The organism is Stenotrophomonas sp. SKA14 (genome assembly GCF_000158575.1).
Taxonomy (GTDB): Bacteria; Pseudomonadota; Gammaproteobacteria; order Xanthomonadales; family Xanthomonadaceae; genus Stenotrophomonas; species Stenotrophomonas forensis.
Window position 1 is genome coordinate 3525026 of sequence record NZ_DS999412.1, and the last position, 109298, is coordinate 3634323.

At 65.7% G+C, this 109298-nt stretch carries 123 protein-coding genes, 3 tRNA genes, 1 pseudogene and 1 riboswitch (1 of these 128 cut by a window edge); of the genes and pseudogenes, 75 read left to right on the top strand and 52 right to left on the bottom strand.

The features are described from left to right. Positions 1-300 precede the first annotated feature (300 nt). The 3 genes from SSKA14_RS15795 to rlmE all read right to left on the bottom strand — a co-directional run bounded on the left by SSKA14_RS15795 (position 301) and on the right by rlmE (position 3225). Entirely contained in the window at positions 301-486 is a 186-nt protein-coding gene (locus SSKA14_RS15795; RefSeq protein WP_008265807.1) for a hypothetical protein, read from the bottom strand. A 102-nt stretch (positions 487-588) separates the two neighbouring features. Beyond that, the gene (gene ftsH, locus SSKA14_RS15800) at positions 589-2523 is read right to left on the bottom strand and encodes an ATP-dependent zinc metalloprotease FtsH (RefSeq protein ID WP_014036751.1); all 1935 of its coding nucleotides are present in this window, start codon (positions 2521-2523) and stop codon (positions 589-591) included. 69 nt (positions 2524-2592) lie between these two features. Beyond that, positions 2593-3225, bottom strand: coding sequence for a 23S rRNA (uridine(2552)-2'-O)-methyltransferase RlmE (gene rlmE / locus SSKA14_RS15805; protein WP_008265654.1), 633 nt, complete (start codon positions 3223-3225; stop codon positions 2593-2595). 65 nt (positions 3226-3290) lie between these two features. Here rlmE and yhbY point away from each other — a divergent pair, with 65 nt between their 5' ends. Continuing rightward, complete coding sequence (gene yhbY, locus SSKA14_RS15810) at positions 3291-3596, top strand: ribosome assembly RNA-binding protein YhbY (RefSeq protein WP_004152868.1); 306 nt, start codon at positions 3291-3293, stop codon at positions 3594-3596. 12 nt (positions 3597-3608) lie between these two features. Further along, complete coding sequence (locus SSKA14_RS15815; RefSeq protein WP_008267824.1) at positions 3609-3983, top strand: Mth938-like domain-containing protein; 375 nt, start codon at positions 3609-3611, stop codon at positions 3981-3983. Between the two features lie 27 nt (positions 3984-4010). Here SSKA14_RS15815 and SSKA14_RS15820 read toward each other — a convergent pair whose 3' ends face one another. From SSKA14_RS15820 to surE, 5 genes are all read right to left on the bottom strand, one after another. Continuing rightward, the gene (locus SSKA14_RS15820; protein WP_008266415.1) at positions 4011-4499 is read right to left on the bottom strand and encodes a hypothetical protein; all 489 of its coding nucleotides are present in this window, start codon (positions 4497-4499) and stop codon (positions 4011-4013) included. Positions 4500-4679: 180 nt separating this feature from the next. After that, positions 4680-5483, bottom strand: a complete 804-nt coding sequence (locus SSKA14_RS15825) for a peptidoglycan DD-metalloendopeptidase family protein (protein ID WP_040008068.1) — start codon at positions 5481-5483, stop codon at positions 4680-4682. Further along, positions 5480-6094: a YqaA family protein gene (locus tag SSKA14_RS15830; protein WP_008268526.1), complete on the bottom strand. Its 615-nt coding sequence runs from the start codon at positions 6092-6094 to the stop codon at positions 5480-5482. Before SSKA14_RS15830 ends, SSKA14_RS15825 begins: the two co-directional genes overlap by 4 nt. 18 nt (positions 6095-6112) lie before the next feature. Further along, positions 6113-6790: a protein-L-isoaspartate(D-aspartate) O-methyltransferase gene (locus tag SSKA14_RS15835; RefSeq protein WP_008265872.1), complete on the bottom strand. Its 678-nt coding sequence runs from the start codon at positions 6788-6790 to the stop codon at positions 6113-6115. Further along, positions 6787-7566 (bottom strand): 5'/3'-nucleotidase SurE, encoded by a 780-nt coding sequence (gene surE, locus SSKA14_RS15840; RefSeq protein WP_008266466.1) that lies wholly within the window; start codon positions 7564-7566, stop codon positions 6787-6789. Before surE ends, SSKA14_RS15835 begins: the two co-directional genes overlap by 4 nt. A gap of 209 nt (positions 7567-7775) precedes the next feature. Between surE and SSKA14_RS15845 the strand changes: the two genes are divergently transcribed. Beyond that, positions 7776-8315, top strand: coding sequence for a Smr/MutS family protein (locus SSKA14_RS15845; protein ID WP_008267381.1), 540 nt, complete (start codon positions 7776-7778; stop codon positions 8313-8315). Positions 8316-8384: 69 nt separating this feature from the next. On the opposite strand, the gene truD is transcribed toward SSKA14_RS15845, so the two are convergent. The 10 genes from truD to SSKA14_RS15895 form a co-directional block, all read right to left on the bottom strand. Then, complete coding sequence (gene truD / locus SSKA14_RS15850; RefSeq protein ID WP_008267062.1) at positions 8385-9416, bottom strand: tRNA pseudouridine(13) synthase TruD; 1032 nt, start codon at positions 9414-9416, stop codon at positions 8385-8387. Beyond that, on the bottom strand, positions 9413-9910 hold the full coding sequence (gene ispF / locus SSKA14_RS15855) for a 2-C-methyl-D-erythritol 2,4-cyclodiphosphate synthase (protein WP_008268444.1): 498 nt from the start codon (positions 9908-9910) through the stop codon (positions 9413-9415). The genes truD and ispF overlap by 4 nt, the downstream gene beginning before the upstream one ends. 34 nt (positions 9911-9944) lie before the next feature. Then, positions 9945-10643, bottom strand: coding sequence for a 2-C-methyl-D-erythritol 4-phosphate cytidylyltransferase (ispD, locus tag SSKA14_RS15860; protein ID WP_008265775.1), 699 nt, complete (start codon positions 10641-10643; stop codon positions 9945-9947). Further along, the gene (ftsB, locus tag SSKA14_RS15865) at positions 10640-10993 is read right to left on the bottom strand and encodes a cell division protein FtsB (protein ID WP_006431483.1); all 354 of its coding nucleotides are present in this window, start codon (positions 10991-10993) and stop codon (positions 10640-10642) included. The genes ispD and ftsB overlap by 4 nt, the downstream gene beginning before the upstream one ends. Positions 10994-10997: 4 nt before the next feature. Continuing rightward, a complete protein-coding gene (gene eno, locus SSKA14_RS15870; protein ID WP_008266559.1) occupies positions 10998-12290 on the bottom strand; it encodes a phosphopyruvate hydratase in 1293 nt (430 codons plus the stop codon). Between the two features lie 96 nt (positions 12291-12386). Further along, the gene (locus SSKA14_RS15875) at positions 12387-12716 is read right to left on the bottom strand and encodes a hypothetical protein (protein WP_008267127.1); all 330 of its coding nucleotides are present in this window, start codon (positions 12714-12716) and stop codon (positions 12387-12389) included. Further along, positions 12716-13063 carry a hypothetical protein gene (locus SSKA14_RS15880; RefSeq protein WP_040008070.1) on the bottom strand — a complete coding sequence of 116 codons (348 nt, stop codon included), beginning with the start codon at positions 13061-13063 and terminating at the stop codon, positions 12716-12718. The genes SSKA14_RS15875 and SSKA14_RS15880 overlap by 1 nt, the downstream gene beginning before the upstream one ends. Continuing rightward, positions 13060-13890: a 3-deoxy-8-phosphooctulonate synthase gene (gene kdsA / locus SSKA14_RS15885; protein ID WP_008267797.1), complete on the bottom strand. Its 831-nt coding sequence runs from the start codon at positions 13888-13890 to the stop codon at positions 13060-13062. The genes SSKA14_RS15880 and kdsA overlap by 4 nt, the downstream gene beginning before the upstream one ends. Positions 13891-13979: 89 nt before the next feature. Continuing rightward, complete coding sequence (locus SSKA14_RS15890; RefSeq protein WP_040008072.1) at positions 13980-15644, bottom strand: CTP synthase; 1665 nt, start codon at positions 15642-15644, stop codon at positions 13980-13982. 400 nt (positions 15645-16044) lie between these two features. After that, complete coding sequence (locus SSKA14_RS15895) at positions 16045-16278, bottom strand: hypothetical protein (RefSeq protein ID WP_006431442.1); 234 nt, start codon at positions 16276-16278, stop codon at positions 16045-16047. A 171-nt stretch (positions 16279-16449) separates the two neighbouring features. Here SSKA14_RS15895 and parE point away from each other — a divergent pair, with 171 nt between their 5' ends. The 3 genes from parE (at position 16450) to SSKA14_RS15910 (ending at position 20672) form a co-directional block, all read left to right on the top strand. Further along, positions 16450-18339 (top strand): DNA topoisomerase IV subunit B, encoded by a 1890-nt coding sequence (gene parE / locus SSKA14_RS15900; protein WP_006431439.1) that lies wholly within the window; start codon positions 16450-16452, stop codon positions 18337-18339. A 148-nt stretch (positions 18340-18487) separates the two neighbouring features. Further along, the gene (locus SSKA14_RS15905) at positions 18488-19066 is read left to right on the top strand and encodes a GNAT family protein (protein WP_008267351.1); all 579 of its coding nucleotides are present in this window, start codon (positions 18488-18490) and stop codon (positions 19064-19066) included. Positions 19067-19175: 109 nt separating this feature from the next. Further along, a complete protein-coding gene (locus tag SSKA14_RS15910) occupies positions 19176-20672 on the top strand; it encodes a S10 family peptidase (RefSeq protein WP_008265427.1) in 1497 nt (498 codons plus the stop codon). A gap of 359 nt (positions 20673-21031) precedes the next feature. Here SSKA14_RS15910 and SSKA14_RS15915 read toward each other — a convergent pair whose 3' ends face one another. Together SSKA14_RS15915 and SSKA14_RS15920 are read right to left on the bottom strand one after the other, a co-directional pair. Then, positions 21032-22153 carry an inorganic phosphate transporter gene (locus SSKA14_RS15915; RefSeq protein WP_006431323.1) on the bottom strand — a complete coding sequence of 374 codons (1122 nt, stop codon included), beginning with the start codon at positions 22151-22153 and terminating at the stop codon, positions 21032-21034. A gap of 13 nt (positions 22154-22166) precedes the next feature. Next, positions 22167-22793: a DUF47 family protein gene (locus SSKA14_RS15920; protein WP_004152833.1), complete on the bottom strand. Its 627-nt coding sequence runs from the start codon at positions 22791-22793 to the stop codon at positions 22167-22169. A gap of 292 nt (positions 22794-23085) precedes the next feature. On the opposite strand from SSKA14_RS15920, the gene SSKA14_RS15925 reads away from it, so the two are divergent. Then, a complete protein-coding gene (locus tag SSKA14_RS15925) occupies positions 23086-24390 on the top strand; it encodes a hemolysin family protein (RefSeq protein ID WP_008266954.1) in 1305 nt (434 codons plus the stop codon). Further along, on the top strand, positions 24374-25033 hold the full coding sequence (locus SSKA14_RS15930; protein ID WP_008267017.1) for an exopolysaccharide biosynthesis protein: 660 nt from the start codon (positions 24374-24376) through the stop codon (positions 25031-25033). The genes SSKA14_RS15925 and SSKA14_RS15930 overlap by 17 nt, the downstream gene beginning before the upstream one ends. A 108-nt stretch (positions 25034-25141) precedes the next feature. On the opposite strand, the gene SSKA14_RS15935 is transcribed toward SSKA14_RS15930, so the two are convergent. The 4 genes from SSKA14_RS15935 to SSKA14_RS15950 all read right to left on the bottom strand — a co-directional run bounded on the left by SSKA14_RS15935 (position 25142) and on the right by SSKA14_RS15950 (position 28258). Then, positions 25142-25639 carry a pyridoxamine 5'-phosphate oxidase family protein gene (locus SSKA14_RS15935; protein ID WP_008265401.1) on the bottom strand — a complete coding sequence of 166 codons (498 nt, stop codon included), beginning with the start codon at positions 25637-25639 and terminating at the stop codon, positions 25142-25144. Between the two features lie 68 nt (positions 25640-25707). Next, positions 25708-26703, bottom strand: a complete 996-nt coding sequence (locus SSKA14_RS15940; protein ID WP_040008077.1) for an LLM class flavin-dependent oxidoreductase — start codon at positions 26701-26703, stop codon at positions 25708-25710. Positions 26704-26829: 126 nt separating this feature from the next. Then, entirely contained in the window at positions 26830-27597 is a 768-nt protein-coding gene (locus SSKA14_RS15945; RefSeq protein ID WP_008265900.1) for a sulfurtransferase, read from the bottom strand. Between the two features lie 295 nt (positions 27598-27892). Beyond that, positions 27893-28258: a DUF6164 family protein gene (locus SSKA14_RS15950; RefSeq protein ID WP_008268110.1), complete on the bottom strand. Its 366-nt coding sequence runs from the start codon at positions 28256-28258 to the stop codon at positions 27893-27895. Between the two features lie 70 nt (positions 28259-28328). Between SSKA14_RS15950 and SSKA14_RS15955 the strand changes: the two genes are divergently transcribed. Further along, positions 28329-28763, top strand: coding sequence for an FKBP-type peptidyl-prolyl cis-trans isomerase (locus tag SSKA14_RS15955; RefSeq protein ID WP_008266124.1), 435 nt, complete (start codon positions 28329-28331; stop codon positions 28761-28763). Next, entirely contained in the window at positions 28750-29997 is a 1248-nt protein-coding gene (locus tag SSKA14_RS15960) for a TIGR03862 family flavoprotein (RefSeq protein ID WP_008267345.1), read from the top strand. Before SSKA14_RS15955 ends, SSKA14_RS15960 begins: the two co-directional genes overlap by 14 nt. A 92-nt stretch (positions 29998-30089) precedes the next feature. Here SSKA14_RS15960 and SSKA14_RS15965 read toward each other — a convergent pair whose 3' ends face one another. The 4 genes from SSKA14_RS15965 to SSKA14_RS15980 form a co-directional block, all read right to left on the bottom strand. Continuing rightward, on the bottom strand, positions 30090-30551 hold the full coding sequence (locus tag SSKA14_RS15965; RefSeq protein ID WP_008268138.1) for a GNAT family N-acetyltransferase: 462 nt from the start codon (positions 30549-30551) through the stop codon (positions 30090-30092). Positions 30552-30635: 84 nt separating this feature from the next. Further along, positions 30636-32258, bottom strand: a complete 1623-nt coding sequence (locus SSKA14_RS15970) for an FMN-binding glutamate synthase family protein (protein WP_006430627.1) — start codon at positions 32256-32258, stop codon at positions 30636-30638. Positions 32259-32313: 55 nt separating this feature from the next. Continuing rightward, the gene (locus SSKA14_RS15975) at positions 32314-33600 is read right to left on the bottom strand and encodes a nucleotide sugar dehydrogenase (RefSeq protein WP_008264948.1); all 1287 of its coding nucleotides are present in this window, start codon (positions 33598-33600) and stop codon (positions 32314-32316) included. Positions 33601-33747: 147 nt separating this feature from the next. After that, positions 33748-34182: a BLUF domain-containing protein gene (locus SSKA14_RS15980; protein ID WP_008267235.1), complete on the bottom strand. Its 435-nt coding sequence runs from the start codon at positions 34180-34182 to the stop codon at positions 33748-33750. Between the two features lie 131 nt (positions 34183-34313). Between SSKA14_RS15980 and SSKA14_RS15985 the strand changes: the two genes are divergently transcribed. Together SSKA14_RS15985 and SSKA14_RS15990 are read left to right on the top strand one after the other, a co-directional pair. Then, positions 34314-34400 (top strand) — tRNA-Leu (locus SSKA14_RS15985). A gap of 56 nt (positions 34401-34456) precedes the next feature. Then, positions 34457-34924, top strand: a complete 468-nt coding sequence (locus tag SSKA14_RS15990; RefSeq protein WP_008267471.1) for a hypothetical protein — start codon at positions 34457-34459, stop codon at positions 34922-34924. A 4-nt stretch (positions 34925-34928) separates the two neighbouring features. Here SSKA14_RS15990 and hemN read toward each other — a convergent pair whose 3' ends face one another. Both hemN and SSKA14_RS16000 read right to left on the bottom strand, forming a co-directional pair. Continuing rightward, positions 34929-36338, bottom strand: a complete 1410-nt coding sequence (hemN, locus tag SSKA14_RS15995) for an oxygen-independent coproporphyrinogen III oxidase (RefSeq protein WP_008268395.1) — start codon at positions 36336-36338, stop codon at positions 34929-34931. A 44-nt stretch (positions 36339-36382) separates the two neighbouring features. Next, a complete protein-coding gene (locus SSKA14_RS16000; RefSeq protein ID WP_040008082.1) occupies positions 36383-36823 on the bottom strand; it encodes a group III truncated hemoglobin in 441 nt (146 codons plus the stop codon). Between the two features lie 178 nt (positions 36824-37001). Between SSKA14_RS16000 and SSKA14_RS16005 the strand changes: the two genes are divergently transcribed. Both SSKA14_RS16005 and SSKA14_RS16010 read left to right on the top strand, forming a co-directional pair. After that, positions 37002-37286, top strand: a complete 285-nt coding sequence (locus tag SSKA14_RS16005; protein WP_008267436.1) for a hypothetical protein — start codon at positions 37002-37004, stop codon at positions 37284-37286. After that, the gene (locus SSKA14_RS16010; protein ID WP_008268184.1) at positions 37283-38332 is read left to right on the top strand and encodes a 4Fe-4S dicluster domain-containing protein; all 1050 of its coding nucleotides are present in this window, start codon (positions 37283-37285) and stop codon (positions 38330-38332) included. Before SSKA14_RS16005 ends, SSKA14_RS16010 begins: the two co-directional genes overlap by 4 nt. Position 38333: 1 nt before the next feature. Here the strand turns inward: SSKA14_RS16010 and SSKA14_RS16015 are convergent, their stop codons facing one another. Both SSKA14_RS16015 and SSKA14_RS23530 read right to left on the bottom strand, forming a co-directional pair. Further along, positions 38334-38570 (bottom strand): hypothetical protein, encoded by a 237-nt coding sequence (locus SSKA14_RS16015; protein WP_008267971.1) that lies wholly within the window; start codon positions 38568-38570, stop codon positions 38334-38336. A gap of 353 nt (positions 38571-38923) precedes the next feature. Then, positions 38924-39133 carry a hypothetical protein gene (locus tag SSKA14_RS23530; RefSeq protein ID WP_008266120.1) on the bottom strand — a complete coding sequence of 70 codons (210 nt, stop codon included), beginning with the start codon at positions 39131-39133 and terminating at the stop codon, positions 38924-38926. A 111-nt stretch (positions 39134-39244) separates the two neighbouring features. Here SSKA14_RS23530 and SSKA14_RS16020 point away from each other — a divergent pair, with 111 nt between their 5' ends. Both SSKA14_RS16020 and crcB read left to right on the top strand, forming a co-directional pair. Beyond that, a complete protein-coding gene (locus SSKA14_RS16020) occupies positions 39245-39646 on the top strand; it encodes an XRE family transcriptional regulator (RefSeq protein WP_040008084.1) in 402 nt (133 codons plus the stop codon). Between the two features lie 22 nt (positions 39647-39668). After that, a riboswitch (Fluoride riboswitch) is annotated at positions 39669-39732 on the top strand. 82 nt (positions 39733-39814) lie between these two features. Further along, entirely contained in the window at positions 39815-40207 is a 393-nt protein-coding gene (gene crcB / locus SSKA14_RS16025; RefSeq protein WP_008267610.1) for a fluoride efflux transporter CrcB, read from the top strand. 3 nt (positions 40208-40210) lie between these two features. Here the strand turns inward: crcB and SSKA14_RS16030 are convergent, their stop codons facing one another. Next, a complete protein-coding gene (locus SSKA14_RS16030; RefSeq protein WP_040008086.1) occupies positions 40211-41044 on the bottom strand; it encodes an AraC family transcriptional regulator in 834 nt (277 codons plus the stop codon). Between the two features lie 221 nt (positions 41045-41265). Between SSKA14_RS16030 and SSKA14_RS16035 the strand changes: the two genes are divergently transcribed. From SSKA14_RS16035 to SSKA14_RS16045, 3 genes are all read left to right on the top strand, one after another. Continuing rightward, a complete protein-coding gene (locus SSKA14_RS16035) occupies positions 41266-42342 on the top strand; it encodes a hypothetical protein (protein ID WP_008267506.1) in 1077 nt (358 codons plus the stop codon). A 90-nt stretch (positions 42343-42432) separates the two neighbouring features. Further along, the gene (locus SSKA14_RS16040) at positions 42433-42633 is read left to right on the top strand and encodes a hypothetical protein (RefSeq protein ID WP_040008088.1); all 201 of its coding nucleotides are present in this window, start codon (positions 42433-42435) and stop codon (positions 42631-42633) included. 118 nt (positions 42634-42751) lie between these two features. Beyond that, entirely contained in the window at positions 42752-43516 is a 765-nt protein-coding gene (locus SSKA14_RS16045; protein WP_008266739.1) for a thioesterase family protein, read from the top strand. A gap of 15 nt (positions 43517-43531) precedes the next feature. Here the strand turns inward: SSKA14_RS16045 and SSKA14_RS16050 are convergent, their stop codons facing one another. Beyond that, the gene (locus SSKA14_RS16050; RefSeq protein ID WP_008267735.1) at positions 43532-43801 is read right to left on the bottom strand and encodes a hypothetical protein; all 270 of its coding nucleotides are present in this window, start codon (positions 43799-43801) and stop codon (positions 43532-43534) included. A gap of 125 nt (positions 43802-43926) precedes the next feature. Then, entirely contained in the window at positions 43927-44565 is a 639-nt protein-coding gene (locus tag SSKA14_RS16055) for a helix-turn-helix domain-containing protein (RefSeq protein WP_232281408.1), read from the bottom strand. A gap of 171 nt (positions 44566-44736) precedes the next feature. On the opposite strand from SSKA14_RS16055, the gene SSKA14_RS16060 reads away from it, so the two are divergent. Further along, the gene (locus SSKA14_RS16060) at positions 44737-45378 is read left to right on the top strand and encodes a flavin reductase (protein ID WP_040008090.1); all 642 of its coding nucleotides are present in this window, start codon (positions 44737-44739) and stop codon (positions 45376-45378) included. Positions 45379-45388: 10 nt separating this feature from the next. Here SSKA14_RS16060 and SSKA14_RS16065 read toward each other — a convergent pair whose 3' ends face one another. After that, on the bottom strand, positions 45389-46027 hold the full coding sequence (locus SSKA14_RS16065; RefSeq protein ID WP_008266416.1) for a GNAT family protein: 639 nt from the start codon (positions 46025-46027) through the stop codon (positions 45389-45391). 172 nt (positions 46028-46199) lie between these two features. Between SSKA14_RS16065 and SSKA14_RS16070 the strand changes: the two genes are divergently transcribed. Beyond that, positions 46200-46757: a hypothetical protein gene (locus SSKA14_RS16070; protein WP_040008092.1), complete on the top strand. Its 558-nt coding sequence runs from the start codon at positions 46200-46202 to the stop codon at positions 46755-46757. Between the two features lie 376 nt (positions 46758-47133). Here the strand turns inward: SSKA14_RS16070 and SSKA14_RS16075 are convergent. From SSKA14_RS16075 to SSKA14_RS16085, 3 genes are all read right to left on the bottom strand, one after another. Continuing rightward, positions 47134-47207: transfer RNA gene (locus SSKA14_RS16075), tRNA-Cys, on the bottom strand. Between the two features lie 66 nt (positions 47208-47273). Next, positions 47274-47349: transfer RNA gene (locus SSKA14_RS16080), tRNA-Gly, on the bottom strand. Between the two features lie 547 nt (positions 47350-47896). Further along, positions 47897-48397 carry a DUF305 domain-containing protein gene (locus SSKA14_RS16085; RefSeq protein WP_003098996.1) on the bottom strand — a complete coding sequence of 167 codons (501 nt, stop codon included), beginning with the start codon at positions 48395-48397 and terminating at the stop codon, positions 47897-47899. A gap of 450 nt (positions 48398-48847) precedes the next feature. Here SSKA14_RS16085 and SSKA14_RS16090 point away from each other — a divergent pair, with 450 nt between their 5' ends. From SSKA14_RS16090 to SSKA14_RS16140, 11 genes are all read left to right on the top strand, one after another. After that, positions 48848-49594 carry a hypothetical protein gene (locus SSKA14_RS16090; RefSeq protein ID WP_003098991.1) on the top strand — a complete coding sequence of 249 codons (747 nt, stop codon included), beginning with the start codon at positions 48848-48850 and terminating at the stop codon, positions 49592-49594. A gap of 118 nt (positions 49595-49712) precedes the next feature. Then, entirely contained in the window at positions 49713-49925 is a 213-nt protein-coding gene (locus SSKA14_RS16095) for an AlpA family transcriptional regulator (RefSeq protein ID WP_003090093.1), read from the top strand. Positions 49926-49967: 42 nt separating this feature from the next. Beyond that, entirely contained in the window at positions 49968-50843 is an 876-nt protein-coding gene (locus SSKA14_RS16100; RefSeq protein ID WP_003098988.1) for a ParA family protein, read from the top strand. Beyond that, positions 50827-51096 carry a hypothetical protein gene (locus SSKA14_RS16105; RefSeq protein WP_003050422.1) on the top strand — a complete coding sequence of 90 codons (270 nt, stop codon included), beginning with the start codon at positions 50827-50829 and terminating at the stop codon, positions 51094-51096. The genes SSKA14_RS16100 and SSKA14_RS16105 overlap by 17 nt, the downstream gene beginning before the upstream one ends. Then, complete coding sequence (locus tag SSKA14_RS16110) at positions 51089-52768, top strand: ParB family protein (protein WP_003098985.1); 1680 nt, start codon at positions 51089-51091, stop codon at positions 52766-52768. Before SSKA14_RS16105 ends, SSKA14_RS16110 begins: the two co-directional genes overlap by 8 nt. A gap of 14 nt (positions 52769-52782) precedes the next feature. Continuing rightward, positions 52783-53343, top strand: coding sequence for a DUF2857 domain-containing protein (locus tag SSKA14_RS16115; RefSeq protein WP_003090097.1), 561 nt, complete (start codon positions 52783-52785; stop codon positions 53341-53343). A 3-nt stretch (positions 53344-53346) separates the two neighbouring features. Next, positions 53347-54585, top strand: a complete 1239-nt coding sequence (locus SSKA14_RS16120) for an STY4528 family pathogenicity island replication protein (RefSeq protein ID WP_008264646.1) — start codon at positions 53347-53349, stop codon at positions 54583-54585. A gap of 429 nt (positions 54586-55014) precedes the next feature. Then, positions 55015-55806 (top strand): PFL_4669 family integrating conjugative element protein, encoded by a 792-nt coding sequence (locus tag SSKA14_RS16125; protein ID WP_003098981.1) that lies wholly within the window; start codon positions 55015-55017, stop codon positions 55804-55806. Then, positions 55803-56330 carry a DUF3158 family protein gene (locus SSKA14_RS16130; RefSeq protein WP_003098978.1) on the top strand — a complete coding sequence of 176 codons (528 nt, stop codon included), beginning with the start codon at positions 55803-55805 and terminating at the stop codon, positions 56328-56330. Before SSKA14_RS16125 ends, SSKA14_RS16130 begins: the two co-directional genes overlap by 4 nt. A gap of 73 nt (positions 56331-56403) precedes the next feature. Continuing rightward, positions 56404-56844, top strand: a complete 441-nt coding sequence (locus SSKA14_RS16135; RefSeq protein ID WP_003098976.1) for a single-stranded DNA-binding protein — start codon at positions 56404-56406, stop codon at positions 56842-56844. Positions 56845-57127: 283 nt separating this feature from the next. After that, positions 57128-59158, top strand: a complete 2031-nt coding sequence (locus SSKA14_RS16140; RefSeq protein ID WP_003116834.1) for a DNA topoisomerase III — start codon at positions 57128-57130, stop codon at positions 59156-59158. 723 nt (positions 59159-59881) lie between these two features. On the opposite strand, the gene SSKA14_RS16145 is transcribed toward SSKA14_RS16140, so the two are convergent. Further along, complete coding sequence (locus SSKA14_RS16145) at positions 59882-60517, bottom strand: cation transporter (protein WP_003098972.1); 636 nt, start codon at positions 60515-60517, stop codon at positions 59882-59884. 417 nt (positions 60518-60934) lie between these two features. Here SSKA14_RS16145 and SSKA14_RS23845 point away from each other — a divergent pair, with 417 nt between their 5' ends. Next, entirely contained in the window at positions 60935-61138 is a 204-nt protein-coding gene (locus SSKA14_RS23845; RefSeq protein ID WP_023657334.1) for a hypothetical protein, read from the top strand. Positions 61139-61592: 454 nt separating this feature from the next. On the opposite strand, the gene cadR is transcribed toward SSKA14_RS23845, so the two are convergent. Then, a complete protein-coding gene (gene cadR, locus SSKA14_RS16155) occupies positions 61593-61991 on the bottom strand; it encodes a Cd(II)/Pb(II)-responsive transcriptional regulator (RefSeq protein ID WP_003098965.1) in 399 nt (132 codons plus the stop codon). Positions 61992-62082: 91 nt separating this feature from the next. Here cadR and SSKA14_RS16160 point away from each other — a divergent pair, with 91 nt between their 5' ends. From SSKA14_RS16160 to SSKA14_RS16280, 25 genes and pseudogenes are all read left to right on the top strand, one after another. Next, entirely contained in the window at positions 62083-64995 is a 2913-nt protein-coding gene (locus SSKA14_RS16160) for a heavy metal translocating P-type ATPase (RefSeq protein ID WP_003098961.1), read from the top strand. Between the two features lie 3 nt (positions 64996-64998). After that, a complete protein-coding gene (gene lspA / locus SSKA14_RS16165; protein ID WP_003098955.1) occupies positions 64999-65499 on the top strand; it encodes a signal peptidase II in 501 nt (166 codons plus the stop codon). A gap of 465 nt (positions 65500-65964) precedes the next feature. Further along, a pseudogene (locus tag SSKA14_RS24370) lies at positions 65965-66147 on the top strand (hypothetical protein); the annotation flags it as partial. 298 nt (positions 66148-66445) lie between these two features. Beyond that, positions 66446-66697 carry a hypothetical protein gene (locus tag SSKA14_RS16175; RefSeq protein ID WP_005408894.1) on the top strand — a complete coding sequence of 84 codons (252 nt, stop codon included), beginning with the start codon at positions 66446-66448 and terminating at the stop codon, positions 66695-66697. 21 nt (positions 66698-66718) lie between these two features. Beyond that, on the top strand, positions 66719-67111 hold the full coding sequence (locus tag SSKA14_RS16180) for a hypothetical protein (RefSeq protein ID WP_003098949.1): 393 nt from the start codon (positions 66719-66721) through the stop codon (positions 67109-67111). A 213-nt stretch (positions 67112-67324) separates the two neighbouring features. Next, positions 67325-68062 carry a hypothetical protein gene (locus tag SSKA14_RS16185; protein WP_003098947.1) on the top strand — a complete coding sequence of 246 codons (738 nt, stop codon included), beginning with the start codon at positions 67325-67327 and terminating at the stop codon, positions 68060-68062. Between the two features lie 96 nt (positions 68063-68158). Next, a complete protein-coding gene (locus SSKA14_RS16190; RefSeq protein WP_003108989.1) occupies positions 68159-68437 on the top strand; it encodes a hypothetical protein in 279 nt (92 codons plus the stop codon). 287 nt (positions 68438-68724) lie between these two features. Next, entirely contained in the window at positions 68725-69537 is an 813-nt protein-coding gene (locus tag SSKA14_RS16195; RefSeq protein WP_006226009.1) for a hypothetical protein, read from the top strand. Positions 69538-69678: 141 nt separating this feature from the next. Then, a complete protein-coding gene (locus SSKA14_RS16200) occupies positions 69679-70032 on the top strand; it encodes a DUF3085 domain-containing protein (RefSeq protein ID WP_006226010.1) in 354 nt (117 codons plus the stop codon). Between the two features lie 366 nt (positions 70033-70398). After that, positions 70399-71328, top strand: coding sequence for a DUF3577 domain-containing protein (locus SSKA14_RS16205; protein WP_008265396.1), 930 nt, complete (start codon positions 70399-70401; stop codon positions 71326-71328). Positions 71329-71386: 58 nt separating this feature from the next. Continuing rightward, positions 71387-72076 carry a DUF3275 family protein gene (locus tag SSKA14_RS16210; RefSeq protein ID WP_006226012.1) on the top strand — a complete coding sequence of 230 codons (690 nt, stop codon included), beginning with the start codon at positions 71387-71389 and terminating at the stop codon, positions 72074-72076. A 94-nt stretch (positions 72077-72170) separates the two neighbouring features. Beyond that, entirely contained in the window at positions 72171-72497 is a 327-nt protein-coding gene (locus SSKA14_RS16215) for a hypothetical protein (protein ID WP_006226013.1), read from the top strand. 102 nt (positions 72498-72599) lie between these two features. Next, complete coding sequence (locus SSKA14_RS16220; protein WP_006226014.1) at positions 72600-72941, top strand: hypothetical protein; 342 nt, start codon at positions 72600-72602, stop codon at positions 72939-72941. Between the two features lie 104 nt (positions 72942-73045). Beyond that, positions 73046-73696, top strand: coding sequence for a hypothetical protein (locus tag SSKA14_RS16225; RefSeq protein WP_008266552.1), 651 nt, complete (start codon positions 73046-73048; stop codon positions 73694-73696). A 40-nt stretch (positions 73697-73736) separates the two neighbouring features. Next, on the top strand, positions 73737-74870 hold the full coding sequence (locus SSKA14_RS16230) for a DUF6094 domain-containing protein (RefSeq protein WP_254916320.1): 1134 nt from the start codon (positions 73737-73739) through the stop codon (positions 74868-74870). Positions 74871-74920: 50 nt separating this feature from the next. Continuing rightward, positions 74921-75241: a hypothetical protein gene (locus SSKA14_RS16235; RefSeq protein WP_003098896.1), complete on the top strand. Its 321-nt coding sequence runs from the start codon at positions 74921-74923 to the stop codon at positions 75239-75241. A gap of 89 nt (positions 75242-75330) precedes the next feature. Continuing rightward, positions 75331-75636, top strand: coding sequence for a hypothetical protein (locus tag SSKA14_RS16240; RefSeq protein ID WP_008265659.1), 306 nt, complete (start codon positions 75331-75333; stop codon positions 75634-75636). 136 nt (positions 75637-75772) lie between these two features. After that, positions 75773-78052, top strand: a complete 2280-nt coding sequence (locus tag SSKA14_RS16245; protein WP_008268369.1) for a helicase-related protein — start codon at positions 75773-75775, stop codon at positions 78050-78052. Positions 78053-78190: 138 nt separating this feature from the next. Then, the gene (locus SSKA14_RS16250; protein ID WP_003098890.1) at positions 78191-78790 is read left to right on the top strand and encodes a PilL N-terminal domain-containing protein; all 600 of its coding nucleotides are present in this window, start codon (positions 78191-78193) and stop codon (positions 78788-78790) included. Next, positions 78787-79431, top strand: a complete 645-nt coding sequence (locus SSKA14_RS16255) for a hypothetical protein (protein ID WP_003098888.1) — start codon at positions 78787-78789, stop codon at positions 79429-79431. The genes SSKA14_RS16250 and SSKA14_RS16255 overlap by 4 nt, the downstream gene beginning before the upstream one ends. Positions 79432-79443: 12 nt before the next feature. Continuing rightward, the gene (locus SSKA14_RS16260) at positions 79444-80181 is read left to right on the top strand and encodes a TIGR03759 family integrating conjugative element protein (protein WP_003098886.1); all 738 of its coding nucleotides are present in this window, start codon (positions 79444-79446) and stop codon (positions 80179-80181) included. Beyond that, entirely contained in the window at positions 80163-80753 is a 591-nt protein-coding gene (locus SSKA14_RS16265) for a transglycosylase SLT domain-containing protein (protein ID WP_003109780.1), read from the top strand. Before SSKA14_RS16260 ends, SSKA14_RS16265 begins: the two co-directional genes overlap by 19 nt. Beyond that, positions 80750-81298, top strand: coding sequence for an integrating conjugative element protein (locus SSKA14_RS16270; RefSeq protein WP_003109779.1), 549 nt, complete (start codon positions 80750-80752; stop codon positions 81296-81298). Before SSKA14_RS16265 ends, SSKA14_RS16270 begins: the two co-directional genes overlap by 4 nt. 4 nt (positions 81299-81302) lie before the next feature. Further along, complete coding sequence (gene traD / locus SSKA14_RS16275) at positions 81303-83495, top strand: type IV conjugative transfer system coupling protein TraD (protein WP_003116813.1); 2193 nt, start codon at positions 81303-81305, stop codon at positions 83493-83495. Then, a complete protein-coding gene (locus SSKA14_RS16280) occupies positions 83492-84241 on the top strand; it encodes a TIGR03747 family integrating conjugative element membrane protein (protein ID WP_003109778.1) in 750 nt (249 codons plus the stop codon). The genes traD and SSKA14_RS16280 overlap by 4 nt, the downstream gene beginning before the upstream one ends. 40 nt (positions 84242-84281) lie before the next feature. On the opposite strand, the gene SSKA14_RS16285 is transcribed toward SSKA14_RS16280, so the two are convergent. From SSKA14_RS16285 to SSKA14_RS16320, 8 genes are read right to left on the bottom strand one after another with little or no spacing between them, the layout of a single operon-like run. Then, positions 84282-86906: an AAA family ATPase gene (locus SSKA14_RS16285; RefSeq protein WP_003116812.1), complete on the bottom strand. Its 2625-nt coding sequence runs from the start codon at positions 86904-86906 to the stop codon at positions 84282-84284. A gap of 9 nt (positions 86907-86915) precedes the next feature. Further along, the gene (nucC, locus tag SSKA14_RS16290) at positions 86916-87641 is read right to left on the bottom strand and encodes a CBASS effector endonuclease NucC (RefSeq protein WP_003050273.1); all 726 of its coding nucleotides are present in this window, start codon (positions 87639-87641) and stop codon (positions 86916-86918) included. A 38-nt stretch (positions 87642-87679) separates the two neighbouring features. Then, positions 87680-88582: a CBASS oligonucleotide cyclase gene (locus SSKA14_RS16295; RefSeq protein WP_003105624.1), complete on the bottom strand. Its 903-nt coding sequence runs from the start codon at positions 88580-88582 to the stop codon at positions 87680-87682. Further along, on the bottom strand, positions 88582-89082 hold the full coding sequence (gene cap7 / locus SSKA14_RS16300; RefSeq protein ID WP_003090159.1) for a type III CBASS phage resistance system CD-NTase-associated protein Cap7: 501 nt from the start codon (positions 89080-89082) through the stop codon (positions 88582-88584). Before cap7 ends, SSKA14_RS16295 begins: the two co-directional genes overlap by 1 nt. Continuing rightward, a complete protein-coding gene (gene cap8, locus SSKA14_RS16305) occupies positions 89079-89549 on the bottom strand; it encodes a type III CBASS phage resistance system CD-NTase-associated protein Cap8 (protein WP_003105626.1) in 471 nt (156 codons plus the stop codon). The genes cap7 and cap8 overlap by 4 nt, the downstream gene beginning before the upstream one ends. After that, positions 89546-90460, bottom strand: a complete 915-nt coding sequence (locus tag SSKA14_RS16310) for an AAA family ATPase (protein ID WP_003105629.1) — start codon at positions 90458-90460, stop codon at positions 89546-89548. Before SSKA14_RS16310 ends, cap8 begins: the two co-directional genes overlap by 4 nt. A 17-nt stretch (positions 90461-90477) precedes the next feature. Further along, positions 90478-91053: a PIN domain-containing protein gene (locus SSKA14_RS16315; protein ID WP_003109777.1), complete on the bottom strand. Its 576-nt coding sequence runs from the start codon at positions 91051-91053 to the stop codon at positions 90478-90480. Beyond that, positions 91050-91520: a helix-turn-helix domain-containing protein gene (locus SSKA14_RS16320; RefSeq protein ID WP_003050245.1), complete on the bottom strand. Its 471-nt coding sequence runs from the start codon at positions 91518-91520 to the stop codon at positions 91050-91052. The genes SSKA14_RS16315 and SSKA14_RS16320 overlap by 4 nt, the downstream gene beginning before the upstream one ends. 203 nt (positions 91521-91723) lie before the next feature. On the opposite strand from SSKA14_RS16320, the gene SSKA14_RS16325 reads away from it, so the two are divergent. From SSKA14_RS16325 to SSKA14_RS16400, 16 genes are all read left to right on the top strand, one after another. Continuing rightward, positions 91724-92107, top strand: a complete 384-nt coding sequence (locus SSKA14_RS16325; RefSeq protein WP_003105635.1) for an RAQPRD family integrative conjugative element protein — start codon at positions 91724-91726, stop codon at positions 92105-92107. Further along, entirely contained in the window at positions 92104-92337 is a 234-nt protein-coding gene (locus SSKA14_RS16330; protein ID WP_003050225.1) for a TIGR03758 family integrating conjugative element protein, read from the top strand. Before SSKA14_RS16325 ends, SSKA14_RS16330 begins: the two co-directional genes overlap by 4 nt. Positions 92338-92353: 16 nt before the next feature. Next, positions 92354-92713, top strand: coding sequence for a TIGR03745 family integrating conjugative element membrane protein (locus tag SSKA14_RS16335; RefSeq protein ID WP_003090173.1), 360 nt, complete (start codon positions 92354-92356; stop codon positions 92711-92713). Positions 92714-92724: 11 nt separating this feature from the next. After that, the gene (locus SSKA14_RS16340; RefSeq protein ID WP_003105639.1) at positions 92725-93123 is read left to right on the top strand and encodes a TIGR03750 family conjugal transfer protein; all 399 of its coding nucleotides are present in this window, start codon (positions 92725-92727) and stop codon (positions 93121-93123) included. After that, the gene (locus SSKA14_RS16345; protein ID WP_003105641.1) at positions 93120-93812 is read left to right on the top strand and encodes a PFL_4703 family integrating conjugative element protein; all 693 of its coding nucleotides are present in this window, start codon (positions 93120-93122) and stop codon (positions 93810-93812) included. Before SSKA14_RS16340 ends, SSKA14_RS16345 begins: the two co-directional genes overlap by 4 nt. Next, the gene (locus SSKA14_RS16350) at positions 93809-94720 is read left to right on the top strand and encodes a TIGR03749 family integrating conjugative element protein (RefSeq protein ID WP_003105643.1); all 912 of its coding nucleotides are present in this window, start codon (positions 93809-93811) and stop codon (positions 94718-94720) included. Before SSKA14_RS16345 ends, SSKA14_RS16350 begins: the two co-directional genes overlap by 4 nt. Continuing rightward, positions 94710-96128, top strand: coding sequence for a TIGR03752 family integrating conjugative element protein (locus tag SSKA14_RS16355; protein ID WP_003109776.1), 1419 nt, complete (start codon positions 94710-94712; stop codon positions 96126-96128). The genes SSKA14_RS16350 and SSKA14_RS16355 overlap by 11 nt, the downstream gene beginning before the upstream one ends. After that, positions 96109-96558 (top strand): TIGR03751 family conjugal transfer lipoprotein, encoded by a 450-nt coding sequence (locus SSKA14_RS16360; protein ID WP_003109775.1) that lies wholly within the window; start codon positions 96109-96111, stop codon positions 96556-96558. Before SSKA14_RS16355 ends, SSKA14_RS16360 begins: the two co-directional genes overlap by 20 nt. Then, positions 96558-99449 (top strand): conjugative transfer ATPase, encoded by a 2892-nt coding sequence (locus tag SSKA14_RS16365; RefSeq protein WP_003105079.1) that lies wholly within the window; start codon positions 96558-96560, stop codon positions 99447-99449. Before SSKA14_RS16360 ends, SSKA14_RS16365 begins: the two co-directional genes overlap by 1 nt. A gap of 24 nt (positions 99450-99473) precedes the next feature. Next, entirely contained in the window at positions 99474-100241 is a 768-nt protein-coding gene (locus tag SSKA14_RS16370) for a thioredoxin domain-containing protein (protein WP_003090202.1), read from the top strand. A 175-nt stretch (positions 100242-100416) separates the two neighbouring features. Further along, entirely contained in the window at positions 100417-100911 is a 495-nt protein-coding gene (locus SSKA14_RS16375; RefSeq protein WP_003090203.1) for a JAB domain-containing protein, read from the top strand. A gap of 164 nt (positions 100912-101075) precedes the next feature. Further along, a complete protein-coding gene (locus SSKA14_RS16380) occupies positions 101076-101522 on the top strand; it encodes a TIGR03757 family integrating conjugative element protein (protein WP_003109772.1) in 447 nt (148 codons plus the stop codon). Beyond that, a complete protein-coding gene (locus SSKA14_RS16385) occupies positions 101519-102469 on the top strand; it encodes a TIGR03756 family integrating conjugative element protein (RefSeq protein ID WP_003090208.1) in 951 nt (316 codons plus the stop codon). Before SSKA14_RS16380 ends, SSKA14_RS16385 begins: the two co-directional genes overlap by 4 nt. Positions 102470-102478: 9 nt before the next feature. Then, a complete protein-coding gene (locus tag SSKA14_RS16390) occupies positions 102479-103873 on the top strand; it encodes an integrating conjugative element protein (RefSeq protein ID WP_003109770.1) in 1395 nt (464 codons plus the stop codon). Continuing rightward, positions 103870-104229: a hypothetical protein gene (locus SSKA14_RS16395; protein ID WP_003090212.1), complete on the top strand. Its 360-nt coding sequence runs from the start codon at positions 103870-103872 to the stop codon at positions 104227-104229. The genes SSKA14_RS16390 and SSKA14_RS16395 overlap by 4 nt, the downstream gene beginning before the upstream one ends. A 13-nt stretch (positions 104230-104242) precedes the next feature. Further along, positions 104243-105763 carry a conjugal transfer protein TraG N-terminal domain-containing protein gene (locus tag SSKA14_RS16400; protein WP_003090214.1) on the top strand — a complete coding sequence of 507 codons (1521 nt, stop codon included), beginning with the start codon at positions 104243-104245 and terminating at the stop codon, positions 105761-105763. Between the two features lie 11 nt (positions 105764-105774). Here the strand turns inward: SSKA14_RS16400 and SSKA14_RS16405 are convergent, their stop codons facing one another. The 3 genes from SSKA14_RS16405 to SSKA14_RS16415 form a co-directional block, all read right to left on the bottom strand. Continuing rightward, complete coding sequence (locus tag SSKA14_RS16405) at positions 105775-106140, bottom strand: DUF3742 family protein (protein ID WP_003090216.1); 366 nt, start codon at positions 106138-106140, stop codon at positions 105775-105777. An 84-nt stretch (positions 106141-106224) separates the two neighbouring features. Continuing rightward, positions 106225-106857, bottom strand: a complete 633-nt coding sequence (locus SSKA14_RS16410) for an RES family NAD+ phosphorylase (RefSeq protein WP_003090219.1) — start codon at positions 106855-106857, stop codon at positions 106225-106227. Positions 106858-106869: 12 nt separating this feature from the next. Continuing rightward, a complete protein-coding gene (locus tag SSKA14_RS16415; RefSeq protein WP_003109769.1) occupies positions 106870-107496 on the bottom strand; it encodes a hypothetical protein in 627 nt (208 codons plus the stop codon). 315 nt (positions 107497-107811) lie between these two features. Between SSKA14_RS16415 and mobH the strand changes: the two genes are divergently transcribed. Next, positions 107812-109298 carry the 5' portion of a MobH family relaxase gene (gene mobH, locus SSKA14_RS16420; protein ID WP_003109768.1) on the top strand. Its footprint extends 361 nt past the window's final position, so the window shows 1487 of its 1848 coding nt (coding positions 1-1487); the start codon lies at positions 107812-107814; its stop codon lies off the right edge, out of view.

The window sequence follows — 109298 nt, forward strand, 5'->3', positions numbered from 1 at the left end:
GAGGTTCATCCACGCATGGCGTGGATCTACCGTGTCGACCAAGGTCGACACCTACCAACAGCGACCGGAATCGGTCAGAGGTGGGGCGGTGTGGGTTGGCAGGACCGTTGGCGCCATGGATGGCGCCATCGAGCCCCCAGGGACGGGTTTACGGCGTGTCCTGCCACCCACACCGCCCCGCCATCCCACGGATCGCCGCTGTTGCTGTTGCTGTTGCTGTTGCTGTTGCTGTTGCCGCTGAGGTTGCCGGCCAGCGGCCGGCACTACCACGGGTGCAGGGCGCAGCCCTGCCGATACCCCTCAACGGCGGCGGCGCTTGCGGTCCACGTACAGGGTCTTGGCGATGCTCAGCACGATACCGACCGCGATACCCACCACGCAGCCCAACAGCAGATTGTCGGCGCCAAGGCCTACCCCCACACCCACCACGGTGGCGATGACCATCTCGACGGTGTGGGAAATCGGTTCGGGCTTCGGGGCGGACATGCGGGCTCCAGCGTCAGTTCGGTGCTTCGGAAGGGGCCGGTGGCCCGGAAACGACGAAGCCGGGTTGCCCCGGCCTCGTCTGGTGTCACGTGCAGCAGGCCGTCAGTGCGATTCGGCCGGGCCTGCGATCGGCGGCAGCGGACGGGCGTCGCCGCCCTTGTCGTTGCCACCATCCTTGTTCGACTTGTTCCAGCCAGCCGGCGGCGGCGGATCGCGGCCCTCCATGATGGCGTCGATCTGCGGCGCGTCGATGGTCTCGTACTGCAGCAACAGCTGCGACATCGCGTGCAGCTTGTCCAGGTTGGCGGTCATCAGCTCGGTGGTGCGTGCGTAGGCTTCGTCGAGGATGTTGCGCACTTCCTCGTCGATGCGGCGCGCGGTGTCGTTGGACACGCTCTTGTGCTGGGTGACCGAGCGGCCCAGGAACACCTCGTCATCCTCTTCGCCATAGGCGATCGGACCGAGCTGATCGGACAGACCCCACTTGGTGACCATGTTGCGGGCCATTTTGGTGGCGCGCTCGATATCGTTGGAAGCGCCGGTGGTGACCTTGTCGGCACCGAAGATCAGTTCCTCGGCAACGCGGCCACCGTACAGCGAGCACAGCTGCGACTTGATCGCCACGCGGTTCATCGAGTACTTGTCGCCTTCCGGCAGGTACATCGTCACACCCAGCGCACGACCGCGCGGAATGATGGTGACCTTGTAGACCGGGTCATGCTCGGGCACCAGGCGGCCGACGATGGCGTGGCCCGCTTCGTGGTAGGCGGTGAGGGTCTTCTCCTCCTCGCTCATGGCCATCGAGCGGCGCTCGGCACCCATCAGGATCTTGTCGCGGGCACGGTCGAAGTGGTCCATGCGGACCTCCTTCTCGTTGCCGCGCGCGGCGAACAGCGCCGCCTCGTTGCAAAGGTTGGCGAGATCGGCACCGGAGAAGCCCGGGGTACCACGCGCGATCACCATAGGCTCGACGTCGTCGGCCAGCGGCAGCTTGCGCATGTGCACCTTCAGGATGTGCTCGCGGCCCTTCACGTCCGGCAGGCCCACCACGACCTGGCGGTCGAAACGGCCCGGACGCAGCAGCGCCGGGTCCAGCACGTCCGGACGGTTGGTCGCGGCGATCACGATCACGCCCTCGCCACCCTCGAAGCCGTCCATTTCGACCAGCAACTGGTTCAGGGTCTGCTCGCGCTCGTCATGACCGCCGCCCAGGCCGGCACCACGATGGCGACCGACGGCGTCGATTTCGTCGATGAAGATGATGCACGGGGCATGCTTCTTGGCCTGCTCGAACATGTCGCGCACGCGGCTGGCACCGACGCCGACGAACATTTCCACGAAGTCCGAACCCGAGATCGAGAAGAACGGCACCTTGGCTTCGCCGGCGATGGCCTTGGCCAGCAGCGTCTTGCCGGTACCCGGCGGGCCCACCATCAACACGCCGCGCGGAATCTTGCCGCCCAGCTTGGTGAACTTGGACGGGTCGCGCAGGAAGTCGACCAGCTCGCCCACTTCTTCCTTGGCCTCGTCGCAGCCGGCGACGTCGGCGAAGGTGACCTTGATCTGGTCTTCACCCTGCAGCTTGGCGCGCGACTTGCCGAAGGACATCGCGCCCTTGGCACCGCCGCCACCGCCCTGCATCTGGCGCATGATGAACAGCCAGAAGCCGATGATCAGGATGACCGGCAGGAAATTCATCAGGATCGCGCCAAGGGAGATGCCGCTGGACGGCTCTTCCTGCACGATCTCCACGTTCTTGGTGCGCAGCACGTTGATCAGGTCACGATCGAACGGTGCGGTGATGGTGGACGACTGCCCACCGCGGGTGGTGTAGGTCAGCTGGCTGGTGCCGCCGCGCATGTCGCCGCCAAAGGCGACCTTCTGCACGTTGCCGCTGTCCACCTGGTCCAGGAACTGCGAGTACGACGCACCCTGCGCCCCGGCCCCGGAGGTCTTGGGCGAGAAGCTCTGGAAGACCACCATCAGCACGACGGCGACGACCACCCATAGCAGGAGGTTCTTGGTCAAGTCGTTCATCCTCATTGGCTCCGGTGTTCCTCTTAGTGCTGGCGTTGCGTTGGGGTCGAACTTGCGTACGTTGCGAGCTTACTTCATGTGGGCGCGTTTTCCCTGACCCAAGGCATACACCTCGGGAGAGCGCTTGCGCGAGGCTTCTGGCTTGCGGATGGAGACCTTGTCGTACCTGCGGCGCATTTCGCGCACATAGTCGTCAAAGCCTTCGCCCTGGAACAGCTTGATCAGGAATGCCCCACCGGTCTTCAGGTGGTTGTCGGCAAAATCCAGTGCCAGCTCCGCCAGGTGCATCATCCGCGGCTGGTCGACCGCGCCCACACCACTCTTATTGGGGGCCATGTCCGACAGCACAAGGTCTACCGGCTGATCCCCGAGCATGGCTTCAAACTGAGATAGGACGGTTTCTTCCCTGAAGTCACCATGAAGGAACTCCACGCCGGCCAGCGGCGGCATGTCCAGGATGTCCAGCGCCAGCACGCGGCCAGTGTCACCGATCTGTCTCCGGACCTGCTGAGACCAGCCTCCCGGGGCCGCACCCAGGTCGACCACGACCATGTGCGGCTTCAGCAAGCGGTCACGTTCGAGCAGCTCTTCGAGCTTGTAGGCGGCGCGCGAGCGCATGCCTTCGGCCTGCGCCTTCTTCACGAAGGGGTCGGAGAAGTGTTCCTTGAGCCAGCGCTGGCTGCTTTTGCTGCGGGTTGCCATTGAAAATAGGGGCTGATGGGGTCCTCATGATACCCTGATCGCCCCATTCAACCGTGTTTTCCTGCATGTCCATCGCCCTGACCGCCTCCCAGACCCGTTTCCTGCGCGGCCAAGCCCACGACCTGAAGGCCCTGCTGCAGACCGGCGGCAAGGGTGTGACCCCGGCCTTCATCGCTGAGCTGAACGAAGTGCTGGAGCGCCACGAACTGGTCAAGGTGAAGGTCGCTGCCGAGGATCGCGACGCCCGTGACGTGATGATCGGCGAGATCGTCGAAGCCACCGAGAGCGCGCTGGTGCAGCGCATCGGCCACGTTGCCGTGCTGTACCGCCCGAGCAAGGAACAGCGCCAGATCGTGCTGCCACGCGGCTGATCGCCCACTGCCATGCAGCTGAACCACGAACCGCCTGATTACGCCTACAGCCTGCGCGCCGCCGACGGCCGCTCGGCACGGGTCAACGACCAGGTGCTGGGCAGCAGCTTCTTCCTGGCGCCGGACCAGCTGGTCGAGCATTGGCCGGTGAAGCAGGCCGCCGAGCTGCAGCCGGCCGACCTGGAGCCGATCCTGGCACTGAACCCGACGCTGATCGTGCTTGGCACCGGCGACCGCCAGGTGTTCCCGCCGGCCGTGGTGATGGCCGCCTGCCTGTCGCGCGGCATCGGCCTGGAAGTGATGAACAATCCAGCCGCCGCACGCACCTTCAATATCCTGGCTGCTGAAGGCCGCAAGGTCGCGGCTGCGTTCATTCTCGAAGGCTGAGTTCGCGCCGCCGGGTTGCCCCCGACGCTAGCTGCCCGAAGGCGTGCAGCGGAATGCCGAGAACGCCTTGAGCCGGCCAATCAGGTTGCCACCCTGCCCCCAGCGGATATCCATGACCTTCCAGTCCCGGTCCTGCCGCTGCAGCAGGACCCGGTCGGTCCAGCGATAGTCGCCCACGGCCATGTCGACGCGGATCCAGGTGGCGTCACCACTCGATCGAGACATTCCTACGGATATCGTTTCCGGTCGATCCGGCGCCAGCAGATACGGACTCTGGTCGAGCATGTGCGGCTTTTCGTCGCGCGCGGCCAGCGCACTGCAGGCCCTTTCGTAAGCGCGCTGAGCATCAATCGCTGAACGCAGGGCATCGCCCAGCAGCGGCGGAATGGCCGTTTCGTTCAACGCCGGTGCCTGGATGGCGTCATAGAGACGGGCAACCACGTCACGCGGATCGCTGGCGGCTGCGGCCAGCGGCGCGACGATGAGCAGCGCGAGAGCGGAAGCAAAGCGGAACATGGGGCACCGGGGCGAATGGGACCACTCAAGAATGCCGGGTATTCAATCCGTCGTGAAGGCGAGCCTGCAACACACAAGATCGCAAGTGACCGCATCTCTACGCTACCCGAGTCGAGCATGGCTCGACGCTACAGGTCAGGAAGGCCGGGCATTGCCCGGCGCTACCCGATCCAACGGCGATCAGCGTGCCGGCAGGTACTGCTGCGGGTCGACCGGCTTGCCGTTGTAGCGAATCTCGAAGTGGACCATGTCGCGGTTCGCGCCGGTGCGGCCCATCTCGGCGATCTGCTCACCCGCCTTCACGCTCTGGCCTTCATTCACCAGGCGCTTGCGGTTGTGGCCATAGGCCGACAGCCATTGGTCGCTGTGCTTGATGATGATCAGCTCGCCGTAGCCGACCAGGCCGGCGCCGGAATACACCACCACGCCATTGGCCGTGGCCTTCACCGGTTGGCCGCTGGTGCCGGCGATGTCCACGCCCTGCTTGGTCGCGTCGCCGGCCACGTAACGACCAACGATCGCGCCATCGGCCGGCCAGCGCCAGGCGATGTTGCTCTTCACCGGACCCGCCGGTGCTGTAGTCGGCGCGGTGCTGCCGGCACTCGCGGTGCTGCCGGCACTGCTGCCACCGGAACGCGGGGCGGTGACCACTGTGGTCGGCGCGCGACCGCCGCTGGCACCGGCCGGATACAGGCGGATCACCTGGCCCGGATGGATCGTCGAGGGGTTGTCCAGGCTGTTCCAGGCGATCAGGTCGGCCGGAGTGATGTCGTGGATGCGGGCCAGCGCATAGATGGTGTCACCCTTGCGCACGACCACGGTCTGCCCCGGCTTGGGCACCGAGGTCTTCGGCGTGGTCACGCCCCCGCTGCTGCCGCCGCCACCGGGGCGGACCACAGTCGCGGTGCCACAGGCGGCCAGGGTGGAAACCAGCAACGCCAGCGCGCTGATGCGCACTCCCTTGCTCAGACGATCAGGACTCATGCGAACTTCGACCTCCATACAAGCCAGGCGATCAGCACCACCACCAACGCGGTGGCGATCCAGCCCAGCGGTTCAATCCAGCGGCGCAGCGCCGCTTCGGCACGCGCGCCACCGATCCGGATGACCGCGGCCAGCACGTACACGCGCTTGCCACGACCGATCAGCATGCTCAGCAGGTACTGCGGCATCGGTACGCCGACGATACCCGATGCCCACGTGAAGACCTTCATCGGGATCGGCATGAAGCCGCCCAGCACCAGGAAGGTGAACACCGCCCACGGCGATTCGGCCATCTTCGCCTGCACGGTGGTGATGCCCTGCTCGATCGCCGGCAGCATGCCCATCGCCTCGAACAGCGGCTTGATCGCCTCGAAGGCGAAATGGCCCAGTGCGTAGCCGATCAGTGCGCCGACCATCGAGCCGGCCAGGCTGAGGGTGGCAAACCACCAGCCGCGTTTGGGCTGGGCCACGCACATCGGCGCCAGCATCACCTCCGGCATCACCGGGAAGATGATCGCCTCGAAGAAGCTCAACACCGTCAGGTAGGTCGGCGCTCGTTCGTGCGCCGCCCACTTCATCGCCCGCTCGTACAGCGGCCCGAAAATCTTCATGCAACCCTGCTCCGTGGATTAGTCGAGCATGCCAGACAGCAGCGGCACGAAGGTGACCGGCGCCAGCACGCGTTGTTCGATGCTGCCGTCAGCCTTGCGGTCCAGCTGTACCAGCGACTGCGCTCCGGGGCCGCCGACCGGTGCCACCAACCGGCCGCCCTCGGCCAGCTGTTCGACCAGTGCGTCGACCAGTGCCGGCGCCGCAGCAGTGACCACGATGGCATCGAACGGGCCGTGCTCGGCCCAGCCGACGCGGCCGTCGTCATGCTTGGTGCGGATGTTCATGCCCAACGCCCGGAAGCGCTTGCGCGCCTGCCGCAGCAGGTCACCGATGCGCTCCACGGTGTAGACCTCCAGCCCCAGCGCGCCAAGGATGGCCGCCTGGTAGCCAGAACCCGTGCCGACCTCCAGCACCCGCTTCGGTGCCCCCTGCAGCACCGCCTCGGTCATCCGCGCCACGACCCACGGCTGTGAAATGGTCTGGCCGTGGCCGATCGGCAGCGCAGTGTCTTCGTAGGCGCGCGAGGCCAGCGCCTCGTCGATGAACAGATGGCGCGGCACTACCCGGATCGCATTCAACGTCGACTCGTCGACGATCCCGGCCTCGCGCAGGCGATCGACCAGGCGATCACGCACGCGCTGCGAGGTCATGCCGATGCCGACAGCTTCCGGCTGCAATCGCAGGCGTGGACTCATGCCGGCCGGTCCAGCGCGGCACTGAGGCCGCCGACCCAGCTGGCCACCTTCTCCAGCGCCTGGTAGCGGGTCAGGTCGACCTGGATCGGGGTGATCGAGATATGCCCGGTGCGCACCGCGTGGAAGTCGGTGCCGGGGCCGGAGTCCTGCTCACGACCAGCCGGGCCGATCCAGTACACCTCGTTGCCGCGCGGGTCCTTCTGCGCGATGCAGCCTTCGGCGCGATGGCGGTTGCCGAGCCGGGTGACTTCAAAGCCCTTGACCTCGTTCCACGGCAGGTCAGGCACATTGACGTTGAGGATGGTGTCCGCCGGCAGCGGATCGGCCTTGAGCCGGGCGACGATCTCGACCGCGGCACGCGCGGCGGTCTCGAAGTGCTTCGGATCGTGGTTGCGGCTGACCAGCGAGACCGCCACTGCCGGCAGGCCGAGGAAGCGACCTTCCATTGCCGCCGAGACGGTGCCGGAATAGATCACGTCATCGCCCAGGTTGGCGGCGTTGTTGATGCCGGACACGACAATGTCGGGCTCGAACTCCAGCAGGCCGGTCAGCGCCAGGTGCACGCAGTCGGTCGGCGTACCGGCCACCGAAACGGTGTAATGGTCGATGCGCTTGAGGCGGATCGGCAGGTCCAGGGTGAGCGAGTTGCTGGCGCCGGAGCGGTCGCGGTCGGGTGCGACCACCGTGACTTCGTGGCCTGCCTCGCGCAGGACCGAGGCCAGCATCCGGATGCCTGCGGCGTCGACGCCGTCGTCGTTACTGACCAGGATTCGCATCTTCGATTTAACCGCTTGATTTTCCAAGAATTCGATTCCGTCACCGTGCAGTGTGGGCGGGACCGCCGTACTCCCCTGCGGAAGCCGTCGACCCTGCAAGGGCATCGTCTATTGTGCCGCATGCGAGCCGCGGGTCCTACCCTGCCGGCGGTCACGGCCGACATCGAACCGTCATAGGCAGACCTGCGCCGGCGGTTTACCCTGTGCGCATGTCGCACCCTGAAGACGAAGATCCGGCCGCCCTGTTCCGCGCGGCCATCGGCGAAGTGACGCCGCTGCGCAAGGATGCAGAGCCTGCCCCGGCCGCGCCTCGGCCCAAGCCGCGCGCACGCATGGCCGAACGTGACGAGGCCGAAGCGGCTGGCGAATTCGCCCGGCTGCTGCGCGACAGCTCGCCGCTGGAAGCCGGCGACGTAGCCAGCTATCGGCGCGACAACCTGCCACCGCGCCTGTTCCAGCGGCTGAAGCGTGGCCAGTATTCGGTGCAGGACGAACTGGACCTGCATGGCGCCACCGCCGCGCAGGCCGAGTCGCTGCTGCGTCAGTTCCTGCTGGAGGCACATGCCCACGAATATGGCTGTGTACGCATCATCCACGGCAAGGGCCTGCAGTCCGATGGCGGTGCGCCGGTGCTGAAGAACCTGGTCGATCGCCATCTGCGCCTGCGCAACGATGTACTGGCGTTCCATTCGGCACCGGCCGGACAAGGCGGTACCGGCGCTGTGCTGGTGTTGCTGGCGCGCAGATGAAAAAGGGGACGGAGGGAATTAAGTCGCTTGTGGCACAAACGACTTAATTCCCTCCGTCCCCTTTTTCAGTCAGGCCTGCGAGGCGTCTTCGACCGGGCCGAGTTCGTGCAGCACCGCGGTGGCGTAGCAGCCCGGCGGCAGCGCGAACGACAGCTCCAACACGTCATCGGCCAGCCACGCATGCTGCAGCAACGCGGGTCGCAGGCGCAGCGCGCGACGCTCCTGCTTCAGGCGTGCGTCTTCCAGGCCGACCCGCAGCGCTTTCGATTCCTCGTCGTCCAGCGCTGCCAATTCGAGCTCGCGTGCAACGTCGGTGCTGCGCAGCTCGCCCTCGCCCCACAGCGGTGCGCTGGGATGGATGTCGAAGCGCGCCAGGCGTTCGGCCAGTACATCGGTATAGGGCTCGGGGCCGAACACACTGCGGCTGCCGTCCAGCATCCACACTTCGCCGTCCAGCGGCTGGTCCCAGCTGCCCTGCTCCACGCGCGCGGCCAGCACGCGGTTGAACAGTGCGGAACGGGCAGCCGACAGCAGCAGCGAACGCTGGTCCTTGCGCATGCGACGGCCACCGAACATCGCCAGGGCCGCAGGCACGTTGCCGCCGTCGCGGCCGAAGCGCTGCTCACCGAACCAGTTCGGCAGGCCGCGCTCGGCAATCTGCTGCAGGCGTTCGCTGATCGCTGCGCGATCCCCCTTCACGTCGCGCAGCACCAGCTTGAAGCGGTTGCCGGCCAGTGCGCCGCGCTGCAGCTTGCGGTTGTGCCAGGTGGCGTCGAGCACTTCGATCTCATCACTGGCCAGCGCGGCGAGATCCGGCGCGATGCGCTTGGGCAGGTGCACGCTGAAGCGCTGGGTGGTGACGGCGTGGCGATCCTTCATGCCGGCATAGCTGACCGCCATTTCCGGCAGGCCAGCCCACGCCGCCAGCAGCTTGGCCACGTGCACGGTATTGGCACCGCGCTTGCGGATGTGCAGCAGCAGGTGCTCGCCTTCGCCGGTGGCCTCGAAGGCCGGCAGTTCGTCGACCTGGAAATCGTCCGGCGTGGTGCGGATGCGCGCCGTCAGCAACGGCGCACCGAACGCCAGCGGTACCGGAATCATGCCGCCACCAGCAACACCACCGCCTGTGCAGCGATGCCTTCACCGCGGCCGGTGAAGCCGAGCTTTTCCGAGGTGGTGGCCTTGACGCTGACTGCGTCCAGGGGCAGCTGCAGCAGCCCGCCGATGCGCTCGCGCATCGCCAGCGCATGCGGGCCGACCTTGGGTCGCTCGCAGATCACGGTGATGTCGGTGTTGCCGACGCGCCAGCCGCGCTCGCGCAGCAGGCCGTCGCAGTGGCGCACGAACTCACTGCTGTCGGCACCCTTCCAGCGATCATCACTCGGCGGGAAGTGCTGGCCGATGTCACCCAGCGCCAGCGCGCCGAGCATGGCATCGCACAGGGCATGCAGGATCACGTCGCCGTCGCTGTGCGCGAGCACGCCACAGCTGTGCGGTACGTTCACGCCGCCAAGCATGATGTGATCGCCTTCACCGAAGGCATGGACGTCGTAGCCCTGGCCGATGCGGACGGGCGGGAACGGTGCGGTACTCATGGATGCAACCCTTGCTACAGGGCCGCGCGGGCAATCAGCCGGCGCGGCGGGAAAGTACGAATTCAAACCGGTCCAGATCGGCCGGGGTAGTGACCTTGAAGTTGTCCTCGCCGCCTTCCACCAGCAGCGGGCGCTGGCCCTGGCGCTCCATGGCCATGGCCTCGTCGGTGACCTCGACACCGGCGGCCGCAGCCTCGGACAGCGCACGGCTGAGCTGGTGGCGACGGAACAGCTGCGGGGTCAACGCACGCCACAGCCGTTCGCGCGGCTCGGTGCCATCGATGCCACCATCGTCGCCCGCACGCTTGAGCGTATCGCGCACCGGCGCGGCCAGGATCGCACCGACCGGATCGGCACGGCCCACCTCAAGCAGGCGCCCGAGATCGGCCAGCGACAGGTTCGGACGCGCGGCGTCGTGGACCAGCACGAACTCGTCGGCGCGCACCGACTCCGGCAGCGCCTGCAACCCGGCCAGCACCGAAGCGGCACGGGTCGCGCCGCCGATGCAGGTCAGCACCGGCTTGCCCGCCCATTCGGTCCAGCCCGGCCAGTCGGCGTCATCCTGCCCGACCACCACCATCGCCCCGGCCACGGCCGGATGCGCCAGCAGGGCGTCCAGGGTGTGGGCGAGCAGGATCTGCCCGCCCGCCTGCAGGTACTGCTTGGGCAGTGGCGCGCCGAAGCGGGTGCCACGGCCGGCAGCCGGAACCACCACCCAGATCGCCGCGCTCATGGCACGTCCGCCGGATGTTCGGCGGCCTGGGCATTGGCACCTGCCGCCGACTGCGCCGGGGCAACCGGCGCATCTTCGACCACGCGGTAGAACTTCTCGCCGGGCTTGATCATGCCCAGCTCGCTGCGCGCGCGTTCCTCGATGGCGGACTGGCCTTCCTTGAGGTCCTTTACTTCGGCAGCAAGCGCATCGTTGCGCTGCTGCAGGCCCTCATTGTCCCGCTCCTGGTTGGCGACCTGGGCTTCGAGCATCATCACTTCACCCGAATTGCCCGGACCGAACCAGAAGCGGTACTGCAGCCAGCCCAGCAGCAGGGCCAGCACCAGCAGCATCCAGCGCCAGTCGCGCATCGGCTCAGCGCTTCAGCGAAACGAACGCGTCACGACCGGCGTAACGCGCGCCGGCGCCGAGGGCTTCCTCGATGCGCAGCAGCTGGTTGTACTTGGCCACGCGATCGCTGCGGCACAGCGAGCCGGTCTTGATCTGGGTGGCGGTGGTGGCCACCGAGATGTCGGCGATGGTGGTGTCTTCGGTTTCGCCCGAACGGTGCGAGACCACGGCGGCATAGCCGGCACGATCGGCCATGGCGATCGCTTCCAGGGTTTCGCTGAGGGTGCCGATCTGGTTGACCTTGATCAGGATCGCGTTGGCGGTGCCCGAGTCAATGCCCTCCTGGAAGATCTTCGGGTTGGTCACGAACAGGTCGTCACCGACCAGCTGCACCTTCTTGCCGATGCGGTCGGTCAGCAGCTTCCAGCCGGCCCAGTCGTTCTCGGCCAGGCCGTCTTCAATGGTGATGATCGGGTACTGCGCGGCCCAGTCGGCCAGGAAGTCGACGAACTGCTCGGAGGTCAGGCGCTTGTTCTCGCCGACCAGGTTGTACTTGCCGTTCTCGAAGAATTCGCTGGAGGCCACGTCCAGGCCCAGCAGCACGTCCTCACCGGCGGTGTAGCCGGCCTTGCCGATCGCTTCGAGGATGGTGTCGAGCGCTTCGACGTTGCTGCGGAAGTCCGGTGCGAAGCCGCCTTCATCGCCGACCGCCGTGCTCAGGCCGTGGCCCTTCAGCACCGACTTCAGCGAATGGAAGATCTCGGTGCCGGCACGCAGCGCTTCGGAGAACGAGGTGAAGCCCACCGGCAGCACCATGAATTCCTGGAAGTCGACGTTGTTGTCGGCATGCGCGCCGCCGTTGATGATGTTCATCATCGGCACCGGCAGCGACGGGGTCACGCCGGTCTTGGCGGCGAGGTACTGCCACAGCGCCTGCTTGTTCGAAGCGGCGGCAGCGTGCGCGGCCGCCATCGAAACACCCAGCAGCGCGTTCGCACCCAGGCGGCCCTTGTTCTCGGTGCCGTCGAGGTCGATCAGGCGACGGTCGAGGCCGGCCTGGTCGGTCGCTTCAAAACCCTTCAGCGCGTTGGCAATGGCGCCGTTGACGTTGTCGACGGCCTTGCGCACGCCCTTGCCCAGGTAACGGGTCTTGTCGCCGTCACGCAGCTCGACCGCTTCCTTGGTGCCGGTCGAGGCGCCGGAGGGAACCGCGGCACGACCGAACGAACCGTCCTCCAGGATGACTTCGGCTTCCAGCGTGGGGTTGCCACGGCTGTCGAGGATTTCACGGGCGTGGATGCTGCGGATCGTACTCATGGTCGGGCCGGTTACCTGTATGGAGAGGGGGCGACAAAACGAATGCCGCGTGATTATCCCCGGCTGCCCGCCACTTGCCAAATGGCCCGATCGACTTCAACCCCAGCTGGACCCGATCACGATCAGGACCAGCGACAGCAGCATCACCAGCAGCGCACCGGCAATGGCTGCCCAGATCGGTCCACGCTGCCGTCGCCAGGCCAGCACCATCGCCACCAGGCTGCCGACGAATGACAGGCCGAGCATGACCAGAGCGGCCAGAATCCAGTACTGCATGGCCCGCATGCCATGGTTGCCGTCACCCGGCGAGCCGAAGCTGGCCGCAAAGGCCAGCACGCCCAGCAGCAGGGACGCCCATGCAAGCACCGACAGCCCCAGCGCGATCAGCCCCCAGGGGCAACCGCGCGCCGAAGTGCTCGTATTCATCAAAGAAGACCGTAGAACAGGGCGCCCAGCCACAGCGACAGCAGGATGACTGCCAGGCCTGCCGCCACCTTGCCGCGATTCAGCCGCCAGGCCAGTACGGCGGACGCGGCGCAGCCCACGGCACCCAGCAGCTCCACCACCAGCAATGCGATGAAATATGCGCGCAGATTGATCGCGCTGCCGCCATCACCGGGCGGCCGCACCGACGCGGCGCCGATCAGCACCAGGCCGAACATGCCCACCGTGAACAACACGGCCAGGCCCAGTGCAATCAGGCCCCACGGCCACTGTTTCCAGTGCCGGCGGCGGCGCTGGGTTTCCAGCGCCACCCACGGGTCACGGCTCACGCGAAGCGCGAGAAGCCGTGCTTCTTGGTCACCGCGTCGAGCTCCATCAAAGTCTCGAGCAGGGCTTCCATCTGGTCCAGCGGCCACGCGTTGGGACCATCGGACAGGGCCTTGGACGGATCCGGATGGGTCTCGGCAAACAGGCCCGAGATGCCCACCGCCACCGCGGCACGGGCCAGCACCGGCACGTGCTCGCGCTGGCCGCCCGAACTGGTGCCCTGCCCGCCCGGCAGCTGCACCGAATGGGTGGCGTCGAACACCACCGGGCAGCCGGTGTCGCGCATCACCGCCAACGAACGCATGTCGCTGACCAGGTTGTTGTAGCCGAAGCTGGCACCGCGTTCGCAGACCATGATCTGCTCATTGCCGGTGGCCTTGGCCTTCTCCACGACCGGCTTCATGTCCCACGGCGCCAGGAACTGGCCCTTCTTGATGTTGACCGGCTTGCCGGCCGAGCACACCTTGCGGATGAAGTCGGTCTGGCGGACCAGGAACGCCGGGGTCTGCAGCACGTCCACCACCGAGGCCACTTCCTCCATCGGGGTGTATTCGTGGACGTCGGTCAGCACCGGCACGCCGATCTGCTTCTTCACCTCGGCCAGCACCTTCAGGCCCTCTTCCATGCCCGGGCCGCGGAAGGCGGTGCCCGAGGTGCGGTTGGCCTTGTCGAAGCTGGACTTGAAGATGAAGTTGACGCCGAGGCGGTCGGTGATCTCCTTCAGCTTGCCGGCGGTATCGAGCTGCAGCTGCATCGACTCGATCACGCAGGGGCCGGCGATCAGGAACAGGGGCTGGTCCAGCCCGACCTCGAATCCACACAGTTTCATGGCGTTTCCTTGTTGTCCGCAGCACCGGCCATGCCGGTGCGCTGGGGGTTGAAGCATGCAGGATGGGGGCCGAAGCCCCCATTCACAAGTCAGGCGCGCACTTCGGAAAGCAGCTTGCCGCCGGCCTTGCGCTCACGCGCAGCCCGGATGAAACCGATGAACAGCGGGTGGCCGTCACGCGGCGTGGACAGGAACTCCGGGTGTGCCTGGCAGGCCAGGAACCACGGGTGCGCATCGCGCGCCAGCTCGACCACTTCCACCAGAGTGTCGTCCATCGACTTGCCGGCGATGACCAGTCCGGCATCTTCCAGCTGGGTGCGGTAGCGGTTGTTGAACTCGTAGCGGTGACGATGGCGCTCGGCGACCACATCCTTGCCGTACAGCTCACGGGCCAGCGTGCCCGGCTTCAGGCGCTGTTCCTGCAGGCCCAGGCGCATGGTGCCGCCCAGGTCGCTCTTGTCGTCACGCTTCTCGACGTCGCCGGTAGCGGTGCGCCATTCGGTGATCAGGCCGATCACCGGGTTCGGCGACTGGCGATCGTTCTCGGTACTGTTGGCGCCTTCCAAACCGACCACGTTGCGCGCGTAATCGACCACCGCCGCCTGCATGCCGTAGCAGATGCCGAAGTACGGCACCTGCTGCTCGCGGGCGAACTTCGAGGTCAGCACCTTGCCTTCGAAACCACGGTCGCCGAAGCCACCCGGCACCAGGATGCCGTCGACGTCGGCCAGCGCGGCCATGTCGGTGCCTTCCAGGTCCTGGGCTTCCAGCCACTTCAGATTGACCTTGGTGCGCTGGCGCAGGCCACCGTGCTTGAGCGCTTCGCCCACCGACTTGTAGGCATCCTGGTGGTCGACATACTTGCCGACCACGGCGATGGTCACTTCGTCCAGCGGGTGCAGGGTCGCGTCGACCGCGTCCTCCCACATCGACAGGTCGACCGGACCGGCCTTGTCGGCCAGCTTCAGCTGGTTGACCACGATCTCGTCCAGGCCCTGCGCGTGCAGGCCGGACGGAATGCGGTACAGCACGTCCACGTCCGGCACGCTGATGACGGCGCGTTCGGAAACGTTGGTGAACTGCGCGATCTTGCGGCGCTCCGAATCCGGCACAGCCTGCTCGGAACGGCACAGCAGCACGTCCGGCTGGATGCCGATCGAGCGCAGTTCCTTGACCGAGTGCTGGGTCGGCTTGGTCTTCAGCTCGCCGGCGGCGCCGATGTACGGCACCAGGGTGAGGTGCATGAACAGCGCCTTCTCCGGGCCGCGCTCGGTGCGTACCTGGCGGATCGCCTCCAGGAACGGCAGCGATTCGATGTCGCCCACGGTGCCGCCGATCTCGACCAGGGCCACGTCATAGCCTTCGGTGGCTTCGTCGATGCAGCGGCGGATCTCGTCGGTGATGTGCGGGATGACCTGCACGGTCGCGCCCAGGTAGTCGCCGCGGCGCTCCTTGCGGATCACGTTCTCGTAGATGCGGCCGGTGGTGACCGAATTCTTGCGGCTCAGGCGGGTGCGCACGAAGCGCTCGTAGTGGCCCAGGTCGAGGTCGGTCTCGGCGCCGTCATCGGTGACGTACACCTCACCGTGCTGGAACGGGCTCATGGTGCCCGGGTCGACGTTGATGTACGGGTCGAGCTTCATCATCGTGACCTTCAGGCCACGGGCTTCGAGAATGGCGGCCAGTGACGCCGCGGCAATGCCTTTGCCGAGCGAGGACACCACGCCGCCGGTTACGAAAATCAAGGGAGTCATGGCTGCAAGCATCCTGTCTGGAAATGGAAAACGGCAGCACCACGCGCGCCCTGGGGGCGGGCATGGAGCCTGAAGGGGGTTTTCCGGTTCGCTGGGGCAGCGAGGGAGGTGCGGATCCGTGCGGCGGCAGGCGCCGGACGGGGACCACCGTGCGAGGTCGGGGCGGCCGTGCCGGCCCTATCGACCGTCACCTGCGACCCGCATTGCTGGCGACCACGCATGGTCGCGCCAGCCCATTCGCAAAGGGTGGACACGCACTTACTCCCGGAAAGCCGTAGTTTACAGATTGATGGCCGCCAACCCAAGGGGCAGTTGCGGCCATCACCCAAAAGAAACGCCCCGCAGAGCGGGGCGTCGGGGGGCGAATCCCTTGCGGCAAGGGCTTCGGAGGGTGGAAGGATTACTTCTTCTTCCTCGCCTCTTCTTCCTCTTCCTGCTGCGGGGCCGGCTGGCCCTGCGCCTTCATTTCGGCAGTGGCCTGCGCGCGACGCTTGGCCTTGGCATCCGCCTCGGCCTGCGCCTTGTCGGCCTGGTCACCCTGCTGCGGCGCCGGTTGGCCGGCGTTCTGCGCCACCACCAGCGGCACTGCAACGGCGGCAGCGGCCAGGATCGCAATGGTCAGCAACTTCTTCATGAGGTCCTCCTCGCGGTATGGCTTGGACGTTTCGACCCAACCGGGGTCGCCGGCGTTCAGATTCCAGCGGCTGCCATTTTACCCCCTCCCCGGCGCCGAGGCTGAACCGCAGGCGTGCAAATTCCCCGTCCACACCGCACACTTGCGCGTCGCTCCGCGCTTTGAAGATAGATGAACGCACGCTATAACGCCGCCGATATTGAAGTCCTGTCCGGCCTTGACCCGGTCAAGCGCCGTCCTGGCATGTATACCGACACCGCGCGCCCGAACCACCTGGCGCAGGAAGTGATCGACAACTCGGTGGACGAGGCCCTCGCCGGCCACGCCCGCTCGATCGAGATCACCCTGTACAAGGACGGCAGCGTGGAGGTCAGCGATGACGGCCGCGGCATGCCGGTGGACATCCACCCGGAAGAGAAGATCCCGGGCGTCGAACTGATCCTCACCCGCCTGCATGCGGGCGGCAAGTTCAGCAACAACAATTACACCTTCTCCGGCGGCCTGCACGGCGTCGGCGTCAGCGTGGTCAACGCGCTGTCGACCCTGGTGGAAGTGCACATCAAGCGCGAAGGCGCCGAACACCGGATCACCTTCCGCAACGGCGACCGCGCCACCCCGCTGGAAGTGGTCGGCAGCGTCGGCAAGAAGAACACCGGTACCCGCGTGCGCTTCTGGCCGGACCCGAAGTACTTCGACACCCCCAAGTTCGCCGTGCGCGCACTGAAGCACCTGCTGCGCGCCAAGGCGGTGCTGTGCCCGGGCCTGACCGTCAAGCTGACCGACGAAGCCACCGGTGAAGTCGATACCTGGTACTACGAAGACGGCCTGCGCGATTACCTGAAGCTGGAACTGGGCGAACGCGAATCGCTGCCGGCCGACCTGTTCGTCGGCAACCTGAAGAAGGACACCGAGGTGGTGGACTGGGCCGTGGCCTGGCTGCCGGAAGGTGAACTGGTACAGGAAAGCTACGTCAACCTGATTCCCACCGCGCAGCACGGCACCCACGTCAACGGCCTGCGCACCGGCCTGACCGAGGCGCTGCGCGAGTTCTGCGACTTCCGCAACCTGCTGCCGCGCGGCGTCAAGCTGGCTCCGGAAGACGTGTGGGACCGCGTGTCGTTCGTGCTGTCGCTGAAGATGACCGATCCGCAGTTCAGCGGCCAGACCAAGGAACGCCTGTCTTCGCGCCAGGCTGCCGGCTTCGTTGAAGGCGCCGCCCACGATGCGTTCAGCCTGCTGCTGAACCAGAACGTGGAGCTGGGCGAGAAGATCGCGCAGATCGCCATCGAACGCGCCAGCGCGCGCCTGAAGACCGAAAAGCTGGTGGTCCGCAAGAAGGTCACCCAGGGCCCGGCGCTGCCCGGCAAGCTGGCCGACTGCATCAGCCAGGACCTGTCGCGCACCGAGCTGTTCCTGGTGGAAGGTGACTCTGCAGGCGGCAGTGCCAAGCAGGCCCGCGACAAGGACTTCCAGGCGATCATGCCGTTGCGCGGCAAGATCCTGAACACCTGGGAGGTGTCCTCCAACAGCGTGCTGGCCTCGGAAGAAGTGCACAACCTGGCCATCGCCATTGGTTGCGACCCGGGCAAGGATGACATCAGCGGCCTGCGTTACGGCAAGGTCATCATCCTGGCCGACGCGGACTCCGACGGCCTGCACATCGCCACGCTGCTGACCGCGCTGTTCCTGAAACATTTCCCGGCGCTTGTCGATGCCGGCCACGTGTTCGTGGCGATGCCGCCGCTGTTCCGCATCGACGTGGGCAAGCAGGTGTTCTACGCCCTGGATGAGGAAGAAAAGCGCTCGATGCTGGACAAGATCGAACGCGAGAAGATCAAGGGCGCCATCAACGTGACCCGCTTCAAGGGCCTGGGCGAGATGAACCCGCCGCAGCTGCGTGAATCCACCATTCACCCGGATACGCGCCGGCTGGTGCAGCTGACCGTGGACGATGGCGAGCAGACCCGCTCGTTGATGGACATGCTGCTGGCCAAGAAGCGCGCGTCTGACCGCAAGGGCTGGCTGGAAACCAAGGGCGACCTGGCTTCGCTGGAAGTCTGACGCCATCCTCTGGTAGTGCCGGCCGCTGGCCGGCAGTCGAGGTTGCCGGCCAGCGGCCGGCACTACCGGTTGGCGGCCGGACTCATCCCGCCCCCATCGGCAAACCCTGCGGCGCCATAATGCGCGTCCATCCGCGTGGACCATTGCATTGGCCAGCCACTCGCTGCTGTTCCCCGGCCTGCCGCTGCACAGCGCGCGGCTGGTCCTGAGCCCGATCCGCCGCGACGACGCTGCCGCGTTGTTCGTACTGCAGTCGGACCCGGACGTGATGCGCTGGTGGAACCACCCGGCCTGGACACGACCGGCCGAGGCGCGCGAACAGATCGATGACGATCTTGCCGCCCATGCCATCGGTACCCAGCTGAAACTGGCCGTGCGCGAATCCATGGACGGCCCGCTGCTCGGCATCTGCGTGGTGTTCGCCGTGGACCGTGACGCCGCGCGCGCCGAGATCGGCTACCTGCTCGCGCCCGAGCAGCAGGGCCAGGGCTACATGCACGAGGCGCTGCAGCAGGTGCTGGCCTATCTGTTCCGCACGCTGCGCCTGCATCGGGTCGAAGCCGAGATAGACCCGCGCAATGCGCCCTCGGCACACGTGCTGGAACGGCTGGGCTTCCACCGCGAGGGCGTGCTGCGCCAGCGCTGGCGCATCCAAGGGGAACTGGCCGACTCGGCCGTTTATGGCCTACTGGCCGATGACGAAGCGGCCGTCGGCCTGCCCGCTTGACCCAATCTGGCTGCTGGGAGCTACAGCCCGCGGACATGCCTTTGGACACATACGGCGCGGCCCTCCCCGGCCTAGCATCGGAACCCCCTTCCGCTGCCGAAACGGTGCCATGAAGTCCCTGCTGCATATCGCCGCGCTCTGCGTCGGCCTGCTCATCGCCCCTGCCAGCGTGCTGGCCGCGCCCGACGCCGAGGCCAAGCCCGATCCGAAGGACGACAAGACCGAATCGCCTGCGCTGCCGGCCGATGCGTCGGCGCGCCAGAGCATGCGCCTGGCCGGCCGCACCCTCGACTACACCGCCACCGTCGGCACCCTGCCCGTGCGCGATGCCAAGGGCAAGGTGATCGCCGACGTGGTGTTCACCGCCTACACGATGCCGGGCAAGGACCGGCCGGTGACCTTCGCGCTCAATGGCGGCCCCGGCGCGTCGTCGGTCTACCTCAACATGGGCGCGATCGGGCCCAAGGTGGTGACCTTCGGTTCGGAAGGCGACAGCGCCTCGGCGCCGGCCACCCTGCATGACAACCCGGGTACCTGGCTGGACTTCACCGACCTGGTGTTCATCGATCCGGTCGGCACCGGCTTCAGCCGCGCGCGCATCGGCGATGACGAAGCGAAGAAGCAGCTGTACAACCCCGGCGCCGACATCGAATACCTGTCGCGCTCGATCTACGACTGGCTGCTGCGCAACCAGCGCATGGCCTCGCGCAAGTACCTGACCGGCGAGAGCTACGGTGGCTATCGTGGTCCGCGCATCACCCACTTCCTGCAGACCCGGCTGGGCGTGGCGATGAATGGCCTGGTGCTGGTCTCGCCGTACCTGAGCCCGACCCTGGAAGACAACGCCGATGTCTCGCCGATGGCCTGGATGCAGACGCTGCCGTCGATTGCCGCAGCCCACCTGGAACGCCAGGGCAGGCTGACCGATGCAGCCATGCGCGAGGTGGTCGAATACACGCGCGGCGACTACGCGACGGCGCTGATGAAGGGCCGCAGCGATCCGCAGGCGACCGAAGCGATGCTGCGCCGGGTGACCGAGCTGACCGGGCTGGACCCGCAGTTCGTGCGCCGCGCCGGCGGTCGGCTGGAGACGCAGGCCTACCTGCGTGAAGTGTTCCGCGACAAGGGCACGCTGGGCAGCCGCTACGACTCCAACGTGACCGCATTCGATCCGTTCCCGAACGATCCGGAGCAGCGCGCCAACGATCCACTCCTGGACAGCATCATCGCGCCGACCACCACGGCGATGGTCGACTTCGTGACCCGCGTGATCGGCTGGAAGGTGGATGCGCGCTACCAGGCGCTGAACTACGACGTGAACCGGCTGTGGGACCGCAATGGCGAGCTGCGCCAGGGTGCGGTGACCCAGCTGCGCCAGGCGGTGGCGATCGATCCGCATCTGCAGGTGCTGATCGTGCATGGCTGGAACGACCTGTCGTGCCCGTTCATGGGGTCAATCCTGACGGTGGACCAGATGCCTGCGATGGGCAGCAACCCGGATCGCGTGCAGGTGCGCAGCTATCCGGGCGGGCACATGTTCTACAGCAGGACGGACAGCCAGGCGGCGTTCCGCAGGGATGTGCAGGCGATGTTCCAGCGTAATTGAGGGGTTCGGCCGGGCCTGCGGCCCGGCACCCGCTGACGGCAACGGCAACGGCAAAAGCCGGGTTTCCGGGGGGTGGCGGGGCGGATCCGGTTGCGGGGGACGCCGTAAACCCGTCCCTGGGGGCTTGGCCGCGGCATCCATGCCGCGGACACCCCCGCAACCGGACCCACCCCGCCTTCGACAGTTTCCCGCTGCTGCCGGTGGGTGCCGACCGTTGGTCGGCACGGGATCGGATCCCGGTTTCTGCTCTGGTGGGTGTCGACCTTGGTCGACACGATGGATGCGGAAAAATTCTCTGCCCATGAAAAAAAGCCCGCCGGGATCCGGCGGGCTTTTCTTGTGCAACGTGTGCCTGCAGATCAGGTCCAGCCGAACAGCTCGAACAGCTTCAGGATCAGGTAGGCACAGCCACCGGCCGCCGGGATGGTCAGGATCCAGGCCCAGACGATGCGTTCGATCACGCCGAACTTCAGCGAGCGCGGGTTCTTGGCGAAACCCACGCCCATGATCGCGGTGGAGATGCTGTGCGTGGTCGAGACCGGCATGCCGAAGTGGGCGGCCAGGGTCAGGATGGTGGCCGAGCTGGTTTCCGCGGCGAAGCCGTGGATCGGATGCAGCTTGACCATCTTGTGGCCCAGGGTCTTGATGATCTTCCAGCCGCCCGAGGCGGTACCGGCGGCCATCACCACCGCGCAGGTCAGTACGATCCACATCGCGATGCCGTCACCGGCATGCGCGTCCGGGTGCATGAAGGCCAGCCAGGACGGCAGGTCGTTCAGTGCGCCGGTGGCTTCGGCACCGATCAGCGTCATGGCGATGATGCCCATGGTCTTCTGCGCGTCGTTGTGGCCATGGGCGAAGCCCATGTAGGCCGCCGAGGCGATCTGTGCCTTGCCGAAGAACGCGTTGACGATGCGCGGACGGGCCAGGCGGCCGATGGCACCACCGATCTTGGCCAGGCCGGCGATCAGCCCCCACAGCAGCACCATCACCACAATGCCGAGCAAGAAGCCGGCGATCGGCGAGGTGATCATCGGCACGAACACCTTCCACAGCAGGCCCTTGTTCTGCGCCCAGCTGCCCAGGCGCTCGGACCAGATCAGCGCGTCCCAGTTGTTGTGCGCAGCGGCCAGGCCGGCGCCGCAGAGGCCGCCGATCAGCGCGTGCGAGGACGAGGACGGCAGCCCCTTCCACCAGGTGATCAGGTTCCAGATGATGCCGCCCAGCAGGGCGCACAGGATCACCTGCGGGGTGACGTCGACCACGTTGGTGTTGAGCAGGCCCGAGGCGATGGTCAGCGCCACCGCAGTACCGGTCAGTGCACCGATGAGGTTCATGAAGGCGGCCAGCATCACCGCCCAGCCGGGCGAGAGCACCTTGGTCGCCACCACGGTGGCAATGGAGTTGGCAGTGTCGTGGAAGCCGTTGATGAACTCGAAGACGAGCGCGGCCAGGATCACCACCAGGACAAGGGTCAACATGCGGCGGCGTCCGTCAGCTGTTCTTCAACACGATCTGGTACGCCACCACGCCGGCCTCGCGGCAGCGGTCGATGGCCTTTTCCAGGATCTCGAAGAATTCCTTCAGCAGGAACATCTGCAGGTTGTCCAGGCGGCCGGAATAGATGTCGCGGTACAGCTCGAGCATCAGCCGGTCGGCCTCGTTCTCCAGCGAGCGCAGCTTCTCGTTGAGCGCGGTCATCCGGTCCAGGTTCATGTGGCGCAGGTCGGCCACCATCTCCACCACCACCCCGGCGGCCTGTTCCAGCATCGCCGCGCGCGGCGCGAAGTCGATGTGCTCCAGGTGGGTCGTGGCCAGCGAATAGCGATCGGCGAACTTCTCGATCTGCTTGGGAATCTTGTACAGCGCCGAACCCAGCGCTTCGATGTCTTCGCGCTCGATCGGGGTCATGAAGCTGTCCACCAGCGCCTGGCTGATCTTGTCCGAGGCCGCGCGTTCGCGCAGGCGGGCCAGCTTGAAAGCGTCCAGCGCCGGCTGGCGGTCGGCCTCGCGCAGCATGGAATGCAGCGCCTTGGCGGCGTCGGAAGCCGCGACGGCGGCCTCATCGAGCAGGGTGTAGAACTGTTTGCCGGAACCGAAAATGGTCTGCAGAGAGAACATTGAGAAACCTGTCAGCCGTCGCGGGAAGGACGGCACCAGACGGAATTATGACGGCTAGATGACCATCTCGGGTATCCCTGCCCCCTTTCCGGGCCTTGGCCCGCCCAACCTGAACAGGCAGTTGCCACCCTGCCACGCCCCTTTGCTAAGATGCCAGCGCGCCTTCGGGCGCACCTTATGGACGACGACCCTTATCCCCCAGCGCCGCGCCGGACCCCGCTCCTGAGCGCCAGCCGCCATCGCAAGCACCCGCCCTCCCTGCCACCAACCGGGGACGACGCCCGTGTTTGAAATGATCCTGATTGTCTTCGCGCTTGTTCTGCTGAACGGCTTCTTCGCCATGTCCGAGATGTCGGTCATGACTTCGCGCAAGAGCCGCCTGAAGCAGATGGCCGCCACCTCCAAGCGCGCCGCCAAGGCACTGGAGCTGTCGGAAAAGCCGGAGAGTTTCCTGTCCACCGTGCAGATCGGCATCACCGTGATCGGCGTGCTGACCGGCTATCTCGGCGGTGAAGCGCTGGGCGAGGCCTTCGCCGGCTGGATCCAGGGCCTGATGCCGGGCTTTGCGTACGCTGGCAACGTGGGCACCGCACTGGCGGTGAGCCTGATCACCTTCATCACGCTGATCTTCGGCGAACTGGTGCCCAAGCGCCTGGCGCTGACCCGCTCGGAGGCCATTGCCGGCCTGGTCGCGATGCCGATGAGCTGGCTGGCCAAACTGGCCCTGCCCTTCGTCTGGCTGTTGTCGAAGACCACCCAGCTGGTGCTGCGGCTGTTTGGCCTGGGCAAGGATGAAGTCGCCTCGGTGACCGAAGAAGAGATCCGCATGCTGGTGGCCGAAAGCCACGAGGCCGGCGTGATCGACGCCCACGAGCGCGACATGATGAACCGTGTCATGCGCCTGGGCGACCGCACCGCCGACAGCCTGATGACCCCGCGCAACCGCATTGCCTGGCTCGACACCCAGGCCGGGCTGGAGCGCAACCTGGAAATCATGGCCGAGCATGAGTTCTCGCGGTACCCGGTGTACCGCGACAACGACATGGACGTGGTCGGCGTGCTCGAGCTGAAGTCGCTGGCCACGCGCATGGCGCGCGGCGACACCGCGCTGTTCCAGACCCTGCGCGAGCCGCTGTACGTTTCCGAATCGACCCATGCGATGAAGCTGCTGGAGATCTTCCGCGAGGAACAGCAGTCGATGGCGCTGGTGGTGGACGAGTACGGCGAGATCCAGGGCCTGGTGACCATCAGCGACCTGATGGGGGCGGTGGTCGGTCGCCTGCAGGCGGTGGAGAACGCCGACGAGGATGCGCTGGTGGTGACCCGCGAGGATGGCTCGCTGCTGGTGGATGGTTCACTGCCGATCGAGGACCTGCGCGAGCTGATCGGCAGCAATGACCTGCCCGATGCCGAGGACGGCGACTACTACACGCTGGCCGGCATGTGCATTCACTATTTCGGCCGCATCCCGCATGCGGGCGAGTATTTCGACTGGGCCGGCTGGCGCTTCGAGATCGTCGATCTGGACGGTGCGCGGGTGGACAAGCTGCTGCTGCGCACGCTGTCCGACGAGCAGGCCGATGAGCTTACCGCCTGAGGCCGGCCAGGGCCCGGGCGCCGAGCGCCCGGCCTACCGCAACGAGGGCATCCGTACCCTGCTGGAGATGTTCGCCTCCGGCGACCCGGCCGAGCACATGCCGCTCGGCCAGATCCTGTGCAACCTGCAACAGAGCGCGTTCGGCGTATTCCTGTTCGTGGCGATCCTGCCGTCGTTCATCCCGATTCCGGGCATGGGCGGCGCGGTCAGCGGCCCGCTGGTGATCCTGATCGGCCTGCAGATGCTGTGCTGCCTGCGGCGCCCCTGGCTGCCCGGCTTCATCGCCCGCCGCGGGCCCAGGCGCGGCACCATGCACCGCTTCCTCGACCGCATCGACCGCCCGCTGCGGCGCCTGGACAAGATGCTGAAACCGCGCTTGTCGCAGCTGCTGACCCCGCTGCCGGCGCACGCGTTTACCGGCCTGCTGCTGGTGCTGCTGGGCGTTCTGCTGTCGCTGCCGATCCCGTTCACCAACTTCCTTTTCGGCTTCCAGCTGCTGCTGTTTGCGCTGGCATTGCTGGAACGCGATGGCGCGCTGATGCTGTTCAACTGGATTGCCGCGCTGGCGGCCATCGCGTTCTTTGGTTTCAGTTCCGGGCAGCTGGTGGGCTACACGGTGGAGCTGTTCCAGCGCTGGTTCTGAACCGGAACCCGGTAGAGCCGGCCGCTGGCCGGCTGCCACGTTTGCAGGATTGCCGGCCAGCGGCCGGCACTACCGGTACCGGACATCGGTCATCCCGGACATCGGTCATCACCGCAGGTCGATGAACCCGTTGTCGGCCAACGCCGCCGGTTCGTCCTGCACCGCCGACAGCACGAACGTCAGCGCTTTGCCCAGCAGCGTGCCCGGGCCATCCCAGTACTCTGCCGAATCGGCCCGCACATGGATCAGGCGCAGGTTGGGATCCTCCTTGCCGCCGGGAAAGAACAGCTTCATTGCCGGCGACCACAGTTCCTCGATCTTCGCGCGATCATCCACCACCCGAGCGCGACCGGACACCGACACATACGTGTTCTTCGAGGGCGAGGCATAGGCCACGTTGACCCGCGGATCAAGCGCGATCTCGGCCACCTTCGGGCTGTCGGCGGTGATGACGAACCACAGGTCACCGTCGAAGGCAACCTGCTGGGTGGCCAGCGGCCGGCTGTAGAGGCGGCCATCCACCCCGGTGGTGGTGAACATCGCCACCTCCACGTCCTTGATCAGTTCGGCCAGCTGGGCAATGTGTTCGGCGCGAGTGTCGGCCATGGGGGGGCTCCATTGGGATGAGCCCCCATCAGACGCGGTGTGGCTGCAACAACCCGTGACGCAAGTGTTCAGCCCGCGTGGCGAGCGTGCCAGGCGTGCATCGCCAGTTCGAACGAACGCAGGCGTGCGCGGTGGTCATACAGGTTGGCGGTGAGCATCAGTTCGTCAGGCTTGTGGCGCTCGACAAACGCGGCGATGCCCTCGGCCACCTGCTGCGGATCACCCAGCACGGTGCAGGCCAATGCCCGCTCCACGCCCAGCTTTTCGTGCGGTTCCCAGAAGGTTTCGATGTCGTCGATCGGTGCCGGGATCTTGCCCGGGCGACCGCGCCGCAGGTTGACGAAACTCTGCTGCTGGCTGGTGAACAGGCGGCGCGATTCGGCTTCGCTGTCGCTGGCAACGACGTTCAGCGCCAGCATCGCGTGCGGCTGCTTCAGCGTGGCCGAGGGGCGGAACTCACGGCGATAGACCGCCAGCGCTTCGTCCATCACGTCCGGGGCGAAGTGCGAGGCGAACGCGTACGGCAGGCCCATCGAAGCGGCCATGCGCGCACCGAACAGGCTCGAACCCAGGATCCAGGTCGGTACGCGCAGGCCGCCACCGGGAACCGCCTGCACGGCCTGGCCGGGCTGCACCGGCTCGAAGTAGTGCAGCAGCTCGCGCACATCCTGCGGGAACTGGTCGGCACTGTCGAAGTAGCGGCGCAGGGCGCGTGCGGTGGGCTGGTCGGTGCCGGGCGCCCGACCCAGGCCGAGGTCGATGCGGTCGGGGTACAGCGAGGCCAGCGTGCCGAACTGCTCGGCCACCTGCAGTGGCGCGTGGTTGGGCAGCATGATGCCGCCGGCGCCGACGCGGATGCGCTTGGTGCCACCGGCCACATGGCCAATCAGCACGGCCGTGGCCGCGCTGGCGATGCCGGGCATGTTGTGGTGTTCAGCCAGCCAGTAGCGGCGGTAGCCCAGCGCATCGGCGTGCTGGGCCAGTTCCAGCATGTTGGCGAAGGCGGCGGTGGTGTCACTGCCCTCGCAGACCGGGGCCAGGTCGAGAATCGACAACGGGATCATCAGCGGTTTTCCGTCACAGGATTCCCCATGCATGGGGTCGGCCAGGCACGGCGGCCAGTGACGGTGGCGGGATGCTGATTCCTGCGGAATGGGTTCAGGGCCCGCCGGACATGGCCCGGGGCGCGCTCAGAAGGCGCTGGGGCGCGGCTCGGGCAGTGGCTGGTCGACCATCGGCTTCAGCTCGGCATCCAGCGCCACGCGCTCGTCGAACACGAAACAGCGGCCTTCGTAGCCCTCGCCACCGACGTCTTCGAAATAGCCGAGGATGCCGCCGTCGAGCTGCAGCACGTTGTCCATTCCGTCGTTGACCATCCACAGTGCGGCCTTCTCGCAGCGGATACCGCCGGTACAGAAGCTGACCACGGTGCTGTCCTTCAGCGCCTCACGGTGCGGCGCCAGCGCCTCGGGCAGGTCGGTGAACTTGTGGATGGGCAACACCAGTGCATCCTTGAAGGTGCCGTACTCCACTTCCTGCAGGTTGCGGGTGTCGAGCATCACCACCGGCTTGCCGGCATCGTCGTGGCCCTGCCGCAGCCAGCGCTGCACCGTGGCCGGATCGACCGCCGGAGCCCGCGGGTACTCCAGCGGCTGGCCGTCATCGCGGCGGAAGCTGATGATCTCGTCCTTCACCTTGGCCTTCAGCCGCGCAAACGGCTGGTGCTCGCTGAGGCTGGTCTTGACCCGCATATCGGCAAAACGCGCATCGGCGTGCAGCGCCGCGTAGAAGCCCTCGACCGACGCCGGCGCACCGGCCAGGAACAGGTTCAGCCCCTCGCCCGCCACCAGGATCGTGCCCCGCAGTCCAGCCGCCTCGGCACGCGCCAGCAGCTGGTCGCACAGGACGTGGGGAGCGTCGATGACGGCGAAGTGGTAGGCGGCGGTATTGGCGATCATCCCGCCATTTTAGCGCCAGACCGCCCGAGGATCAGATTTAGTGTTCATCCACGCATGGCGTGGATCTGCGGAAGACCGCGGAGACTGTCAGGGGCGGGGCGGTGTGGGCAGGCGGGGGCGCAGAGCGCCATGGATGGCGCTCTACGAGGCACGCAGGAGCAGTTTTTGCCGTCCCCCGCCTGCCCACACCGCCGCGCCATCCCACGGAATGCCTGCTTTTGCTTTTGCTGTTGCCGGCCAGCGGCCGGCACTACCGGATACCGGGCACCGGGTGCAACCTGGCCGGAAGCCCCCTTTACCCCCGCAACAGCATGAACGGCAGCAGCACCAGCGCCGCCGCGCCCGCCATCCCCAGCAGCACCAGCACCACGAACACCGGGCGCCGCCGCAACAGGCTGCCAAAGGTCTCCGCCGTGCCGTCACGCAGCGCCTGCTCGCGTTCGGCACGTACGCGCACGCCGCGCGCGGCCTGATACTCCGCCATCAGCGCTTTCGCACGCGGATGATCGGCGTCCTCGCGCAGCCACAGGCCGCCGTTGGAAATGCCCCAGGGGCTGGGTTCGGTGCGATACCAGGCGATGCCGTGCTGGTCCAGCAGCGTGCAGACATCGGCATATTCGTCGTCGCCGACGTTGCGCAGATTGAGCAGAAGTTTTGCCATGCCCCCATGATACCCGGCACCGATGCGCTACCCTTGCCGCCCTCGCCCTGCGCCCTTCCGGAGACGCCCGATGCGCCGCCTGCTGCTTCCCCTGCTGCTGTCCCTCGCCGCCGCTGGCTGCTCGACCGAGCCCTCCGGCCCGCCGCCGGGTGGCACCCTGACCACCTTCGAGCGCATCGACAGCGTGCCCGGCAGCGGTGCCGAGGCTGTCGCCGGCAGCAAGGTCACGGTGCACTACACCGGCTGGATCTACGACAACCGCACCGAAAACAAGCACGGCAAGACCTTCGACAGCTCGGTCGGCCGTGGCGAACCGTTCACCTTCGCACTCGGCGCCGGCCAGGTCATCCGTGGCTGGGATGAAGGCGTGGCCGGCATGAAGGTCGGCGGCAAGCGCACACTGATGATCCCGCCGGACTACGGCTACGGCGACCGCCGGGTCGGCCCGATCCCGGCCGGCTCGTCGCTGGTGTTCGACGTCGAGCTGCTCGATGTCAAACCGTAATACCGCAATGCCGCAGCGGGTCGCCGTCATCGGCGGTGGCCCGGCCGGCCTGTTCGCCGCCGAGCGCCTGCGCGCGGCCGGGCTGGACGTCGACCTGTACGAGGCCAAGGGCTCGCCCGGTCGCAAGTTCCTGATCGCCGGCAAGGGCGGGCTCAACCTCACCCATTCCGATCCGCGGCCGCTGTTCGACAGCCGCTACCGCGAGCAGGCGGCTGCCGTGGGCCAGTGGCTGGACGGCTTTGACGCGCAGGCACTGCGTGACTGGGCCGCCGGTTTCGGTGTGGAGACCTACGTGGGCAGCTCCGGCCGCGTGTTCCCGGTCGACCGCAAGGCTGCGCCACTGCTGCGCGGCTGGGTGCGCCGGCTGAAGGAACAAGGCGTACGCCTGCATGCCAACCATCGCTGGGTCGGCTGGAGCGACGACGGTGCGCTGCGCTTCGCCACCGAAGCGGGCGAAATCGATGTCCACGCCGATGCCACGGTGCTGGCGATGGGCGGCGGCAGCTGGCCGCAGCTGGGCAGTGATGGCGCCTGGGTCGCGCCTCTGCAGGCGCGTGGCGTGGACATTGCGCCCCTGCAGTCGGCCAATTGCGGTTTCGACGTGGACTGGACCCCGTTCTTCGCCCAGCGCAATGCCGGCGCACCGTTGAAACCGGTGGTCGCGCACTGGATCGACCTGGCCGGCCTGCCGCAATCGCTGCAGGGCGAATGCGTGGCCAGCGAATACGGTATCGAAGGCAGCCTGGTCTACGCGCTGGCGGCTGACCTGCGCGAGACCATCAATCGCGATGGCCACGCCTTGCTCTGGCTGGACCTGGTGCCGGGCCGCGACGAGGCACGCCTGCTGGCCGACCTGTCGCGCCCGCGCAAGGGCCGCAGCTTCGGCGAGCACCTGCGCCGGCAGGCCGGCCTGGATGCAGTGAAGGCGGCGCTGGTGTTCGAGATCCTCGGCAAGGAGGCCGGCAACGATCTGACTGCCGTGGCCTCCACGCTCAAGCGTCTGCCGCTGCGCCTGCTGGGGCCACGACCGATGGCCGAAGTGATCAGCACGGCCGGCGGTGTGCGCCTGGATGCACTGGATGATGGCCTGATGCTGCGGGCCTTGCCCGGCGTGTTCTGTGCCGGCGAGATGCTGGACTGGGAAGCCCCGACCGGCGGCTACCTGTTGACGGCCTGTTATGCCAGCGGCCTGCGTGCGGCGGAAGGCGTGATCGGATGGTTGGCCGGGCGGTAAAACCTGCCCTGTAGAGTCGAGCCATGCTCGACTGCATTTGATTCAGGCAATAAAGCAGTCGAGCATGGCTCGACTCTACAATTGCCGGGCGCTCACCATGGTCGGCGCATGCTCACCGAGGCCAGCGCCACGCCGCTGGGATGCGGGTAGGCTTCCTCCCGCACGGTAATGAAGCCCTGCCGTTGGTAGAACGGCACGGCATTGAGCGAGGCCGACAGCACCACGTCGCGCTCACGGTCGGCCATCGCCAGCAAGCGCTGCATCAGGGCCTGGCCGATCCCCTTGCCGCCCCGGTCCGGATCAACGAACAACGCATCGACTTCATTGGCATCGGTATCGAACACGCCGAAGCCGAGCAGGGCGCCCTGCGCATCCTCGGCCACCACGCAACCGCCCTGCCCCAGCAGCCGTGCGTACTGCGACGGCGGTGGCGAGGCCGACCAGGGCGCGATCACCTCCGGCGGGTAATGGCTGCTGCAGGTCTCGTGCACGCACCGCGTGCGCAGCGCCCACAGCGTGGCTACATCATCGGCCGTGCCTGTTCTGAACTGCATGACATCTCCTTGTAGAGTCGAGCTTGCTCGACTGTTCTTCGTTCCAGACACGCAGTCGAGCATGGCCCGACTCTACAACGGCAGCTACCGCGACTTGCTGGCGCGCAGTGCCTGGATCTTCGGCGGCGGCTGGAACGAGTCGCTGCGCGCATCGGCCCAGAACGCATGGAACACCGCGTGGTCGGGCACCTTGTGCAGCAGCTCGCCCGGTTCCAGGTAGCGGTACAGGGAGGCCAGCGAACGGATCTCGACCGGCGAAACGCGACGCAGGATGTGCTCAGGCCCCAGTTCGGCCGGATCGTTCAGGCCGGCCGCGCACAGCAGTTCCTTCAAGGCATGCAGTGTGTGCTCGTGGTAGCTGTGCACGCGCGTGGCCTTGTCTGGTGCGTCCAGATGCTTCCAGCGCGCCGGGTTCTGGGTGGCGATTCCGGTCGGGCACTTGTCGGTGTGGCAGCTCAACGACTGGATGCAACCCAGCGCGAACATGAAGCCACGCCCGGCATTGCACCAGTCGGCGCCCAGTGCGATGGTGCGCGCGATGTCGAATGCACTGGTGATCTTGCCTGCCGCGCCGATGCGGATGCGCTCGCGCAGATCCAGGCCGACCAGGGTGTTGTGCACCAGCAGCAGCGCTTCGTGCATCGGCACGCCGACGTGGTCGACGAACTCGGCCGGTGCCGCACCGGTGCCGCCCTCGGCACCGTCGACCACGATGAAGTCGGGAAGCAGACCGGTTTCCTGCATCGCCTTGGCGATACCGAACCATTCCCAGGGGTGGCCGATGGCCAGCTTGAAACCCACCGGTTTGCCACCGGACAACTCGCGCAGGCGCGCGACGAACTGCAGCAGTTCGACGGGCGTCGAGAACGCCGAGTGACGCGACGGCGACACGCAGTCCACGCCCATCGGCACGCCACGGGTCACCGAGATCTCGGCGGTCACCTTCGGTGCCGGCAGCACGCCGCCGTGGCCCGGCTTGGCGCCCTGCGACAGCTTGATCTCGATCATCTTGACCTGATCGTGGGTGGCGTTGGCGACGAAGCGCTCTTCGCTGAAGGCACCCTTTTCGTCACGGCAACCGAAATAGCCCGAACCGATCTCCCAGACCAGATCGCCGCCCATCTCGCGGTGGTAGGGCGAGATCGAGCCTTCGCCGGTATCGTGGTAGAAGCCACCGCGGCGCGCCCCTTCGTTCAATGCGCGGATCGCATTGGCCGACAGCGAGCCGAAGCTCATCGCCGAGATGTTGAACACGCTGGCCGAATAGGGCTTGGCGCAGTTGGCGCCGATCAGCACGCGGAAATCATGTTTGGCGATGGACGTGGGTGCCAGCGAATGGTTGATCCACTCGTAGTCCACCGCATAGGTGCTGCGCAGGGTACCGAACGGCACGGTGTCCATCTCGTTCTTGGCGCGCTGGTAGATCAATGCACGCTGCTGCCGCGAGAACGGCACGTCTTCCAGGTCGCTCTGCACGAAGTACTGGCGGATCTCCGGGCCGATCGATTCCAGGCCGTAGCGGAAATGTGCCATCACCGGATAGTTGCGGCGCAGCGTGCTGCGCTTCTGCAGCAGATCCCAGGTCCCCAGCGCCACCATCGCGGCAGTCAGACCGACGCCCCAATACCAGGCCGGCCAGATCGTGGCCAGCCACAGGCATATCGGGAACATCAGGATGGCGAGCAGGTAGACGATATACCGGTGCATGGCTTTCCTCGGTTGCAACTGCCCCCGAGTCTACCGCGCCGCCCGTCTGCCGGGTTTACAGGCGATCATCAACCACGTTGCGCGGCCAGGCCGACTTCACGTCGTAGACCAGTCCCCCGGGGGCCAGCAGGCCCCGGATCTGGGCTTCATCCATCGCCTTGAAACGGGCATGGGCCACCGCCAGCACCACCGCGTCATAGCTTCCCGCCGCGGGTTCGGCCAGCCAGTGCACGCCTTCATCGGCCAGCGCCGCCGGGCCGACCCACGGGTCACTGACTTCAACCCGCGCACCGGCATCCCGCAGGCGCTGCGCAAGCTCCAGTGCGCGGCTGTTGCGCAGGTCAGGGCAATCCTCCTTGAAGGTCACGCCCAGCACCAGGATCCGCGCCTGTGCCGGCGCGCGGCCACGCTCGGCCAGCATCGCCAGTACCCGCGCCGCCACGTGCTCGCCGACACGGTTGTTGACCTGCCGCGCGGTGTGGATCAGGTCGGGGTGGTAGCCCACACTCTCGGATTTGTGCAGCAGGTAGTACGGGTCCACGCCAATGCAGTGGCCACCAACCAGGCCCGGCCGGAACGGCAGGAAGTTCCACTTGCTGCCCGCCGCATCGAGCACATCCTGGGTATCGATGCCGAGCCGGTCGAAGATCAGCGCCAGTTCGTTGACCAGCGCGATGTTGACGTCACGCTGGATGTTCTCAACCACCTTGGCCGCTTCGGCCACGCGCATCGACGGCGCCGGAAACGTGCCGGCCGCGATGATGCGCTGGTACAGGCCATCGATCACCGCAGCGGCTTCTGGCGTCGAACCGGAGGTGATCTTGCGGATGTCGGACAGGCGCCGCTGGCGATCGCCGGGGCTGACCCGTTCCGGGCTGTAGCCGCAGAAGAAATCCTGGTTGAAGCGCAGGCCCGAGCCCTGCTCCAGCAGCGGCACGCAGACTTCCTCCGTGGTGCCCGGATACACCGTGGATTCGTAGATCACCAGATCGCCCTCGCGCAGATGGCTGGCGATCAGGCGGGTGGCCGAACGCAGCGGCTCCAGATCGGGCTGCTCGTAGGCATCGATCGGGGTCGGCACGGTCACGATGTAGACATTGCAGGCATCAAGCAGGGCCGGATCGCTGCCGTACTGCAGTTGATGCGCGCTGGCCAGCTCATCAGCCTCCACTTCCAGCGTGTGGTCCTGGCCGCTGCGCAGCTCGGCGATGCGGCCGGCATCGATATCGAAACCCAGCGTCGGCCAGCGCCGACCAAAGGACACGGCCAGTGGCAGGCCGACGTAACCCAGGCCGATCACTGCCAGACGAGGCGCCACGGCCGCCGCGACCGGCGCGCTCATCGGCGCATTCCCTGCAACGGATGCAATTGCAATCGCGCTCGCGTTGCCATGGCTTCGGCCCACATACTCATTCGCTGTACCACGCCGGGAAACCCACACCAGAAAGGCTACAGCCTAAGGCCCCGGCGCGCCGCCGCCAAGGCGGGCTCAGGAGCCCAGCGCGACCGCCGCCGGCTCCAGCTCGCCGTCTGCGCCGGTCCAGGCCTGCAGCAGGCGTTCGAAGCCGCCACTGCCGAGCAGGAAACCCGGCCATGCCGCGTCCACGATCTGCGTCAGCAGGTCCGCCTCGATCCTGCGGGTACCCATCGACCAGCGCGGAAACGCCCGCTGCAGCACCGGCGCGCGGCACAGCATCTTCACCTGTCCATGGCTGCGCGCATTGACGATGCGCTGGAACACCGAATCGATGCCATCCTCCGGGCCTTCCAGATACTGCAGGAAACGCGTCCCGTCGAACATCAGGACACCGGTGACACCCGCTACGCGATTGAATGCCGTGGCATCGGCCAACAGGCGATCAAGATCGGTTGTCTGCAGATCGGCACGGGCCTCACTGGCATAGGCAATCGCGTGTAGCGACATCAGGTGGCTCCCCCCCTGGGAACGATGACTGGGACTATGACATGAATAGGAACGACAGTTAAGCACGCCACTTCCCCTGGAGGCTCAGGCCACAACGCCGTGGGTGGGCTACAATCGGCGCCGCGCTGCAGGCCCGGATGGCGAAACTGGTAGACGCATCGGACTTAAAATCCGCCGGGGGCAACCCCATGCCGGTTCGATTCCGGCTCCGGGCACCAACATCGCAGCGCAGGATGGCGTCCGCCCTTCGGGGCATTGCACAAGGAACCCGCACATGAAGCTGTCTGCCCTGATGCTTGCCCTGCTCTGCACCGCCAGTCTTCCGGCGTTGGCGCAGTCGCACTCCGATACCCGTCGCAATCGCGATGGCAGCATGGACATCCGCCACAGCGATGGTTCCTCCACCCGCATCACCCGTGATCTGTCCAAGCGCGTGATCGCCGAGCACAGCAACGGCAGCCGCTCGGTCACCACGACCGATCTCAGCGGACGCAAGCGCACCACCTACAGCGACGGCAGCTACTCCGACACCACCACCGATCTGAGCGGCAGGATCATCACCCAGTACAGCAACGGTGCCCGCTCGACCAGCACGCGCGACCTGAGTGGCAGGTGGCGCACCGAGTACAGCGATGGTTCGTACTCGACCAGCGTGCAGGACCTGAGCGGCAACTGGCGTACCACCGCAAGCGGCGGCATGGCGGCCCGGCATCCGGAGCGCGGCTTCGGCAAGAAACGCTGAGCGTTCAGATCGCACGCGAGTAGCGCGGCTGCTCATGCGCCGCGCGCAGGTACGGATCGAAGCACATCGCCAGCAGCCGCAGCAGCGGCCGTCCCGGCTCGCTGGCACGCACCACGCCCTCGCGGTACTCGGCCAGGCCGTCCTCCTGCAGCCGCTGCACCGACCGCAGGTCTTCGGCAAAGTACCGCTCGAAATCAACGCCATGGCGCTGGCCCAGCACAGCGCCATCCACCTCGCCCTGGCACATCAGCTGCTGGATCAGTTCCGCGCGCAGCTGGTCGTCGGCACTCAGCGCCACGCCGCGCCAGACCGGCAGCTGGCCCTGGTCCACGGCGTCCTCCCACGACGGCAGGTCGCGCGGATTCTGGCTGTAGGTGGCACCAATGTGGCTGATCGCACTCACGCCCAGGCCGAGCAGATCGGTATCGGCGTGGGTGGTGTACCCCATGAAATTGCGATGCAGCTGGCCGGCGCGCTGCGCGCGTGACAGATCCTCTTCCGGCAACGCGAAGTGATCCATGCCGATGTACTGGTAGCCAGCCGCGGAGAGCTTCTCGACCGACAGGCCCAGCAGCGCCAGCTTGTCTTCCGGCGAGGGCAAGCGGCGTTCGTCGATCTGCTTCTGTGCGCGGAACAGGTGCGGCAGATGTGCGTAGCCATACACCGCCAAGCGATCCGGGCGCAGGGCCAGCACCCGCTCAAGGGTACGGCCGAACCCCTCCAGGCTCTGCCCGGGAAGGCCATAGATCAGATCAACGTTGACCGATCGCATGCCGCTGTCACGGCAGGCCTGCAGGATATCCAGCGTCTGCTGCACGCCCTGTATTCGGTTGATCGACTCCTGTACATGCGGATCAAAGTCCTGCACACCCAGGCTGGCGCGATTGAAACCCAGCCGCGCCAGCATGGCGACGTCGTGGGTATCGATGAAGCGCGGGTCGAGTTCGATCGAGAAATCACGCTGTGGCGAATCGCTGAAATCGAAGCGGCGGCGCAGGCCTTCCACCAGGGTGGTCATCGCCTCTGCATCGAGAAAATTCGGCGTGCCCCCGCCCAGGTGCAGCTGGATGACCTCACGGCCGTCCTCGAACTGCGGCGCCAGCAGGTCGGCCTCGGCCAGCACACGCGAGACGTAGCTGTGGCCACGGCCGCGATCGCGGGTGATCACCCGGTTGCAGCCGCAGTAGAAGCAGGGGCTGGAACAGAACGGCACGTGCACATACAGCGACAACGCGCGGGCCAGCTGGTTGCTGTCGGCGATCGCCTGACGCAGTGCCGGCGCGTCGAAGCCGTCGTGGAAATGCGGCGCGGTCGGGTACGAGGTGTAGCGCGGCCCGGGCCGATCGTGGCGGCGCAACAGGTCGGGGTCGAAGGTCCAGGCCAGGCCGCCGGCAGCGGGAGAGAACGTGTCCATGGCGCCAGCATCGCGCCGGGCAGACGTCGCCGCCTTGACCCAGATCAATCCTTGGCGGGGATGCCCAGCACCGGCAGGCCGACCTGCGGCCAACGCAGCATCTGGTAGCGCTTCCAGAACGTCTCACCAATGCGCACGGCCACGTCGTCGGCCAGCGCCTGCATGGGGGGATTGCCGCATTCGGCGGTGGTGATCCGGAACAGCACCAGCCAGCGGTCGAACAGATCCTTGTCCAGCTCGATGGCCATGTGCTTGGACATCGGCGAACCCTTGAAGCGGCGGGTGCCGCGCAGCATCGCCGACCAGAAATCCACCAGCTGCGCCAGATGCTCCGGCCAGTCGTGGACATGGGCCTCGAACACCGGACCCAGCCGCTCCTCTTCGCGCACGCGGCCATAGAAGTCGTGGACCAGGCGGGTGACTTCCTGCTCGGTGCACAACTCGGGCGATGCAACGGGAAGGACAGGCGGCGGCGTAGCGTTCATCGGGTACCCAAGGCGTGCCGGCAGTGTGCCGCAGTCAGCGGGCACCACCGTTGATCCAGATCAATGTCGGCGCAGTTCGCTGCCCCTAGGCTGGCACGCTTGCAGGAAGCATGCCCTGCGGATGCTGCGCCGGCCCAGGCGAAGTATACGCGCCGCCCTCTTTCCGATCCGGGACCGCATGAACAGACCCTCTCCCAGCCGTCGCCAGCAGTTGATCCAGCAATGGGGTGCGATCCTTTGGCCCAGTTTCATCGCTGCCGGCGTGGCCAGCGTGGTGTTCTTCGCCTTCGTCGATCCGTTGCGCCTGCAGGCCATCAGCTTCCCAAACTCCACCATCAGCCGCGAGCTGGGCTACACCGCAGGCTTTTTCATGTTCTGGACGGTGACGGCGCTGTCCAGCGCGGTCACCTGGTACCTGCAGCGGCCGATTCGGAGTGACGACGACGAGCTGCCACTGGGATGAGTACGCCCTGCTCCACGACGCCGCGCCCGCGGCACTGGCGTGGCATCCTCAGCGCGGGCCTGCTGGCACTGTTCTATACCTTGCCTTGGTTGCGCTGGGACGGTCATCAGGCCGTGCTGCTGGACATCAATGCCCGGCGCTTCGACCTGTTCGGCTGGACGCTGTGGCCGGGTGATGTGGGAGTGCTGATCGGCCTGTTGGCGGTGCTGACGGTGAGCCTTGCGCTGCTCACCCATCTGGCCGGACGTATCTGGTGCGGCCATGCCTGTCCGCAGACGTTGTGGCGACGTGCCTTCGACTGGATCGGCCGCACCGTGTCCCGGGCACTGCCGCCGGCACTGCGGCGGCCGGCAACGCAGCTTGCATGGGGCCTGCTGTCGCTGTGGACCGGAATCACCTTTGTCGGCCTGTTCAGCCCGATCGCCGGGCTGGTGGCTGCCGCGCCCCACGCCGTCTGGAGTGGCTGGGAAACGTTCTGGGTACTGTTCTACGCCGCTGCCACCTGGGGCAATGCCGGTTTCCTGCGCGAGCAGGTCTGCCGCTCGCTGTGCCCGTTCGCACGCATGCAGCCACTGCTGACCGATCCCCATACGCCGCGTGTCCTGTATGACGCCCGCCGCGGCGAGCCGCGCGGACCGCGCCCATCCGGCCTGGGCGGCGTGCTCGGTCGCGGCCGTGGCCTGCTCGACCCGACCACCGCGCAGGACTACGCGTTTCGTGCCGCGCATCCCCTGCTGGCAGGACCGATGCCGACCTTCAGCGCTGACCGTCTGGGTGACTGTACCGACTGCACCGCGTGTATCAGCGCCTGCCCGATGCAGCTGGACATCCGCCAGGGGCCGCAGGCCGATTGCCTGGCCTGCGGCGCCTGTCTGGCAGCCTGTGCACAGCAGCAGCACCGGGCTGGTTTCGGGTCAGGGCTGCTGCGCTACTGCAGTCCGCAGGTGATGACCGGCCAGCCGCGGCGCTGGTGGCGACCGCGGACTCTGGCCCTGTTGTCATTGCTGCTGGCGCTGCTTGCCTGTGGCGCCTGGCGCCTGCTCTGAATCAGCGCGGTCCGTCGGCGTGCGGCGGCACCAGCTGCGCACGGCGGACGATGCCCAGCTGCTCGATGATCAGCGCCATTTCATTGGTGACTTCGGTACGCTCGGTGCCCTGCGGGACCAGGCGATCAAGCACCTGCTGGTAGGTATCCCAGAACGCCGGACCGCATCCGTGTTTGTGATAGCTGGCTTCCAGTTCGCGGCGTACCCGTTCAGCCAAGCCATGCATGCCGTATTCCATACGACCTCCGTTGGACTTGTTCTGCATTGTTGACGGTCTACCGACTCACTTGCGTGCTACTGAAAGACTCCCAGGCTTCACGCCCGGTTGATGCCAATTAGTCATAGATTTCACGACAGGTCAATTACATGCATCGACTTTCGTGATCGAAATTATTAATCGTTCACAAAACTACATACGGTGCCCCGCCCGTGCCGGATGGGTTGAACCCGACGTGCCGCCTGCCCGGCAGACGGCGACTTTCTATTGACCGCACTGATCGAGTTCTCTGGAATCATCGAATTTGCCCATTTTGCTAAGTCTTCTTAGCAAATGGCGCTTAGTGTGCTAGATGCGACAAAAGACGGCGCAGATCAGATGGATTCGCTGCCTGGCGCGTCGGTTGCAGGGAACAGATGCGGGTATCGCTGACGCAGGATGTACTGCCGCAGGGCAGGAATCGGAAGGTTCTTGGGCCATTGCGACACCGCAGATCGGCTTATGCCAAAGAAGCGGGCCAGTTCGGCATCGGTCCTCAGTCCCAGCCGGGTACGCACCTGCCGTTTGCTCCAGAATTCGGTCACGGTCGGTTCTTCTGTTAACCAGACTTATTCTTGCGGCAAGGTTTCTTGGCATTCCACGCGTTAAGCTGGCTTGCATAGATGAATACTCTCGGCCAACGACTCGCCGCCGCCATGAAGAAAGCCGGGCACCCTCGCCCGGCCGACCTGGCCCGCGCCGCAAAATCCACAACGGCAACCATCAGCAACTGGCTCAATGACCATGTGAGTGCCTCCCATGTGAAGGCCGCACAGCTGTTCCGCATTGCAGACGCAGCCAAGCTGGACGCGCGCGAACTGCTGTACGGGGTGACCGGGCGCGGCGTAGGCGAACCCGGCAATGCCTACATCCCCAGCCAGGCCCATCTGGATGTCTGGCAGGACGCTTACGAGCTGGTCAGCCATCTGGTGGCCGAGAACGGGCTGGAGATCGACCATCGCCGCCATGCCGCGCTGGATCTGCTTGCGTTCGAGCTGTTGATGGATGGCTTCAGCCGCAGCAAGGTCGCCCGCGTACTGACGACCTCGATGACGTAAACGCACTGCCGCTGGTAGCATGGCCCACGATGGGGATGGGGCTCCCCCGATAACCGCCCGCAAGGGCTGATGGCTCCTGCCAAGACGAACCCGGTGTTCGTCGGCGGCAGGCCGTGCCTGCCCTCGGCGTTCGCCATCGGACCTGCGAACCCGCACTCGAGGCACGCGATGCAAGCATTGAACAATTATTTCCTGGTCTTCATCGGAGGCGGCCTCGGTGCCTGCCTGCGCCATGCCTGCAACCTGATCGGCGCCCGCGTGGCGGTCGGCAGCCCGTGGCCCTGGTCGACCTTCCTGATCAACATCAGCGGCGCGTTGCTGATGGGCGTGGTGGTCGAGGCTTTCGCCCTGCGCAATGGCGCCTCGCCGCAGCTGCGGCTGCTGCTGGCCACCGGCATTCTCGGCGGCTACACCACGTTCTCGACCTATGCGCTGGAGATCGGCCTACTGCTGCAGCGCGGCCAGCATGGGCTGGCAGCGTTGTATGCCGGGAGTTCGGTGGCCCTGGGCCTGGCCGGCCTGTTCGGCGGCATGAAGCTGGCCCGGCTGGTGCTGGGCTGACGATCAGGCAGCGCTGGCGCGCGCCTGCACACGCCATTCCCGTGGCGACTGTCCGGTGTGTGCCTTGAACGCGCGCGACAGGGCCGCCTCGCTGCCATAACCGACGTCATCGGCAATCCGCTTCAAGGGACGGCCCTGGCGCAGTGCCTGCTGGGCCAACCCCACCCGCCAGCCCTGCAGGTAGTGGCCCGGCGTAGTCCCCATGGCCTCGCGGAAACTGGCCGCGAACACGCTGCGCGACATGCCCGCCACATCGGCCAGGTCTTCCAGCGTCCACGCCTGTGCGGGCGCTTCGTGCATCGCCACCAGCGCCAACCGCAGGCGTGGATGACCGAGCCCGGCGAACAGGCCACCGCGCATCTCGCCGCCTTCCATCAGCTGGCGCAGTACCTGGATCATCATCACCTCGAACAGCCGGTTGACCATTGCCGCACGCCCGCAGCGCTGCTCGAAGGCCTCTTCGAACAGCAGCTCCAGCGCGGCATGGCCACCGTACAGATCGGCCAGCGGCAGGCAGATGAAATCGGGCAGCGCGGCGCTGATCGGATTGAGCCGCCCCCCTTCGAAATACAGGTTGGCGCAGGCCATGTCGGCGCCCTGCTGCGGGTCGGTGATGAACCGATGCGGCATCGGCCGGGGGTACAGCAGCAGGCTGGGGGCGTCGACCTGCACCGTCTGCGGGCCATGGCTGACCTGCAGCGGCCCGCGCCGCACCAGATGCAGCTGGCCGGCCTCATCCTCGCCTTCCAGGGTGTTGATGCCGCACAGCGCGCCGGCATGGAACACCGAGGCGGTGACCGCGAAGCGTTCGAGCAGGATGGCGAGACGATCAACCATGACGGGACTCCAGATCAAGCGGAACTGCTTCAATACGACGGATCGTATCGGATTCACCACGTCACTGGGCGAACCGGCCGGCGGCTCTATCTGAAAGTGCCGCGCGGGCTGGATGGCCGTGACGACCGCGCGACCGACCAGCATTTCCCTGCGGCAATGCAGCTCGCGCAGCATTCCCGGGGCATCTATGCTCGGCGCCATTCCCGGATGGAACGACCACGATGCACCGCTTGCTTCGTTGCGCCTTCGCTCTCGGCCTGCTGCTGCCGTCGACATCGTTGCTGGCCGCGCCAGCCACTGCCCCACGCGCGCTCAGTGGCGAACTGCAGGGAGCGCCGTGGCGCCTGGACGTGCCGGCCGGCTGGAACGGCGACCTGGTGATGCTGGCGCATGGCTACGAGCCGGTGGGCGTGCCGCGTACCACACCGATGATCGCCAACGACAGCACCGCAACATTGCTGGCCGCCGGTTACGCCGTCGCGCAGAGCGCGTATTCCAGCCAAGGCTGGGCCGTGGCTGATGCGATCATCGACATGGAGCGCCTGCGCCGGCACGCGCTGGACGAACTCAAGCGCGTGCGCAGCACCTGGATGCTCGGATTCTCGATGGGCGGCGCGGTGACCATCGCCAGCCTCGAGCGATTTCCGCAGCACTACGCCGGGGGCGCCTCGCTGTGCGGCGCCAACCTCAGTGGCGAGCAGATCGCCGCCGACCTGCTGACCACACTGGTCGCGTTCGATTATTTCTTCCCCGAAGCAGAAGGCCTGCCAGCCGCTGGGCTCGCCTCGGCGGAAGCGGCCGCGCTGCCACAGGCAGCCCTGTATCAAGGCATTGCCAGCGCGCTGCAGCGGGACCCGGGACATGCCGCCGTGCTGGCCAGGCAACTGCAGGTCTCTATTGACGCGCTGGCCGGCACGATCAGCCTGCACGCATTGGTCCTGCACGAACTGGCCGCGCGCAGTGGCGGCATGCCGGTGGGCAACAGGGGTGTGATCTACCGCGGCTTCGGTGATGACACGGCCTTCAATGCCGGCGTCCAGCGGCTCGACCCCGTCCCTGCTGCGCAAATCGATGTGCGCACGAAGCTGGCACTAAGCGGTGCCTTGAGGCGGCCGTTGGTCATCCAGTTCAACCACAACGATCCCACCATCGTGCCGCGCATGCAGTCGGTGTATCCGCAGCTGGCCGCGCGTGCCGGCGCACGGCCCTTGCCGCGGGTGCTTCCTGCGGCGGGCGACGGGCATTGCGGCTTCTCTGAAGCCGACGTGGTCGAAGCGTTGAAAGCTGCACAGCGGTGAAAACAACGCGTGTCGCGGTGCGTCAAGGCCGCGCTGGAAGCACTGCTATGGTAGCCCCGCCCATTGATGGGCAGACAAAGGACTGACGTAATGATCAAGACGACCTTGAAGACCGTGATGCTCCTTGGCATGGCCGTGACCGGCCTGGCCTTCGCCGCAGGACCCTGTGAATTCTGCAGTCAGCAATACGAGTACTGTCTGCGCGCAAACTCAGGCCCACTGGCCAAGACGCCCGCGGAGTGCCTGGCCCAGTACAAGATGTGCCGCGAAATGGATTGCCAGTCGTCCTGACCGGCATCCGGCCGGCTCCTGCGGGAGCCGGCTCCGCCCGGTGCGGTGCCGAACGCTTACGATGCAGAGACCGGTGGAATTCCTGCCGCCTCCCTTCCCTGCTGAAGCAACTCACCCGATGGCCTTCTTCGAACGACTGAGCGAGACCCGCTACCTGCCGACCGAACATACCGGCGGCGCCTGGAACATCCGCGAGCAGCACATCGCGCCGGCGATCGGCCTGCTCGCCCACCATCTGGAGCGTGATGCCGCGGCGCGTGGCCATGGCTTCCTGATCGCGCGCCTGTCCTACGACATCCTCGGCACCATTCCGATCGAAGCGATGGAGGCCGACGTACAGGTGCTGCGGGGCGGCCGCACCATCGAACTGGTCGAGGCCACGCTGCGGCATGACGATCGCCCGGCTCTGCGCGCGCGCGCCTGGTTGATGCGCCCGAACGACACTGCGGCCATCGCCGGCACGCCGATTCCAGGCATTGCTCCACCGGAATCGATGCCGGCATGGGACCCGGGCACGGTCTGGCCCGGTGGCTTCATCCAGAGCATCGAGATCCGTCGCCACGACCAGGGGCCCGGCCGCGCAACCTACTGGGCGCGCGCAACGCAGCCGCTGCTGGATAGCGAGACAGTCACCCCATTGGCCCGCGCCGCGACGCTGTTCGACCTGTCCAACGGCATGGCGGTACGTGCCGATCCGAAGGAGGTCGCCTTCCCCAACCTGGACCTCACCGCTCACCTGTTCGGCATGCCCGAAGGCGAGTGGCTGGGCTTCGACACGTCGGTGTCGTTCGGCCGCCAGGGCATCGGCCTGACCAGCACCGTGCTGCATGATGCGCGCGGCCCGATCGGAACACTCGGCCAAGCGCTGACGGTGCGCCCGTAAACGCAACGGGCGGCGTCAGCCGCCCAGCGTACCCATGGTGAAGGTGTAGCCCGAACTCATCAGGAACTCGCGCATGCGCATTTCCGCGCGGCGCGGTGAGGCCAGATTGGCCGGTGCATACAGCGCGTAGACCACGCCCGCGCCTTCGATGGCCTCGCGGCGCACCCCGCAGTGCCGGGTCTCCGAAGCGATCACCCATCCATCCTTCAACCGGTCGGGACCGATCGACTGACCGTTCATCAGCCGGAACGTCAACCAGCGTACTTCCGCAGCGGATTTGCTCATTGCCGGCGCCCCGGCTGCGTATTGCGATTCATCGTGTCCTTGCTCGCCATTGCAGCTCCCTAAGACCTGGAACCTGACCATAGCGCCTCCCCATGTCGCGGGCGGATGAGACTGGTCAGCGCCGCTCAGGTCACCAGGCCAAACCACTTCCAGAGCGCCTCGCGCCCGGGCGGTGTCAGTCGCAGTTCGCGTCGGCCGTCCACGCGCCGCAGCCAATCATTCTTCACGAAGCTGTCCAGCATCGCCTCTCCGACCAGCCCGGCCAGATGCGGGCGCCGCTCGGTGCAATCCAGGCAACCGCGGCAATAGCGCGCGGGCTTGCTGGTTGCGGGGCGCTGCAGCACCTCGGCCAGCGGCTGGCCGAGCGTCTTCAGGAATTCGGCCCCTTCCAGAGTCACTTGCCAATAGCCATCACGCGGCAAAAGATGCCCGGTCTGCAGCAGACGATCGGTGATGGCCACGGCGTGCACACCCGCCAGATGCCGGTAGCACGAGCGCGCCTCGCGCAACGCCGGCATGCTGCGCGACGCAGCAGCGGTGCAGGACGGCGTGCGGTCGGCAACCCGCAGGATACCTTCGAGCATGTCCGCGACCTCGGTCGAGGCCAGCCGATGGTAGCGATGGCGGCCCTGCGGGATGGCGACCAGCAGATCGCCTTCGATCAGGCGACGCAAATGCGTGCTCGCCGTCTGCGGCGTCACCCCGGCCACCCGCGCCAGTTCCATCGCGGTGTAGGCGCGGCCATCCATCAGCTGCAGCAGCATCGCGGCGCGTGCCTGGTCACCGACCAGGGCGCCGACACTGACAAGGGAACCGGAGGTGTGGACCATGCCGGCATTGTGGCATGCAAGGCCCGGCCGACAGTTCGATGCAGGCCGAATCATTGCCGGCCCGTCTCGGCGCACAGTCACCGCCCCGCTCTTCCGAGAACCGCAGTGACGAATCCTTCGATCCCGCGTCGACGCATCACCCCTTCGGTCCTGTACCCGGGAACGCCGGTCGTGTTGATGACCACGCTCAATCCCGATGGCAGCAGCAACATCAGCCCGCTCTCTTCGTTCTGGGCGCTGGGCAACCGGGTGGTGCTGGGCCTGGGAACGCAGGGCCAGGGCTATCGCAACCTTCAGCTGCGCAACGAGTGCGTGTTGAACTTCCCATGCCACACCCAGGCCGCGCAGGTGGAAGCCATCGCACGCGCGACCGGGCGCGACCCGGTGCCCGATGCCAAGCAGTCGATGGGCTATGTGCATGTCCGCGACAAATTCGCACTGGGCGGATTCAGCGCCGTGCCGTCCGCCCAGGTGGCACCTGCGACGATTGCCGAATGCCCGCTGCAGGTGGAAGTCACGGTGATGGCGATGCACGCACCCAGTGAGGACGATGGCCAGCACTTCGTGATCGTCGAAGGCCGCATCCGCTGCGTGCATGCGCATGAGGCGATCACCCATGCAGGCAGCCAGCACATCGATGTCGCCCGCTGGAAACCGTTGATCTATCTGTTCCGCCACTACCTGGGCGTGGGTGAACCGGTCGGGCGCAACTTCCGCGCGCAGACGCCGGCCCTCGATCCGGCGTAGCGCCGATGATTCAAGGTACCGGCGATGATGAGTGGCTGGGCACTGAAATCCAGTACGACACCATGTCCACATAGCGGCCATCGCGTTTCACCGCACGCGGCTCGATGCCGGATTCGATGAATCCCAGCGCCGCGTACAGTGCACGTGCGGCGGCGTTGTCTGCCAGCACCGTAAGCGTGAGCAACTCGATGCCATCTGCGTGTGCCGCCGCGAACGCCGCAAGGAACAGTTGACGGGCGATACCCTGACCACGATGGCCTGCGCCAACATGGACACTGTGGATCTCCGCCGTGTGCCGGCGTGCCAACCGCACCGGACGCACATAGCGCAGGAAGCCAACCAGTGTTGCCTGGTCAAAGGCTCCGAAGTAACGGGTATGAGGGTCATCGAGCTGTGTCCGCATCACTTGTGCGGTATCACCGGCGGCTTCGGCCAGCGTGGACAGGAACGCAGCAGGCGACTCGCGCAGTGCCTGCAGCCGGGCCGCCCACAGCGTGTCCGCGTCGTCGTGTTGCAGTGGCCGGATCAACATCTCGCGTACCCGCAGGCGTTCATGCGCAGTGGCCAGCGTAGCAGTCCAGTCCCAGCATCGGTGCCCGCAGGCCAGCAATGCCAGGCTGAAGGCGATGATGGCCGCTCCGATCAACATTGGGGCGAGCTCTACCGCGATTCTCAACCGCTCAGGCCCGCCTGCATGCTTTCTCTTGCGATCCGTCGTAGGGCTTCACCTACAGCCATGCAAGTGATTTCCCGATTGCACCCACGTCGCACGGTTGCGACCTTGCGCGAGCAGTGCAGCACTACCCTACTCATATGGAGAGATGGAAGTGAAGTCGAAGCGAAACGATCGCAGAACTGCCCGCTCAGTCATTCGCCCGATACTGCTGGGCGTATCCCTTTGCCTGATGTCAGCCGGCCTCGCCCAAACTGCCTTCGCCGGCCAGTGGGTTCAAACTGGCCGCGTATTGCTGGTAGATACGGAAGGTGTGGCCCCTTACATTCTGTCGTGGACCAACACGTGCCAAGGCGGCGTGGAAGGGCCCTCTGGTCTCTACACCTACGGAGATTGGGGGCCGGAGGGTCTCGGCTCGTGCCCGTCTGACGCGAACACGGGATGGGCGGCCAATATGATGGGCAGCGTTGGTTACTGCCGACCCGAGCCCGAAAGCCTCGGCGGGGGCTACTCGTGCACTGAGTACTCGCACACGTTTGGTGGTCAAAGCTACACCGGAGCAATTCCGGCAACATGCAACGTTCCAGGGACCTACGCCATCAGCTACATGCGGCGCGCAGAGCTCGTTTACTCCGGCAACGGCAACATGCCCAACGACTACTACGACAGGATCAACGAAGTCTCTGCCGAGTTCTACTGCCAGTAACAGACAATGCGGTGCATCTGACCGCTTGAGCTCCAACAGTCCCCGCGTGAGCGGGGACACTTGCCCGAGCCGCTCCAACTTCATAGGGCTTGCAGGTCCTTCACCACCTCCTGCCCATGCTGAAGGAACCCGACCAGCAGCGCCCCCAGGTTGAGCTGCCTGTGGCTCCGGGTCCGGCAGAGTCAGAATGCCTGCCCCACCCGCCTGGCACCATCGGGCAACTCTGCCCTATGGGGTCGGGCCTTCCGTACAAACGCCCTGCCATCCGGAAACGGATCGCAGACCGATGATTTCATGGCTGAATCAGGGGATTTCTCAGGTTGCCGCCAAACGCCAGGCAAAGAAAAAGCCCTGACCTGAGTCAGGGCTTTTCAATTGGAGGCCTCAAGCGGAATCGAACCGCTGTAAACGGATTTGCAATCCGGTGCATAGCCACTCTGCCATGAGGCCAACGTACTGCGCGCCAGGAACAGGGCCCTGACAAGACAAAACCCCAAGATGGGGCCTGTCGGAACATGGAGCGGGAAACGAGACTCGAACTCGCGACCTCAACCTTGGCAAGGTTGCGCTCTACCAACTGAGCTATTCCCGCGTAAGCCAACATGGTACCGGAAATCCGGAACACACACCAGCGATTTCACCTTTCTGACTGCGCGCAAAGCCTTGTGGCCCAACGTGCCCCGCCTTGCCGTGGCGGGAGAAAAACAAGGCCCCTACCGGGGCCCTGTAGAATCTGGAGCGGGAAACGAGTCATGCACTAGAGCGCTAAGTCTCTGTTTCCCAATCACTTTCTCCACTGTGGTGATCAGCGAAGAACTCAATTATAGCCTTGTTTTTCGCCCTCGGCAACAAAGTTCATCCAACCACTTCCACCAGCGTCCAAGGATGATCCATCCACCCGTCGTTACGCCTGATGCGTCCAGCTGCTGAGCGGGTTCGCTATCGAACTCCAACTTGCGACGATCATGACTTGCGCTCGCTCCGCAGGCAGCGCGGGGTGGTGTCGCGTGGACTACCTGGCACCTGGACGGCTGTAGGACACAACCGCCGGCATCGGAACACCGCAAGTACTCATCTTTACATCGCTGCGGCTAACTTCGCCGGAGCGCAACGCGGCGCCAGTGTAGTGGCAGCCAGCCTCAACGAAGGCGTGCAGCAATCCGGTTCATCTGCTCGATCTCCGCGCGCTGGCCATCGGAAATCGCTTGGCATAGGTTGACGAGTTCCGGATCTGAGAGCTGCGCCTCGCGGCACATGAGGATCGCTCCCGAATGGTGCGGGACCATAGACGCGATGAACTGTCGATCGCCGATTCCGGTTTGAGCACGGGTAGCGGCAAAAGAACCGAGTGTGAGAACGGCAAACAAGCCGTACAGCACGAGATTGAGCCGCCGGTTTGGAAACATGCCGGGCATTGTCGCTAGCATGAAGATGCCCATTGGCGCCCACATAGTGACCGCCATGTAGAGCATGTTGAGATTGTTTCTGAAGTCCCTGGCGCCGTCGATCATGCTGAACATTACGAAGTACATGACGACGAGGCCCAACACCATGTTCACCCAGAACTTGGCGTATGGTCGGCCGTGCTTACCCATCTGACCGGATGTGTGATGTTGATGTTCATGGGAATGTTCAGCCATCTCCGTCTCCTATGTGCTGGGGCAACCTGGCAGGGTCACTGGTACTGCGGCAGATACTTTGTCGATATATCAGCATGTGGAGCGATGCATCACTAACCGCTGATTTCCAGTCCCCAACTGGACGTAGGGGCGTCGAACGCTTCAACTCGCTGGTCTTGAACCGTCTGGATATCAGACCATACCAAATCGGTCTTGATGGGCTTTGCGCCACCTATGACGCTGGTACCGTGAGCGCCAATATCGAGCTTGCGTCCTCATCGCTCGATGGGCCGGCAACTGATCGATTCTTGCATATCAAGCAAGACAAGGCCACCTGCGGCGGACGCCAATGGCCTCCTCCGCCTTCGCTTAGGGCATCGCCTCAAGCGTCCGTCGCAGGCCATAACGACACAACAGCCCTTGGGCAAGAAAGGAGCCGGTGATGTAGCGCACCCGAAAGGAGACGAAGACATGCACAAGGACATTTCAACATCAAAGGTGTTCTATCGTCCCATCGAGGCGGCCATCCGATGGGCTGGGTTGCTGCGGTATCTCCCGATGATCCTGGCCACGATCGCGTCACCGCGTGTCCTGCCTCGGTCGCTGAACTGCCCTCGATGGAATGAGTGCCGGCTGCACTCGGAACGTATCTATGACGGCATCCTCAACGGAGAGCTGCCCTACGGCAAGAACGGGATCACGCTCAATGATCCGAACCTGCTCAATTCTCTGGATCTGACTGTTCGCCATGTCGATCTAAAACGCTGGATGCGCACCCACTATCCCGAGCACCGGCCAGGATTTCTGTTCAGCCGTGGCGAACGCATGGCGCATCCTTTCATCACCATGGAAACAGGACAGGCGATCCTCGTGGAGCGGCTGGCCCTTCAGGCCGCGCTTGAACAAGCCCGACGTGAGATGCGAGAACTGCAGGAGCAGCACGACACGCTACTCAAGCAATCCTCGGTGCTGTTGGCATCCAAGCAATGCGAGATCAGCGAACGGGCGGAAACGACCTATCTCAACATCATTGGAGGGATGTTGACGCTGATGCTGAGCCAGTCGCCTTCAGGCGTGCCCTATTCCAGCTTCAAAACGCAGGAGGCCCTTGTCTCTGCATTGGTCGCCCACTACGGCGGCACCATGGGCATCACTGAGCGCACCTTAAACGGAAAGTTCGCCAACGCTAAGAGGTACGTTCGTAGCGCAAGCGCATGAGGTTATCCAGCTTGTATGTGCAATCGCGGAGATTGCATTTGCAATGTCTTTCCGCAGCCAGGTCTATTGAATAGAGGTCACGCCAACAAACGCCACCGAGCGTTCAGGAGTGACCGCCATGTCGCAGACCCCTGTACTCCCGCCGAACGAGCGCCGCATCCTGCGGCTCGATGAAGTCGAAGCGAAGTCCGGCTTCAAACGCGCCCACATCTACAACCTGATGAAGAAGCGCCAGTTCCCTCAGGCGCTGCGCCTGGGCGTGCGCGCTGTCGGCTGGGATTCGATCGAAATCGACCAGTGGATCGCCGAGCGCCTCAACCACCGGACCTGACCCGCTCTCCCGCGGACTTCCCATTCCCAGCCGGAGAGCGCCATGCAGGTCGTGTCCATCATTTCAACGAAGGGCGGCGTCGGCAAGACCACGACGGCCGCCAACCTGGGCGGGCTCGCCGCGGACGCGGGCCTGCGCGTGCTGCTGCTCGATCTCGACGTGCAGCCCACCTTGTCCTCCTACTACGAACTGACCCAGCGCGCGCCGGGCGGCATCTATGAGCTGTTGGCCTTCAACGAGCGCGACCTTGGCCAGCTCGTGTCCCGCACGATCATCGCGGGCCTGGACCTGGTGCTGTCCGACGACCACCGGGGCGAGCTGAACACGTTGTTGCTGCATGCGCCGGATGGCCGCCTGCGGTTGCGGCATCTGCTGCCAGCACTTGCTCCCCTCTACGACCTGGTGCTGATCGACACCCAGGGCGCGCGTTCCGTGCTGCTGGAGATGGCGGTGCTCGCCTCCGATCTCGCGCTGTCGCCCGTCACGCCGGAGATCCTCGCGGCACGCGAGCTGCGGCGCGGCACCATGCAGTTGCTCGAAGACATTGCGCCGTACCGGCACCTGGGCATCGAACCGCCGCCGCTGCACTTGCTCATCAACCGCGTCCACCCGGTGTCCGCCAACGCACGGCTGATCCAGCAGGCCTTGCGCGACCTGTTCCAGGACAGCGCCGGCATCCGCGTGCTCGCCACCGACGTGCCGGCCATAGAAGCGTATCCACGTGCCGCAACGCGCGGCCTGCCGGTGCATCGGGTCGAGCACCGCCAGCCGCCCGGCAGAGTCGCCCCTGCCGCGCTCGACACGATGCGCGCGCTCGCCAGCGAGTTGTTCCCGCAATGGCAGGACCGACTGGCTCAAGTATCCGGCCGCCCGCAGCGACCTCTTGATCCTGGGAGGCCCCATGGCGAACGCACATGAGCTGGCCCGCGGCCACAAGCGGCTGCGCGCCCTGATCGAGTTCGCGGTCGGTGAGGGCTGGCACGTCAAGCGCACGCCGGGCGGGCACCTCAAGTTCACCAAGGCCGGCTGCGCGGCGATCTACACGAGTTCGACAGCGAGTGACCACCGGGCCGAATTGAACGCCCGTGCGCAGATCCGCCGCGCCGAGCGAGAGGCCCGCATGGCGCCGGCCGGCGGTCGTGGGGACTGCGAGGGGTGCGGCCATGGCTGACATGACCTCGCAGGACATGGCAGGCAAGCTGCTCGCGGCCGGCTTCGAGCGCAGCGGCCCAGCGGCTACGGCCTTGAGCGACCCGATCGCGGACACGCCCATGGTCGTGACGCTGGACCAGTTGCGGCCCTACGACCATGACCCGCGCATGAAGCGCAACCCGGCTTACGAGGAAATCAAGGCATCCATCCGCGAGCGCGGCCTGGACGCGGCGCCGGCCATCACGCGCAGGCCCGGCGAGGACCACTACATCATCCGCAACGGCGGCAACACGCGACTGGCGATCCTGCGCGAACTCTGGTCGGAGACCAAGGAAGAACGCTTCTTCCGCATATCGTGCCTGTTCCGACCATGGCCGGAGCGCGGTGAAATCGTCGCGCTGACCGGGCATCTTGCCGAGAACGAACTGCGCGGCGGCCTCACGTTCATCGAGCGCGCGCTCGGCGTCGAGAAAGCACGGGAGTTCTACGAGCAGGAGAGCGGCGCCGCCCTGAGCCAGTCGGAACTGGCCCGCCGCCTGGCGGCCGATGGCTTCCCCGTCCAGCGGTCGCACATCACCCGCATGGCCGACGCGGTGCGCTACCTGCTGCCCGCCATTCCCACTGTGCTCTATGGCGGCCTGGGGCGCCACCAGGTCGAGCGGCTGTCGGTCATGCGCACGGCCTGCAAACGCACCTGGGAGCACTACGCCAAGGACCGTTCGCTGCCGCTGGACTTCGACAGTTTCTTTCAGGAGGTGCTGGCGCAGTTCGACACGCAGGGCGACGAGTTCGCGCCGCAGCGCGTGCAAGACGAGCTGATCGGCCAGATGTCCGAGCTGCTGGGCATCGGCTACGACGTGCTGGCGCTGGACCTGACCGAATCGGAAAGCCGCCACCGGGCGCTGGTCAGTGACCCGACGCCACCTGCGGCGCAGCCGGCGTTGCCTTCGCCCACCGCCGGCACGCCGACTCCGCCGGGCGCAGCATCGTCCATCGCCACGCCTGCAGCGGCGGCCGGTCCTCCACCCGCCAGCCCTCCGGCGTCCGAGCCCACCTTGCGCCACGACGACACGGCGGTTGGCGAAGCGGCCACGGGAAGCCAGCCGGCCGCACCGGGCGATCTGCTTCGCGAGCACATCGTCTCGCCAGCACCGACGACAGAACGGCTCCAATCGATCCAGCGCATGGTCGCCGACCAGTTGGGCGATGCGCTGCCGCCCGACTTCTCGGCGAGCGTGCTGCAGTCCATCCCGGTGCAACTCGGCGGACTCTATCCGATCTCCGACGTCTGGTACATCGACGCCGGCCTGGACACGCCCGATCGGCTGCGCATCCACATCGCGCAGTTCGCGCGCGAGATCGCCGGGGAGGCAGGCCTGGACGAGTGCATCGAGGATCGCGCCGATGGCATCGGGTTTGCGTGCCGCGCCCGCGGCCAAGCCCCGTCGCCGCTCGGCCGCGCGGTGCTGACGCTGCTCACTTCCCTGACGGGTCAGCCCGTCGCCGAAGCGGGCCTGGACGGCGCGCAGCTCGCCGCCGACCTGCCGACCCTGTTGCACGGCCAGAGCCAAGGCCATGGCAGCGGCGCAAGGCGCTTGAGCGACACGGCGTTGGTCAAGCTCTTTCGGCTGCTGCGCCTCGCCCGGCGTCTGCTGGACCTGGAAGCCGGCACCACGGCGCCCGGGACGTGAGCGAGGGAGGCCGCATGTCCACATCGCATCCGCTCAACCAGGCCGTGATTGCCCAGGCGCTGTATGACCTTCGCAACGGCCAACTGCGCCGCTGCAAGGCCATGGGCTTCGGCGAGGCCGAGCTGGATGCGCTCAAGCACCCCGCGCTGATCAGCGTGCTGGCCAACGCCAGCGTCTCGTGGTGCTCGGTCACGGTCAACCGCGAAGTGCTGCAGCGCCTGCTCAACCAGGCACAGGACGTGGAGAAGGAAATCGCCACGGTCGATCGCATGCTGCGGCTGGGGGCCAGCACGGAGATGGTCAGCCGCTTCTATGGCCTGACCCATCAGGAAGTCGCCCTGCGGCGGGAGATCCTCGGCCTGCCCAAGCGCAAGGGGCGCCACCCCGTCCTGGACGAGACCCAGGACACCGAACTGTGGCGGCAATGGAAAGCCGTGACCAGCAGCAGGAACGTCGATCTGGAGGACGAGACCTCGATTCTCGATGCGGCCATGGACCTGGCCGAGGGCATGTCGCTGCCGCTCTCGGTGGTCTGGGCCGCGATCAGGAACTGGGTCGATCAGGGATTGGGCTAGGCCATGGCCGTGGACGACACCGCCCCACGAGCCCAGCGCCCTGGCCCCATCGCACTCGCCGACCTGTTCGACGCTGCGCTGAAGGACCTCGCGCCCAAGTCCAGCTCTGGCGCTCCCGCGTCCCTGCCTGCTCCAACGCCCACGCCTCCTACGTCCGGCGACGCCTTCCTGTTCAGTGGCAATCGGCACGGGAGCGTGCCGCGGCGGCTGTTCCTCGACCGCCGCCTGACACCGCTGGAGCGCAACGCCTGGCAGGTGTTCCGATTGATGCTCAACGACGATGGCGTCACGGCATTTCCCACCTATGAGCAGTTGCGCCCCTGGCTGGCGTCGATGCCCTGCGCAGGCCAGGCCTCCCATGAGACCGTGGCGCGGGCGCTGACGCTGCTGCGCCTGACGCGCTGGCTGAGCCTCGTGCGACGACGGCGCGACCCCAAGACCGGTCGCATCCTCGGCAACCTCTACGTCCTGCACGACGAACCGCTGACGCCGTTCGAGGCGATGCAACTCGACGCCGACTACCTGGCCCTGGTCAGCCAGTCGCTGGGGCATTCGGCCAAGGCCGTCCAGGTGGTGGGACTCAACACCCTCCAGGAGATCGCGGACGACCCGATGCTGTCCGGACGCACCTTGCCGTCGCGGCTGCAAGTGCTCGCCGAGCGCCTGGCCGACCAGGGCATCACCGCCTCCGAAAGTTATCCACAGGAGGATGCGGTCCACGATTCCGAAGAAGGGCCCGCGAGCCTTCTTCGGAATGGCGATCGCCCATCTTCGGAATCCGAAGCAGGGCCGAAACCCGCGCCAGACGGCGCTCTTCGGAATTCGAAGCAGGACCGTACAGTACGTAGTAGTCGTATTGATGAAGTACGTACTACCGCGCAGGCGCGTGCGCTGGGCGACCTGCAATGGCCCAAGCGCTTCGCGGAACTGAAGGCGGAACAGCAGGCCGGAGCCAAGATGGCGTTGCAGCAGGTGGACGCTGCCCTGCGGCAGGCCGTGCTGGACGAATGGGCCGCACGGTGCGGCAAGCATGGCATCCGCAACCCCGCCGGTTATCTGTTCGGCATCATCCAGCGCGCCATGCGCGGCGAGTTCAATGCCTGGGCCAAGCAGACCGGCCCGGCACCGCCAACACCATCGGCGGCGCGAGCGCCACCAACCGAGCCGCCGCGCAACGTCGTGCCGCCCGAGGTGGCCCGGCAGCACATCGAGCGCCTGCGCGATCTGCTGCGCAAATCCTGAGCACAGGGCTTGTCAAAGCCGTGAAGTAGATCTCCATGGCGGTCGGCAGAAACGGTCCCCTGGGGACGGCTGTGCGGTGAAGCGCCGGGCGACGGCGCGACATGCTGCGCAAAACCTGAGTAGAGCGCATGCAAGACCATGAAGCAGACCTCCATGGCGCTCAACGGAACGGTCCCCTGGGGACGGCTGCGCGGCGAAGGATCGTGTCGAACGGCAGCGCGACGTGCGGTGCAGCACGCATACCGTCAACAACCGAGGACGGGAACGCCGATGTGAGTGCCCATCTGCGGAGCGGTCCCCAGGGGACCGTTGCGCGCTGCGCCGCCAGCGCGCACAGAACCGGGGGTCGGCTCATTTCGGTTTGTTGACTGACTGCCTTCCGCTGCATGCGGATGCTGGCGGCTCCCTGTCCACCAGCGAGCGATCACCATGGCAACCAGCAACGAACCATTGCAACTCAACCTCGGCTCCCTGCGCAGCGCGATGTCGCTGACGCTGCACACCCACCACGCCTCGCGCATCTGGCATGGCCGCGCCGCCGCCGAGGGGCGACCGGGCATCGTCGGCCTGAACGGCTACATCGCCGTCATGAACAAGATGAAGCGCGGCTCGGAGCAGGACGACCCATACAGCGACTGGTGGATGCTTCGCATCGAAGACAAGCTCGACCAGACCAGGACCACGCTGCAGACGCTGCGCGACCAGGTGGACCAGGCCCTGGCCGGCGTGCCCGCCGCGTTGACCCTGGGCGAGAACCTCAACGTGCAGCCCGTCAAGCTTCCGCTGTTCGTCAATGCGCAGTTGGGCTTTGCCGCCGTCTATCTCCTGGCCGACTACGACGACATCGCGCGCAAGCTGATCCTCGCCCACCACACCGCGCTGATCGATCGCTCGACGTTGGAGCGCTGGCTCAACGAAGGTGCCCACGCGCTGCGCAGCCTGTTCAGCCTGGCCCAGCAATACCGCTACTCGGGCTGCACCCGCGACGACTTCGCGGCCAAGAACGCCGCAGCTCGGGCAGCATTGGAGAAGTTCGGCGAACTGCCGCAGGACGTGCTCGAAGGCATGCGCCGCTCGAAGTTTGCGCCGCCCGTCGTGCGCCGTGGTCTGCAACAGCGTGGTGATAGCGCTGCCGCAGCCGCATCTCCCACCGACGAAGGCGCTGCCGCCGATTCGGCCGAGGCCAAGTCCACAGCCGCCGGCGAGGACGAACCGGCATGAGCGACCCGAACCGCGAACCGCGCTACTTCCGTCGTCTGGAACAGCCAGCCTTCATGCGGCTGGAACACGCGGCCTCTCTAAAAGGCCTTTTAAAGCCTTTTAAAGGTAAAGGGGACTTCGAGGCCTGGGCCAGCCAGTGCTTCGCCATGCGCGACGAGTTGATTGCCCTGGCGCAGCGACAGGTGCTGCCACAGGCGTGCGGGCATCCCTTCCACCTGCTTCCCGTCGAGCTGGCCCAGCAGACCACTGGCGCAGGCACGACCTTTCTTCGCTGGCGCAAGCACGATCGATCGGCCATGGGCGTGGCGTTGTGGCAGGAGCTGATGGCGAGCCCCAGCACGCCGGTCAACCTGCTGCACGACCTGCACGAGATCGAACTGCAGCGCGTCATGCTGAACATGCAGATCAGCCTGCTGCACACCCTGGGCAGGCAAGCACAGGAATGCGCCAGCAAGGCCGCGCAGGCGGACAACACCTACCTGCGCCGGCTCGCGTCCGTTCCTGCCGCAGTGCGCGATCGGTGATTGCGCCTGCCATCCGAGCACGCGCCCGAGCCCAACGAGGCACGGGTATTTCAACCACCACGGAGATTCCAACATGAGCACACAATTCATCGGCGAGGGCAACATCGGATCGCCTCCCGAGTACCGCGAATTCCCCAATGGCAACGACGATCCTCGCCGGTTGCTCCGGCTGAACGTGTACTTCGACAACCCCGTCCCCACCAAGGGCGGCGAGTTCGAGGACCGCGGCGGCTTCTGGGCGCCGGTGGAACTCTGGCACCACGACGCCGACCGCTGGCAGCAGCTCTACCAGAAGGGCATGCGGGTGCTGGTCGTCGGCCGCATGGAGCGCGACCCCTGGACGGACAACGAAGATCAGCCGCGTGAGACTTGGCAGGTCAACGCGCGCAGTGTCGGCATCCTGCCGTACCGCATCGAGTCTGTGGCCCTCAGCCCGAAGCCACAGGAGGCAGAGCCGAAGCCCCAGGCCACCCAGGAATCGACGGCGCCGAAAGAGACCAAGCGCAGGAAGTGATCGGGCATGGAGGGCGGCTGCCGCAGTGCTTCGCCGCCCTCCATGCGCTGCGAATTATCCCCAGGGGATAGCTCCACCAACGTCCACCGAGTTCCACGCGCGCTCCCGGAAATCGCGGCTCTCGGCCCGCACACTTCCGGCCACGCACCTTCCCCGCACTCGCCATTTCATCGGCGTGAAAGCGGTCGCTGCCGCATGCGGCTTGTTTGCTGCTGCCAGGGGCTGCGCTCGGCATCCTCGATCCCAGCAACTCCATGAACAACAGGAATCGGGATGGACGGATATGCGGCTGTTCTTGTGCGAGAAGCCCTCCCAGGGCAAAGACATTGGCCGGATTCTCGGCGCCACGCAGCGCGGTGAAGGCTGCCTCAACGGTTCCGGCGTCACGGTCACCTGGTGCATCGGCCATCTCGTGGAGGCGGCGCCGCCCGAGGCCTACGACGAGCAGCTCAAACGATGGTCCGTTGAGCAGTTGCCCATCATTCCCCAGCACTGGCGGGTCGAGGTCAAACCGAAGACCGCCACGCAATTCAAGGTCGTCAAGGCGCTCTTGGCGAAGGCGACTCACCTGGTTATCGCCACCGATGCCGACCGCGAGGGCGAATTGATCGCCCGCGAGATCGTGGAGCTTTGCGGCTACCGCGGCCCCATCGAACGCCTGTGGCTGTCGGCGCTCAACGATGCGTCCATTCGGGCGGCACTGGGCAAGCTGCGGCCTTCGGCCGAGACGCTTTCGATGTACCACTCGGCGCTGGCGCGCTCCCGTGCGGATTGGCTCGTGGGCATGAACCTGAGCCGGCTGTTCACGGTGCTGGGGCGACAGGCGGGTTACGACGGCGTGCTGTCGGTCGGCCGCGTACAGACCCCGACGCTCAAGCTCGTTGTGGACCGCGACCGCGAGATCGCGCGCTTCGTGTCCGTACCATACTGGGCCATCGCCGTGTCCCTGTTCGCAGGCGGTTCGACTTTCGCCGCGCAATGGGTTCCACCCGATGCGTGCACCGACGACGCAGGCCGCTGCCTGCGGCAGCCGGTCGCACAGCAGACCATGCAGCAGATCCGCGCTGCGGGCAGTGCCCACGTCGTGTCGGTGGAGACTGAGCGTGTCCGCGAAGGCCCGCCGCTGCCGTTCGACCTGGGCACCTTGCAGGAAGTGTGTTCCAAGCAGCTTGGGCTGGACGTGCAGGAAACCTTGGAGATTGCCCAAGCCCTGTACGAGACGCACAAGGCCACGACGTACCCCCGCTCGGACTCCGGCTACCTGCCCGAGAGCATGTTTGCCGAAGTGCCCACCGTTCTCGACAGCCTGCTCAAGACCGATCCCTCGCTGCGCTCGATCATGGGCCAGCTCGACCGCTCGCAGCGCTCGCGCGCCTGGAACGATGGCAAGGTCACGGCGCACCACGGCATCATCCCGACGCTCGAACCGGCGAAGCTCTCCGCCATGAGCGAGAAGGAACTGGCCGTGTACAGGCTCATCCGGTCGCATTACCTGGCGCAGTTCCTCCCTCACCACGAGTTCGACCGCACTGTGGCCAAGTTTTCGTGCGGGGGGCAGAACCTGGCGGCCACGGGCAAGCAGGTTGTCATCCCGGGTTGGCGCCAGGTGCTCGCCGAGCCGCAGGCCGAAGACGGTGATGGCGAGGGCGATACTGCGGTCCGCGCCCAGGTGCTGCCCGCGCTGCCGAAACTGTATGAGGGCCTGGCATGCCAGGTGGCCGACGTCGATCTCAAGGCACTCAAGACGCTGCCGCCCAAACCGTACACGCAAGGCGAGTTGGTCAAGTCCATGAAAGGCGTCGCCAAGCTGGTGTCCGATCCCCGCCTGAAGCAGAAGCTCAAGGATACGGTTGGCATCGGCACCGAAGCGACGCGGGCCAACATCATCGGCGGCCTGATCGCTCGCGGCTACCTCGTGAAGAAGGGGCGCGCCATCCGCGCCTCGGATGCGGCTTTCACTTTGATCGATGCCGTGCCTGCGGCGATTGCCGACCCTGGCACCACCGCCGTCTGGGAACAGGCGCTCGACATGATCGAGGCCGGACAGCTCACCCTGGACGTGTTCATCGGCAAGCAGGCCGCGTGGATTTCGCAGTTGATTGCGCAGTACGGCAGCGCCTCCCTGTCCATCAAGGTTCCCCAAGGGCCGGCATGCCCGCAGTGCGGCGCACCCACGCGCCAGCGCAGCGGCAAGAGCGGCCCGTTCTGGTCGTGCAGCCGCTACCCGGACTGCAAAGGCACGCTGCCAGTCGAATCCGGCAGCTCCAAGCGCGGCGCCTCGCGCCCGCGCCGTAGCGGCCGCAAAGGCTCCTGACCGCCCCCGTTCCCCGTGAGCCGTGCCCGCCTTCGGCGGCGTGGCCCCTGTCCCGCACTCCGCCGCATGCCCTGCGGGACGCCCAGCGCGCAACGCCTTCTTGATCCGTGTGCGCGTCCCGCCCAGCCGTCCCCGGCCGCGGGACCTGAAGGTAGCTTCTCTGCGAGCCGCACCACGCGCGTTCTGTTGATCTGCGTTTCTTCCGCCCTCTGCGAAGGGTCTCCCGGTGGCTTGCCAGGCTGCACGAGCCACCGGGAGACCCTTCGTGGTCAGCGGTAATCGGTGCCGGTGCCCGCCGGTGCAAAAACGGGCTCCCTTTGTGCGCGGATGTGCGCCAGACGATGCCGGCCCCAGCCACGACATGGGCCGGGTGTGATTGCTTGATGAGCAGACGGTTCTAGCGACGACCGGGCCTGCCAATCAGCCCACGGGTGGTTCCTCTTTTCTCCCGAGCCGAAGGCCGTTGGGCCTTCGGCGCCATTCTCCTGCCCATCAACGTCCCGGCCCGGCCATTGGCCTGGGCCACACGAACAGGAGAGACGACATGCACCCTCAACCTTGCGCACCGCTGCTGTACGGCAGACGGAGGTCGAGAACGGCATGCCCGCCTATCGCGCGGCCATCGCCAATGGTACGCTCGGCTGCAGCCGAGGCCGTAGCCCAAAGGCTGGACTACCTCTTTTGCAGAGGTAAACCTCGGGATGAACTGGGCGAAAACATGCCTTATGTGCCCGCCTTACGGCGAGCTGTTTCCGATGCTTCGCGCAGGATTTCCCGCCCCCCATTCGCTGCGATTGCGGCCACGATGACGCCCAGCACCAGATCCGGGATGTTCGACCCGAACCCCATCACCAGCACCCCGGACAGCACAATCGCACCATTGACGATGGAGTCGTTGCTGGTAAAGATCGCTGACGCCTTGAAGTTCACATCTTCCCCGCGATGGCGGCGCAGTAGTCTGAGGCACACTAGGTTCAAAGCCGCGTTCAGCGCGGCCATGGCCATCATGGCTGGGCCGACAGGCTCTTCCCCTCCAGCGAAGCGGCGTAGGACTTCCAACAGCAGCAGCGCGGCCAGGCCGATTAGCAAGAAACCCGACAAGCGGGCCGCGCCCACCTTGACCGTTGCCGCACGACCGACGGCATACAGGCTAACCGCATAGACCGACGCATCGGCGAGGTTGTCCAACCCGGCGCCCATCAGCGCCGTAGAGCCAGCCCAGATGCCAAGGGCAATGCCGGCGGCGGACTGCGTCAGGTTGATCAGCAACACAGTCAGAAGAATCTTTCGGTCCTTCGCATCGCTCGCATCTAGGCGGCCCAACTCGTCGTTTTCGTGATTTCTGTGGTTTTCAGCCATGCATTGTTCCTTCCAAATCGATGGATGCTGAAGCCTGTAGCGGCTGGAGAGTCAAGGCGCAGATGCAACGAACTTGCCACAGGGTCTTCCCGGACGCCCTTGACTCTACCGTAGCTAGAAGGTTTTCCAATCCAGTCAGAGCTTTAGGACAGAACAGATGAGCACCAATGCGCCCCCTTCATTGCGACTGTCATCCGGTATGGCTGCTATCCACTGATCCGTGGCGCCACTGCGGTTGTGCTCTTCGGCGAGCTCGCGACCGGCCGGCCGTCTTTTCCGACGGAGCTACTCACAGTGATCGTCGCGCTCGCTTGTGCCGCCTTGCTAGAGGGCGGGCGGCCTTTCCACTCCCCGTTGAGCCAGTAGCGGCGTTCCAAGCTGTGGTTGGCCGTCGGCGCATGGCTCGGCTTCTTGGTCGTGCATCTGGCCTTCCAGCACTCCAATCTGGGATACCGGGTCGGGCCGTTGGGATTGTTGATCGGGGTGGCTGAAGCCCATCGCTGGCATCACAAGCGTGAGCACGAAGACGCCCAAGTCAACTACGGCGATTTCTGGATGCCCGGGGGCCACTTGTTCAGCGCTTTCCGGTCGCAAAAGCACACGCTGGGCGCCAAAGAGTGACACTCAAGAAAGATGGACTTTCCAATGGACTACGGCCCGCAGCTTGTCTATCCCTTCCGGAGCCGGCCAGCAGCGGCAAACGCTTGCGCTGCTGGCTATACGATCTTGCCCACGTCGCATTCTTGCGCGAGTCGGGCCTTGCGGCTTCTTGCGAAGCGATCGCGAGTTGCGTGGCGTGCCCATGAGTCGGGCCGCGTCGTGGCGCACTGCTACCTTGGCCTGCACCTGCACCTGCGCAGCCACGCCGCGATGCTCGGTCTGGCCTGGAGAACCCGTAAGGTGGCGGAGATTGCGGCGCGCAGGTCGTCCGGCTCGCGCTGGCTCCTGTGGGCCACGCCCTCGGTCGCACGCCGTCTCAAAACGTCAGAACCGCGCGCTTTCGCATGATGGAGCGCGGCACGTGGCTCTCAGAACTGGACCCGATCACTTCCAGCACCGATGACACGCTCGAGCTTCAGGCGGGCTCGGCCAAGCTGTTGAGAATGCCGCACTCGCGCGAGGTTCGGGCGCTATCGCAGGAGCGTCGCAGATCCATTAACTCGCGCTCCAAGGCGCGCAATTCCTTCATCTTGGTCCGCACTTGCGCGATATGAGCGTCGACCAGCGCGTTCACCTCGCCGCAGCCCAACTCTGGCCGATCCCGTAAGTTCAGCAGTTGACGGATCTCATCCAGCGTCATGTCCTTCGCCCGGCAGCGGCGGATGAACAGCAAGCGCTGCAAATGGACTTCGTCATAGAGCCTGAAGTTGCCCTCGCTACGTGCAGGCTCGGGCAGCAAGCCTTCTGACTCGTAAAAGCGCACGGTCTGCACCAAGCAATCTGCCTTCTTGCCCAGTTCACCGATCCGCATCATGGTTGCTTCCTATAAAAAACTTGACTCTATATCTACTAGAGGTTTTCTAATGATGGCATCCGGGGAAAACCTTGTCAATGAAGAGCGATCTATGAACAAAGAACCTTCCAGCCCATGCGCCTGCTCCGGCGGCAATGGCCAACAGACGGCGTGCGCCAGTGAGCAGGCCAGCACTGAAACCACCGTTTTCCACGTGAGCAACATGGATTGCCGCAATGAGGAAGCACTGGTGCGGCGAACGCTGGAGGGCATGCCCGGTGTCGAGCGGCTCCTGTTCGATCTTCCGCAGCGTTTGTTGACCATTTCGCACCGCGAAGTCTCGGCCGATGCCTTGGAGCAAGCGCTGAATTCGGTGGGCATGAAGGCTCAGGCTGTCCGAGACGCCGCCGTGTCGACCACCTACCGCATCGAGAACATGGACTGCCCGAGCGAGGAGAAACTCATCCGCTCGCACCTCGGGGCAGTCGAGGGAATTCAGGACCTCGACTTCGACCTCGCTGAGCGCACCCTGTCGGTGAAACACCTCGCTCAGGCACGCGCGCAGATGGAGCAGGTCCTGGCCTCGATCGGCATGCGCGCCAAGGAGCAGACCTTCGGCCACACGGGGCCGATCGAAGCCGCGGCTGTGATCCCATCCTCGGCCCTGCAGCAGCAACCAACCGCTGCCGTTTCCGCGCCGCCGATCGGCGAGCGGGTGACGTACCGGATCGAGAACATGGATTGCCCGACGGAAGAAGCGCTGATCCGCGACCGGCTGGGCAAGCTGCCGGGTGTGACCGCGCTCGACTTCAATCTGATGCAGCGTGTGCTGGGAGTCCAGCACACGCTGGCGACCTCAGCGCCGATCGAGAAGGCGCTTGCTTCCATTGGAATGCAGGCTGCGCGGCAGGACATGCAGACAGCCACCACGGTACTTCGCATCGCGAAGATGGACTGTCCGACCGAGGAAAGTCTGATCCGCGGCAAGCTGCAAGGCATGCCGGGCGTGCAGGGAATGGATTTCAACCTGATGCAGCGCACGCTCACGGTTCGGCACACACCCGACGCGATCAAGCCGGCAGTCGAAGCCATCGAATCGCTGGGCATGGAAGCCGAGGTCCAGAGGACTGATGAGCCGCGCGATGCCCCGGTGGCCGCGCACAAGACCAATTGGTGGCCGATGGCGGTTTCGGGCGTTGCGGCGGTGGCCGCCGAAGGCGTGTACTGGGTCAACGACGGCAATCATTGGGCCGTGATCGTGCTGGCACTGGTTTCGATCTTCACCGGCGGCCTCAGCACCTACAAGAAGGGCTGGATCGCGCTGAAGAACCTCAACCTGAACATGAACGCCCTGATGGCCATCGCGGTCACCGGCGGCATGGCGATCGGCCACTGGCCGGAGGCCGCCATGGTCATGTTCCTGTTCGCGTTGGCGGAAGTGATCGAGGCGAAGTCGCTGGACCGCGCCCGCAACGCCATTCGGGGGCTGATGGACTTGGCGCCCGAGACCGCGACCGTGCGGCAGGCCGATGGCTCATGGACAGAGCTGCCGGCCAAGGAGGTCGCAAAGGGCGCGGTGGTCCGCGTGCGTCCTGGCGAGCGCATCGCACTGGACGGCCTGATCACCTCGGGTCGATCGGCCATCAACCAGGCGCCCATCACCGGCGAGAGCCTGCCCGTCGAGAAGGCCGAAGGTGACCAGGTCTTCGCCGGAACCATCAATGAGACCGGCTCTTTCGAATACAAGGTGACCGCAGGCGCCAGCGACTCGACGCTCGCGCGCATCATCCATGCCGTGGAGTCCGCGCAGGGCAGCCGTGCGCCCACGCAGCGCTTCGTCGACCAGTTCGCCCGCGTCTACACGCCGGCGGTGTTCGCGGTGTCCGTGCTGGTTGCCGTCGTGCCGCCGCTCGCCTTCGGCGGCGCATGGTTTGACTGGGTCTACAAGGCCCTGGTACTGCTGGTGATCGCCTGCCCCTGCGCTCTGGTCATCTCCACGCCGGTCACCATCGTCAGCGGCTTGGCCGCTGCCGCCCGACGCGGCATCCTGATCAAGGGTGGCGTCTACCTGGAGGGCGGGCGCAAGCTCAAGGCGTTGGCCCTGGACAAGACCGGCACACTCACACATGGCAAGCCCGAGCAGACCGACTTCGTGCCGCTGATCGGCGAGGCGCAGGAAGTTGCCGCCTGGGCCGCAAGCCTCGCGGCACGCTCGGACCATCCTGTGTCTCAGGCCATCGCCCGCAAGGCGAACCGTGACGGCATCGCGCTGCACGAGGTCGACGACTTCGCGGCGCTGCCTGGCCGCGGCGTGCGCGGCCGCGTCGCCGGGCGCATGTTGCACATGGGCAACCACAGGCTCGCCCAGGAGCTGGGCCTGAGCGAAGCGACGCTCCAGGCTCGGCTGGAGACCCTGGAGCGCCAAGGCAAGACAGCGATCCTGCTGATGGACGATGCGACCGTGCTCGGCATTTTTGCAGTGGCCGACACCGTGAAGGAAACCAGCCGTGAGGCGGTGGCCGACCTGCAGGCGCTGGGTGTGCGCACGCTGATGCTGACGGGGGACAACCAGCACACGGCCGCGGCCATCGCTGCCCAGGTCGGAATCTCTGAAGCCCGTGGTGACCAACTGCCCGAAGACAAGCTCAAGACCATCGAAAGCCTGGTCGGCGGCGAGGGCCAGGTGGGCATGGTGGGCGACGGCATCAACGATTCGCCCGCGCTCGCCCGTGCCGACATCGGCTTCGCCATGGGCGCGGCCGGCACCGACACCGCGATCGAAACAGCCGACGTCGCCCTGATGGACGACGACCTGCGCAAGATCCCCGCCTTCATCCGGCTGTCGCGTAGCACTGCGGCGATCCTCACGCAGAACATCGTTCTGGCCCTTGGCATCAAGGCGGTGTTCCTTGCGTTGACGTTCACAGGGCATGCCACCATGTGGATGGCTGTGTTCGCTGACATGGGGGCAAGTCTTTTGGTTGTCGTCAATGGGCTGCGCCTCCTGAAGTTCAAGGCGGCATGAACAATGGATGAACCATCTCTTCGCAAGACGCAGTGGTACTCACTCGCGATCGTTATATTCGCCGGCGATCAGGCAGCTAAGAGCTACATTGACGCGACAACTCCCTTGGGTTGGTCGCACGAGGTGGCGTCATTCTTCAACCTAGTTCACGCTCTCAATCCCGGCGCGGCGTTCAGCTTCCTTGCTGGCGCGGGCGGCTGGCAGCGGTGGTTTTTTCTGGCGATCGCGTTCGCAATATCGGCATGGCTCGCATGGCTGCTCTCCCGGCCGCTGCGCAAAACGGAAGGCCTTTCGTACAGCCTCATTCTGGGCGGCGCATTGGGCAACGCGTTCGACCGCGCCACGCGCGGGCACGTTATCGACTACATCGACTTTCACCTGCACGGCTGGCACTGGCCCGCCTTCAACATCGCTGACATGGCCATCGTGGGCGGGGCGATCGCGCTGGTGGCCCAGTCGTTCATGAGCGTGGAGAACCCGGCCGCCACAAAGGAGTCCCAGTGACATTGGGACGATCCGGAAATTCGCAATGCACACGGTGCAGGACACCAATCTGAAGAGAACGGCCCCCAGCATGAGCGGCCGCGGCTTGGCCCTCATGCTAGCGCCCACCGCCGCTTTTGCTGCAACGCCCTGTTGCGATGGCGGCGATTGCTGCAACGACGTCGCAATGCCTTGCTGTGAATAAACAGCACGCAAGCCAGTTGACCTGGCAATTATGAAAGTCCATCACGGCGATGCTGGCCTTTTTCGTTCCAATGAGCCGTCACGGAGAGGTGATGATGAAGCTATGCCGGGATCCTGCAAGCTTTAGGACGGTCTTCTTTACCGCATAGCGATATGCTGATGTCACCCGTTCGCCTCGCCTGGCAAGTACAAGTAGTTCGTCGCGGTTTTCTGGCCGTGTCCGCCCGCTTCGCTGGCCCTTTTGCCCCAAACAAGCGCAATCATGCCTGCGTTACCACCAAAGTTCGCCCCCGCCAGTTGCTGTTCCTAAAGGGCATCAAGCTCAACGCCATCGCCGACCGGCCAGCGTATTTCGCATCGCTGCGTGCCCGTCGGGGCCAGCCCATCGTCATCCTCGCAGAGCTGGGACCGGACGAGGCATTCGCCCTGTGGAAGCAGCATGTACTGGGCGACAGGCCTCGCTGACCCAGTTTCGCCTCATCCTCCTGACAGCCCCGCACTTATTGCGGGGCTTTCTTTTTTCCGCGTTCGCCAATCGGGGCTGTTGCAAATGCCGATTTCCGGCTGACGCGGCTCGCCTCGCGCATGAAGCTGCCCGCATGTGTCGCTGATTCGTCAGCACCATGCCAGCAGCCAGAGTTTCCAGGCTGCCGCGGATTCTTTCCGCGCTACCCGCCAGTCCGCCATCGCATCGAGTCTGCGGACGCGCGTCACCCGTGACGCCGATGCTTTTTTCTCAACCGCGTGCGGGAGCTGCCATCCCGTGAGGGACGAGGCCCCGCTTTTTCCAAGGAGCCCGTCCACGTCCCAGCAAGCCTCTTTCGGCCAGTTGGCCTTGATCCATTGCGGCAAGTTCCTGCCGCTCGAAATCCTGCATAGCGCCGCCGGCCACTACATCGGCACGCGCGATACAGAAGGTCCCGTTTCGCGGGAATCCTGCCAGTACTTCCGCAGCTATGCCGCGGCTCAACGTGCCCTCGAAAGAGGCGGCGGGTCCCAGCTCGCCACACCCTGATCCAACTGGAGGAACCACGTCATGAACCAGCTTTTGCCCCAGGAAGTCGTCGATCAGATCATGCGGGAAGAGCAGCATTTCGCCGCCGCGCCCCAAGCCTTCTTCGAGGTCTGGAAGCGCGGCGTCGAGATCGCAGGCCCGCAATGGTTTGGCGACGGCACGCGCGAAGGCCTGAACCAGGCAAAGAGCAAGTGGGATCTGCGTCCCGACATGCTGCGTGCCAACGACGCACTCGGCGTCCTGAGCAGCGGGGAACGCATGTTCCTGTCCGCCATGTTCAGCTTCTACAACGCGCGCGAGGGCGGTGCCATGCTCAAGCGCTGCCACTTCCAAGGACTGTCGGACTTCGATGGTCTCGATCTGCAACGCCGCAAGGTCATCGCCGATCTGTTGGTGAACTACAGCGGTTGGTGAGCCGGTCTGCGGCATACCACCGTCTTTTTGTTCACTGCCCATGAGGGACATGCGTCCACGCGGCCATGTCCCTCGATTTTTCTTCCGTCAGCCTGCGCCGATTGGCCCAAAGCCCTCGATCAGTGCCGCCTGACGCTTTTTCCACTTTCAACCCACCGGGGTTCAATTCCCGGTGGCGGGAATTGGCTCCATTATTCAATCTGGAGAAATTCCATGACCCAGAATCCCAATCCCTTTGTACGCGGCTACTGGAATCTGAGAGTCGTCCGAACGCTGTGCATCTGCTACGGGGACGGAAGCCCGCATGTCTGGCGATCCATCCACACGAGCCAAGCGCATCTTTCCGACAACGACCTGATCTCATCGCCTTGCATCGTCACCAGCGACTTCGCGTTGATCAAAAGCGGCACTGACGCCATCAGCGACGAGCTGATTGCTGAATGTGATGCTGTTGAAGGCATCAACGGCGAAGGCGTGGTGGGCGCCGTGGTCTATGCCATCCATGGCGACGACCTCGACGGCCGCCCGGTCCATGTCGGTGATACCTATTCGGCCGAAGCCGCGCGAGACGTGGTGCAGCGGTTGAGTTTCGAGACCGGCTATTACAGCCGGTGCTGGGAAGTCAGCAGCGCGCACATCTGCCAGGAAACCGGCCAGTACCTCGCCAACCTGGCAGACCTCGCCACGCCGGAGGCTTTTCTGTTCATCGCCTTTCGGGTTCCGTACAGCCCGGCGATTGGCGTCAAGCTGATCTCCACGCCCTGGACAGACAAGAACCTGGAATATGCCGAGGGCATCAGTGCTGAGCAGCTTCGACAGGAGCACCGCGACAAGGGCATGCCTGACGACCTGGCGAACATCCTTGAACTGGCCGGCCAGGCAGATGTGCGCATCCTCATCCTCGATGCCGACGCACCCGCGCTACTGGGCTTGCCACTGGCCGAGACCTAGCAGACACGCGACGCGCAAGCCTTCCCCTTTATCCCCCATATGCCAGCCCGCCTCCCACCAGGAGCCGGGCTGGTTCAATTCCATAGGAGCAATCTCATGTTCCCCGATCTCATCTTGCCCACGCCCGACTTCGAGAATCAGCTTGGAGCCTGCGTCAACGCCATGAGCCAGGACGACGCCATCGGCCAGATCCTGGTGTTCGAGCGCATGAGCGGTACGCTGCACATGCGCCATATCGACAGCGCCGATCTGGTGGACACCGACATTGACGACTACGAAATGGTCGTATTCGACGGTGGCAACACAAGCGGCGACACGTGGAAGCACGTGTTCTTCCCGCGTCAGCGAGAACACTACTTCGTGTACGAAGCCTGACCCCCAAGCCCCTTTCGAGGGGCTTTTTCTCGCCCGCAGCGCTGGAAAGCGGGTGCGATGGGGTGCCGTTTCCTGCAAGCGGGCCGCTTACTCCCGGGCCATTCTTGCCCCATGTTCGTCGGCGTTGCCGACACATGCCCAGGCAGCCAAGACCTTCAAGGCTGCAAGCACGGGAAGCCGTGCTGGTCGATGTTTTCCACGGACGTACCGCGTCCATCCACACCACCCACAAGGGACCTCTCCCTTGCGGGCGGGGAATCCCTTGTTTCTTCCTCAAGGAGATTCCCATGGACCGTTCCCTCATCAAATCCATGATGCCTTCGCTAGTCGCAGGCCACGTGCCCCGCAACGTGCGGTCGTTCAAGTACCGCGTGTTCGACGATCAGCCGCAATCTTCGACATTGGGCTTCGCCGTCGACCCCCAGCCCTTCGACGGGAAGGTAGTCGCCATCACCGACGATGCCATCGTCGTCAAGCTCAAGCCGAGCGAGTTCGCTGTGCTCGATTCCAAGCTGGTGACCACCGTCCCCGACGAAGGCGCCAAGGTGCATGTCCAACCCTACGCACGGCGCCGTTTCGATGGGCTGCGGGCGGACACGCCGGAAGAGCGCACCGAGATGACGTCCGACGGCATTCCCTACACCGTCAAGACGCACATCCTCGGCTCCGCGCCGGCCAAGCTGCCCATTCCCGAGCCGCAGTGCATGGAGCTGGGTCAGCTCATCCAGCAGTTGGAGGAAATGCCGGCGCCCGATGGCTTCCGGCGCATCACCCACATGCTGGTCGATGCGGGTGCCCGGGATTTCACCTGGGTCGATCCGACGCCGTCCAAGATCATCGAGACGCCTCCGGCGATCAGCTTCACGGTCTCGACCGCGAAGTTCGAGGGCCGGGTGACGGTGCTGTACGACCGAGGCGGCGACACCTACGTGGTGGAGCTGCATCGCGACGGCGAATTGGTCGATCGGCATGACGAGGTGTATTTCGACATGCTCGGCGAAGTGCTGGAGCGACTCATCGACGACGGACGTTGGCGCCTGATCGATGTGAGCGTGATCGACGCCAAGGCTACCCGGCAGCGCCAGGCGGTGCCGGCATGACGCCGGAAACTGAATCCTGCCGGTTCTACGGCTGACCCGTGGGTCCCGCCACGAAGTTTCGCCCATGGGCCATGTGCCCACAGGCCCTCCATCCATGCGGATGGAGGGCCTTTTCTCTATTCCACATAGGAGATTTCAACCATGTCACTGCGATTCAAAGGCTCCGACCTGCGCCCCGTGCTGACCGAGGCCATCGCCAGCCAATGCCGCGTCATCCTGGTCAAGGACCAGGGCGTGTACTTCCTCGCCGAGCAGGGAGAGCGCCGCCCGGATGGGCGTGTGAAGCTGCTGGCCTATGCCGTCGGCTGCAACCCGGATACCGACCCGTTCGACGACTGGTGGGAACTGGCGCGCGCCGAACTGGGCGGCGACGACTTCGGGGAGTACTTCGACCCGAAGGACGGCGTATTCACGCGCATCCTGCACACCGAAGACGACCTGATGCTGTCGGCCACCGCCACACATCTGTCGCTGGAGGTGGTGCCTCCCGCATAGCGCGGCAACCGCCACTCGACTCTCGCAGCCCCCCACACCGGGGGCTTTCTTTTGCGCTGAGCCGGGCTGCGTGGACAAAGGGAAACGCGCGGGTGCCAATTGATTGCTGTCGCGCGCGCGAGGCCCGGCCATGCTGACCCCATGCCTGCTGACGCTGTCAGCGACATGCCAGGCAACCATCGGTCCTCGAGGTTGCGGCGCAGTTTCCACTGCGTGACCGAGCCAGCTCGCACCGCATCCATCCGCGAGCGGCCACCAGTCCCTGGTGGCGGATGCTTTCGCCTTATCAACCCACCGCGGGGTTACGCACCTTTCCCCGCATGCGTGGGCTCGGTGTGTCTCCGCTTTTCCCTATGGAGATTCACCATGAACACCACTTCCAACGAGAAATCGTATTTCGACCTCCACACCTCGGGCATCGGCTACCTCCAGCGTGTCCGTGAGGTGCCCGTCAGGGGCGGCCGCCGTGCGCAGCCCTTCCTGGCCTGCACCATCGCCGCGCTGGTCGGCCCCGCCAGTGACCCGAGCTACCGCTACTTCGACGTCAAGGTCTCGGGTGCCGAGGCCAAGAAGCTCGTTCAGCGCTACATCGGCGTTGACGATTCCAAGCAGCGACCGCTGGTGCGCTTTCGCCTCGGCGACCTCTGGGGCGATGCCTACATCCGCGACAAGGGCGAACAGAAAGGCCAGGCCGCCGCATCCCTCAAGGCGCGACTGCTCAAGGCCGAGCTGATCGAGCGGGCCGAACTGGCTTCGATCGAGCAGCACGAGTTGATCACCCGTGGCATCGGCTACCTCAACCGTCCGAAGGACGTCACCCCCAAGGATGGTGACCCGTTCCTGTCGTGCTCCATCGCCGCGCTGGCCGGACCTGTCGATGAACCGGAATATCGGTACTTCGACACGATCGTCGCCACCCCTGAAGCCGAGCATCTGGTTCGCCGATGCGTGCAGGCCATCGAAGGGGATCGCAAGGTGCTGATCGCCTTTCGTCTGAACGACATGAAGATCGATCCGTACATCCGCACCAAGGGCGAGCACGCTGGGGAACCGGCCGCAAGCCTGGAATCGACGCTGGTCCACATCGGTCTGATCAAGATCGACGGCACCCAGGTCTATCCGACGAGCCAGGCGCATGCCGAGGCAGCGCCAGCGGAGGACGCACCCGCGTCCGAAGCCGCCAACGCCATCGACACTGCCGCCGACGCCGTTTCCTACCAATCTGCCGAGCCCGCCGAGCGCGAGCCCGAATGTGCAGTCGAGGAGCAGGAGCCGGCATTGGCTGCTTCGTTCTGATCCGGCACGGCCCCTCACGGGGCCTTGCCTTTTTCCTATTCGTCCAAGGAGAACCATCATGGCAGCCACATCGGCACCTACGAGATCAGCCCTACCCATCGTCGTCCCGGGCCAGCTCACGTTGCGGACCATCCGGGGCAAGAACGGCCCGTTCACGGTTGGGCGCCTTTCTACCCCCATCGGCGAGTTCGCGGTTAAAGACGCGGAGTTGGAGCAGTACCCCGAAGGAAAGTACGACGGGGATTTCGTCATTCGCTACATCTTCGCGAAGTCCTATCCGGTCGCGGGCGGCGCGCGGTTTGAAGTGCGCGCAAACCTCGACGGCATGACGCTCAACGGCATCGACAAACTGAGTCGTGATGAGGCCCGCAGCTTCGCCACCCAGGAAGTCGATCCACTCGATGAAGAGCTGGGGACGCAGCCTGCGGAAACGCCGGCCAAGCCCGCCAAGGCCTCCAGACCCGCCAAGCCCGCACCCGTGCAGGCCTCGGCGGACCCGCTGGTCGATACCACGCCCTTCGGTGTGGATGCACCGACGCCCGCTGCGGCGGCTGCCCCTGGCAGCACCGAAGAGGGCGACGTTGCTTTGTTCGGCTTGCTCTGGCCGCTGGGCGATTCCGTGAAATTGGATTCGACCATCGACCGCCGCGCCCTGCGCGCGCAGATCGCCCGCCTGGGCGATCTGGGCTACGCGCTGGACTTCAAAACGCAGGAGTGGAGCCGCCAGGCCGAACTGCAACCTGCGTGATCGCAGACACCGCATGCGCGGTGTTCTTCATCCACCCGCCGGGGCTCTTTCCCTATGCGGGGAGGCCCCCGGCTTTCTTCTGGAGGTCTCCATCATGTCCACCATCGATTGCGATACACCCCGTTCTTCGCTGGGTGAACCCGCGTGGCGAGCTGTTTGCAAGACAGCCGCCGAGCACGCCCAGCGTGGTTGTGGCCTGTCCTGGGACCACTGGGTCACGCTTTTCAGTTCGGAGATCGACGCGCAAGCCAGTCGATTGCCGGAAGAGCAACGCGCACAGGCGCTGCAGATCGCACAGGAATGGGGCTACGCCACACCGGCCGAAAGGCAGGAAACCCAGGACTGGAACGCCGAAAACGGCTACTGCTCGCACGGAATCGAACTGGGTTATTGCCCGTCCGGTTGCGATTCGGACTATTGAGGTCCGGCACACGTCATCGCCGCTTGCGCGGCTTTTCTCCACCCCTTGGGGCAGCACCTGCCTCAGGGGCGGTGCTGTTTCCGATTCACCGAGGACATCACCATGAGTCGGCACTACTTCGACACCGTTCACAAGGGCTTTCCCATCACCGTCGTACTGGGCTGGGACCGGCCGGCAAATTACTTCTTCCTATTCATCGAAAAGCCGGCCGAGCTGATCGACGATACCGCGAAGGTCGAGAGCGACGACTTCTTGTACAGCAACCTGCACGAGAGCGACCCGTTCAACCACTACCTGGACTACTACCGAGTGGTCCTGCGCCATTTCCACATCGACGTGCCCGAAAGCATGTTCACCGAAGTCCAACAGGACTGCGAGGGCAACGTTGGCAACCGTGTAGTCAAGCATCAGGCCGACGGCTCGTTCACCGAACAGACGTTCTGAACGCCCAAGCGGATCGAACACCTTATCCGCATTCCTTCATCCCTAACGGGGCATTCGCTGCCCCTGCGGGCGGTGCTGCCCCTCATTTCATCGAGGACACCACCATGCACGCACACACTTCATCCACCACGCTGTTCCACATCGACGAATGCCCGGACGTTATGGCCGACGCTTGCGTCGGCGATGACCAGGGCAACCTGATCTTCCTGTCCATCTGGGCGCGCGACACCGCCGTCCAGCAGTTCCTTGCACGCCTGACCCTCGGGCGCGACGAGCAGGGACTGGACCAGTTCCACGTCATCACCGACCAGGGCGGCAGCGTCCCGGTATTCATCGGCAACGTCGATCGCCTGGAAAAGCGCATCACGCGCGCCTACCGGCGAACGCTGTTCGGTTCGCTGTCCAACGTGTGGCTGTTCGACCGGCGCTGCGTCAAGCCCGACAAGGCCAACGCCAGCGCATTGGCACTGCTGCCACGTGACAGCGCCCACCGGCTTGACCGCCTGTGGATGCTGGTGCGGGACACCTGCCCGTTGCCGCTGCTCGACCACTGGCGCGAGACCGTGCTGGAACTGCTGCAAAGCCGCGAGATGCTGGCCCGCCTTCCGTCCGCCCTCGGGCCGCTGGAAGGCCATCGGCTCGCCATCGACGTGCCGGCGCTGAGCTTGGCGCTGGGCTCCCTGATCCGCAGTGACGCGCTCACCGCCTATCCCTATCCGGCCAAGATTTGGACGCCGGAAGCGGTGGCGGCTTGACCCACCCTCGGAGGCACGCCTTGGCGTGCTTCCGTCATTCATCCCCGCCAACCAGGAGACTTCCATGGCTCTCATGTTCCCGCGGCTCGCCCGCAATTTCGCCAAAAATGGGTACTACCCGACCGACGAACCCACGCTCGAAAGAGCCCTCAACGCACTGATGCCCAGCGACGGGCCGATGTGCATCCTCGATCCCTGCGCCGGTGAAGGCGTGGCAATCGCCGAAGCCTCTCATGCCCTCGGGCGCGAACAGGCCAAGGCGTTCGCCGTCGAATTCGACGCCGAGCGGGCGCGCCATGCCCGCGGCCTGGTCGATCACTGCCTGCACGCGGACCTGATGGACACGATGATCTCCAAGCAGTCCTTCGGACTACTGTGGCTGAATCCACCGTATGGCGACCTGTCCAAGGACGTCAACGGCAACATCGGCTATCAGGGCCAGGGCCGTGCCCGCCTCGAAAAGCTGTTCTATCAGCGTTCGCTGTCGCTGTTGCAATACAGCGGCGTGCTGGTCTTCATCGTCCCCGGCTACGTGCTCGACGCGGAGCTGGTCGGCTGGTTGACGCGCCACTACACCGATCTGCGTATCTACCGAGCGGTGGAAACGCAGTTCAAGCAGGTGGTGATCTTCGGCCGCCGGGTCCGTCAGCGGGAGCTGGCACCCGATGGCGTCAAGGCCGTGCGCAATCTGCTGCTGCAGGTTGGGCTTGGCGAAGTCGAAGCCGAGGAACTGCCGAGCGAATGGCCGTTCCTGCCGTACATCGTCCCCGCCAGTCCGGCCGAGCCGGAGCATTTCTTCCGCGTGACGATGGAGCCCGAACAGTTCGCCGACGAGGTTGGCCGGCTGCAAGGCCTTTGGCCGTCGCTGGACACGCACTTGGGGACCGCGCAGCAGTCGCTGCGTCCACCGGCGCGGGCCTTGTCCCACTGGCATCTCGCCCTGGCTCTGGCCGCGGGCGCGATCTCGGGCGTCGTGCGCTCCCAGACGGGGCGCGTGCTCGTCGTCAAAGGTGACACCCACAAGGACAAGACGCTCCAGCGGGAATTCACCGAACGCGAAGACGGCTCCATCGCCGAGACACGCATCCTCACCGACAAGTTTGTGCCCGTTATCCGCGCGTGGGACATGACGCCTGGCTCCCCGACAAGGGGCGAGGTGCTGACCATTCGCTGATCCACCGGACGCGCTGCCGTCCTGCTGTACCACATCGAAGGAGAAACACCATGTTCCCCAATCCGTTCAAGCGGCCTGCGCCGCGCAAGCAACCCTTGTTCGCACCGAGTACGTTGAAGTTGAGCGAGAAGGTGCATTGGCTGGCTCGGCGAGGCCTGATCGACCCCTTGGCCTATGTCCAGCGCCATGTGCGCGGGGACTGGGGCGAGATCGATGAGGCCACCCGCCAAGCCAACGACGTCGCAATCCAACAGGACAACCTGATGATCTCCCAGTACCGGATCACGCCGGAACTGGTGTTGCTCGTGAAGACCAGCGAAGACCACCAGACCACGGTGGTCCAGCTTCCCGAAGAGCGCGACCTGATCTGAAGGCGCCGCCTCGTCATCCCATCCACTTGACGGAGCCACTTCACTCCGCCAGGGGTGTCGTGGCTCAATAGCCTTTCAAGGAGGAGCCCATGGCATCGCATCGCATCGAAACCTACTGCCAGAGGCTGGCGTTCCCCATCGGGGCGCTTATCTTCAGCAGAGCCGTTGACCACCTGGTCCGCGCGGGTCGCCTGGACCCGATTCCGTACTTCAGGCGCCACACCCGTGGCGACTGGGGTGACGTCAACGTCTGCCAATGGCACGCCAACGGCGTTGCACTTCAATCGGGCGCGTCGCTGGAATCGCACTATGTGATCCACCCGGGACTCGCCATTCGCATCATCACCGATGCGGGGCGCAGCGTCACTGCCATCGTGCTGCCGTCCGAAGACTGAGCACGGTTCACCCGCAGGCCACTCAGGCCAGCATCTTCAACCACCTTCGGCCGCGCGCCGATTTCCTTCCCACCACGGGGCATGCCATTGCCCCGCTGGGGGTGGTGCATGCCCCATTTTTCATTGGAGCATCACAATGTCCTTCGATCTCGAAACCACTGCCGCTGACGCCGCGCCCGTACAGGGCGAACTGCTCGACGCGGAATCATCCCCTCTGACCCTGAGCCTTCAGGATTTCGTCGGCGAGTTCGGCGACGAACTGCTCGACGCCCTCAACAGCGCCAACCCGCCTGTCTATACCGGCCAACCGCAGGCGCACCGGCAGCTCATCGTCGCCAGCCTCAAACGCAAGCTGTTCCCGGCCCAGGCCGAAGTCGTCCATGCCGCAGCCGAGCTGCTGGTCGATCAAGGCGAACGCGCTGCGATCGTCAATGGCGAAATGGGCTGCGGCAAGACGACCGTCGGCATCGCCACGGCCGCCGTGCTCAACGCCGAAGGCTACCGCCGCACTCTGGTCCTGTCGCCACCGCACTTGGTTTACAAGTGGCGGCGGGAGATCCAGGAGACGGTGGCCGGCGCCAAGGTATGGGTGCTCAATGGGCCGGATACGCTCGTCAAGCTCCTCAAGCTGCGTGAGCAGTTGGGCGTGCAGCCCACGGGCCAGGAGTTTTTCATCCTGGGGCGCGTCAGGATGCGGATGGGGTTCCACTGGAAGCCGGTCTTCACCCAGCGGCGCACCCGCCACGGCGACGTGGCAGCCTGCCCGGACTGCGGCACACTCATCACCGACCTCGACGGCGAGCCGGTCAACCCGGTCGCGCTCGAAGCCGAGGAGTCCCGCAGGAAGTGCAGCCACTGCGCCGCGCCCCTGTGGACGCTGATCCGCCCGCGTAGCCTGTCCGGCAGCGACCAGTCCTCGGTCGTCCTCAAAGCCTTGAAGCGCATACCGACCATCGGGGAAGTCACCGCACAGAAGCTGATGCAGAAGTTCGGTGACGGCTTCCTGGCCTCGATGCTGGGCGACAACATCCATGAGTTCATCAACCTCATGGATGGCAACGGCGAGCTGGTGTTTTCCGACCGTCAGGCCACGCGCATGGAACGTGCGATGGCCAACATGGAGTTTGGCTTTGGCGAAGGCGGCTACCAACCGTCCGAGTTCATCAAACGCTACCTACCGCAAGGCACGTTCGACCTGCTCATCGCCGACGAGGCGCACGAGTACAAGAACGGTGGCAGTGCCCAGGGCCAGGCCATGGGCGTGCTGGCGGCGAAGGCTCGCAAGACCTTGCTGCTGACCGGCACGCTGATGGGCGGCTACGGCGATGATCTGTTCTACCTGCTGTTCCGGGCACTGCCCGGACGGATGATCGAAGACGGCTACCGCCCGACCACGAGCGGCAGCATGACCTCGGCTGCGATGGCATTCATGCGCGATCACGGCGTCCTCAAGGACATCTACTCCGAGAGCGCCGGCACGGCGCACAAGACAGCCAAGGGCACCAAGGTATCGGTGCGCACGGTCAAGGCTCCCGGCTTCGGCCCGAAAGGCGTCTTGCGCTGCATCCTGCCGTTTACGATTTTCCTCAAGCTCAAGGACATCGGTGGCAACGTCCTGCCGCCGTATGACGAGGAGTTTCGTGAAGTCCAGATGGACGTGGCGCAAGCTGCGGCCTACCGCGATCTGGCGGGTCGGCTGACCGCAGAACTGAAACAGGCTCTGGCGCGACGCGATACGACCTTGCTGGGGGTGGTGCTCAACGTGCTGCTGGCCTGGCCGGATTGCTGCTTCCGGTCGGAGACCGTGGTGCATCCGCGCACGCGCAACACCTTGGCGTTTGTCCCGGCTCAGTTCAATGAGTTCGAGATCAGCCCCAAGGAGCGTGAGCTGATCGAGATCTGCAAAGCGGAGAAGGAACAGGGCCGCAAGGTTCTGGCCTACACGGTCTATACCGGCACGCGCGACACCACGTCGCGTCTGAAGGGGCTGCTGGAGCAGGAAGGCTTCAAGGTGGCAGTGCTGCGCGCAAGCGTGGATGCCAGCCGCCGAGAAGACTGGATCGCCGAGCAACTGGACCGTGGCATCGACGTGCTCGTCACCAATCCCGAGCTGGTCAAGACGGGGCTGGACTTGCTGGAGTTTCCGACGATCGTGTTCATGCAGAGTGGCTACAACGTGTATTCGCTCCAGCAGGCGGCACGCCGCTCCTGGCGCATCGGGCAGAAGCAGCCCGTGCGTGTGATCTACCTCGGCTACGCCGGTTCCTCGCAGATGACCTGCCTGGAGCTGATGGCCAAGAAGATCATGGTCTCGCAGTCCACCTCGGGCGACGTGCCCGAATCCGGGCTCGATGTCCTGAACCAGGACGGTGATTCCGTCGAGGTCGCACTGGCCCGGCAGCTTGTCGCCGCATGACACGTTCCACTTACGGCCCTTCGGGGCCGTTTTTTTTGCCGCTCCCGGTAAATCGGACGCTGCCTGGTTCGCATTGTTTGCTGCCGCTCGCGGCCTGAGCGGCGATGGTGAGGGCTGGATGTTTCAGGACGCCGAGCTATGTGCCCCTCTCCACCGTGGTTTCACTATCCCGAACGCCGCCTTCTGGCGGGATTTCTCGGCCTGCTGTGGTCGGTGCTGGCCGGTGGCTGCGCGACGACGACTGCGCCGGTCGCGCCCGACACCATCGCGGAAGTCTTGGCCGCGCCTGAACCCGAGGCTTCCGAGTACATCCCGGTCGTGCGCTACGCCCGCTACACACTGGTCGAACTGGCACCCATGGCGGCGCAGCGCGACCTGTTGTTGCAGACCATCGACGTGTCCATGCCCGAGGATGCCCGCGCCACGGTCGGGGATGGGCTTCGGCACGTGCTCAAACGCAGCGGCTATGGCCTGTGCCAGACCGCGCATGCCGTGATCGAGCTGTACGCGCTGCCGTTGCCGGCGGTACACCTGCACCTCGGCCCCATGACCTTGCGCGATGCGCTGCTCACGCTGGCTGGCCCGGCCTGGGAACTGCACGCGGATGACCGCGCACGGCAAATCTGCTTCGAGCGGCCCGGCGATCGCGCGGTCGCCGAGTCCCCATCCGAGCCACCCGCCACCGAGGCGGTGCAGACGTTCCCGCTGGCACCCATGGTTTCGGGAGGCCAGCCATGAACGCCCCGCAACCTGCCCAGCGATCGACCGCCGCCGTGGTGGTGCAGAGCCTGATGTGGCTCTGGTTGATCTTCCTCAGCGTCTTGGCGGCCCTGGGCTACCAGGCCCTCAGCGACCAGGCCGACCAGGAGCGGCTGGATTCCCGCCTGCAACGCCTGGAAGCGCAGGCAACTGGCTTGGCCGAGACGATCGAGGCCATCCAGCAGCGCCCGGCCGTCGCGACGGACGCTGACCTCAAAGACACCCGCCAGATTCTGGAAGCACGCGCGGCCCAGGTCGAGAAATCTCTCAGTGGCTACGCAGCGGCCGACGACCTCCAGGCGCTGCGCGCGGAGGTCGAGCAGATCAAGGCGCGCCAAGCCGCCGCGCGTGCCACCGCACCCGCCCAGCGGCGCGCATCGCGCACGTCCGCCGCCTCCAAGACCGAGCTGCCGCCGCTGCCATTCCGCGTCGTCGGCGCCGAACTGCGCGCCGGCCAGCGCAGCGTGTCCGTCGCGCCGAGCATCGGGGACTTCACGCCCGCCCAACTTCAGGTGCTGCTGCCCGGGGATGCGGTCGGCCCGTGGCGCCTGCAGGCGATCGAGGGCAACACCGCAGTGTTCCAGGCCGGCAACCAGACCCGCCGCGTGGCGATTCCCTGACCGGAGCACCCCATGAAGCCGTCGATCCTCCTTTTCGCGGTCCTGGTGGCGTCGTCGCAATGGCCCGCCTGGGCGCAGCAGCCCGCAACGACCTCGGCGCGCAACGCACAGAGCCAGGAGCGCCCGCTGGCCGCCCGCGTGCTGGACGACCGGGTGGCAACCGAATGGGGCTTGCAGCCACAAGAATGGGCACGCTACCGCGAGCTGATGGATGGGCCGCTGGGTATCTACTCGCCCAACCTGGACCCGCTGTCCGCCCTGGGCATCGAAGCTCGCACGGACGAAGAACGGCGCCGCTATGCGGAACTGCAGGTGCAGGTGGAAGCGCGCCGCGTCGAGAAGCTGCTCGCCTACCAGCGCGCCTACGACGAGGCCTGGCAGCGCCTGAATCCGGGGATGCAGCGCGTGAACCTGCCCGACGACAAGCCGGGCGCCGGCCCATCCAGCAGTCCCTTGCGCGGCAGCGGCCGCATGGCGGTGTTCGTCAAGGACGGCTGCGCAGCCTGCGGACAGCTCGTGCAGCGCCTGCAATCCTCGGGCGCGGAGTTCGACCTGTACATGGTGGGCAGCCGCCAGGATGACGCGCGCATCCGCGACTGGGCCAAGCGCGCGCAGATCGACCCGGCGCGCGTGCGCGCCGGCAGCATCACGCTCAACCACGACGGCGGCCGCTGGCTGTCACTGGGCCTGCCCGGCGATCTGCCCGCCGCCGTGCGCGAAGTGAACGGCCAATGGCAGCGCCAGCCGTAGCCATGCCCCTGCGCGCACTGGTGCTCACTGCCGGCCTGTATGCCGTTGCCGCCCTGGCCCAGGAGGTTCCGCCACCGGCTTACCAGCTTGCCGCCCAGCGCGCAGGCATCCCCTCGACCGTGCTCTACGCCGTGGCCTTGCAGGAGAGCGGCATCCGGCGCAACGGGCGCCTGGTGCCGTGGCCGTGGTCCCTCAACGTCGCCGGCCAGTCGCGCCGCTTCGCCACGCGCGCCGACGCCTGCGCTGGCCTGCAGCAGGCGATGCGCGCCACGCCGCACACGCGCATTGATGCGGGCCTGGGCCAGATCAACCTCGGCTACCACAAGCACCGCTTTACCGGCGCGTGCGACCTGCTGGATCCGTATCGCAACCTGGCCGTTGCCGCCGAGATCCTGAAGGAGCAGCACACCCCCGGCGAGGACTGGCTGCTGGCGATCGGCCGCTACCACCGCCCCGCAGGCGGCGAGCCCGCCGCCCGCTATCGGCGCAGCGTGTCGCGCCACCTTGCCCGCGTGCAGGGCACGCGACCAGCCGCCGCGGTCCTCGCGGCGCGCCAGGAGACCTCCCCATGACGAAACCCCATCCCGCCCATCTCGCGTTCACGGGCCTACTCATGCTGCTGTCAGGCCTGCCGCTGGCCTCGCGTGCCGGCGAGCCACTGATCGTTGTCGAGGACCGTGGCGGCACGTCGGCATTGCCGTACTACGAAGCCCTGAATCTCCAGCCGCGCGCCAACGCACCGGCGCGGCCGTCCATCCCGACGCCCCAGGTTCCTGCCACACGGGCGGACGAAGCCGCGATGCTGCCGGTGCGCAGCGCCAAGCTCACGCCCGGCACCGTCGCGCGACGGGTGATCGAAGCGCCCGGCCTGCGGCCGTTCGTGGTCATCGGCGACGACGAGGCTTCCCGGGCCTGGTTGCAGCGCCGCGCCGCCGCTTTGCGCGAACGTGGCGCGGTCGGCCTGGTCGTCAACGTCGAGACCGCGCAGGGCCTGGCGCGGCTGCGCGCCCTGGTGCCGGGCGTGCCGCTCGCGCCCGTGGCCGGCGACGACCTGGCCGATCGCCTGGGCCTGCGGCACTACCCGGCGCTGATCACGGCCACCGGCATCGAGCAATGAAGCCATGTCGGGCAAACAGCCGGTCGAGGTTCTGCTACGCCCAGCGGTGGAGCTATACACCGTCGCGGCGTGTGCAGGCGCCGCGTTTCTGTGCCTGGTGGCCCCATGGTCGCTCGCGCTGAGCCCGGCCATGGGCATCGGCAGCGCCTTGGCGTTCGGCGCCTACGGCGCGATCCGCTACCGCGATGCCCGCATCATCCTGCGCTACCGGCGCAACATCCGCCGTCTGCCGCGTTACGTGATGACCAGCAAGGACGTGCCGGTCAGCCAGCAGCGCCTATTCGTGGGGCGCGGCTTTCTCTGGGAGCAGAAGCACACGCATCGGCTGATGCAGACGTACCGGCCCGAGTTCCGCCGCTACGTCGAGCCGACGCCGGCCTACCGGCTGACCAGGCGCCTGGAGGAACGGCTGGAGTTCGCGCCATTGCCGCTCTCGCGCCTGCCGAAGCTCACCGGCTGGGACGCGCCTTTCAACCCCGTGCGCCCGTTGCCGCCTGTCGGCGGCCTGCCAAGGCTGCACGGCATCGAGCCCGACGAAGTGGACGTCAGCCTGCCGCTGGGCGAGCGCGTCGGGCACTCGCTGGTGCTGGGCACCACGCGGGTGGGCAAGACGCGCCTGGCCGAGTTGTTCGTCACGCAGGACATCCGCCGCAGGAATGCTGCCGGCGAGCATGAGGTCGTCATCGTCATCGACCCCAAGGGGGATGCCGATCTCTTGAAACGGATGTACGTCGAAGCCCAGCGCGCTGGCCGCGAAGGCGAGTTCTACATCTTCCACTTGGGCTGGCCGGAAATCAGCGCCCGCTACAACGCCGTGGGCCGCTTCGGTCGGATCTCGGAAGTGGCGACACGCATCGCGGGGCAGCTCTCCGGCGAAGGCAACAGCGCGGCGTTCCGCGAGTTCGCATGGCGCTTCGTGAACATCATCGCCCGCGCCCTGGTGGAACTGGGGCAGCGCCCGGACTACATGCTGATCCAGCGCCACGTCATCAACATCGACGCGCTGTTCATTGAGTACGCCCAGCACTACTTTGCCAAGACGGAGCCCAAGGCCTGGGAGGTGATCGTCCAGATCGAGGCCAAGCTCAACGAGAAGAACATCCCAAGGAACATGATCGGGCGCGAGAAGCGTGTGGTGGCGCTGGAGCAATACCTCTCCCAGGCGCGCAACTACGACCCTGTGCTCGATGGCCTGCGCTCGGCGGTGCGCTACGACAAGACCTACTTCGACAAGATCGTTGCATCGCTGCTGCCGCTGCTGGAAAAGCTCACGAGCGGCAAGATCGCCCAGCTCCTGGCGCCGAACTACTCCGACCTGGCCGACCCGCGCCCGATCTTCGACTGGATGCAGGTCATCCGAAAGCGGGCCATCGTCTATGTGGGTCTGGATGCGTTGTCTGACGCCGAGGTCGCCGCAGCGGTCGGCAATTCGATGTTCTCTGACCTGGTTTCGGTGGCCGGACACATCTACAAGCACGGAATCGACGATGGCCTGCCCGGCGCAGTGGCTGGCGCTCGCGTGCCGATCAACGTGCACGCGGACGAATTCAATGAACTGATGGGCGATGAATTCATCCCGCTCATCAACAAGGGCGGCGGTGCCGGCCTGCAAGTCACGGCGTACACGCAGACGCTCTCGGACATCGAGGCCCGCATCGGAAATCGCGCGAAGGCCGGCCAAGTGATCGGGAATTTCAACAATTTATTCATGTTGCGCGTGCGCGAGACGGCCACCGCGGAACTGCTGACGAGGCAGTTGCCGAAGGTCGAGGTCTATACAACCACCATCGTCTCGGGCGCGACGGACAGCTCAGACATCCGCGGCGCGACGGATTTCACGTCGAACACCCAGGACCGCATCAGCATGGCCAGCGTGCCGATGATCGAGCCGTCACACGTCGTCGGCCTGCCCAAGGGCCAGTGCTTCGCGCTGCTGCAGGGCGGCCAGCTCTGGAAGGTGCGTATGCCGCTGCCGGCGCCGGACCCGGATGAAGTGATGCCGGCGGACCTGCAGCAACTGGCCGGGTACATGCGCCAGAGCTACAGCGAGGCCACGCAGTGGTGGGAGTTCACCAGCTCGTCGGCCTTGCAGGATGCGGCCTTGCCCGACGACCTGCTGGACGATGCCGCTGCGGCCGAGCCCGGCGCGGTGGCCACCGGCGCCGACGATGGCGCGGGCAACGAGGCCGTGCCATGAAGGATGCCGCCTCGACCGCGCAGCGGGAGCAGAACCATCGCCAAGGCTTGATCGTCGGCACCATCACCTTACCGTTCCGGCTGCTCGGGGTGCTCATTGGCTCGCTGCTGTTCTCGATCGTGGTGGAGTGCGCCGGCATGCACCTGTTCTGGAAGGACCAGGGCTGGCGCCACTCCCAGCAGATGCTGCGGTACGAACTCGGGCACCTGTCCAACCACTTCACGCGCAGCGTGGTGGTACAGGAGCCCGGGCGCACGGCGCACGAGTTGGTGGATACCGGGTACGAGTGGGTGTTCGTGCGCTCGGGGTTGCTGGAGCGCATGAGCCAGACCGCCGAGCGCGTCCGCGCGCCCAGCCACGGGCAGAGCCGCAACTTCCGCTACTACATCAGCCAAGTCTATGTCTGGGCCGAAAGCTACCTGATCGCTGCGGCCTTCACGACGCTCACCTTCCTGGTGCGCCTGCTGGTCCTGGTGCTCACGCTGCCGCTGATCCTCACGGCGGCATTCGTCGGCCTGATTGACGGCCTGGTGCGACGGGATGTGCGCCGGTTCGGCGCGGGCCGCGAATCCGGCTTCATCTACCACCGCGCGAAGGCCAGCCTGATGCCGTTGGCCGTGCTGCCTTGGGTCACCTATCTCGCTCTGCCCATATCGGTGCATCCTCTGGTCATCCTGCTGCCCAGCGCGGCGTTGCTGGGGATGGCAGTCAGCCTGACCGCAGGCAGCTTCAAGAAGTACTTATGAGGTGACACGGGCGGCACGGCTCTGCAAAGCCGTGTGCCGTTCATCGGTTCTGCAGGGTATCAAGAGCAGCATCCAACGCCGTAACCGCCTCGACGACCGTTCTTACCGTCGCCCGATCAAACTCATGATCGCGCTGAGCGTCGTGCACACCGCTATTGAGGTAACCCCATTCAATACTCGTACCGCTGACATTGAGCAGCCGGACCAACGCCCCTACGGCATCCGGCGCACCCGCATGTTGCGCCGCGATACGCTCGACGGCCGACCGCAACTTGGTGCATTTATTGTTCAGCTCCCAAGGCGCGCGGGGCCCGCTCAGCTTGATGTCGATCCGGCCGTCCGCCCGCCGACCCAGCCACGTCCACAGGCGGTCCGTCAGACTCTCCAGCGCCGGCCGGGCCTGACGCAGTGCCTCGCGTTTCTCGTCAGCCGCCAACGCCTGCTGGGCCAGAAGAACATAGTTCTTCGCTGGCGGGTCGCTGTCGACCCGCAGTTCGTGCTCTCCCTGATGCGGGAGAAACTTGTAGCGCTTAATGGCCGCGGCGCGGCGCACGCCCAACTCCTGCTGGATGCGGTGCAGGAACTCCTCTGCGTGCGAGGTGAGGATAACCTGCTTGCCGTGGAGCAAACCGTCCTCGAAGAAGGTACGCCAGATGCCATCGCGATGGTCGTCGTCGATCGCGTTGACGACGTCATCGAATATGACCACGGGGCAGCCCTGCGCGAGGTTCTTGGCAAGCAGAATCGCCAGGCCCAGGCATTTGATGTGCCCTTCGCTGAAGACGATCAACGCGTCGTAGCGCGCGCCCGGCTCGCCGGCGAACTCCACCTCGATCTTGCCGTTCTCGGCCACGGGCAACCACAGCGCGTGCAGCAGATCGCCGGGCGGATCGGCCCGGTTGAATGCGTTGTAGAGATGGCGGGCTTGGTCTCCCAGCCCCTGTAGCAGAACCCCCGGCAGAGCGGTCAGGTATGCCTGAATCTCGGGCAGGAAGCCGTCGTAGGCGGCCTTGACCCGCTGATGGTGCACCACCACCGGCATTTCGTCCGTGGCCGCCTGGATCAGGCCGCGGTTCGCGTCGTCGAATTGGGCCACGGTTTGGCGGGCGGCCGCCAGCTCCTGATCCGCAGTCGTGCGCATGGTCCGCAGCCGTTCGATCTCCAGCTGATGCTGTTGCAGGCGGTCCCGCTCCTGGGCCATCGCGCCGCGCTGGGCATTCACGTCGCGCGCCTGCGCGTCGAAGCCTTCGATGATCTGTGCGATCCGTAAGAGGGCTTGCCAGGCGCGCTGGTCCCCATTCACCCCGCCGCCGAGCCAATTGCCCGCCGACGTGGGAGGCAGCAGTGGCAGGCCCGCGGCCTGCGATTCGGCAGGACAAGCGACCCCAGCCGCCGCCACCACGCGGCGCATTTCGTCACACAGCGCTCGGACCGCCTCGCTCAACTGTGTCCGATGCCCGGCCTCCTGCTGCTGCAGGACGGCCAGTTGCGCGAGCTGCTCCAGGCCCATTCGCGCCCTGGCGAACGGGTCCTGCGCCACGGCGGCCAGTTCGGTTCCACATGCCGGACACGCGGTCGCCCCGTCCGCCAACGCTTGCACGGCCTCGTAGAGCTTCGCGTACGACACCTCGCCGGCGCGGGCCGCGAGTTGCGCGGAAGACGCTTGCCACAGTCCCTGGACGCGGTAGGCCTCTGCCAGCAACGCTTGCAGGCGGGCCTGGGTCACCTCGTGAATGGCAGGCGGGTTGGCGTCCAGCTGAGCCTGGACATACGGTAGCCGTCCTTGCTGCTGCGGCGTACCCAGCAGCCAGTCCACGCAGGTTTGATAGGTCGCGCCAGGTGACATGCGCTGCGCCAAAGCTTGTTCCAGGCCCTCGACCGCTGCGATCTTCTGCGGGTAGGCGGCGATGGTCTGTTCGGAGTTCGCCAACTGCAGGCGACGCTGCGCCAGCTGCGCCGCCTGCACGCCGGCAAGCATCAGGTCCTGATCGAGCGAGGGGTTGAAGCCGCGCACGAACTCGCTGAACTGGTCCACGCCGAACAGGGTGGCGATGAGCTGGCGCTGATCGCTCGGGGTCCGCGCGGCGATTCGGGCGAAATCGTCGAGGCGGTTCTTCTCGATGAAGCAGAAGCGATACTCAGCTTCGTCGGGCTGGACGGCCTGCGCCTCGCCCGCCGCCGTAGACGACAGGACTGGCGCGATGTGGCGGCGCAGGCGAGCGTTGTTGCAGTACGTCCGCTGGTCGACCCGCTTGGCCTGCGCTTCGCTGATCGAACCGAGCATCGCCACTTCCAAGGCTTCGCAGAAGCTGCTCTTGCCGGTGCCGTTGGCACCGTAGACCAAGGTGATGTCATGGCTGAGGTCGAACGTCTCCTGCCGCATGAATCCTCGAAACGGCCCGACTTCGAGCTGGTGCAGTCGCCCGAGCGCCGGCCCGTTTTCGGGGCCGCGCGCGTCCCCGTCGTAGGCGACAGGCATCTGCGCCAGATGCGCGATGGCCAGCGGCGCCAAGCGCGTGGAGCGCCCCCGGCGTGCAGCACCGACCTCGGCCAGTGGCTGCAGGTGATCGAGCACCAGGTGCGCCAGCCGGCGCACGTCGTCGTGCACGTGCCGCTGCGTCAAGTGCGCCAGGAACCGGTGGTACTCCGAACGTATGCTTGCCACAGCGACCCCTCACTTGGTCAACCACTGACCGTAAGCCTCCACATCGATCATGGGGACCGTTCCACTGAACTGAAGCTGCGCGATCAGCTTGAAAAGAAACGCGGTCGCCGGCTTGTTTTCGTTGGTGTAGCTGTACGCGCCGCTGGCTTGGTCATAGAAAAAGTGCCCGTGGGCGGCAACGCATCCGATGTCCAGACGCCCCTCGGTGAGGTTTGCGTTCAGCGCCTTGTCCATGGATGGGCCCAATGCAGGACTCCATTCGCTCTCGAAGGTGAGCAAGCCACCCAGAATCGGAATCAACGGCTTCGCTGGGTAGGTCCCGCCAGCGTGCGGGATCGGCAGGCTCGTGCGGTGCAGCCTGCGCACACTGGCGACCTTCTCCTGGGCATAGGCCACAAGCCCCGCGTCAGCCGTCTGCTTGGCCTCGAACACGGCGTACACGCTTTCGGCTGGAATGATCGTCTCGTTCTCGTAGGTGAAGATAAAAGGCGAATATTGCCGATCAAACACCACCACATCGATCTGCTGGCTGAAGTTCCCCAGGCTGTCCACCACATGCGCCTTCGCCGCCTGGTACCGTTTGGGCAGATAGGTATCCAGCATGTCGATCCAGACGTTCTCGCTCGCATCCCCCTTCGTACCCGGGTGACCGAAGGTCTTGCGTACTACGGACAAGCGCTGCTGGATGTCTTCATGCAGGGACGACAGGAGCTGGGAAAGCGACCACTGGGACATGCTGTACCTCGATGGGACGTGTATGGAAGCCGATGGAATCAGGACAGTGGGAACTTGGGGCCAAACAGTGCGCGCCAGGCGCGAAGCGCTTCGATATTGCGACCACGACGCGCGTGGTCGATGGCGATGCTTGCGTCCTGGCTCGCCTGGAACAGCAGCTGCTGCGCGCGCTGCTTGCGCGCGGCATCCATATCGTTGCTGATCGCCGGGCCAAGTCCGGCGGGATCCGGCCACTCGTCATGAACACGATCGGCAAGCGTGGCAAAGAACGACTGGATCTCGCGATCGAACGATCCTCCCCAGCCGCCGTAAAGACACTCAAGGGCCATTACCTCGATCAGGAACGAGGGCTTCACCGGCTTCTGATCGCCGTGCTTGGGATTGTTGTTCCAGTACTTCACCATGCGCACGAGACCTTTCCACTCATTGCCATAGGCTTGGTGCGCTGCGGTCGCCTTGTCCTTATGGATCTCCGGGTCCGTCTTGATCCACTTTCCGGACGCCGTATCGGGGATCTCATACTGGTCGCCGGTGTCGAATGCGGGCACCGCATCCACGCTGACCACCCGGTAGTCCGTGTTGTCCTCCGCGTCGATGTGAACACCGAAATCCACGTTGATCGAGCGCGCCTGTTTGCGCACGGCCGCCGAACCGTATTTCTCCACCAATGCAGAGTGGAAATCATCCAGCACTACCGATGCGGCCTTGCCGTGGTAATGCTTCTCCGAGTCCTTCAGCACGAAGAAGATGTCGATATCCTTGAGCGGCTTCGTCTTCGTGTATCGAGCATAGGACCCGGTCAGGAAGCTGCGCGCAATGCCGAACTTGGTCTGCAGGTAGTCCCGCACTTCGTTCTGGCGTTGCGAGGCATTCTTCTGTTCGCGTTCGTTGAGTTCCAGACGCGACTTGAACTTGCGAAAAGCTTCATCGATCGACAGCATCAGCGTTGCCTCCAATATCCGGCCTGACCCGCCAGGCCGCTGTGTTCGACAGTCGAGCCTAGGCTCTGCTTGACCATTCCATCCGTCGAGCGATAACTTCCTTTGCTCCACCCCTCCACATCAGGCCGCCCTGGCTTTGTATCGAGCATTAACTTGTACTTGGCCTGCGATGGCAGCAGCCCAGCTTTCTTGATCGCGTACTTCAACTGCTCGGTATCTGTCCAGAAGCTGCCGTCGCCATCGGACCACCCATACACGATGTCGATATCCCATCGGGTCACGAGTTTGTCGGTTGCCGGGTTGTAGATCTCCAGAATCACCTTGCGCAGATCACCGGTCCCGAGCCACGTCTTGATGGCTCGGGTATTGCTCTCCCAGCGATCCGCGAAGTGCTCGGGGTCCAGCCCACTGAGCAGGATGATGTCTTTCAAGCTCTTGAGGATGTTGTCGGTCACATAGGTAACCGAGTGCGTGTACGAGTAGGTGGCGACGGTGCTCATGACTTGAGGAAACCTCCGAGGTCGAGCGACAGCGCTTGTCCAGCATCGGCCTGCGCCTGCGTGGCAATTCCTTGGCTCAAGTCCCGTGCAATGATGCGAGAACTGTGCTTTTTGAGCGCGGTTTGCACCCAGCCGAGCTGCTCCTTCGGACACGGCAGCGAGACTCCCCAGTCTCCCTTCAACGGCTCGAACCCCAAGACTTCTTCGTTGGCATCATCACCATCGATCGCGTCTTCGTCGAAGAGGCAGTAGATCCTGGTCCGTGGTCCATCGCATGTCGCAACGATGGGCGCGCTCTTGGGTGCCTGGTCGGCGATCAAGCTGGCGGCCACGCCCGCCACGGCCCTGAGTTCAGAGCGAGCCGTGCCGTCCTTGCCCTGAGTGAGCAGTTCGACAATGGCATCCCACGTCTGCAACGCATCGCGGTGCGGCGAGCTGCGAAACGTCCGGCTGACAACGGTGGTCATTTTTGCTTCCCTCCTTGAAGGCGCATTTGCGTTGCCTGTCGTATCGCACTGCGCAGGTGCTCTACGGAAAGCTTGTTCGGATCGATAGCCACTTGCGGGTCGGCCGCGAGGGCGTTGGCTACGACCTTGCGAATGGCCCGACCATCCAATCCGACGCACTCGCCAGCGCACGCGTCGAACTGGTGAGCCGAGGAAAGCTTGCCAATCCCCGGAAATGTCTTTGCCAGGCCATTCAGGCAGTCCACCAGGATCTGCTTGCAGGCATCCTTGCCGGGCAGTGGCACCTCCATCACCATGTCGCAACGAGATAGGAAGGCACTGTCGACGGCCTGTGGGAAGTTGCTGGTGGCCACGAACAGCAGATGCGGGTTGCGTTCGGCCAACATGTCCAACTGCACCAACACCGCGTCGGTGGCCCGGTGCACATCAACCGGGTTGGCTTCCAGGCTGAGCTTGGCTCGATCAGCCGCAAGCGTTTCGACCTCGTCCAGAAGGACGATCGTCGGGCCCGCCGCTGCGGATTCTGCGATCGATTGCGAGAACAGGTCTGCCACGGCGCGTTGAGTCTTTCCCATTGCAGAGCTCGTCAGCGTGTGAGGCTCTACTTCCAGCAATCGAAACTTCGCAGAAGAAAAAGATTCGGCCACACGATGCGCCAAGCCCCGTGCCAAGGAGGTCTTCCCAGTCCCCGGCGGGCCGACCAACAAGATCACGCCGTGCAGGGGGAGTACCGTGCGCTCCACCTTGGGGCGCACCGTGAAGTTGACGATCGCCTGTGACAGCAACTGCTTCTTGAGAGCTTCGTCCATGACGATGGAATCCCACAGGGCGCCCAGCGACGTGTCCGGCAGCTTCCAGCTTCGATGGATGCCTTTCGGCAAAGTGGCGTCTGATGAAGGATTCTTGGTCATCCGTGGCTCTCGGCGGGTCAGAGAATGGTGCGATAGGTCGCCAGCACCTTGGTCGTTTGCACAAGGCCCTGGCGCAGCAGGATTTCGAGATAGCGGTCCACCTCGATCGGCGGATGCTTGAGTTGGGCACGCTGGCGCTGCGCAGCCGACACCACGGCGGCCGCGTCCAGATCCAGTAGGTTGTCCACAAACTCATCGGGGTGCTGCGATTCGATGCCGTACGGAGCCAGCAGATCGTTCGGGAAATCCCGTTCGTTGAACGTCACAATCACGCTCGCACCGCAGCGAATCGCCGCAGCCAGGACGTGCCGGTCGTCCGGATCGGGCAATGTCAGGCCTGCCACGAGCGCTTCGTAGCCCTCCACCAAGCCGTCCGGAATTGCCCGGTCCATGAGATCCGACGTCCTGTCGACCTGAACCCGGGTGAGATCGGGGCGGTTGATCAACAGGTTGCGTTTCCACTCCTCATGAATGGCTTGGCTCCACCGCGCCCGGAAGCGGCCAGACAGGCCGAGCCACATCAGGAAATCCCGCAGTGGCGCGGGATATAGAACGCACGCGTCGTAGACGGCGGTGAATGGGGAATGCCTCATTCGTATCCCATTCCCAACTCTTGCGACTGCTGAGCGAGTTCGGCCATCGCCTGCTCACTGGCGCGCTCGCGCGCTTCCTTGTACTGCATCAGATCGGCGAACCTCACCCTGCGGTGCTTGCCGGTGCGATGAAATGCCAACACCCCATCTTCGAGCAGCTTGACGAAATGGGGACGGGACACGTTGAGCAAGTCCGCCGCCTCTTGGGTCGTCAGCTCTGCATGGACGGGCACCACCTTTACTGCATTGCCATCGGCCAACTCGGCCAGGATGTCGACCAGCAGGCGTAAAGCCGAGGTAGGCAGTTCCACCTGATGAGCCTGTTTGTGGTCATCAAAGATCTGGATGTGCTGCGTCTCGAACTGGGTTGCGAGGTAAGCCGCCAAGGCACGTTGACCCTGGACGGCTGCCTTCACCTCTCCCGCGGCGGGAAGGGTCATCTTGGATTGGGCAGTGGCGGTGGTCATGGGTAGCTCCTAAGCGAAAACGGTTGCAGAGCCGATCATATTCGAAATACTCGAAAAACGCAATAATCGAAGCGCGACCCGTGCTTTTGTAGGTTCGCTCGCAGCATGCCCAATCCGGTCGTCCGCCAGTTCCTATTGTTTGCGGCCTGAAACAGCCCTGATCTCCACGATCAACCCATTGCTGATCACACAGGAATGGCGCGATGGTGGCTTCGATCTGGCTGCGCGCCGCGCATCGCGGCGTGCCCACTTGTTTCGTGACGGCCCTCGTGCTGGGCCAGTCCCCGATGGCATTGGCCGAGTCCCCGGCGCAGCGCCAGGAGTTGGTCGCCGCGCTGCGCCAGCTCGACGCGCTGGAACGCACCGTCGCGGACAGCGCCGCGCATGCCCCCATCCAGCCGGGCGAGCGCTACCACTTCGATTACCCACGGCTGCTGGCTGACCTGGCGCGCGTGCGCGCCGGCATCCAGTTCCACCTGACGCCATCACGCGCTCAGCCGCGCGACCCCTCCGAACTGGCCGGCGACTACCGCACCGAGCGGGCCGCTTCGCCATCGCCGAAGACGACTGCGGAGGGCGAGCAATGAACGGCGCCCAGGTCTCGGCATTTCAAGCCAACAGCGGTATCGCGCCTTCCGCGATGGCGACCGTCCTGGTCGGCGTCGTGTTCGCGGTCCTGCTCGTGTGGGGCGTCTGGGCCATCCGAACGGCCTATGTGGGGTGGTCCGAGAGCCGCCTCAACCAGCGCCAGTTCCTCGGCGTCTGCATCCGCTTCGTCGCGATGTACCTCGTCCTGAGTTTCTTCCTCCTGTCCTGACATGAAAGGCCCGACCATGCACAACCGCAACCTCACTTCCCGTTTTGCCCAGCGCGCCGCCGTGGCCCTGGGCGCCGCCGCGCTGCCCGCACTGTCGTTCGCGCAAGGTCTGCCGCAGTTGGAGAACCCGACGCGCGGCACCGGCAACGGCATCATGGAGACCATCCGCAACTACGGCTACGACATCATCATGCTCGTGGCCCTGCTGGTGGTGGCGTCGATGTTCATCGGCGTCTGCTACCACGCCTACGGCACCTACGCGGAGATCCACACCGGCCGCAAGACGTGGGGCCAATTCGGCCTCACGGTCGCCATCGGCGCCGTGCTGCTCGTGATCGGCATCTGGCTGCTCACCGAAGCCACCGGCATCCTGTAAGCGAGGCCGGTATGTCCGAGCAGCAGCACGTCCGTGCGGACGGGACGGTCACGTTCCTTCCGCACCGGCTCAACCGCCATCCCGTGGTCGTGCGCGGCCTCACCGCCGACGAGCTGTGGATCTGCTGCGGCCTGTCCGGCGCGGCCGGCCTGCTGGTCGGCGCGCCGCTTTCGTGGGTGTTCCGCACGATCGCCATCGCACCGACGTTCGTTGTCCTGGGCGTGGCCTTGGGCGTGTTCATCGGCGGCGGCATCCTGCGCCGCCTCAAGCGTGGGCGCCCCGACACCTGGCTGTATCGACAGTTGCAGTGGCGCATCGCAACGCGCCATCCGCTGATGGCCGGCTGGGTGGGCGGCCACGTGCTGATCTCGCGCTCGGGCTTCTGGTCCACCCGCAGGAGCATGCGATGAGCCGCTTCAAGAACGAGATCGCCCACCTGCAGGCGCACATCAAGACCTTGCGCCTGGGCGCGGGCGCGCTGGTCATTGTCGCCCTGGTCATGGGCGGCGGCTGGTGGAGCGCGCCGCGCGACCTGACCATCCACGTCCCGCCCGACCTGCGCTCTGGCAGTACCCGCAAGTGGTGGGAAGTGCCGCCCGAATCGGTCTATGCGTTCACGTTCTACGTGTTCCAGACGCTGAACCGCTGGCCGACCAATGGCGAAGAAGACTACTCGCGCAACCTCCATACGCTCTCGCCGTACCTCACCCCGTCCTGCCAGGCCTTCCTGCGGGCGGACTATGACTACCGCCGCTCCACGGGCGAGCTGCGTCAGCGCGTGCGCGGCATCTACGAGATTCCCGGCCGCGGCTATGGCGACGACCCCACGGCGCGCGTGCGCACCGTATCCGATCGCGACTGGGTGGTGACGCTGGACATCACGGCGGACGAGTACTACGGCGCCGAGCAGGTCAAACGCGCCCTGGTGCGCTATCCGATCAAGGTCACGCGGGTGGACGTCGATCCCGCCCGCAACCCGTTCGGCCTGGCGCTGGACTGCTACGAAGGCGCGCCCCAGCGCATCAGTGCACCGGAGCCGGCGCGCCCGGCGCCGAGTGACCTGAATCCGCAAGCGCCTCAAGGAGGAAACACCCCATGAAGCATCCTGTACTCGCGCTGCTGGGGCTACTGGCCGTGGCCGCGGCACCCGTCGCCCAGGCGGTGGAGATCCTGCGTTGGGAACGCATGCCACTGGCAGTGCCGCTGAAGGTCGGTCAGGAACGCATCGTATTCATCGACCGGAACGTGCGCGTGGGCGTGCCCGCAGGCGTGGGCAAACGCCTGCGCGTGCAGAGTGCGGGCGGCGCGGTGTACCTGCGTGCCAGCGAGCCGATCGAGCCCACGCGGTTGCAACTGCAGGACGCCGACACGGGCGCGCTGATCCTGCTGGACATCGCAGCCGAACCGCCCAAGGACGGGGAAGCCGAGCTGGAGCCGGTGCGCATCGTCGAGGGTGACAGCGCACCGGGACGCTATGGCGAGCAGGCCGACAGTGCCGAGGCCCCGGCACGCGCCCAGGGCCAGGCAGGTGCGCGGACCGCGCGGCGCGAAACTCCGGTCCCTGTCGTGCTGACGCGCTTCGCCGCGCAGAACCTCTACGCACCGCTGCGCACCGTCGAGCCGCTTCCGGGCGTCATGCGGGTCAACCTTCCCCGCGACCTCGACCTGGACACACTGATGCCAACGCTGCCGGTGCGCGCGGCCGTGCTCGCGTCGTGGCGCCTGGAAGACCAATGGGTGACTGCCGTGCGCCTCACCAACACCGGCGCCGACTGGGTCGCGCTCGACCCGCGCGTGCTGCAAGGCGATTTCCTCACCGCCACCTTCCAGCACGAGGCGCTGGGCCCGCGCGGCACGACCGAGGACACGACCGTGCTGTACCTGGTCACGCGCGGCCGCGGCCTCGCGCAGTCGCTGCTGCCGGCGATTCACCGCTTCGACCCTGCCGTGCATCTGCCGCAGCCGGACGGCGACGAGAACGCCAAGGAGGCCCGCCATGCGCAGTAACGGCCTGCTCAAGTGGCTGATGATCCCTGTCGCCATCCTGGTGCTGTTCGCCGGTATCCGGCTGTTCTCGGGTGGAGGCGGCACGGCGCCACCCGCGGCGGACAACGGCGCCCAGCTCACGCCCGAGGAAATGAAGGCGCTGGGCATCGAAGGCGACACCCCGCGCGACACCGTGGCGACGCTCGTTGCCCAAGTGAAGCAGTTGCGCACCGAGCTTCAGACCGCGCTCTCGGACAACAAGTCGCAGCGTGAAGAGAACCAGCGGCTGCGCCAGCGCGAGAACTCCATCGACCAGCGCATCAACTCGGCGCTCGAATCCGAGCGGTCCAACCTGCGCCGCGACCAAGAGCAGGCGGCCAGCGCGCGCCAGCAGACCGAAGGGCTGCTCGCCGACCTGCAGCGGCGCCTGGACAGCATCGGCGGGCGCGGCGGCGGCCATGCGGACCTGCCCGTGGGCCTGGGGCTGCAGGGCGGCGACGAGGCCGGCATGGAGGGCGGCGTGCGGTGGGTCGAGCCGGACGACGCAAAGCCCGCCGAGGGGCGCAACGGGGGGCGTGGCGCGAGCGGCGGCATGAGCTTCCCCACGAGCTTCGGCCCGGCGCAGAGCACGCTCGAAACCACCGCTGAAACCGTGGCCAACGCGGGCGCCCGCGCCGCCGGGGTCAAGAATGCCAAGCCGGTCTATACCGTGCCGACCAACTCGACGCTAATGGGATCGGTGGCGATGACGGCCCTGATCGGCCGCGTGCCGATCGACGGCACGGTCAACGATCCCTATCCGTTCAAAGTTCTGGTCGGGCCGGACAACCTGACCGCCAATGGCATCGACATTCCCGACGTGGCCGGCGCCGTGTTCAGCGGCACCGCCTCGGGCGACTGGACGCTCTCGTGCGTGCGAGGTCAGGTGCGCAGCATCACGTTCGTCTTCAACGACGGCACGATTCGCACGATCCCCGAAGACCGCGAGGGCAACCAGCAGAACAACCAACAGCGCGACGGCTTGGGCTGGATCAGCGATCCCCACGGCATTCCTTGCGTCAGCGGCGAGCGGCGCAGCAACGCCCAGCAATACCTCGGCTCGCAGGCCCTAATCACCGCGGCCGGTGCCGGTGTGGCCTCGCTCATCGAGAGTGGCAGCGGCCGCATGTCCTATGTCGGCTCGGACGGCTCCATCGGCACCGTGGGCATCACCGGCCAAGAAGCGGTCGGCCAGATTCTCGCGGGCGGTGTCCGGGACATGTCGGCCTGGGTCAACAAGCTCTACGGCCAAGCCTTCGCCGCCGTCTATGTCCAACCCGGCGCCAAGGTTGCCGTCCACCTCGAAAAGCCGCTCGCCATCGACTTCGATCCCGAAGGCCGCAAGGTCGATCACCGCGCAGGAGAAAGCCATGCCCTTGAACTTGACTAACCTGGCCCGTGGCCTAGCACTGGCCCTCGCCGTCGCGGTGCTCGCCGGCTGCGCCACCAGCAAGGAAAAGCTGTTGACCCACGGTGACCGCACGATGATGGACATCTGGCAGCAGGAGGCCGGCGACGGCGGTGGCGCAGCCGGACGGAACGCCGGCCGCCAGTTGCTCGATGCGCGCCAGAGCCTGCGTCGGCCCCTGACCGACGCCGACGTGCAGGCCGCACCTGTCGAGCAGATGCGCTACACGCGCACCGCGCGCAATGAGGTTCACCGCCAGTTCCAGCGTCTGCCCAATCCCGATCTCGTGATGTACGTGTACCCGCACCTGGCCGGCACCGACCCCGTTCCCGTGCCGGGCTACACGACGGTTTTCCCCTTGTACCAGCGCGTGCAGTACGCGATGCCTGGCGAGAGGACGGAGGACTACTGATGCGGTGGAAACTTCCATGGCCGAAGCTGGCTGCCGTCAGCGCCGAAGACACCGCCGCCGACGAGCAGCCGGACGGCTGGCAGCGCCACGTCGAGGCCTTGCAGCAAGCCGGCATCCCCGAACCCGGCGCCGCGGTCCAGGGCCGCAAGCCGGCGACCGTGGCCGACGAGCAGGCGCTGTACGACGTCGCACCGTCCTTCGTGGAACTGCTGCCCTGGGTGGAGTTCTTGCCCGAGTCGAAATCGATGCTCCTGGAGGACGGCCAATCGGTGGCCGCCTTCTACGAGCTGGTGCCGCTGGGCACCGAAGGCCGGGAACCCGGCTGGCTCGCGCATGCCCGCGACGCCCTGGAAAACGCGCTTCAGGACAGCTTCGATGAACTGGACGAGAACCCGTGGGTGCTCCAGCTCTATGCCCAGGACGAACCGAGCTTCGACCAGTACATGCAGACCTTGCGCGATTACGTGCAGCCACGTGCGCGCGGCTCGGCGTTCACCGAGTTCTACCTGCGCTTCTTCGGCCACCACCTGCGCGCTGTGGCCAAGCCCGGCGGCCTGTTCGAGGACACGGTGGTCACGCGGCTGCGCTGGCGCGGCCAGACGCGGCGCGTGCGCATGGTGGTGTACCGCCGCGCGAGCGGACAGGGACAGGCAAACCGCCGCGGCCAGACACCCGAGCAGATGCTGGGCATCGTCTGCGACCGCCTGTGCGGCGGCCTGGCGAACGCCGGCATCCAGGCCCGGCGCATGGTCGCGGCCGACGTCCACGACTGGCTGCTGCGGTGGTTCAACCCGCGCCCCACGCTGCTCGGGCCTGGGGTGGAGGACCGGGAGCGCTTCTACGCGTTGGCGCGCTATCCGGACAGTACCGAGGAAAGCGAGGCCGGCGAGATCGAGCTGGCGAGCGGGCGGGATTTCAGCCAGCGGCTGTTCTTTGGGCAGCCGCGCTCGGACGTGGCGCAAGGGGCCTGGTACTTCGACGGCATGCCGCACCGCGTGCTGATCACCGACCGGCTGCGCATGCCGCCCGGCACCGGGCACCTGACCGGCGAGACCCGCAAGGGGGACGCGATCAACACGCTGTTCGACCAGATGCCCGAGGACACCTTGATGTGTCTCACCATGGTGGCCACGCCGCAGGACGTCCTCGAATCGGACCTCAACCATCTGGCGAAGAAAGCTGTGGGCGAGACGCTGGCGTCGGAGCAGACGCTCAAGGACGTGCATGAAGCCCGCTCCCTGATCGGCAGCGCGCACAAGCTCTACCGGGGCACTCTGGCGTTCTACCTACGCGGGCGCGACGAGGCGGAACTGGATCGGCGCGGCCTGGACCTCGCGAACGTGATGCTCAACGCCGGCCTGCAGCCGGTGCGCGAGGACGACGAGGTGGCGCCGCTCAACAGCTACCTGCGCTGGCTGCCGTGCTGCTACAACCCCGGCAAGGACCGGCGCCGGTGGTACACGCAACTGATGTTCGCCCAGCACGCGGCGAACCTGTCGCCAGTATGGGGCCGCGCCCAGGGCACGGGGCATCCCGGCATCACGATGTTCAATCGCGGCGGCGGCCCGATTACGTTCGACCCCTTGAACAGGTTGGATCGGCAGATGAATGCCCATCTGTTTCTATTTGGCCCCACCGGCTCGGGGAAGTCCGCCACGCTCAACAACCTGCTGAACCAGGTGACGGCCATCTACCGGCCGCGGCTTTTCATCGTGGAAGCCGGCAACAGCTTCGGCCTGTTCAGCGACTTCGCCAGGCGCCTGGGCCTGACCGTGAACCGGGTCAAGCTGGCCCCCGGATCGGGCATCAGCCTGGCGCCGTTCGCCGACGCACGCCGGCTGATCGAAACGCCCAGCGACGTACAGACGCTCGATGCCGACGCGCTGGACGAAGACCTGCCCCCCGATGCCTCGGCCATGGAAGCGGACGAGCAGCGCGACGTGCTGGGCGAACTGGAGATCACAGCGCGGCTGATGATCACGGGCGGCGAAGACAAGGAAGAAGCGCGGATGACGCGGGCCGACCGCTCGCTGATCCGCCAGTGCATCCTCGACGCCGCCGAACATTGCGTGGCCGAAAAGCGCACCGTGCTCACGCGCGACGTGCGCAACGCGCTGCGCGCCCGTGGCCAGGACCCGACGCTGCCCGAGATGCGGCGCGTGCGGCTGCTGGAGATGGCGGACGCGATGGACATGTTCTGCCAAGGCACGGACGGCGAGATGTTCGACCGTGACGGCACGCCGTGGCCCGAGGCCGACATCACGCTGGTCGATCTGGCGACCTATGCCCGCGAGGGCTACAACGCGCAGCTCTCCATCGCCTACATCAGCCTGATCAGCACGGTGAACAACATCGCCGAGCGCGACCAGTACCTGGGCCGGCCGATCGTCAACGTGACCGACGAAGGTCACATCATCACCAAGAACCCGCTGCTCGCGCCCTATGTCGTGAAAATTACAAAAATGTGGCGCAAGTTGGGCGCCTGGTTCTGGCTGGCGACGCAAAACATCGACGATCTGCCGCGCGCCGCAGAGCCCATGCTCAACATGATCGAGTGGTGGGTGTGCCTGTCGATGCCGCCGGACGAAGTGGAGAAGATCGCCAGGTTCCGCGAACTCTCGCCGGCGCAGAAGGCGCTGATGCTCTCCGCACGCAAGGAAGCGGGCAAGTTCACCGAGGGCGTCATCCTCTCCAAGAGCATGGAAGTGCTGTTCCGCGCCGTGCCGCCAAGTCTCTACCTCGCGCTCGCGCAAACCGAGCCCGAGGAGAAGGCAGAACGCTACCAGCTCATGCAGCAGCACGGCGTCAGCGAGCTGGATGCCGCCTTCAAGGTGGCTGAGAAGATCGACCGGGCACGTGGCATCGAGTCGCCGACCCTGGACCTGCCCTGAATCTGCCGTACACCGGAGAACGCCATGGAACAGAAACGCCCATCCATTCCGATGCAGGTACAGGCGTTCCGCCGTCGGCGCTGGAGGCTCAGCTGGCCCTGGGTGTTGGCCGCCGTGCTGGTAGCGCTGCTGCTGATCTGGCTCGTGTCCCGCTATTCTGGCAAGTCCACTCCCCAGACTTCAACGCCGGTCAGCGTGACGCAGGTGGCCGGGCCTCCGTGGCAGATGGGAAATCCGGAAGGGCGTTTCACGCTGACGCTCTACGCGGACCTCGAATGCCCGTTCTGCCGATCCTATTTCCCAGTGCTCAAGCGTTGGGTGGCCGGCAACGCGGACGTGGCCTTGCAATGGCACCACCTCCCGTTGGCCGCGCATGAGCCGGCCGCGTCTGCCGAAGCGAGCCTGGCGGAGTGCGCCGGCGAATCTGGCGGCCATGCCGCCTTCTGGCAGGCTGTCGAGTGGGTCTATGCCCACACGCGCAGCGACGGCCAGGGCTTGCCCGAGGACCTGCGGTACCCCGACCTTACGCCAGCCATCGAGCAGTGTCTGGCGAGCGAACGGCCCGAGGCGCCGATCCGCACCCAGACGGCGGAAGCCACGAGCAGCGGCGTGACCGCCACGCCGTCGCTGCGGCTGCACGATCGCGAAACCGGCAAGGCGATCCTACTGCAGGGTCCGATCGAGGGCGATGCCTTGCTGTCGGCCATGGACATGCTCGCGGCCGGCGATCCCGCCGCCACACCTACTACATCGGAAATGCCTGCCGACGTCGTCGGCGACATGCCCAGGTAGCCCCGGTCTTCAAGGCTACGGCGCAGTCCACTGCGCTGACCGAAACCCGTTCGCCTCGCATCCTGGCCGCGAACGATCACCGCTGCCGCGGTGATGGATGCACCTTGTTCGTTCCCCAGGAGGGCTTGCCCTCCCAGGGCGCGCGCCCTCCGATCTCACCGTCTGGAGGTTCGCCATGTCTTTCGTCGTCAATGACTCCTGCCTGGAGTCGCTTTCCGCCATCGCTGCCCAACACGAGGACTGGATCATCCAGCAAGCCATTGCACTGCTGGAGAAGCGGGTTTTCAAAGCGGGTGCGAAACTCCTCGACCCCACGGCCGTGCGCGACTACCTGCGCGTGAAGCTGGTCGCCGAGCCCAATGAGATATTCGCCGCGGTGTTCCTGGACAGCATGCACCAGGTGCTGGCCTACGAGCCGTTGTTCAGGGGCACGATCAACTCGACTTCGGTCTATCCGCGTGTCGTCGTGCAGCGTGTGCTGGAGTTGAAGGCCGCCGCGGTGGTCTTCGCGCACCAGCACCCCTCGGGCATTTCCGAGCCGTCGAGCGCGGATCGCATGCTGACCCAGCAACTGCAGGCCGCGCTGGCGCTCATCGATGTGCGGGTACTGGACCACATCATCGTCGGCCAGGGTGCCCCGTTCTCCTTTGCGGAGTCCGGCCTGCTGTAAGGGTTGCACTGCTTCGTTGATCAGCGCGGAGGCTTCGGCCTCCGCTTTTTTCTTTGCGGCGACGCAAGCAGGTATGCGGGGTGGCCGCGATGCGCATTGTTTGTTGGGGCCGCCTGGGGTTCGGCGTTTGACTATGGCCCTGATCAACTTCCGGGGCACATGACATGCCAGCAGCTTTTACCCGGTTCGCACCAGGCTGGCGAACCCTTGGCCTGGCCGTGGCGCTGCCGACGTCTCTGGCGGTGTTCAGCCCGGCCACCTTCGCCGCCGACGTGGTGGTCGTCACCGACAGCCGCCACCCGGTCAAGACCATGGGCGGCGAGCGACTGATCGAGTTGGGCGAAACGCCCCGGATCGAGGCCGAGCTTTCCGCGAATCTTCCAGCCGACCCTGAGCGGGCAGCAGCCATCGTCCGGCAACGCCTGAAGCAAGGCGGCACCGATCTTCAGCGCCGCATCGGCACCGCCTACCAGGGCGTCACCGACGCATGGAGTTTGGGTGTCACGACCATCCCGGCCGTCGTGGTGGATCAACGCTTTGTGGTCTATGGCGAGCCGGACGTGGCCCGGGCCGTCGCGCGCATCGAGCAACACCGGAGGACGCAGCCGTGACCCATCGCCCATTCGACCTGCTGCGCCGCCTGCGCGTCGCCGTGGCCTCGCTGCTGCTGATCAGCGCCACGGGCAGCTACGCCTTGAACACCGCCACCATCGTGTCCTCCGTCATGTCGCCGGACTGCCTGGAGTACCGGGTGGTGGGCATCTGCTACTGGCTCTACTGCACCTGGACGGGCTGCACGGTGCGCACATCCACCAAGGTCCGGCACTACGTGCCCGATGCGGTCGTCTCCAGCTACAGCAACACCGGAGAGAACCCCTGGGTCGAGGTGCAGGCGATGAGCACGCCCAACCCATCCGCACAGGCAGGTGGGGATGGGACCACGAACGAAGACCACGAAAACAACCTCGCCAAATTCAAGAACAGCGATGTCATCGGCCATCCTGGCGGCGAGGTATTCAACCAGTTCGCATCGTCGTCGGGCTATTTCTGCCAAGGCGCGGGCACGGCCTTCATGCCGTATCTACTCAGCACCCTGGACACGCTGGCTTGGCGCTACAACGTGCCTGAAATGGCCTACCCGGAGGCGTTGATTCCGGGCATGCGCGAGGTCGGTGCGCGCACCACGATGAACCTCTGGGGCAATGTCTATCCGCGCGGCGGCTTCCTGCATCAGACCGATGACTACAAATCCGGGGCCGTCGTGGCCCAGCGCGCCGGTGATGTCGTCACGCGCCGCGGGCAGATCCACGTGTACCAGCCGCTGCTTGCCAACGCCCGCGACGGCTACTGGCCGGCCGGCGCGCTGATGGAGGGTGATGCCTCTACGGGCAAGTGGCAGGAGCTGACGCCGCGCCTGTCCAACACCTGCGTGGTGTTCCCGCACAGCGGCACGCTGACCCAGGCCCAACAAGGCGACTACGCCTGGGCGCTGTGGCGTCCCTATGCGTGCTGCGAACGCCGCGGGCAGGTGTTCCTGGGCAGCGTCGATTTCCTCTGAGGTGCCACGATGAAGCGTCCTGAATCGATGAACCTTTCCGCCAAGGCGTGCCGCCTGCTGCGCCCGAAGGCGCTGGCCGGCCCGCTCGCTCTGGTCTGCGGCCTGGCGTGGGCGCAGGTCGGATACCAGAACAGCGGCCCCGTCCTCGGCGATGACGTCATGTACTCGATCGGCGGTGGCAGTGCGGTGTCCATGGGCCGCGCGGCCGGCATGCGCTCCATCGGGGTCGGCGTGGGGTGGAACAGCAACCTGATCTGCGGCGACATGAGCATCCAGACCACGCTGCGCAATCAGCTCAACGGCATCACGAACGGCTTTCAGCAGATCATGAGCAACGTGATCCAGAGCGCGACCAGCGCGGTTGCATCGCTGCCGGCGCTGATCATTCAGCGCGCCGATCCGGGCCTGTACAACCTGCTGACCAACGGCGTGCTGCAGGCGCGGCTGGACTTCGACCGCTCCAAGCTGACGTGCCGCGCCATGGCGGAGAAGATGGCCGAGACTGCGGGTGGCCAGCTTGGCTGGAGCCAGATGGCCGAAGGCATGGCCTTGCGTGACGCGGTTGGCAGCAACGATGCCGTGTCGGCCGTCGAGCAGGCCGAGACGCGCCGCGGCAACGACGGCCTTCCCTGGGTGGGCGGCAGCAATGCCGGTGGCGCAGGCCAGTCCGCCATCCGCGTGGTCGGCGACGTCACCCGCGCGGGCTACAACCTGGTCAACGGGCGCGGCGTGACGGACACATCCTCCATCGCGTCCACCAGTTGCGCGAGCCTGTCCTGCCAGACCTGGACGTCGCCGCAGCAGGCGACCGAATGGGCCACCCGGGTCCTCGGGGAACAGGTGCAGCGCACGTGCGATTCCTGCACCAAGACCGAGACGGTGCCCGGCGTCGGGCTGACGCCGCTGATCCAGGAGGAGTACGAAGCCAAGCTGGAAGTCTTGCAGGAACTGGTTTCCGGCGTGCGCAACACCACCTTCGAGAACTTGCGCGAGGCCGGCAGCACGTCGCTGCCGATCACGCGCGGCGTCATCGAGGCGCTGCGCGACGAGCCGGACCAGGACCTGCTGGCGCGGCGCCTCGCGTCCGAGGTGGCGCTTTCGTCGGTGCTGGAGAAGGCACTGCTGCTCCAGCGCACGCTGCTCACCGGCAAGAAAGAGCCCAACGTGGCAGCCAACGAGTTGGCAGTCGAGGCCGTGAACCACGAGAGCGACACGCTCGACCGGGAGATCCGCAACCTCAAGACCGAACTTGAACTGCGGCGCGAGCTGGCGAACAACTCGCCGATGGCCATCATCCAGCGCCATGGCACGCGCGCGGCAGGCTCGCGCGGCATCTATGAGGGCGATCCGGTGCCCGACCGCCTCGACCAGTTGCAGAAGGGCAATCCGGGAGGCCGGCCATGAGCGCGGAGCGCATGGCCTGGCGCCCCTTGCGCTGGCTCATCAGCCGGCGTGCGGCGAAAGCACTGCTGTGGGCGGCCGTGATCGTCGCCGCTGCGGTGGGCGCCAACATCGCCGGCATCTATCTCGTTGGCAGCGTGGCCGGCTGGGAGCGGTGGCTCGCGGCCGCATCGGGCTACTTCTTCGTGTGGCGGTTGTTCCTGTACGGGGCGACGGCCTGCGGCTGGGTCTGGATGCGGCGGCGGCTGCTGGCGCGCGAGGACAGCACGCTGGCCCGACGCCGGCTGATTCGCGCTGAGGTCGCCGGCATTGTTGCCATCGTGGCGCTGGAAGCCAGCCTGTTGATGCAGGCCGCTTGAGGGGATCGAGGCCATGACGCTTTTCACGACCGACTACCTGGAGTACTACCTAACCCTCGTGTCCTGGATCGTCAACAACGGCATCTGGGCGGTCCTCGTATCCAGCGGGGTATTCGCGCTGCCTTTCGTCGCCATCATCGTGCAGGAGTGGTTGAAGGCCCGTGCGGAAGGCGCCGACGAGGGCAACAAAGGCGTGCTGAGCGCCGCCCGCATCGAGAACCGGGTCTTCGTCGCCATCGTGGTGGTGATGTTCGCCGGCATTCCGTTCATCGACGTGGACCTGAACACCATCCAGTACGACAGCTCGCGCTCGGCCCAGTGCCAGGTCAGCGTGGCGCAGCCCGGGGATACCGGCTGGTCGCAGTCCTTCAGCACCATCAACAACCAGTCGGCGAAGGTGCCGGTGTGGTGGGCGTTCATGCACGCGCTCTCGCGCGCCGTCACGGGCGCTTCGGTGGCAGCGATCCCGTGCGGCACGGACCTGCGGCAGATGCGCATGGAGATCGACGCTACGCGCATCGATGACCCGGTGCTGGCTCAGGAAGTAGCGGATTTCTCGCGGGATTGCTATGGGCCTGCACGGGCCAAATTGTTCATGCAGCGCCCTCAGCTCGATGAGCAGCAGATGCACGACGTGACCTGGATCGGATCGCGGTTCTTCACCGACACGAACGGCTACTACGACACATACCGTTCCAGCACCCCACGCGAGGACTGGCCCTATGACAGCACCCGCGACGCAGGGCTTGCGCAGGTGGCCAGCGGTGGCGGCTACCCGACCTGCCGCCAGTGGTGGAGCGATGGAAGTAACGGCCTGCGGGCACGCCTGCTGGGTCAGGTGGACCCGAGCCTGTTGAGTCGCCTGGCGGGCTGGGCCGGGTTCCTGAGCCGGGCCGAGGTGGACGACTCGGTGATCCGAGCCATCGCGTCACCGCGGCAGCAGAAGTTGAACCAGGGCAGCGTCTATACGGACTACGGAGGCCAGATCGACAAGACCTTGCCGAACATCGTGACACGGGCCACGGGAGACGTTGGGATGGCCGTCGGCGCGATTGCCGCGTTTCCCGCCATGGACGTCGTGAGACAGTCTCTACCCATGGTCCTCGCCTTGCTCAAGATGGCGCTGGTCATCTGCATCCCGCTCGTGCTGGTCGTGGGCACCTATGACCTGAAGACGGTCGTCACGGTCAGCGTCGTGCAATTCGCGCTGTTCTTCGTGGATTTCTGGTTCCAGCTCGCTCGCTGGATCGACAGCACTATCCTCGATGCGCTCTATGGCTGGGGCTTTGGCTGGAACCGGCCACACACGAACTTCGACCCGCTGGTGGGGCTGAACAATGCGTTCGGCGACATGCTCTTGATGTTCGTCGCGGGCACGATGTTCCTGGTGCTGCCAGGATTCTGGCTGGCAAGCCTGACCTGGGTTGGAATTCGGGCGGGACATGCCATTCAGGGGTTGTCGGACGGCAGCAAGAGCGCCGGCCAAGCCGGGGGCAAGGGGGCTGGGGCACTCACGGGAGGCAAGCTGAAGTAGCCCGGAGTCCGTCAGTCGTCGGTGTACAACTCGTGCGACGTATCGTTGTACAGATTGGGATCGTAGCCCGGTGTCTTGCGCAGTTCTGTGAGATCGGTGAAAGGCCACTCGTCCTCGTCAGAGGTATTGGCAGCAGCAGCCCACGCCGCCGCCACGACGCCCAACAACACGAGTGCGAACCAAAAAGCAACGTAGAGCAGCAATCCCACCACAGACAGCTTGACCACCCACACGAGCGCGGTGGCAACGGCCGCCGGCACCCCCTTGGACACCAACCAGTTCGACGCCCGACGTTCGCCGCGCGCGTAGGCGCGCCATCCGCGGCCAAAGGTGCGGCCGAGGCGTTCTGCGGTGCTGATGCGGGTCGTGGTGTTCATGGTCGTCTCCTGCTACAGAGGGATGCCTATTCCAGTTTGGTCCATTTCATTCTGTTTGGGGCTTCAATGTGCTCTCTTGCCGCTTCAGGACGCTTCGTCATCCGGTTCCACCGGCCCGGGATCAGGCTCCACGCCGACGCGATACGTGGCAACGAAGCGCGGCCAGTCCACATGGTCCACCAGGTCGATGTCATCGACAACGCCGACTCTTGCTGCCGCACGCTCGAACAGGGCGATGCTCTTGGCGGGATAGTTGTTGCGCGACGGATAGAGCACCCCGTCGAACAGCGGCTGGCCATCATCGCCGAGCATCGCATGCACCTGGGCGGACACCTGCTGCGTGTGCGTGTAGTCGCGGCTGGCCAACTGTTCCAGGTTCAGGCCGAAGTAACCCGCCATGACACCCTCGGCCGTGAGATCGGCCAAGCGCACGTCGTCCAGGACCCCCACGGCCCGCACGAGCCGGCTCTCGACTTCCTTCAGCGCAATCGAGCGCTTCTCGTCCGCCAGCCACTGGTGCTTGTGAAACACCGACTCCATCAGCGCCGTGGACAGGTCGCGGCCCAGGTAGAGCACGCCGTAGGTCCGCGCCGGGTCGTCGTAGCGATTGGTGCCGCTGCGGCCATAGTACAGCGGGCTGCCCCGATAGACGACGCGGCTCACATGCTGGAGCAGTTCACCCGCATCGATCAAGAACAAGGGCAGTTCGCGGCTCATGGCGGTCTTGCCTCAATGCACCTGGACGCCCAGCACGTTGAACACCGCTTCGGCCACGTCATCGATTGTGCCATGCGTCACCGCATCCACCGGCGAGCGTCCGCCCAAGCCTTCGAGCGGTTCGGATAGTGCGCGGTAGATCGTCCAGTGGTCGATGCCCTCGACCTCTTGAAGCACGGTTTGGGTCAACTGCTGCTTCACCGGGTCGAGCTGCCAGTCGGGCAGCTTCTGGCCGCGCGGCCCCACATTCAGCGCCAGCAGCCGGCGCGCGAGGATGTCCTTGTAGATCTGCTGGCGCGACTTGTCCGCCAGCTTGGCGTACTCGGGGATCGGCAGGTTGTGCGGCTGGTTGAAGGATTCCAGCAACACGGCGCGGCCTCGCTGGACGTCGGTTTCAGTCGGGGTCCAGCGCGTTTCGGTGCGCAGCGCGGCCGCCTTGCGCGCCAGGGCCTGCTCCACCGTTTCGCCTTCGAGGTTGGCTGGCAGTTTTACCGCCTCCACGCGCTCGTGAATGAACGCCTGCAACTCGGCCGCGAAAGCCGGCGCATCCCGGATTTCAACGGTATCCGCGAAACGGCGCACGTCCTCCACGGTGACGCGCGGCAGACGATCGGCAATGAATTCAATGGCGGTGGGCATGGTCATCTCCCAAGCAGGTTTGAGACAGGATTCACTCTAGTCGCCCTTGTCGCATTTGTCAACTTAGTCGCCTGAGCGAGAGCCTACCTGCCGGGGGTAGCGTCCCCGCAGCATAGGCAGGGGCCAGCGCCAGGTCTCCGTCCAATCCATTCGTGCGGGTTCCACATTGACGCTGGAGACGCAACCCAGGCCCGGCTATACCGAAACGGTTAAAGGCCAAAGGGCCGAAACGGCAAGGGAATGGGGTGCAAGGGGAAAGGCCCTACCTCGAAAAGGCGAAAAGGCCTCCCGGCCGGCCCCCCAGAGGACACCCGCATGCTCTCCCTGTTCCAGCGAAAACGGCCCCCGGTCGCTGCCCCGTCGCCAGCGCCCGCCACCGACCTCCCGAAAGGGTTGCTGCGGCCCGAATCGGCCGCATCGCTGCTGGCAACACCGCGCCGGCAGAAGCTGCTGGAACACATCTGGCAGCGCACGTCGCTGTCGCGGCGGCAGTTCGCCACCCTATACCGCACGCCGCTGGAGCACTACGCCGAGTTGGTCCAACAATTCCCCGCATCGGAAAGCCATCACCACGCTTACCCCGGCGGCATGCTGGATCACGGGTTGGAGATCGTCGCCTATGCGCTCAAGCTGCGGCAGTCCCATCTGCTGCCCATTGGCGGCAGTCCCGAAGACCAGGCGGCGCAGTCTGAAGCCTGGACTGCCGCAGTCGCTTATGCCGCGCTGCTGCACGACATCGGCAAGATCGCCGTCGATCTGCACGTCGAACTGTCCGACGGCTCGCTGTGGCACCCCTGGCACGGCCCGCTGCACCAGCCATACCGCTTCCGCTACCGCGACGATCGGGAATATCGGCTCCACAGCGCCGCGACAGGTTTACTCTACCGTCAACTGCTCGACCGTGATGCCCTGGACTGGCTCAGTGGCTATCCCGACCTGTGGGGACCGCTGCTCTACGTCCTGGCCGGCCAGTACGAGCGCGCCGGCGTGCTGGGCGAACTTGTCGTGCAGGCCGACCGGGCTTCGGTGGCCCAGGAACTGGGCGGCGATCCGGCCCGCGCCATGGCTGCACACAAGCATGCGCTGCAGCGCAAGTTGCTCGACGGGCTGCGCTACCTGCTCAAGGAACAGTTGAAGCTGAACCAGCCGGAAGCCTCCGATGGCTGGATCACCGAGGATGCCTTGTGGCTGGTAAGCAAGACGGTCTCGGACAAGCTGCGTGCGCACCTGCTGTCACTAGGCGTCGACGGCATCCCCGCGAGCAACACCGCCGTCTTCAACGTGCTGCAGGATCACGGCATGTTGCAACCGACGCCGGACGGCAAGGCGGTCTGGCGCGCGACCGTGACCAGCACGACTGGCTGGTCCCACTCATTCACCCTGCTGCGTCTCGCTCCCGCGCTGATTTGGGAGTCTGGAGAGCGGCCAGCGCCCTTCGCAGGGGCAGTGGCAATCGACGGGACACCGGCACCCAACAATGCCGATGCCTTGGTGCCCTCGCCGGCAATGACGGCAAAGCCAGCCACCGACGATCAAGAGTCCCTTCCATGGGAGGGCGTCGACGCCGCGACTCCGGTTCACTTGCCTGCCGCACAAGCCGCACCCGATGTCATGGAGGACCTGCTGGCGATGGTAGGAATCGGCGATTTGCTTGTTCCCCAACAGGATGCGGAAGCCGTCTCGGGCGACGCACCCGCCGCTGGCCCTCAAACGCCACCGCCAACCTCGATGGTGCCCGTGCCGTCATCAGCGCCGGTGCCCACGTCCTCGTCGGCGCAGCCATCGGGCGAGCACTTCATGGC

Bases quoted from the DNA above. Each gene is read 5' to 3' on its own strand.
- SSKA14_RS15925 (WP_008266954.1), top strand. From the start codon at position 23,086: ATGATCCTGATTGTCTTCGCGCTTGTTCTGCTGAACGGCTTCTTCGCC.
- SSKA14_RS15830 (WP_008268526.1), bottom strand. From the start codon at position 6,094: ATGAAGATTTTCGGGCCGCTGTACGAGCGGGCGATGAAGTGGGCGGCG.
- SSKA14_RS15970 (WP_006430627.1), bottom strand. From the start codon at position 32,258: ATGCACCGGTATATCGTCTACCTGCTCGCCATCCTGATGTTCCCGATA.
- lspA (WP_003098955.1), top strand. From the start codon at position 64,999: ATGGATGAACCATCTCTTCGCAAGACGCAGTGGTACTCACTCGCGATC.
- SSKA14_RS16200 (WP_006226010.1), top strand. From the start codon at position 69,679: ATGTCACTGCGATTCAAAGGCTCCGACCTGCGCCCCGTGCTGACCGAG.
- SSKA14_RS16040 (WP_040008088.1), top strand. From the start codon at position 42,433: ATGATCAAGACGACCTTGAAGACCGTGATGCTCCTTGGCATGGCCGTG.
- traD (WP_003116813.1), top strand. From the start codon at position 81,303: ATGTCGGGCAAACAGCCGGTCGAGGTTCTGCTACGCCCAGCGGTGGAG.
- SSKA14_RS15915 (WP_006431323.1), bottom strand. From the start codon at position 22,153: ATGTTGACCCTTGTCCTGGTGGTGATCCTGGCCGCGCTCGTCTTCGAG.
- SSKA14_RS16270 (WP_003109779.1), top strand. From the start codon at position 80,750: ATGACGAAACCCCATCCCGCCCATCTCGCGTTCACGGGCCTACTCATG.
- cap7 (WP_003090159.1), bottom strand. From the start codon at position 89,082: ATGAGCACCGTCGCCACCTACTCGTACACGCACTCGGTTACCTATGTG.
- SSKA14_RS16260 (WP_003098886.1), top strand. From the start codon at position 79,444: ATGAAGCCGTCGATCCTCCTTTTCGCGGTCCTGGTGGCGTCGTCGCAA.
- SSKA14_RS15835 (WP_008265872.1), bottom strand. From the start codon at position 6,790: ATGAGTCCACGCCTGCGATTGCAGCCGGAAGCTGTCGGCATCGGCATG.
- SSKA14_RS15975 (WP_008264948.1), bottom strand. From the start codon at position 33,600: ATGAGCGCGCCGGTCGCGGCGGCCGTGGCGCCTCGTCTGGCAGTGATC.
- SSKA14_RS16215 (WP_006226013.1), top strand. From the start codon at position 72,171: ATGTCCACCATCGATTGCGATACACCCCGTTCTTCGCTGGGTGAACCC.
- SSKA14_RS16035 (WP_008267506.1), top strand. From the start codon at position 41,266: ATGCACCGCTTGCTTCGTTGCGCCTTCGCTCTCGGCCTGCTGCTGCCG.
- SSKA14_RS16030 (WP_040008086.1), bottom strand. From the start codon at position 41,044: ATGGTTGATCGTCTCGCCATCCTGCTCGAACGCTTCGCGGTCACCGCC.
- eno (WP_008266559.1), bottom strand. From the start codon at position 12,290: ATGAGTACGATCCGCAGCATCCACGCCCGTGAAATCCTCGACAGCCGT.
- SSKA14_RS16340 (WP_003105639.1), top strand. From the start codon at position 92,725: ATGTCCGAGCAGCAGCACGTCCGTGCGGACGGGACGGTCACGTTCCTT.
- SSKA14_RS16320 (WP_003050245.1), bottom strand. From the start codon at position 91,520: ATGACCACCGCCACTGCCCAATCCAAGATGACCCTTCCCGCCGCGGGA.
- SSKA14_RS16180 (WP_003098949.1), top strand. From the start codon at position 66,719: ATGAACCAGCTTTTGCCCCAGGAAGTCGTCGATCAGATCATGCGGGAA.
- ftsB (WP_006431483.1), bottom strand. From the start codon at position 10,993: ATGCGCGACTGGCGCTGGATGCTGCTGGTGCTGGCCCTGCTGCTGGGC.
- SSKA14_RS16055 (WP_232281408.1), bottom strand. From the start codon at position 44,565: ATGCTGCTGCAGCTGATGGATGGCCGCGCCTACACCGCGATGGAACTG.
- SSKA14_RS16330 (WP_003050225.1), top strand. From the start codon at position 92,104: ATGAACGGCGCCCAGGTCTCGGCATTTCAAGCCAACAGCGGTATCGCG.
- SSKA14_RS16380 (WP_003109772.1), top strand. From the start codon at position 101,076: ATGCCAGCAGCTTTTACCCGGTTCGCACCAGGCTGGCGAACCCTTGGC.
- yhbY (WP_004152868.1), top strand. From the start codon at position 3,291: ATGTCCATCGCCCTGACCGCCTCCCAGACCCGTTTCCTGCGCGGCCAA.
- SSKA14_RS16295 (WP_003105624.1), bottom strand. From the start codon at position 88,582: ATGCTGTCGATCGATGAAGCTTTTCGCAAGTTCAAGTCGCGTCTGGAA.
- nucC (WP_003050273.1), bottom strand. From the start codon at position 87,641: ATGTCCCAGTGGTCGCTTTCCCAGCTCCTGTCGTCCCTGCATGAAGAC.
- SSKA14_RS16185 (WP_003098947.1), top strand. From the start codon at position 67,325: ATGACCCAGAATCCCAATCCCTTTGTACGCGGCTACTGGAATCTGAGA.
- SSKA14_RS16365 (WP_003105079.1), top strand. From the start codon at position 96,558: ATGCGGTGGAAACTTCCATGGCCGAAGCTGGCTGCCGTCAGCGCCGAA.
- SSKA14_RS16240 (WP_008265659.1), top strand. From the start codon at position 75,331: ATGGCATCGCATCGCATCGAAACCTACTGCCAGAGGCTGGCGTTCCCC.
- SSKA14_RS16325 (WP_003105635.1), top strand. From the start codon at position 91,724: ATGGTGGCTTCGATCTGGCTGCGCGCCGCGCATCGCGGCGTGCCCACT.
- SSKA14_RS16095 (WP_003090093.1), top strand. From the start codon at position 49,713: ATGTCGCAGACCCCTGTACTCCCGCCGAACGAGCGCCGCATCCTGCGG.
- SSKA14_RS15990 (WP_008267471.1), top strand. From the start codon at position 34,457: ATGAAGCTGTCTGCCCTGATGCTTGCCCTGCTCTGCACCGCCAGTCTT.
- SSKA14_RS15940 (WP_040008077.1), bottom strand. From the start codon at position 26,703: ATGATCCCGTTGTCGATTCTCGACCTGGCCCCGGTCTGCGAGGGCAGT.
- SSKA14_RS16225 (WP_008266552.1), top strand. From the start codon at position 73,046: ATGCACGCACACACTTCATCCACCACGCTGTTCCACATCGACGAATGC.
- SSKA14_RS16235 (WP_003098896.1), top strand. From the start codon at position 74,921: ATGTTCCCCAATCCGTTCAAGCGGCCTGCGCCGCGCAAGCAACCCTTG.
- SSKA14_RS16315 (WP_003109777.1), bottom strand. From the start codon at position 91,053: ATGAGGCATTCCCCATTCACCGCCGTCTACGACGCGTGCGTTCTATAT.
- SSKA14_RS16105 (WP_003050422.1), top strand. From the start codon at position 50,827: ATGGCGAACGCACATGAGCTGGCCCGCGGCCACAAGCGGCTGCGCGCC.
- SSKA14_RS16065 (WP_008266416.1), bottom strand. From the start codon at position 46,027: ATGTTGATCGGAGCGGCCATCATCGCCTTCAGCCTGGCATTGCTGGCC.
- SSKA14_RS16145 (WP_003098972.1), bottom strand. From the start codon at position 60,517: ATGGCTGAAAACCACAGAAATCACGAAAACGACGAGTTGGGCCGCCTA.
- SSKA14_RS16125 (WP_003098981.1), top strand. From the start codon at position 55,015: ATGGCAACCAGCAACGAACCATTGCAACTCAACCTCGGCTCCCTGCGC.
- ispD (WP_008265775.1), bottom strand. From the start codon at position 10,643: ATGAGCGCGGCGATCTGGGTGGTGGTTCCGGCTGCCGGCCGTGGCACC.
- SSKA14_RS16405 (WP_003090216.1), bottom strand. From the start codon at position 106,140: ATGAACACCACGACCCGCATCAGCACCGCAGAACGCCTCGGCCGCACC.
- SSKA14_RS16190 (WP_003108989.1), top strand. From the start codon at position 68,159: ATGTTCCCCGATCTCATCTTGCCCACGCCCGACTTCGAGAATCAGCTT.
- SSKA14_RS16250 (WP_003098890.1), top strand. From the start codon at position 78,191: ATGTGCCCCTCTCCACCGTGGTTTCACTATCCCGAACGCCGCCTTCTG.
- ftsH (WP_014036751.1), bottom strand. From the start codon at position 2,523: ATGAACGACTTGACCAAGAACCTCCTGCTATGGGTGGTCGTCGCCGTC.
- SSKA14_RS16255 (WP_003098888.1), top strand. From the start codon at position 78,787: ATGAACGCCCCGCAACCTGCCCAGCGATCGACCGCCGCCGTGGTGGTG.
- SSKA14_RS16015 (WP_008267971.1), bottom strand. From the start codon at position 38,570: ATGGAATACGGCATGCATGGCTTGGCTGAACGGGTACGCCGCGAACTG.
- SSKA14_RS15950 (WP_008268110.1), bottom strand. From the start codon at position 28,258: ATGGCAAAACTTCTGCTCAATCTGCGCAACGTCGGCGACGACGAATAT.
- SSKA14_RS16020 (WP_040008084.1), top strand. From the start codon at position 39,245: ATGAAGAAAGCCGGGCACCCTCGCCCGGCCGACCTGGCCCGCGCCGCA.
- SSKA14_RS15820 (WP_008266415.1), bottom strand. From the start codon at position 4,499: ATGTTCCGCTTTGCTTCCGCTCTCGCGCTGCTCATCGTCGCGCCGCTG.
- SSKA14_RS16160 (WP_003098961.1), top strand. From the start codon at position 62,083: ATGAACAAAGAACCTTCCAGCCCATGCGCCTGCTCCGGCGGCAATGGC.
- SSKA14_RS16355 (WP_003109776.1), top strand. From the start codon at position 94,710: ATGCGCAGTAACGGCCTGCTCAAGTGGCTGATGATCCCTGTCGCCATC.
- SSKA14_RS15875 (WP_008267127.1), bottom strand. From the start codon at position 12,716: ATGAATACGAGCACTTCGGCGCGCGGTTGCCCCTGGGGGCTGATCGCG.
- SSKA14_RS16070 (WP_040008092.1), top strand. From the start codon at position 46,200: ATGGAAGTGAAGTCGAAGCGAAACGATCGCAGAACTGCCCGCTCAGTC.
- SSKA14_RS16085 (WP_003098996.1), bottom strand. From the start codon at position 48,397: ATGGCTGAACATTCCCATGAACATCAACATCACACATCCGGTCAGATG.
- SSKA14_RS16205 (WP_008265396.1), top strand. From the start codon at position 70,399: ATGAACACCACTTCCAACGAGAAATCGTATTTCGACCTCCACACCTCG.
- SSKA14_RS15825 (WP_040008068.1), bottom strand. From the start codon at position 5,483: ATGAGTCCTGATCGTCTGAGCAAGGGAGTGCGCATCAGCGCGCTGGCG.
- hemN (WP_008268395.1), bottom strand. From the start codon at position 36,338: ATGGACACGTTCTCTCCCGCTGCCGGCGGCCTGGCCTGGACCTTCGAC.
- SSKA14_RS16375 (WP_003090203.1), top strand. From the start codon at position 100,417: ATGTCTTTCGTCGTCAATGACTCCTGCCTGGAGTCGCTTTCCGCCATC.
- SSKA14_RS15815 (WP_008267824.1), top strand. From the start codon at position 3,609: ATGCAGCTGAACCACGAACCGCCTGATTACGCCTACAGCCTGCGCGCC.
- SSKA14_RS16050 (WP_008267735.1), bottom strand. From the start codon at position 43,801: ATGAGCAAATCCGCTGCGGAAGTACGCTGGTTGACGTTCCGGCTGATG.
- SSKA14_RS16415 (WP_003109769.1), bottom strand. From the start codon at position 107,496: ATGCCCACCGCCATTGAATTCATTGCCGATCGTCTGCCGCGCGTCACC.
- kdsA (WP_008267797.1), bottom strand. From the start codon at position 13,890: ATGAAACTGTGTGGATTCGAGGTCGGGCTGGACCAGCCCCTGTTCCTG.
- SSKA14_RS16005 (WP_008267436.1), top strand. From the start codon at position 37,002: ATGAACAGACCCTCTCCCAGCCGTCGCCAGCAGTTGATCCAGCAATGG.
- SSKA14_RS15965 (WP_008268138.1), bottom strand. From the start codon at position 30,551: ATGCAGTTCAGAACAGGCACGGCCGATGATGTAGCCACGCTGTGGGCG.
- rlmE (WP_008265654.1), bottom strand. From the start codon at position 3,225: ATGGCAACCCGCAGCAAAAGCAGCCAGCGCTGGCTCAAGGAACACTTC.
- SSKA14_RS16100 (WP_003098988.1), top strand. From the start codon at position 49,968: ATGCAGGTCGTGTCCATCATTTCAACGAAGGGCGGCGTCGGCAAGACC.
- SSKA14_RS15960 (WP_008267345.1), top strand. From the start codon at position 28,750: ATGTCAAACCGTAATACCGCAATGCCGCAGCGGGTCGCCGTCATCGGC.
- SSKA14_RS16265 (WP_003109780.1), top strand. From the start codon at position 80,163: ATGGCAGCGCCAGCCGTAGCCATGCCCCTGCGCGCACTGGTGCTCACT.
- crcB (WP_008267610.1), top strand. From the start codon at position 39,815: ATGCAAGCATTGAACAATTATTTCCTGGTCTTCATCGGAGGCGGCCTC.
- SSKA14_RS16135 (WP_003098976.1), top strand. From the start codon at position 56,404: ATGAGCACACAATTCATCGGCGAGGGCAACATCGGATCGCCTCCCGAG.
- SSKA14_RS15980 (WP_008267235.1), bottom strand. From the start codon at position 34,182: ATGTCGCTACACGCGATTGCCTATGCCAGTGAGGCCCGTGCCGATCTG.
- SSKA14_RS15935 (WP_008265401.1), bottom strand. From the start codon at position 25,639: ATGGCCGACACTCGCGCCGAACACATTGCCCAGCTGGCCGAACTGATC.
- parE (WP_006431439.1), top strand. From the start codon at position 16,450: ATGAACGCACGCTATAACGCCGCCGATATTGAAGTCCTGTCCGGCCTT.
- SSKA14_RS15845 (WP_008267381.1), top strand. From the start codon at position 7,776: ATGTCGCACCCTGAAGACGAAGATCCGGCCGCCCTGTTCCGCGCGGCC.
- SSKA14_RS16390 (WP_003109770.1), top strand. From the start codon at position 102,479: ATGAAGCGTCCTGAATCGATGAACCTTTCCGCCAAGGCGTGCCGCCTG.
- SSKA14_RS16090 (WP_003098991.1), top strand. From the start codon at position 48,848: ATGCACAAGGACATTTCAACATCAAAGGTGTTCTATCGTCCCATCGAG.
- SSKA14_RS15895 (WP_006431442.1), bottom strand. From the start codon at position 16,278: ATGAAGAAGTTGCTGACCATTGCGATCCTGGCCGCTGCCGCCGTTGCA.
- SSKA14_RS16045 (WP_008266739.1), top strand. From the start codon at position 42,752: ATGGCCTTCTTCGAACGACTGAGCGAGACCCGCTACCTGCCGACCGAA.
- truD (WP_008267062.1), bottom strand. From the start codon at position 9,416: ATGATTCCGGTACCGCTGGCGTTCGGTGCGCCGTTGCTGACGGCGCGC.
- SSKA14_RS16120 (WP_008264646.1), top strand. From the start codon at position 53,347: ATGGCCGTGGACGACACCGCCCCACGAGCCCAGCGCCCTGGCCCCATC.
- SSKA14_RS16370 (WP_003090202.1), top strand. From the start codon at position 99,474: ATGGAACAGAAACGCCCATCCATTCCGATGCAGGTACAGGCGTTCCGC.
- SSKA14_RS15795 (WP_008265807.1), bottom strand. From the start codon at position 486: ATGTCCGCCCCGAAGCCCGAACCGATTTCCCACACCGTCGAGATGGTC.
- SSKA14_RS16000 (WP_040008082.1), bottom strand. From the start codon at position 36,823: ATGAACGCTACGCCGCCGCCTGTCCTTCCCGTTGCATCGCCCGAGTTG.
- ispF (WP_008268444.1), bottom strand. From the start codon at position 9,910: ATGAGTACCGCACCGTTCCCGCCCGTCCGCATCGGCCAGGGCTACGAC.
- SSKA14_RS16195 (WP_006226009.1), top strand. From the start codon at position 68,725: ATGGACCGTTCCCTCATCAAATCCATGATGCCTTCGCTAGTCGCAGGC.
- cap8 (WP_003105626.1), bottom strand. From the start codon at position 89,549: ATGACCACCGTTGTCAGCCGGACGTTTCGCAGCTCGCCGCACCGCGAT.
- SSKA14_RS16245 (WP_008268369.1), top strand. From the start codon at position 75,773: ATGTCCTTCGATCTCGAAACCACTGCCGCTGACGCCGCGCCCGTACAG.
- surE (WP_008266466.1), bottom strand. From the start codon at position 7,566: ATGCGAATCCTGGTCAGTAACGACGACGGCGTCGACGCCGCAGGCATC.
- SSKA14_RS16410 (WP_003090219.1), bottom strand. From the start codon at position 106,857: ATGAGCCGCGAACTGCCCTTGTTCTTGATCGATGCGGGTGAACTGCTC.
- SSKA14_RS15910 (WP_008265427.1), top strand. From the start codon at position 19,176: ATGAAGTCCCTGCTGCATATCGCCGCGCTCTGCGTCGGCCTGCTCATC.
- cadR (WP_003098965.1), bottom strand. From the start codon at position 61,991: ATGATGCGGATCGGTGAACTGGGCAAGAAGGCAGATTGCTTGGTGCAG.
- SSKA14_RS16140 (WP_003116834.1), top strand. From the start codon at position 57,128: ATGCGGCTGTTCTTGTGCGAGAAGCCCTCCCAGGGCAAAGACATTGGC.
- SSKA14_RS16280 (WP_003109778.1), top strand. From the start codon at position 83,492: ATGAAGGATGCCGCCTCGACCGCGCAGCGGGAGCAGAACCATCGCCAA.
- SSKA14_RS15920 (WP_004152833.1), bottom strand. From the start codon at position 22,793: ATGTTCTCTCTGCAGACCATTTTCGGTTCCGGCAAACAGTTCTACACC.
- SSKA14_RS16310 (WP_003105629.1), bottom strand. From the start codon at position 90,460: ATGACCAAGAATCCTTCATCAGACGCCACTTTGCCGAAAGGCATCCAT.
- SSKA14_RS16345 (WP_003105641.1), top strand. From the start codon at position 93,120: ATGAGCCGCTTCAAGAACGAGATCGCCCACCTGCAGGCGCACATCAAG.
- SSKA14_RS16220 (WP_006226014.1), top strand. From the start codon at position 72,600: ATGAGTCGGCACTACTTCGACACCGTTCACAAGGGCTTTCCCATCACC.
- SSKA14_RS16115 (WP_003090097.1), top strand. From the start codon at position 52,783: ATGTCCACATCGCATCCGCTCAACCAGGCCGTGATTGCCCAGGCGCTG.
- SSKA14_RS16395 (WP_003090212.1), top strand. From the start codon at position 103,870: ATGAGCGCGGAGCGCATGGCCTGGCGCCCCTTGCGCTGGCTCATCAGC.
- SSKA14_RS16335 (WP_003090173.1), top strand. From the start codon at position 92,354: ATGCACAACCGCAACCTCACTTCCCGTTTTGCCCAGCGCGCCGCCGTG.
- SSKA14_RS16110 (WP_003098985.1), top strand. From the start codon at position 51,089: ATGGCTGACATGACCTCGCAGGACATGGCAGGCAAGCTGCTCGCGGCC.
- SSKA14_RS15955 (WP_008266124.1), top strand. From the start codon at position 28,329: ATGCGCCGCCTGCTGCTTCCCCTGCTGCTGTCCCTCGCCGCCGCTGGC.
- SSKA14_RS16210 (WP_006226012.1), top strand. From the start codon at position 71,387: ATGGCAGCCACATCGGCACCTACGAGATCAGCCCTACCCATCGTCGTC.
- SSKA14_RS15945 (WP_008265900.1), bottom strand. From the start codon at position 27,597: ATGATCGCCAATACCGCCGCCTACCACTTCGCCGTCATCGACGCTCCC.
- SSKA14_RS16360 (WP_003109775.1), top strand. From the start codon at position 96,109: ATGCCCTTGAACTTGACTAACCTGGCCCGTGGCCTAGCACTGGCCCTC.
- SSKA14_RS15890 (WP_040008072.1), bottom strand. From the start codon at position 15,644: ATGACTCCCTTGATTTTCGTAACCGGCGGCGTGGTGTCCTCGCTCGGC.
- SSKA14_RS16010 (WP_008268184.1), top strand. From the start codon at position 37,283: ATGAGTACGCCCTGCTCCACGACGCCGCGCCCGCGGCACTGGCGTGGC.
- SSKA14_RS16400 (WP_003090214.1), top strand. From the start codon at position 104,243: ATGACGCTTTTCACGACCGACTACCTGGAGTACTACCTAACCCTCGTG.
- SSKA14_RS15930 (WP_008267017.1), top strand. From the start codon at position 24,374: ATGAGCTTACCGCCTGAGGCCGGCCAGGGCCCGGGCGCCGAGCGCCCG.
- SSKA14_RS16130 (WP_003098978.1), top strand. From the start codon at position 55,803: ATGAGCGACCCGAACCGCGAACCGCGCTACTTCCGTCGTCTGGAACAG.
- SSKA14_RS16350 (WP_003105643.1), top strand. From the start codon at position 93,809: ATGAAGCATCCTGTACTCGCGCTGCTGGGGCTACTGGCCGTGGCCGCG.